107 protein-coding genes, 1 tRNA gene and 2 pseudogenes (2 of these 110 cut by a window edge) are annotated in these 113,532 nt (G+C 68.4%); 54 read left to right on the forward strand and 56 right to left on the reverse strand.

Going from position 1 to position 113,532, the window contains the following annotated elements; translation table 11 throughout:
- The 4 genes from BCM27_RS03465 to moeA form a co-directional block, all read right to left on the reverse strand.
- Positions 1-1,128: the 5' end (the start) of an AAA family ATPase gene (locus BCM27_RS03465; protein ID WP_004022828.1), read on the reverse strand. 1,167 nt of this gene lie to the left of the window's left edge; the window shows 1,128 of its 2,295 coding nt (coding positions 1-1,128); it begins with the start codon at positions 1,126-1,128; its stop codon lies off the left edge, out of view.
- A complete protein-coding gene (locus tag BCM27_RS03470; RefSeq protein ID WP_231896008.1) occupies positions 1,125-2,174 on the reverse strand; it encodes a CDP-alcohol phosphatidyltransferase family protein in 1,050 nt (349 codons plus the stop codon). Before BCM27_RS03470 ends, BCM27_RS03465 begins: the two co-directional genes overlap by 4 nt.
- Positions 2,175-2,200: 26 nt before the next feature.
- Complete coding sequence (locus tag BCM27_RS03475; protein ID WP_004022830.1) at positions 2,201-2,932, reverse strand: phosphatidylserine decarboxylase; 732 nt, start codon at positions 2,930-2,932, stop codon at positions 2,201-2,203.
- A gap of 104 nt (positions 2,933-3,036) precedes the next feature.
- Positions 3,037-4,278, reverse strand: coding sequence for a molybdopterin molybdotransferase MoeA (gene moeA, locus BCM27_RS03480; protein ID WP_004022831.1), 1,242 nt, complete (start codon positions 4,276-4,278; stop codon positions 3,037-3,039).
- A 101-nt stretch (positions 4,279-4,379) separates the two neighbouring features.
- Here moeA and BCM27_RS03485 point away from each other — a divergent pair, with 101 nt between their 5' ends.
- The gene (locus BCM27_RS03485) at positions 4,380-5,180 is read left to right on the forward strand and encodes an HAD-IIA family hydrolase (RefSeq protein WP_033206163.1); all 801 of its coding nucleotides are present in this window, start codon (positions 4,380-4,382) and stop codon (positions 5,178-5,180) included.
- 75 nt (positions 5,181-5,255) lie between these two features.
- Here the strand turns inward: BCM27_RS03485 and BCM27_RS03490 are convergent, their stop codons facing one another.
- From BCM27_RS03490 to BCM27_RS03505, 4 genes are all read right to left on the reverse strand, one after another.
- Positions 5,256-5,714, reverse strand: coding sequence for an SRPBCC family protein (locus BCM27_RS03490; protein WP_004022833.1), 459 nt, complete (start codon positions 5,712-5,714; stop codon positions 5,256-5,258).
- A 101-nt stretch (positions 5,715-5,815) separates the two neighbouring features.
- On the reverse strand, positions 5,816-6,298 hold the full coding sequence (locus BCM27_RS03495) for a DUF350 domain-containing protein (protein ID WP_004022834.1): 483 nt from the start codon (positions 6,296-6,298) through the stop codon (positions 5,816-5,818).
- Positions 6,299-6,463: 165 nt separating this feature from the next.
- Positions 6,464-7,576, reverse strand: a complete 1,113-nt coding sequence (locus tag BCM27_RS03500) for an acyl-CoA dehydrogenase family protein (RefSeq protein ID WP_004022835.1) — start codon at positions 7,574-7,576, stop codon at positions 6,464-6,466.
- A gap of 42 nt (positions 7,577-7,618) precedes the next feature.
- Complete coding sequence (locus tag BCM27_RS03505; RefSeq protein WP_004022836.1) at positions 7,619-8,812, reverse strand: acyl-CoA dehydrogenase family protein; 1,194 nt, start codon at positions 8,810-8,812, stop codon at positions 7,619-7,621.
- A 215-nt stretch (positions 8,813-9,027) separates the two neighbouring features.
- Between BCM27_RS03505 and BCM27_RS03510 the strand changes: the two genes are divergently transcribed.
- Entirely contained in the window at positions 9,028-9,648 is a 621-nt protein-coding gene (locus BCM27_RS03510) for a TetR/AcrR family transcriptional regulator (RefSeq protein ID WP_004022837.1), read from the forward strand.
- A gap of 1 nt (position 9,649) precedes the next feature.
- On the opposite strand, the gene BCM27_RS03515 is transcribed toward BCM27_RS03510, so the two are convergent.
- Positions 9,650-10,903 (reverse strand): MFS transporter, encoded by a 1,254-nt coding sequence (locus tag BCM27_RS03515; protein WP_004022838.1) that lies wholly within the window; start codon positions 10,901-10,903, stop codon positions 9,650-9,652.
- Between the two features lie 87 nt (positions 10,904-10,990).
- Here BCM27_RS03515 and BCM27_RS03520 point away from each other — a divergent pair, with 87 nt between their 5' ends.
- Together BCM27_RS03520 and BCM27_RS03525 are read left to right on the forward strand one after the other, a co-directional pair.
- A complete protein-coding gene (locus BCM27_RS03520) occupies positions 10,991-11,605 on the forward strand; it encodes a TetR/AcrR family transcriptional regulator (protein ID WP_004022839.1) in 615 nt (204 codons plus the stop codon).
- A gap of 9 nt (positions 11,606-11,614) precedes the next feature.
- The gene (locus BCM27_RS03525; RefSeq protein ID WP_004022840.1) at positions 11,615-13,027 is read left to right on the forward strand and encodes an amidase; all 1,413 of its coding nucleotides are present in this window, start codon (positions 11,615-11,617) and stop codon (positions 13,025-13,027) included.
- 160 nt (positions 13,028-13,187) lie between these two features.
- Here the strand turns inward: BCM27_RS03525 and BCM27_RS03530 are convergent, their stop codons facing one another.
- The 13 genes from BCM27_RS03530 to BCM27_RS03590 form a co-directional block, all read right to left on the reverse strand.
- Positions 13,188-14,840, reverse strand: coding sequence for a solute symporter family protein (locus tag BCM27_RS03530; RefSeq protein WP_004022841.1), 1,653 nt, complete (start codon positions 14,838-14,840; stop codon positions 13,188-13,190).
- Positions 14,837-15,193, reverse strand: a complete 357-nt coding sequence (locus tag BCM27_RS03535; RefSeq protein ID WP_033206154.1) for a DUF485 domain-containing protein — start codon at positions 15,191-15,193, stop codon at positions 14,837-14,839. Before BCM27_RS03535 ends, BCM27_RS03530 begins: the two co-directional genes overlap by 4 nt.
- A 157-nt stretch (positions 15,194-15,350) precedes the next feature.
- Positions 15,351-17,117 (reverse strand): sodium/solute symporter, encoded by a 1,767-nt coding sequence (locus tag BCM27_RS03540; RefSeq protein WP_004022843.1) that lies wholly within the window; start codon positions 17,115-17,117, stop codon positions 15,351-15,353.
- Positions 17,114-17,503 carry a hypothetical protein gene (locus BCM27_RS03545; RefSeq protein WP_004022844.1) on the reverse strand — a complete coding sequence of 130 codons (390 nt, stop codon included), beginning with the start codon at positions 17,501-17,503 and terminating at the stop codon, positions 17,114-17,116. The genes BCM27_RS03540 and BCM27_RS03545 overlap by 4 nt, the downstream gene beginning before the upstream one ends.
- Positions 17,496-18,311 carry a LytR/AlgR family response regulator transcription factor gene (locus tag BCM27_RS03550; protein ID WP_004022845.1) on the reverse strand — a complete coding sequence of 272 codons (816 nt, stop codon included), beginning with the start codon at positions 18,309-18,311 and terminating at the stop codon, positions 17,496-17,498. Before BCM27_RS03550 ends, BCM27_RS03545 begins: the two co-directional genes overlap by 8 nt.
- Before the next feature lie 80 nt (positions 18,312-18,391).
- Positions 18,392-19,582, reverse strand: coding sequence for a sensor histidine kinase (locus tag BCM27_RS03555; RefSeq protein ID WP_004022846.1), 1,191 nt, complete (start codon positions 19,580-19,582; stop codon positions 18,392-18,394).
- Positions 19,575-20,186, reverse strand: coding sequence for a TetR/AcrR family transcriptional regulator (locus BCM27_RS03560; RefSeq protein ID WP_004022847.1), 612 nt, complete (start codon positions 20,184-20,186; stop codon positions 19,575-19,577). Before BCM27_RS03560 ends, BCM27_RS03555 begins: the two co-directional genes overlap by 8 nt.
- Positions 20,187-20,275: 89 nt before the next feature.
- Positions 20,276-21,838: a polyamine aminopropyltransferase gene (locus BCM27_RS03565; protein ID WP_033206200.1), complete on the reverse strand. Its 1,563-nt coding sequence runs from the start codon at positions 21,836-21,838 to the stop codon at positions 20,276-20,278.
- A 67-nt stretch (positions 21,839-21,905) separates the two neighbouring features.
- Positions 21,906-22,331 (reverse strand): DUF350 domain-containing protein, encoded by a 426-nt coding sequence (locus BCM27_RS03570; protein WP_004022849.1) that lies wholly within the window; start codon positions 22,329-22,331, stop codon positions 21,906-21,908.
- A gap of 57 nt (positions 22,332-22,388) precedes the next feature.
- The gene (locus tag BCM27_RS03575; protein WP_004022850.1) at positions 22,389-22,922 is read right to left on the reverse strand and encodes a DUF4247 domain-containing protein; all 534 of its coding nucleotides are present in this window, start codon (positions 22,920-22,922) and stop codon (positions 22,389-22,391) included.
- Positions 22,919-23,467 (reverse strand): DUF2617 family protein, encoded by a 549-nt coding sequence (locus tag BCM27_RS03580; protein WP_004022851.1) that lies wholly within the window; start codon positions 23,465-23,467, stop codon positions 22,919-22,921. Before BCM27_RS03580 ends, BCM27_RS03575 begins: the two co-directional genes overlap by 4 nt.
- Positions 23,468-23,525: 58 nt before the next feature.
- Complete coding sequence (locus tag BCM27_RS03585; protein WP_004022852.1) at positions 23,526-24,161, reverse strand: DUF4178 domain-containing protein; 636 nt, start codon at positions 24,159-24,161, stop codon at positions 23,526-23,528.
- Between the two features lie 83 nt (positions 24,162-24,244).
- Positions 24,245-25,141, reverse strand: coding sequence for a TIGR03621 family F420-dependent LLM class oxidoreductase (locus BCM27_RS03590; protein WP_033206149.1), 897 nt, complete (start codon positions 25,139-25,141; stop codon positions 24,245-24,247).
- A 231-nt stretch (positions 25,142-25,372) separates the two neighbouring features.
- Between BCM27_RS03590 and groL the strand changes: the two genes are divergently transcribed.
- Positions 25,373-26,998, forward strand: a complete 1,626-nt coding sequence (groL, locus tag BCM27_RS03595) for a chaperonin GroEL (RefSeq protein ID WP_004022854.1) — start codon at positions 25,373-25,375, stop codon at positions 26,996-26,998.
- Positions 26,999-27,077: 79 nt separating this feature from the next.
- Here groL and BCM27_RS03600 read toward each other — a convergent pair whose 3' ends face one another.
- Positions 27,078-27,470: a hypothetical protein gene (locus tag BCM27_RS03600; protein ID WP_004022855.1), complete on the reverse strand. Its 393-nt coding sequence runs from the start codon at positions 27,468-27,470 to the stop codon at positions 27,078-27,080.
- A 26-nt stretch (positions 27,471-27,496) separates the two neighbouring features.
- Between BCM27_RS03600 and BCM27_RS03605 the strand changes: the two genes are divergently transcribed.
- Positions 27,497-27,889, forward strand: coding sequence for a winged helix-turn-helix transcriptional regulator (locus BCM27_RS03605; protein ID WP_004022856.1), 393 nt, complete (start codon positions 27,497-27,499; stop codon positions 27,887-27,889).
- A 44-nt stretch (positions 27,890-27,933) separates the two neighbouring features.
- Complete coding sequence (locus tag BCM27_RS03610; protein ID WP_004022857.1) at positions 27,934-28,593, forward strand: DsbA family oxidoreductase; 660 nt, start codon at positions 27,934-27,936, stop codon at positions 28,591-28,593.
- Positions 28,594-28,950: 357 nt separating this feature from the next.
- On the opposite strand, the gene BCM27_RS03615 is transcribed toward BCM27_RS03610, so the two are convergent.
- On the reverse strand, positions 28,951-30,336 hold the full coding sequence (locus BCM27_RS03615; protein WP_004022858.1) for an IS256-like element ISGte1 family transposase: 1,386 nt from the start codon (positions 30,334-30,336) through the stop codon (positions 28,951-28,953).
- Between the two features lie 115 nt (positions 30,337-30,451).
- On the opposite strand from BCM27_RS03615, the gene BCM27_RS03620 reads away from it, so the two are divergent.
- On the forward strand, positions 30,452-31,927 hold the full coding sequence (locus BCM27_RS03620) for an HNH endonuclease signature motif containing protein (protein WP_239450651.1): 1,476 nt from the start codon (positions 30,452-30,454) through the stop codon (positions 31,925-31,927).
- 23 nt (positions 31,928-31,950) lie between these two features.
- On the opposite strand, the gene BCM27_RS03625 is transcribed toward BCM27_RS03620, so the two are convergent.
- Positions 31,951-32,928 carry a CPBP family intramembrane glutamic endopeptidase gene (locus BCM27_RS03625; RefSeq protein WP_081486961.1) on the reverse strand — a complete coding sequence of 326 codons (978 nt, stop codon included), beginning with the start codon at positions 32,926-32,928 and terminating at the stop codon, positions 31,951-31,953.
- A 48-nt stretch (positions 32,929-32,976) separates the two neighbouring features.
- Here BCM27_RS03625 and BCM27_RS03630 point away from each other — a divergent pair, with 48 nt between their 5' ends.
- The 5 genes from BCM27_RS03630 to BCM27_RS03650 all read left to right on the forward strand — a co-directional run bounded on the left by BCM27_RS03630 (position 32,977) and on the right by BCM27_RS03650 (position 39,025).
- A complete protein-coding gene (locus BCM27_RS03630) occupies positions 32,977-33,882 on the forward strand; it encodes an MSMEG_6728 family protein (RefSeq protein WP_033206607.1) in 906 nt (301 codons plus the stop codon).
- Between the two features lie 372 nt (positions 33,883-34,254).
- Entirely contained in the window at positions 34,255-35,280 is a 1,026-nt protein-coding gene (locus BCM27_RS03635) for an alpha/beta hydrolase (RefSeq protein ID WP_004018997.1), read from the forward strand.
- A gap of 28 nt (positions 35,281-35,308) precedes the next feature.
- Entirely contained in the window at positions 35,309-36,118 is an 810-nt protein-coding gene (locus BCM27_RS03640) for a tyrosine-protein phosphatase (protein WP_033206603.1), read from the forward strand.
- A 126-nt stretch (positions 36,119-36,244) separates the two neighbouring features.
- Entirely contained in the window at positions 36,245-36,793 is a 549-nt protein-coding gene (locus BCM27_RS03645; RefSeq protein WP_239450652.1) for a hypothetical protein, read from the forward strand.
- Between the two features lie 30 nt (positions 36,794-36,823).
- Positions 36,824-39,025 (forward strand): glycoside hydrolase family 3 C-terminal domain-containing protein, encoded by a 2,202-nt coding sequence (locus BCM27_RS03650; protein ID WP_033206596.1) that lies wholly within the window; start codon positions 36,824-36,826, stop codon positions 39,023-39,025.
- Between the two features lie 12 nt (positions 39,026-39,037).
- On the opposite strand, the gene BCM27_RS03655 is transcribed toward BCM27_RS03650, so the two are convergent.
- The gene (locus BCM27_RS03655) at positions 39,038-39,517 is read right to left on the reverse strand and encodes a PaaI family thioesterase (protein WP_172622042.1); all 480 of its coding nucleotides are present in this window, start codon (positions 39,515-39,517) and stop codon (positions 39,038-39,040) included.
- A 129-nt stretch (positions 39,518-39,646) separates the two neighbouring features.
- Between BCM27_RS03655 and BCM27_RS03660 the strand changes: the two genes are divergently transcribed.
- The 8 genes and pseudogenes from BCM27_RS03660 (at position 39,647) to BCM27_RS25710 (ending at position 47,040) form a co-directional block, all read left to right on the forward strand.
- Entirely contained in the window at positions 39,647-40,258 is a 612-nt protein-coding gene (locus tag BCM27_RS03660; protein WP_004018992.1) for a TetR/AcrR family transcriptional regulator, read from the forward strand.
- A 134-nt stretch (positions 40,259-40,392) separates the two neighbouring features.
- Complete coding sequence (locus BCM27_RS03665) at positions 40,393-41,070, forward strand: DUF4166 domain-containing protein (protein ID WP_004018991.1); 678 nt, start codon at positions 40,393-40,395, stop codon at positions 41,068-41,070.
- A gap of 90 nt (positions 41,071-41,160) precedes the next feature.
- Positions 41,161-41,601, forward strand: coding sequence for an SRPBCC family protein (locus BCM27_RS03670; RefSeq protein WP_004018990.1), 441 nt, complete (start codon positions 41,161-41,163; stop codon positions 41,599-41,601).
- A gap of 109 nt (positions 41,602-41,710) precedes the next feature.
- Complete coding sequence (locus BCM27_RS03675) at positions 41,711-42,232, forward strand: DUF6764 family protein (RefSeq protein WP_033206592.1); 522 nt, start codon at positions 41,711-41,713, stop codon at positions 42,230-42,232.
- Between the two features lie 277 nt (positions 42,233-42,509).
- On the forward strand, positions 42,510-43,574 hold the full coding sequence (locus BCM27_RS03680) for an IS110 family RNA-guided transposase (protein ID WP_068884367.1): 1,065 nt from the start codon (positions 42,510-42,512) through the stop codon (positions 43,572-43,574).
- Positions 43,575-43,746: 172 nt separating this feature from the next.
- Positions 43,747-44,697, forward strand: coding sequence for a polyphosphate kinase 2 (gene ppk2 / locus BCM27_RS03685; RefSeq protein ID WP_004022719.1), 951 nt, complete (start codon positions 43,747-43,749; stop codon positions 44,695-44,697).
- Positions 44,698-44,723: 26 nt separating this feature from the next.
- Positions 44,724-45,533 (forward strand): hypothetical protein, encoded by an 810-nt coding sequence (locus BCM27_RS03690; RefSeq protein WP_004022720.1) that lies wholly within the window; start codon positions 44,724-44,726, stop codon positions 45,531-45,533.
- Between the two features lie 263 nt (positions 45,534-45,796).
- A pseudogene (locus BCM27_RS25710) lies at positions 45,797-47,040 on the forward strand (HNH endonuclease).
- Between the two features lie 89 nt (positions 47,041-47,129).
- On the opposite strand, the gene BCM27_RS03700 reads toward BCM27_RS25710, so the two are convergent.
- From BCM27_RS03700 to BCM27_RS03720, 5 genes are all read right to left on the reverse strand, one after another.
- Entirely contained in the window at positions 47,130-48,800 is a 1,671-nt protein-coding gene (locus BCM27_RS03700; RefSeq protein WP_004022723.1) for a thiamine pyrophosphate-binding protein, read from the reverse strand.
- Positions 48,800-49,579: a cyclase family protein gene (locus BCM27_RS03705; RefSeq protein WP_004022724.1), complete on the reverse strand. Its 780-nt coding sequence runs from the start codon at positions 49,577-49,579 to the stop codon at positions 48,800-48,802. The genes BCM27_RS03700 and BCM27_RS03705 overlap by 1 nt, the downstream gene beginning before the upstream one ends.
- Before the next feature lie 14 nt (positions 49,580-49,593).
- On the reverse strand, positions 49,594-50,328 hold the full coding sequence (locus BCM27_RS03710) for a TerD family protein (RefSeq protein ID WP_081908916.1): 735 nt from the start codon (positions 50,326-50,328) through the stop codon (positions 49,594-49,596).
- Between the two features lie 101 nt (positions 50,329-50,429).
- Positions 50,430-52,607: a fibronectin type III domain-containing protein gene (locus BCM27_RS03715; RefSeq protein ID WP_004022726.1), complete on the reverse strand. Its 2,178-nt coding sequence runs from the start codon at positions 52,605-52,607 to the stop codon at positions 50,430-50,432.
- Positions 52,608-52,635: 28 nt separating this feature from the next.
- Positions 52,636-54,312, reverse strand: coding sequence for an Hsp70 family protein (locus BCM27_RS03720; protein ID WP_004022727.1), 1,677 nt, complete (start codon positions 54,310-54,312; stop codon positions 52,636-52,638).
- A gap of 8 nt (positions 54,313-54,320) precedes the next feature.
- Between BCM27_RS03720 and grpE the strand changes: the two genes are divergently transcribed.
- A complete protein-coding gene (gene grpE / locus BCM27_RS03725; protein ID WP_004022728.1) occupies positions 54,321-54,899 on the forward strand; it encodes a nucleotide exchange factor GrpE in 579 nt (192 codons plus the stop codon).
- Here grpE and BCM27_RS03730 read toward each other — a convergent pair.
- A complete protein-coding gene (locus BCM27_RS03730; protein ID WP_004022729.1) occupies positions 54,860-56,929 on the reverse strand; it encodes a prolyl oligopeptidase family serine peptidase in 2,070 nt (689 codons plus the stop codon). The two genes, grpE and BCM27_RS03730, sit on opposite strands and share 40 nt — an antisense overlap.
- Positions 56,930-57,130: 201 nt before the next feature.
- Between BCM27_RS03730 and BCM27_RS03735 the strand changes: the two genes are divergently transcribed.
- Entirely contained in the window at positions 57,131-58,705 is a 1,575-nt protein-coding gene (locus BCM27_RS03735) for a serine hydrolase (RefSeq protein WP_033205791.1), read from the forward strand.
- Positions 58,706-58,708: 3 nt separating this feature from the next.
- Here the strand turns inward: BCM27_RS03735 and BCM27_RS03740 are convergent.
- The 3 genes and pseudogenes from BCM27_RS03740 to BCM27_RS03750 form a co-directional block, all read right to left on the reverse strand.
- Positions 58,709-59,196 (reverse strand): annotated as a pseudogene (locus BCM27_RS03740) (DinB family protein).
- A gap of 10 nt (positions 59,197-59,206) precedes the next feature.
- The gene (locus tag BCM27_RS03745; protein WP_004022732.1) at positions 59,207-60,466 is read right to left on the reverse strand and encodes an oxidoreductase; all 1,260 of its coding nucleotides are present in this window, start codon (positions 60,464-60,466) and stop codon (positions 59,207-59,209) included.
- A gap of 11 nt (positions 60,467-60,477) precedes the next feature.
- Positions 60,478-61,092 carry a TetR/AcrR family transcriptional regulator gene (locus BCM27_RS03750; RefSeq protein ID WP_033205794.1) on the reverse strand — a complete coding sequence of 205 codons (615 nt, stop codon included), beginning with the start codon at positions 61,090-61,092 and terminating at the stop codon, positions 60,478-60,480.
- Positions 61,093-61,211: 119 nt separating this feature from the next.
- Between BCM27_RS03750 and lpdA the strand changes: the two genes are divergently transcribed.
- Together lpdA and BCM27_RS03760 are read left to right on the forward strand one after the other, a co-directional pair.
- A complete protein-coding gene (gene lpdA / locus BCM27_RS03755) occupies positions 61,212-62,597 on the forward strand; it encodes a dihydrolipoyl dehydrogenase (RefSeq protein WP_033205797.1) in 1,386 nt (461 codons plus the stop codon).
- A gap of 4 nt (positions 62,598-62,601) precedes the next feature.
- Positions 62,602-63,486, forward strand: coding sequence for a DNA-3-methyladenine glycosylase family protein (locus tag BCM27_RS03760; RefSeq protein WP_004022735.1), 885 nt, complete (start codon positions 62,602-62,604; stop codon positions 63,484-63,486).
- Between the two features lie 13 nt (positions 63,487-63,499).
- Here the strand turns inward: BCM27_RS03760 and BCM27_RS03765 are convergent, their stop codons facing one another.
- Both BCM27_RS03765 and BCM27_RS03770 read right to left on the reverse strand, forming a co-directional pair.
- On the reverse strand, positions 63,500-64,144 hold the full coding sequence (locus BCM27_RS03765) for a class I SAM-dependent methyltransferase (protein WP_004022736.1): 645 nt from the start codon (positions 64,142-64,144) through the stop codon (positions 63,500-63,502).
- Between the two features lies 1 nt (position 64,145).
- On the reverse strand, positions 64,146-64,682 hold the full coding sequence (locus BCM27_RS03770) for a carboxymuconolactone decarboxylase family protein (protein ID WP_033205801.1): 537 nt from the start codon (positions 64,680-64,682) through the stop codon (positions 64,146-64,148).
- Positions 64,683-64,707: 25 nt separating this feature from the next.
- On the opposite strand from BCM27_RS03770, the gene BCM27_RS03775 reads away from it, so the two are divergent.
- Positions 64,708-65,172 carry a MaoC family dehydratase gene (locus BCM27_RS03775; RefSeq protein ID WP_004022738.1) on the forward strand — a complete coding sequence of 155 codons (465 nt, stop codon included), beginning with the start codon at positions 64,708-64,710 and terminating at the stop codon, positions 65,170-65,172.
- Between the two features lie 23 nt (positions 65,173-65,195).
- On the opposite strand, the gene BCM27_RS03780 is transcribed toward BCM27_RS03775, so the two are convergent.
- Positions 65,196-66,599 (reverse strand): lipase family protein, encoded by a 1,404-nt coding sequence (locus BCM27_RS03780; protein ID WP_033205805.1) that lies wholly within the window; start codon positions 66,597-66,599, stop codon positions 65,196-65,198.
- A 311-nt stretch (positions 66,600-66,910) separates the two neighbouring features.
- On the opposite strand from BCM27_RS03780, the gene BCM27_RS03785 reads away from it, so the two are divergent.
- Positions 66,911-68,323: a lipase family protein gene (locus BCM27_RS03785; protein WP_033205809.1), complete on the forward strand. Its 1,413-nt coding sequence runs from the start codon at positions 66,911-66,913 to the stop codon at positions 68,321-68,323.
- Positions 68,324-68,432: 109 nt separating this feature from the next.
- Here BCM27_RS03785 and ramB read toward each other — a convergent pair whose 3' ends face one another.
- On the reverse strand, positions 68,433-69,872 hold the full coding sequence (gene ramB / locus BCM27_RS03790; protein ID WP_004022741.1) for an acetate metabolism transcriptional regulator RamB: 1,440 nt from the start codon (positions 69,870-69,872) through the stop codon (positions 68,433-68,435).
- 60 nt (positions 69,873-69,932) lie between these two features.
- Here ramB and BCM27_RS03795 point away from each other — a divergent pair, with 60 nt between their 5' ends.
- The 4 genes from BCM27_RS03795 (at position 69,933) to BCM27_RS03810 (ending at position 74,558) form a co-directional block, all read left to right on the forward strand.
- The gene (locus tag BCM27_RS03795; protein ID WP_004022742.1) at positions 69,933-70,703 is read left to right on the forward strand and encodes a hypothetical protein; all 771 of its coding nucleotides are present in this window, start codon (positions 69,933-69,935) and stop codon (positions 70,701-70,703) included.
- Between the two features lie 467 nt (positions 70,704-71,170).
- Positions 71,171-72,466, forward strand: coding sequence for an isocitrate lyase (gene aceA / locus BCM27_RS03800; protein WP_004022743.1), 1,296 nt, complete (start codon positions 71,171-71,173; stop codon positions 72,464-72,466).
- A gap of 163 nt (positions 72,467-72,629) precedes the next feature.
- Positions 72,630-73,496 (forward strand): 3-hydroxybutyryl-CoA dehydrogenase, encoded by an 867-nt coding sequence (locus BCM27_RS03805; protein WP_004022744.1) that lies wholly within the window; start codon positions 72,630-72,632, stop codon positions 73,494-73,496.
- A 288-nt stretch (positions 73,497-73,784) separates the two neighbouring features.
- The gene (locus BCM27_RS03810; protein ID WP_004022745.1) at positions 73,785-74,558 is read left to right on the forward strand and encodes a hypothetical protein; all 774 of its coding nucleotides are present in this window, start codon (positions 73,785-73,787) and stop codon (positions 74,556-74,558) included.
- A gap of 156 nt (positions 74,559-74,714) precedes the next feature.
- Here BCM27_RS03810 and BCM27_RS03815 read toward each other — a convergent pair whose 3' ends face one another.
- Positions 74,715-75,653 (reverse strand): hypothetical protein, encoded by a 939-nt coding sequence (locus tag BCM27_RS03815; RefSeq protein ID WP_033205814.1) that lies wholly within the window; start codon positions 75,651-75,653, stop codon positions 74,715-74,717.
- A gap of 135 nt (positions 75,654-75,788) precedes the next feature.
- Positions 75,789-76,313, reverse strand: a complete 525-nt coding sequence (locus BCM27_RS03820; protein WP_004022747.1) for a helix-turn-helix domain-containing protein — start codon at positions 76,311-76,313, stop codon at positions 75,789-75,791.
- Between the two features lie 85 nt (positions 76,314-76,398).
- Between BCM27_RS03820 and BCM27_RS03825 the strand changes: the two genes are divergently transcribed.
- A complete protein-coding gene (locus BCM27_RS03825) occupies positions 76,399-77,589 on the forward strand; it encodes a benzoate/H(+) symporter BenE family transporter (protein ID WP_004022748.1) in 1,191 nt (396 codons plus the stop codon).
- Between the two features lie 7 nt (positions 77,590-77,596).
- Here BCM27_RS03825 and BCM27_RS03830 read toward each other — a convergent pair whose 3' ends face one another.
- From BCM27_RS03830 to BCM27_RS03840, 3 genes are read right to left on the reverse strand one after another with little or no spacing between them, the layout of a single operon-like run.
- Positions 77,597-78,448, reverse strand: a complete 852-nt coding sequence (locus BCM27_RS03830; RefSeq protein WP_004022749.1) for a PPK2 family polyphosphate kinase — start codon at positions 78,446-78,448, stop codon at positions 77,597-77,599.
- A complete protein-coding gene (locus BCM27_RS03835; protein WP_004022750.1) occupies positions 78,445-79,299 on the reverse strand; it encodes an SDR family NAD(P)-dependent oxidoreductase in 855 nt (284 codons plus the stop codon). Before BCM27_RS03835 ends, BCM27_RS03830 begins: the two co-directional genes overlap by 4 nt.
- On the reverse strand, positions 79,296-80,123 hold the full coding sequence (locus BCM27_RS03840) for a TetR/AcrR family transcriptional regulator (protein WP_004022751.1): 828 nt from the start codon (positions 80,121-80,123) through the stop codon (positions 79,296-79,298). Before BCM27_RS03840 ends, BCM27_RS03835 begins: the two co-directional genes overlap by 4 nt.
- Before the next feature lie 41 nt (positions 80,124-80,164).
- Between BCM27_RS03840 and BCM27_RS03845 the strand changes: the two genes are divergently transcribed.
- The 6 genes from BCM27_RS03845 to BCM27_RS03870 all read left to right on the forward strand — a co-directional run bounded on the left by BCM27_RS03845 (position 80,165) and on the right by BCM27_RS03870 (position 85,839).
- Positions 80,165-81,505, forward strand: a complete 1,341-nt coding sequence (locus BCM27_RS03845; protein ID WP_004022752.1) for a DUF445 domain-containing protein — start codon at positions 80,165-80,167, stop codon at positions 81,503-81,505.
- Between the two features lie 164 nt (positions 81,506-81,669).
- Complete coding sequence (locus tag BCM27_RS03850) at positions 81,670-82,185, forward strand: helix-turn-helix domain-containing protein (protein WP_004022753.1); 516 nt, start codon at positions 81,670-81,672, stop codon at positions 82,183-82,185.
- Between the two features lie 3 nt (positions 82,186-82,188).
- Positions 82,189-83,448 (forward strand): hypothetical protein, encoded by a 1,260-nt coding sequence (locus tag BCM27_RS03855; protein ID WP_004022754.1) that lies wholly within the window; start codon positions 82,189-82,191, stop codon positions 83,446-83,448.
- 68 nt (positions 83,449-83,516) lie between these two features.
- On the forward strand, positions 83,517-83,840 hold the full coding sequence (locus tag BCM27_RS03860) for a DUF2516 family protein (protein WP_004022755.1): 324 nt from the start codon (positions 83,517-83,519) through the stop codon (positions 83,838-83,840).
- 6 nt (positions 83,841-83,846) lie between these two features.
- Positions 83,847-84,665, forward strand: coding sequence for a MerR family transcriptional regulator (locus BCM27_RS03865; protein WP_004022756.1), 819 nt, complete (start codon positions 83,847-83,849; stop codon positions 84,663-84,665).
- A gap of 58 nt (positions 84,666-84,723) precedes the next feature.
- On the forward strand, positions 84,724-85,839 hold the full coding sequence (locus tag BCM27_RS03870) for an alpha/beta fold hydrolase (RefSeq protein WP_033205821.1): 1,116 nt from the start codon (positions 84,724-84,726) through the stop codon (positions 85,837-85,839).
- 9 nt (positions 85,840-85,848) lie between these two features.
- Here BCM27_RS03870 and BCM27_RS03875 read toward each other — a convergent pair whose 3' ends face one another.
- A complete protein-coding gene (locus tag BCM27_RS03875; RefSeq protein ID WP_004022758.1) occupies positions 85,849-86,943 on the reverse strand; it encodes a UDP-N-acetylmuramate dehydrogenase in 1,095 nt (364 codons plus the stop codon).
- 38 nt (positions 86,944-86,981) lie between these two features.
- On the opposite strand from BCM27_RS03875, the gene BCM27_RS03880 reads away from it, so the two are divergent.
- The 5 genes from BCM27_RS03880 (at position 86,982) to BCM27_RS03900 (ending at position 90,870) form a co-directional block, all read left to right on the forward strand.
- Positions 86,982-87,488: a DUF2505 domain-containing protein gene (locus BCM27_RS03880; protein ID WP_004022759.1), complete on the forward strand. Its 507-nt coding sequence runs from the start codon at positions 86,982-86,984 to the stop codon at positions 87,486-87,488.
- 10 nt (positions 87,489-87,498) lie between these two features.
- Entirely contained in the window at positions 87,499-88,011 is a 513-nt protein-coding gene (locus BCM27_RS03885) for a DUF2505 domain-containing protein (protein WP_004022760.1), read from the forward strand.
- A 95-nt stretch (positions 88,012-88,106) separates the two neighbouring features.
- Positions 88,107-88,802, forward strand: coding sequence for a hypothetical protein (locus BCM27_RS03890; RefSeq protein WP_004022761.1), 696 nt, complete (start codon positions 88,107-88,109; stop codon positions 88,800-88,802).
- A gap of 14 nt (positions 88,803-88,816) precedes the next feature.
- Positions 88,817-89,692 (forward strand): carbon-nitrogen hydrolase family protein, encoded by an 876-nt coding sequence (locus tag BCM27_RS03895; RefSeq protein ID WP_033205824.1) that lies wholly within the window; start codon positions 88,817-88,819, stop codon positions 89,690-89,692.
- Complete coding sequence (locus BCM27_RS03900; RefSeq protein WP_004022763.1) at positions 89,689-90,870, forward strand: hypothetical protein; 1,182 nt, start codon at positions 89,689-89,691, stop codon at positions 90,868-90,870. Before BCM27_RS03895 ends, BCM27_RS03900 begins: the two co-directional genes overlap by 4 nt.
- Before the next feature lie 22 nt (positions 90,871-90,892).
- Here the strand turns inward: BCM27_RS03900 and BCM27_RS03905 are convergent, their stop codons facing one another.
- The gene (locus BCM27_RS03905) at positions 90,893-91,519 is read right to left on the reverse strand and encodes a hypothetical protein (protein ID WP_004022764.1); all 627 of its coding nucleotides are present in this window, start codon (positions 91,517-91,519) and stop codon (positions 90,893-90,895) included.
- Between the two features lie 220 nt (positions 91,520-91,739).
- Between BCM27_RS03905 and BCM27_RS26185 the strand changes: the two genes are divergently transcribed.
- On the forward strand, positions 91,740-91,868 hold the full coding sequence (locus BCM27_RS26185) for a hypothetical protein (protein ID WP_255220192.1): 129 nt from the start codon (positions 91,740-91,742) through the stop codon (positions 91,866-91,868).
- Between the two features lie 516 nt (positions 91,869-92,384).
- Here BCM27_RS26185 and purU read toward each other — a convergent pair.
- Positions 92,385-93,296 (reverse strand): formyltetrahydrofolate deformylase, encoded by a 912-nt coding sequence (gene purU / locus BCM27_RS03910; RefSeq protein WP_004022765.1) that lies wholly within the window; start codon positions 93,294-93,296, stop codon positions 92,385-92,387.
- 27 nt (positions 93,297-93,323) lie between these two features.
- On the opposite strand from purU, the gene deoC reads away from it, so the two are divergent.
- Positions 93,324-94,001: a deoxyribose-phosphate aldolase gene (gene deoC / locus BCM27_RS03915; protein ID WP_033205849.1), complete on the forward strand. Its 678-nt coding sequence runs from the start codon at positions 93,324-93,326 to the stop codon at positions 93,999-94,001.
- A gap of 30 nt (positions 94,002-94,031) precedes the next feature.
- Here deoC and BCM27_RS03920 read toward each other — a convergent pair whose 3' ends face one another.
- Together BCM27_RS03920 and BCM27_RS03925 are read right to left on the reverse strand one after the other, a co-directional pair.
- The gene (locus tag BCM27_RS03920) at positions 94,032-95,015 is read right to left on the reverse strand and encodes an NAD(P)/FAD-dependent oxidoreductase (protein WP_004022767.1); all 984 of its coding nucleotides are present in this window, start codon (positions 95,013-95,015) and stop codon (positions 94,032-94,034) included.
- A complete protein-coding gene (locus BCM27_RS03925) occupies positions 95,012-95,911 on the reverse strand; it encodes a class I SAM-dependent methyltransferase (protein ID WP_004022768.1) in 900 nt (299 codons plus the stop codon). Before BCM27_RS03925 ends, BCM27_RS03920 begins: the two co-directional genes overlap by 4 nt.
- A 47-nt stretch (positions 95,912-95,958) precedes the next feature.
- Between BCM27_RS03925 and BCM27_RS03930 the strand changes: the two genes are divergently transcribed.
- Positions 95,959-96,570, forward strand: a complete 612-nt coding sequence (locus BCM27_RS03930; protein ID WP_004022769.1) for a helix-turn-helix domain-containing protein — start codon at positions 95,959-95,961, stop codon at positions 96,568-96,570.
- Positions 96,571-96,635: 65 nt separating this feature from the next.
- Entirely contained in the window at positions 96,636-97,892 is a 1,257-nt protein-coding gene (locus tag BCM27_RS03935) for a L,D-transpeptidase (protein ID WP_033205827.1), read from the forward strand.
- A 12-nt stretch (positions 97,893-97,904) separates the two neighbouring features.
- Here BCM27_RS03935 and BCM27_RS03940 read toward each other — a convergent pair whose 3' ends face one another.
- Positions 97,905-98,669 (reverse strand): SDR family NAD(P)-dependent oxidoreductase, encoded by a 765-nt coding sequence (locus tag BCM27_RS03940; RefSeq protein ID WP_004022771.1) that lies wholly within the window; start codon positions 98,667-98,669, stop codon positions 97,905-97,907.
- Positions 98,670-98,755: 86 nt separating this feature from the next.
- Here BCM27_RS03940 and BCM27_RS03945 point away from each other — a divergent pair, with 86 nt between their 5' ends.
- Genes BCM27_RS03945 through BCM27_RS03955 form a run of 3 tightly spaced genes read left to right on the forward strand, consistent with a single transcriptional unit; the run spans position 98,756 to position 101,880 of the window.
- Positions 98,756-99,883 (forward strand): ROK family transcriptional regulator, encoded by a 1,128-nt coding sequence (locus tag BCM27_RS03945; RefSeq protein WP_004022772.1) that lies wholly within the window; start codon positions 98,756-98,758, stop codon positions 99,881-99,883.
- A gap of 57 nt (positions 99,884-99,940) precedes the next feature.
- Positions 99,941-100,750, forward strand: a complete 810-nt coding sequence (locus BCM27_RS03950) for a transglutaminase-like domain-containing protein (RefSeq protein WP_033205830.1) — start codon at positions 99,941-99,943, stop codon at positions 100,748-100,750.
- A 5-nt stretch (positions 100,751-100,755) separates the two neighbouring features.
- The gene (locus tag BCM27_RS03955; RefSeq protein ID WP_004022774.1) at positions 100,756-101,880 is read left to right on the forward strand and encodes a zinc-binding metallopeptidase family protein; all 1,125 of its coding nucleotides are present in this window, start codon (positions 100,756-100,758) and stop codon (positions 101,878-101,880) included.
- On the opposite strand, the gene otsB is transcribed toward BCM27_RS03955, so the two are convergent.
- The 4 genes from otsB to BCM27_RS03975 form a co-directional block, all read right to left on the reverse strand.
- Positions 101,877-102,665, reverse strand: a complete 789-nt coding sequence (otsB, locus tag BCM27_RS03960; RefSeq protein WP_004022775.1) for a trehalose-phosphatase — start codon at positions 102,663-102,665, stop codon at positions 101,877-101,879. The two genes, BCM27_RS03955 and otsB, sit on opposite strands and share 4 nt — an antisense overlap.
- Positions 102,662-104,149, reverse strand: coding sequence for an alpha,alpha-trehalose-phosphate synthase (UDP-forming) (locus BCM27_RS03965; protein WP_081487036.1), 1,488 nt, complete (start codon positions 104,147-104,149; stop codon positions 102,662-102,664). Before BCM27_RS03965 ends, otsB begins: the two co-directional genes overlap by 4 nt.
- A 40-nt stretch (positions 104,150-104,189) precedes the next feature.
- On the reverse strand, positions 104,190-104,351 hold the full coding sequence (locus BCM27_RS25850; protein WP_010842782.1) for a hypothetical protein: 162 nt from the start codon (positions 104,349-104,351) through the stop codon (positions 104,190-104,192).
- 168 nt (positions 104,352-104,519) lie between these two features.
- Positions 104,520-106,016, reverse strand: coding sequence for a threonine/serine exporter family protein (locus tag BCM27_RS03975; protein ID WP_004022778.1), 1,497 nt, complete (start codon positions 106,014-106,016; stop codon positions 104,520-104,522).
- 168 nt (positions 106,017-106,184) lie between these two features.
- Between BCM27_RS03975 and BCM27_RS03980 the strand changes: the two genes are divergently transcribed.
- Complete coding sequence (locus tag BCM27_RS03980) at positions 106,185-106,571, forward strand: RidA family protein (protein WP_004022779.1); 387 nt, start codon at positions 106,185-106,187, stop codon at positions 106,569-106,571.
- 68 nt (positions 106,572-106,639) lie between these two features.
- Positions 106,640-106,711 (forward strand) — tRNA-Thr (locus BCM27_RS03985).
- Between the two features lie 73 nt (positions 106,712-106,784).
- Here BCM27_RS03985 and BCM27_RS03990 read toward each other — a convergent pair.
- Positions 106,785-107,138, reverse strand: a complete 354-nt coding sequence (locus BCM27_RS03990) for a hypothetical protein (RefSeq protein ID WP_004022780.1) — start codon at positions 107,136-107,138, stop codon at positions 106,785-106,787.
- Positions 107,139-107,210: 72 nt separating this feature from the next.
- On the opposite strand from BCM27_RS03990, the gene BCM27_RS03995 reads away from it, so the two are divergent.
- Positions 107,211-108,845 carry a carboxylesterase/lipase family protein gene (locus BCM27_RS03995; protein WP_239450653.1) on the forward strand — a complete coding sequence of 545 codons (1,635 nt, stop codon included), beginning with the start codon at positions 107,211-107,213 and terminating at the stop codon, positions 108,843-108,845.
- 267 nt (positions 108,846-109,112) lie between these two features.
- Here the strand turns inward: BCM27_RS03995 and BCM27_RS04000 are convergent, their stop codons facing one another.
- Positions 109,113-112,919, reverse strand: a complete 3,807-nt coding sequence (locus BCM27_RS04000) for a WD40 repeat domain-containing protein (protein WP_004022782.1) — start codon at positions 112,917-112,919, stop codon at positions 109,113-109,115.
- Between the two features lie 479 nt (positions 112,920-113,398).
- Here BCM27_RS04000 and BCM27_RS04005 point away from each other — a divergent pair, with 479 nt between their 5' ends.
- Positions 113,399-113,532, forward strand: the start of a protein-coding gene (locus BCM27_RS04005; RefSeq protein WP_033205853.1) for a winged helix DNA-binding domain-containing protein. It continues 1,051 nt past the right edge of the window; 134 of the gene's 1,185 nt are visible here — the first part of the coding sequence; the start codon lies at positions 113,399-113,401; its stop codon lies beyond the right edge, outside the window.

Raw genomic sequence — 113,532 nt, forward strand, 5'->3', positions numbered from 1 at the left:
GCCGTCGGCGATTCCGGAACGCAGTTCGTCGAGGATCAGTGCGGCGACGGGCTCGGGTTCGGCGGGTAACAGCGCATCGACGTCGGTGATCAGCAGGACCCCGGCGGCCGCCCGGGTGCGGGCCACCGCGTCGGCGACCGTCCGCAGGCGGGTGTTGGCCTCCGTCGCACCGACCGTCGGGCCGTCGATGGTCACCAGCGTGCGCGACGCGCACACCGAACGGACGAAGGTCGCCTTGCCGCCGCCGGCCGGGCCGGTGACCAGGACGCCGAGACGCGGTGTCGCACCGAGGGTGCGCAGCACCTCCGGCTCGTCGAGGGTGATGGTGAGCCATTCGGTGAGCTTGGTGACCTGGGAGTCGACGCCGACCAGCTCCGACACCGGCCGGACCGGGATCTCGGGCTCCCGGGCGGGCTCGCGGACCGGGCTGGGCGCGGCGACCGTCCGCGGGCGGGAGTCGGACTCCGACACCATGCCGAGGGCGCCGGGGATCCGGGGTGACCCCGGGCCGGTTCGGTCGACGAGGGGCGGCACCTCGCCCGCGGTCGTCGACCACAGCACAGCGGTGTTGGTCTGCACGCTGACCGGTGCCGACACCTGGTCGCCCGTGGGCGGGCCCGGCTCGGTCGCGGTGACGGTCAGCAACTCGGTGGTCCAGGTGATCCCGACCGAGCGGGCCAGCGCGCGCGTGGCCTCGGTGGCGGCGAGTTCGGGACCGAGGTCGCGGGGGAGCAGCGAGACGGCGTCGCCGACGGACAGGACCTTGCCCAGCAGCGCGCGGCGCAGCGTCGACTCGGTGATCGACTGGGTGGCCAGCACCGAACCGCTCACCACCACGCGGCTTGCGCCCTGCACCTCGACAGGTGCGAGAACGACCGGCGAGTTCTCCCGGACACCGGCATTGGAGAAGGCGATCTCGTCGAGGAGGGCCACCCCGGTCGGCGCGGTGGGCTCGGTCGCGGCCACCACGGCAGCCGTGACGCGTGCGCCGGTGATCGACACCGCGTCCCATTCACGCAGCGACAACGCGGTCAGCACCTCGGGGTGCACCCGGATGATGCCGCGCCGGGCCTCGGCCGCCGAGGGATTGTGGCGCGCCGTCAGGGTGAGGGAGGCGGGCGTGCTCATTCGGGCTCGCTTTCGGTCGTCCCGCCGGTCGTGCTGGGCGCGGTGACGCCGGGGCCGGTGGGGCGGTTCAGGCCCAGGCGGCCGAGTGAGTTGATGACCGGCCGCCGGCGCCGTCCACCGGGAGACGCGGTGCGCAGGGCCCGACGCTGGGCACGACGTTCGGCCGGTTTGTCATCCCAGTGCTCGGGACGGGAGGCGACCCAGCGACGTGCGCGCCACGCGAACGGGATGTGCACTGCGTACCCGGCGATCGCGATCATCATCAGCACGTAGGGGAAGGTCACCAGCAGTGCCGCGGCCGCGGCGACGAGCACCAGCAGGCCGGCCACCGCGCCGGGCGGGATCGAGGCGGTCTTGAGCGAGGAGGTCGGGATTCGGCTCACGGCCATGAACGCGACGAGAATCAACCACCCGCCCACGGCCGGCAGCGAGGTCCACCACCCGTCACCGAACTGTTGTTCCAGCCCGATCGGCAGGAGTGCGCAGATCGCCGCGGCGGGCGCGGGGACACCGGCGAAGAAATCCTTTGTGTACGCCGGTGCCTCGTCGTCGTCGAGCAGGGTGTTGAATCTCGCGAGCCGCAGCACGATGGCGCAGCAGTAGATCAGGGCGAGCACCCAGCCGAGGTCGTGCCCGTCGATGAAGTGGAAGTAGATGATCATCGCCGGGACCACACCGAAGTTGATCGCGTCGGCCAGTGAGTCGATCTCGGCGCCGATGCGGCTCGTCGCTCCCATCAGGCGTGCGACCCGGCCGTCGATACCGTCGAGGAACGCCGCCGCGACCAGGAGCGCCATCGCGGTGTCGACGTCGCCGTTGATGGCCGACCGCATGGCGGTGAGGCCCGCGCAGATCGCGAGGATCGTCAGCGAGGACGGGATGACGATGCGGCTGGCCTGTGCCTGGCGGCGCAGACGACGGCGCTCCGGCTCCTTTCGCGGAACCGGGTGCGCCTGTGCGTGTCGGCTGGCCGAGCGTGCTGTCGGGGTCCGGGCGGTGCGCGAGCCGGGTCGTCGACGCCCGGGGGTCGTGCCGGATGAGGTCATGTCGGTCGCGTTCACCTGGCCGGAGTTCACTGATCCAGGTACGCGAACGGGGTCTCGCCGCCCACCGCGCGCTGGCCGACCGAGACGCGGGGCCGGGTGCCGGCCGGGAAATAGACGTCGACCCGCGAGCCGAATCGGATCAGCCCGTAGGTCTCACCGAGCGCCAGCGAGTCCCCGATCGTCGGCTCGCACACGATCCGCCGCGCGATGAGACCGGCGATCTGCACGACCGCCAGCTCGGGGCCGGGCGCGCCGCCCGCGGCGGTGGTGCGGATGGTCATCGTGGTGCGCTCGTTGTCGCGACTGGCCTCGGGGAGGTCGGCGGAGACGAACGCGCCCGGCGTGTGGGTCACGGCGGTCACCGTGCCCGCGATCGGCACGCGCTGCACGTGGACGTCGAAGATCGACAGGAACGTCGAGACCCGGGGCAGCGGCTGCGTGCCCAGGCCGGACTCGGCGGGCGGGACGGCCTCGTCGACCAGAGCGATGGTGCCGTCCGCGGGCGCGACCACCACCCCGGGCTCGGTGGGCGGAACCCGCTTCGGATGCCGGAAGAAGGCCGCGCACGCCCCGGCGGTCAGAGCGGCCGGCCGGGCGATCCAGCGGTGCCTGCGACCCAGCAGGGCAACGGCGGCCGGAGCGGCGACGAACGGCACACCGGCTGGATGGATCGGGGGGATGGTCTCTCGGGCCAGATCGAGAAAATGGGCGACACGGCCGGTGTCACCGGAGCCGTCCGGACGCGGACGTCGGGCCACGATCAACCTCCTCTGGCCTGTGTCCAGGCCGGGTACTCGGTGCGCACCGCATCGCCGGGTGCCTCGGCGTCCACTCTAGAGCGCTGCCCCCGCGGGCCTCGTCGTCAGCGCAGGACCAGCACTTCCACCAGCGTTCCGGCCTCGACTGCCTCGACGTCGGCGGGGATGTCGATCAATGCGTCGGCCTCGGCCAGGTAGCGCAGGTGATGGGAGGCGGGTGGGCCGATCGGATCGACCCCGACGGCTCCGTCGAGGTGCCCCGCGTCGAGTACGCCGCGCAGGAACTGTCGTTTGCCGCGGGGTGAGCGGATGTCGGCGCCGAGGCGGGCCTCGACCCGCTCCCGGTCGGCCGGCAGGGCCATCGCGGCGCGCAGGGCCGGCCGGATGAAGACCTCGAACGACACGAGCGCACTGACGGGGTTGCCCGGCAGGGTGATGATCGGTACCCGCGTCCCACGCGTCGAGGGGAAGTGGCCGCAGCCCTGGGGCATTCCCGGCTGCATCGCCACCTTCACGAACTCGACGGTCCCCGTCGCCGACAGTGCGTCTTTGACCACCTCGAAGGCGCCGGCGCTGACGCCGCCGGAGGTGATGATCAGATCGGCGTCGTCGGCGACCTCGTCGAGCCGCGCGGCGAAGTCCGCGGTGTTGTCGGGAACGAAGTGCAGGTGACGACCGATCGCGCCGGCCTCGGTGACCGCGGCGGTCAACATGGCGCCGTTGGACTCGTAGATCTGACCGTGGCGCAACGGTTTTCCGGGCTCCACGAGTTCGGAACCGGTGGACAGCACGACGACGCGCAATCGTCGGGTGACGGTGACCTCGGCGATACCCAGTGCCGCCAGCAAGCCGATCTGCGGCGCGCCGATCACCGTGCCGGCCGGCAGTGCGCGGGTGCCGAACTCGATGTCGGAGCCCCCGCGCCGGATGTGCTTGCCCCGCTCGGGCGCCGCGGTGAAGGTGACCGTCGGCGCGGCGGCCACCGGCCCGACCACGGCGTCGGTCAGTTCGACCGGGACGACCGCATCGGCGCCCGCGGGCATCGGGGCGCCGGTCATGATGCGGTGTGCGGTCCCCGGTTCGAGCGTCAGGTCGTCGGTGCGGCCGGCGGGGATGTCCGCGGCGACCGGCAAGGTGACCGGTGAATCGGTGCTCGCGTCCGCGAGATCGGCGGCGCGCACGGCGAATCCGTCCATCGCGGAGTTGTCGAAGCCGGGCAGGGGCAGCGGAGCGTCGACATCGGTGAATGTGGCGAGACCCAGCGATTGCGGCACTGCGACCCTCGACGGTTCGGGCGCGCCGAACAAGGCCGCGACGACGCGCTGATGCTCTACGACGGTACGCATGGGCTCAGCATGCCAGGTGCCGCCGTGGGCGCCGCCGCGGTCCCGGCCAGGTGGCCGGGCCTGCCCTGCGACGCAGCTGCCCGAGGACTACATTCGTGCGCATGGCGCTGGGTCTGCTGCTCGACATCGACGGGGTGATGGTCACCTCGTGGCGGGCGCTGCCGGGCGCGGTGGAGGCGATCGCCGAACTCGCCGATCAGGGCATCCCACGGATGTTCCTGACCAACACGACGTCCCGGTCGCGCGGGGAGATCGCCGAGGCGCTGAACGAATGCGGTTTCGAGGTGGAGTCGGACGAGATCCTGTCGGCGGCCAAGCTGACCGCCGAACACGTCGCCGCCACGTATCCGGGCAAGCGCGTATGGGTGCTCAACGAGGGGCCGATCGCCGAGGACATGACCGGCGTGGAGCTGACCGACGATCCGGCGTCGGCCGAGGTGGTGGTACTCGGCGGCGCCGGTTCGGTGTTCACCCACGCGGCATTGTCGAAGGTCCTGGAGATGCTGCTCGACGGCATCCCGGTGATCGCGATGCACCGGTCGATGACCTGGTCGACGTCGGCCGGTCTGAGCATTGACACCGGGGTGTACCTCGAGGGCCTCGAAAAGGCCTCGGGCGCAAAGATCAAGGCGATCGGCAAGCCCTCGCCGGTCGGTTTCCGGGCGGCCACCGAGATCCTGGGTCTCGAGCCGACGCAGGTGGTCATGGTCGGCGACGACATGCACAACGACGTCCTGGGAGCCCAGGCCGCGGCGCTGATCGGGGTGCTGGTGCGCACCGGCAAGTTCCGCGAGGAGGCGCTGCATGCGTTGCAGCGTGACGAGTTCGGGCCCTACCCCGACCACATCATCGACTCGGTGGCCGACCTCCCCGAGCTCATCAACAAGCTCAGCGGAACCTGATCCCCGCGCCCTGAGGAGCGAGCTTGCGAGCGTCCCCCGCCCCCTGAGGAGCGAGCTTGCGAGCGTCTCGAAGGGTCAGTTGGACTCGGCGGCGCGCTTGATCTTGCCGAGCGTCTCGGCCATCCCGAGCTTGAGTTCCTCTTCGAACGAGTCGGCCCCACCGAAGAGCTTGTCCACGAGCACCGACGAGACCTTGGTGGTCGATCCGTTGACCTCGCGGCGCTCGGTGACCGTGACGCCGGCGTCCTTCGGGGTGATGGTGTAGCTCCAGATGGTGTGGTTCTCGGCGACCCGGAAACCGAGTTCCTGGTTGGGGGTGAAGCGCACGACCTTGGAGGTGGTCGGCCACACCAGCGGGCCCCGGCGGTTGATGTTGATGGTCTTGGTCCCCAACCCGACGGTGCCGCCGCGGATGATCATCTTCTTGCACTGGGGGCTCCACTCGCCCATGCGCTTGAGATCGGAGATCACCGACCACACCTGCTCGGGGGTGGCGTCGATGTCGATGGATTCCTCGATGAGTGCTGCGGTCATGGTGGCTCACCCTATGGGCTTGTTGGCCGAGGGTCAATAAGCATGTTCGGGTGCCTGAGTCAACCCCGGAAAACGCGTGGACCAGCGGTGTCGCCCCGAACTCAGACCAGCAGGGTCATCCCGATGACGGCGCCCACGGCGACGAACACCGCGGCCGTGATCCACCCCGCGGGATGCTCGTCGGCGGTCCTCCGGCCGGTGTCGAGGGAGTCGGGAGCGTCGTCGGCGCCCGGCGCCCCGTCGAACAGCAGCGTTCCCAGCTTCCCGGGCGTGAGCCAGTCGATCAGCACGAACGACCACATCATCACCGCGATCGTGAGCACCGAGTACGCCGCGGTGTAGAGCAGCGCGCGCCACAGCTCCAGGAGTTCGGTGTCGATCACCGAACAGACCAGCACGATCGCGAGACCGATGACCATCGACGTGGTCAGCAGCACCGCGTTGCGATTGTGTTCGATCCACACCAGCTGCCGCAGCCGGCCGGGCGTCACCAGGTCGAGTGCCGCGAATCCCAGGATGAGCAAGGCGATGCCGACCAGGCTGAACGACGCGCCCGCGGCCAGATTGTCCCGCAGCAGTTCCATCCGGATCCCTCTCGCCTCACGACACCGTCAGCGGGCGGCCGCCCGACAACGACTTCAGCGAAGGTCCGCGCGCGAGAAGCGCACAAGGACCTTCGCTGAAGGACAGTAGCCGGGGCACAGCCCCCGCAGCACCCCTCCGGAGCGTGTCCGGGGGAGATCGGCGTGTCAGCCGACGCTGAGCATGTCGTAGGAGTCGACGTTCTCCGCCAGGCGGGTCACATGGTCCGACGCGTCGCCGAGGGTGTGGCTGATCGCGGTCAGTCGGCTCACGTAGTGGGCGATGGGGTACTCGGCGGTCATGCCGATACCGCCGTGCATCTGGATCGCTTCCTGGCCGACCAGACGCGCGGACCGGCAGATCTGCAGCTTCGCCCGCGACGCGATGATCGGGTCGGCGATGCCGTCGGCCAGCGCCGAGGTCGCATACAGGCTCAGGCTGCGCGCCAGTTCGAGCTGGACGTACATGTCGGCGGCCCGGTGGGTGAGCGCCTGAAACGACGACAGTGTGACGCCGAACTGCTTGCGCGACTTGAGGTATTCGACGGTGAGATCGAGGCTGCGCTCCATCGCGCCGACGGCCTCGGCGCACAGCGCCGTCTGGATGCCGACCTCCGCATCGGCGATCGTCTGCGAGGCGTCGCCGTCGCCGAGGCGCGTGGCCTTGGCATCGGTGAACTCGATCTGCGCACCGCGCCGACGATCGTGGGTCCGGTAGGGGGTGCGGGTGACGCCCTCGGCGTCGGCGTCGATGAGGTAGAGGCCGACGCCCTTGTCGTCGCGGGCCGACACGATCAGCTTGGCTGCGCAATCGCCGTGTCCGACAAGGCTCTTGGTTCCGTTCAGGACGCCGTCGGCCGACGCGGTGGTCTCGACCCGGGCCTCCGGCCACCGGTCACCCGGCTCGGTGTGGGCGAAAGCCATCAGGAGTTCGCCGGATGCCAGTGCGGTCCGCAGCTCGGCGCGGGTCGCGTCGTCGGCGAGGCCGAGGAGCGAGCCGGGGACGAGGACCGAGTCGAGGTAGGGCTCCGGAGCCAGTGCGCGGCCGAGTTCGGTCATCACACTGGTGAATTCGACGGGCCCGGCATCCATGCCGCCCTCGTTCTCCGGGAAGGTGAGGCCGAGGATGCCGATCTCGGCCAGCGACTTCCACACCTTCTCGCTCCAGCCGAGGTCGGTGTCGGTGACCTTGCGCAGCGTCTCGACGTCGTAGGTCTTGGTGAGGACTTCGCGAACGGTGTCGCGCAGCATCCCCTGCTCTTCGGAAAGCTCGAAATCCATGGTGTTCCTTAGGTGAAGGTCGGTAAGAGTCGTGGCCGGGGCTCAGAGGCCCAGGACGGCCTTGTCGATGATCTGGCGCTGCACTTCCGACGAGCCGCCGTAGATCGTGACCTTGCGGTAGTTGAGGTAGGTCGGTGCGGCGAGCTGGGCCCACTCGGGGGCGCTCACCTCCGCACTGCCGTTGGGTGCCGACGCGTCGAGCTGGGCGACCGGGAGCGAATCCGGGCCGGCGATGTCGGCGAGCAGCTCCATCGCGGCCTGCTGCAGCTGGCTGCCGGTGAGCTTCAGCAGCGACGACGCCGGGTTCGGCTTGCCGTCGGCCGACGACGCGGCGACACGCAGCTGGGTCAGCTCGAGCGCGAGCAGTTCGTTCTCGACCTCGGCCAGGCGGGCGGCGAACAGCGGGTCGTCGAGCAGGGTGCCCTTCGCTGTCCGGGTCTGCTTGGCGAGTTCCTTGGCGCGGGCCAGCTTCGCCTTGGTGTAGCCGACGCGGGCGATGCCGTTGCGCTCGTTGCCGAGCAGGAACTTGGCCTGCGTCCAGCCGCTGTTCTCCTCGCCGACCATGTTCTCGGCGGGTACGCGGACGTCGTTGAAGAAGACTTCGTTGACCTCGTAGCTGCCGTCGATGAGCTGGATCGGCCGGATCTCGACGCCCGGGGTGTCCATCGGGAACAGGAACATGCTGATGCCGGCCTGCTTCTTGACATCGGGGTTCGTGCGCGCGAGGCAGAAGATCCAGTCCGCGAACTGGCCGAGCGTGGTCCACGTCTTCTGTCCGTTGATGACGTACTCGTCGCCATCGCGAACCGCGCGGGTCTTGAGCGAGGCCAGGTCCGAACCGGCCTCGGGCTCGGAGAAGCCCTGGCACCACCAGATGTCGAGGTTCGCGGTCTTGGCGAGGAAGCGTTCCTTCATCTCGTCGGACCCGAACTGGGCGATGACCGGACCGATCATGCCGACGTTGAAGGGGAGCATGTCGGGGACGAACGCGAGGCTCATCTCCTCGCGGTAGATGTGGTGCTGGATCGGGGTCCAGTCCTTGCCGCCGTACTCCGCGGGCCAGCTCGGGGTGGCCACACCGTGCTCGTTGAGGATGCGCGTCGTGGTGACGAGGTCCTCCGGGTAGTTGAGTTTGCCCTCTTCGCACCGCTTGCGAACGTCTTCGGGGACCTTGGCGAAGATTCCGCGCAACTCCTCGCGGAAGGCCTCTTCTTCAGGACTGAATGTCAGCTGCATGGGTTCTTCTCTACTCCTGTCGAGGGTGTCCGTACTCCGGGCGGTGTGGCCGAACTGGGGACCTCTGCCGTGTGCCTCCCGGCTGGGGAGACCCAGCCGGTTCACGAATGACTAAGCGCTTGCTTAGTGATAGGTTGCACTATGCCGCGCGGGCCGGAGGCTGTCAATCACGGGTCCGTTGCGATGACCAGTCCGACCGTTTCGAGAGGGTGACGATGGGCCCGTCCGCCGATCCGGCGTCGCAAACGCGGCCGATGGCCGCTCGGGCCCGGCTCCTGCGTGCCGCCGTCGAGGCGTTCGCCGCGAAGGGGTTCAACGGCACCACCACGAGGGACATCGCCAACGGTGCGCAGATGAGCTCAGCAGCGGTCTACGTGCACTTCCGCTCCAAGGAGGAGCTGCTGTTCGAGATCTCCGACGCGGGGCACCGTGCCATTCTCGCGGCGATCGACGACGCCGACGATCCGTCGGCGTCACCCGGTGACCGGTTGCGGGCGATCGTCCACGCGTTCACCGAGCACCACGCGCGCGAACACGTGGGCGGTCGGGTGGTGAACTACGAGCTGAACGCGCTCGCGCCCGACCATCTCGGCACCGTGATGGCCATGCGCCGCGAGATCACCCGGCGGGTGCGCGCGATCGTCGACGCCGGCATCGGCAACGGGGACTTCGCCGTTGCCGATTCGCTCGCCACCACCAACGCGATGCTGTCCATGGGTATCGACGTCGCGCGGTGGTATCGCGACGGGGGTTCGCTCTCGCCCGAGGAGATGGGGGACTTCTACGCGGAGCTGGCCACTCGGATGGTCGGGTGGCGACCGACCGTCGCGGAGTGACTCAGCCCTTGCGCGCTGGTTCCGGGTGCGCCGCAGCGTCTTCGACGGAATCGCGGACTGCTGTCGTCGCCCGGCGGTGCATCGTCACCGCGAATGTCGCCGCGATCATCACCATCGCGAGGACATAGCCGACGTAACCGATGATGGTGTCGCGCAAGCCGATGTGCGACACGACGATTCCGGCGATCACGGCCGGGACGCTGAAGGCGAGGTAGCTCGCCACGAACACCGACGAGAAGACCTGACCGCGCTGGGCGGGCGGGGTCGCGGCGGTGATGTTGTCCATCGCGGAGAGGAAGGTGGCGGCCCAGCCCGAGCCGGCCACGATCGAGCCGACGATGTAGAGCGGCAGGGATTCCGCCAGGACCCCGGCCAGTGAGATCACCACACCGGCGGCGAGTGCGGGGAGACCGTACGCCGCCTTGATCGTCGACGGGCGATCGGTGATGAACAGGGACGTGAGGGCCGCGCAGGCGAAGAAGACGAACAGGATTGCGCCCGCCGCGCCGTGGTTGTCCACGCCGAAGACGCGGGAGACGACCGACGAGCCGAGGGAGAGATACAGGCCGCCGAGGGACCAGGTGGCGACGAGCGCGGGGACGGATGCCAGGAACACCGTGCGGACCTCGCGGGGCACGCGCACCTGCGGCGCGAGCGTGCCCGCCAGGTGCCGTCGGGAGTCGAAGCCGATCCGCTCGCGTGTCTCCGGGACGATGAGCAGGGCGATCAACAGCGCGGCGAACAGGCCGAGGATGATCTCGTAGATCAGGACGCGGGGCGCGGGTGCGTATTCGACGAGCACACCGGCCACGGCGACGCCGCTCGCCAGGCCGATCGCCGGTGCCGCGCCGACGATCGTCGATCCGATCCGAGCCGAGGGCTGCAGATCGACCGTTGTCGCGGTCAACGTGCCCATCGCCGCCCCGGTGGCCAGGCCTTGGAGGGCGCGGGCGGCAAGCAGCGTGCCGACGTCCTGGGCGACGACGAACAGCACCATGCTCGCGATGAGCAGGACGAGCGCGACGGCGAGAACGGGCCGCCGGCCGACATGATCGGAAAGAGACCCGACCGTGAGGAGGCTCAACAGCATGGTGAGCACGTACACCGCGAACACCAGCGTCAGCGTGAGCGCGGAGAACCCCCAGAGTTCCTGGTAGACGGGATACAGCGGTGACGGTGCCGCGGACGCGAACAGGACCATCATGTAGGTGGCCGCGATCAGCCAGAACGCGCGATGGGGATGAAGTGGCGCCACGAGGTCTCCTTAAAGCAAACAGAGTTGCATTCAGAAACTAGCCCGGACTGTGTTCCAAAAGCAATCAGCTTTGCAATAATGGCGTCCATGACGACCGCCCGCACTTCCGACAAGCCGACTCCTGGCGGCCCCGCCGCGCCGACCCGGCGTCCCGGTGGTCGCAGCGCGCGCGTGCAATCGGCGGTCTACACGGCCGTCGGTCAGCTCGTCGGCGCCGGACGCCGCGAGACGATGACGATCCCGGAGGTCGCCGAACTCGCCGGGGTCAACCCGACCAGCATCTATCGACGGTGGCGGTCGATCGACGCACTGCTCGGCGAGGTGGCGGTCGCGGCGCTGACGCAGGGCGAACCGTTGCCCGACACCGGCACCCTCGCCGGGGATCTCGCGGAGTGGGCGCAGATCATCGCCGCCGACATCGCGCGTCCCAAGCGCCGGGCCTACCTGCGCGCCATGGTCGCGGCCCGCGAGGACATCGTCGAGGTCTGCCCCTGCTGGGAGATCAGGCGAGAGCACGCCGAGCAGATGATCGCGCGGGCGCAGGAGCGCGGTGAACCCACGCCGTCCGTGCGCCAGGTGCTCGATCACGTGATCGCCCCGCTGTACCACCACGCGGTGTTCGGGCTCGCCTTCGACGCCGATCACGCCTCGGACCTCGTGGGTGACGTCTTGTCGATGATCGGGGTTGCGCCGAGACGGTAGGGTCCGGGCATGAAACACGTCCACGCGTTCACCGACGACGCACTCGGCGAGCACGACGCGGTCGGCATCGCCGACGCGATCTCCTCCGGCCAGATATCCGCAGCGGAAGCGGTCGAGGCCGCCATCGCCCGCATCGACGCCGTCAACCCGCACCTCAACGCGATCGCCTTCGACGATCGCGAGCGCGCTCGGAAGCGTGCCGTCGACGACGACTTCCCGCTGGGATCGTTCATCGGGGTGCCGTCGATCATCAAGAACAACACCGACTTCGCGGGACTGCCGACCCGCCATGGTTCGGCGGCGGTGCCGCCGCGGCCGGCCGAGGCCAACGAGGCCTTCACCAATCAGTTCCTGTCCAGCGGGGTGAACGTCGTCGGGGCGTCGACGATGCCCGCCTTCGGGCTGACCTCGACGACGGAATTCGTCGACCGCGAGCCGACGCGCAATCCGTGGGACACCGACTATTCCTCGGGTGGTTCCTCGGGTGGTTCGGCGGCGCTCGTCGCCGCCGGTGCGCTACCGATCGCGCACGCGAACGACGGTGGCGGGTCGATCCGGATCCCTGCCGCCATCTGTGGTCTGGTGGGGCTCAAGCCGAGTCGCGGGCGGGTCGAGTCGTCGAAGGAGACGCGGGACGCTCCGATCGACCTGGTGTCCAACGGCATCGTCAGTCGCTCGGTGCGGGACACGGCGCGCTTCCTCGCCGACACACAGGGTTTCCGGCCCGCACCCGGGATGCCGCCGATCGGTGTGGTCGACGGTCCGGGCACGAAGCGGTTGAAGATCGCGCTGATCACCGAGCCGCTGACCGGTGCGCTGCTCGACCGCGAGACCCAACGGTGCGTTGCCGAGGCCGCCGAACTCGTCGAGTCGCTGGGCCACCGCACCGAGATGGTGCCGTTGCCGGTCGATCGCGACTACGTCCGGGACTTCATCGACTACTGGTCATTGCTGGCCCTGGCGCTGGACCGGTTCGGAAAGCGGGTCGTCGACAAGGGCTTCGACCGCTCGCAGGTCGACTCCTTCACCCGCGGGTTGTCGCGGAGCGCCCTCCGGCACTTCTACCGGCTCCCCGGCGCGGTTCGCGGGTTGAAGAAGTCGACCGCCACGATTCGGGGTCTGCACGACACCTTCGACGTGATCCTCACCCCGACCGTCGTCCATACAACTCCCGAGATCGGATACCTCGATCCGGCAATCGAATTCGACGAGGCGATGGACCGGCTGACGAAGTTCATCGCGTTCACCCCGGCCAACAACACCGCGGGCACCCCGGCGATCAGTTTGCCACTCGGACAGACGGAGTCGGGTATGCCGGTGGGCATCCACTTCGCCGCCGACCTCGGCCAGGAGCGCACCCTCCTCGAATTGGCCTTCGAACTCGAAGCCGCCAAGCCGTTCGCGCGGATCCAGGACGCCTGAGTCCCGGGGTTGATTGTGTTCCCGCGGTTCCGTTTCCGTTCCGCTTATTGGATCCGATAAGCGCGACGGAAACCGCGCCGCGAGAAGGACCCACACCAACGACGGACGCACCACCGAAGATCGGTGGTGCGTCTGTCGTTGCGGATCGAGCGCGAGTGGCCTAGTGCTGCACGGCCTTCTCGGCACCGATGCCGGTGAGGGACCGAACTTCCATCTCCGCGTTGCGTTCCGGGGTGCCGTTGTCCGACGGGGTCGTCAGCGTGCCGACGATGCCGAGGACGAAGGCCAGCGGGATCGAGATGATGCCGGGGTTGGCCAACGGGAACCAGGCGAAGTCGGCGCCGGAGATCATGGCGGTCGACGACCCGGAGACGGCGGGGGAGAAGATGATCAGCACGATCGTGGAGATCAGGCCGCCGTACATGCTCCACAGGGCGCCGCGGGTGTTGAAGCGCTTCCAGTAGAGCGAGTAGACGATCGTCGGCAGGTTCGCGGCCGCGGCGATCGCGAAGGCCAGCGCCACCAGGAAGGCGATGTTCTGACCGTTGGCGAGGATGCCGAGGACGATGCTGACGATGCCGAGGACGACGACCGTGTACCGCGAGACGCGGACCTGGTCGGCCTCACTTGCCTTGTTGCGCTTGATCACCGAGGCGTAGATGTCGTGGGCGAAGGAGGCGGACGCCGTGATGGCGAGGCCGGCGACCACGGCGAGGATCGTCGCGAAGGCGACCGCCGAGATGATGCCCAGGAGGACGACACCGCCGAGCTCGAACGCCAACAGAGGTGCCGCGGAGTTCTGTCCGCCCGCGGCGTCGAGGATCTTGTCCGGGCCGACCAGGGCGGCCGCTCCGTAACCGAGGACCAGGGTGAACAGGTAGAAGGCACCGATCAGGGCGATGGCCCAGACCACCGACTTGCGAGCCTCCTTGGCGGTCGGCACGGTGTAGAAGCGCATCAGCACGTGGGGCAGGCCCGCGGTGCCGAGGACGAGTGCGATGGCGAGCGAGATGAAGTTGATCTGGCTCGTCAGCGATCCGCCGTACTGGGCACCGGGTGCGAGAACGTCACGCGCGGCGACCTTTTCGCTGGTCGAGTCGGTGACCGCGTCCTGCGCCGCACCGAGGATCGACGACAGGTTCATGCCGAACTTGGCCAGGACGATGAACGTCATGATGCCGGCGCCCGCGATGAGCAGGACGGCCTTGATGATCTGCACCCAGGTGGTGCCCTTCATGCCGCCGATGAGCACGTAGACGATCATCAGCGCACCGACGACGGCGATGACGATGGACTGGCCGAGGCGTCCTTCGATGTCGAGGAGCAGCGCGACCAGGCCGCCGGCGCCGGCCATCTGGGCGAGCAGGTAGAACAGCGACACCGCGAGGGTCGAGATCGCCGCGGCCAGACGGACCGGGCGTTGCTTGAGCCGGAAGCTCAGGACGTCGGCCATCGTGAACTTGCCGGTGTTGCGCAACAATTCGGCCACCAGCAACAGGGCGACCAGCCACGCGACGAGGAATCCGATGGAGTAGAGGAAGCCGTCGTAGCCGTAGACCGCGATGGCGCCCGCGATGCCGAGGAAGCTGGCCGCCGACAGGTAGTCGCCGGCGATCGCGATGCCGTTCTGGGGTCCGGAGAAGCCGCGGCCGCCGGTGAAGAAGTCGGCGGCGGTGTTGTTGTTCTTGCTGGCCTTGATGACCACGAACATCGTGACCGCGACGAAGGCGGCGAAGATGGCGATGTTGGCGACGGGGCTGCCGACGGTCGCCGCGAGGACGGTCACATCGGAGGAGGGCACGGTGGTGTTCACAGCGAGGGTCCGCCTTCCATCTCGTTGCGGATCGCCTCGGCCTTCGGATCGAGGTTGCGATTGGCGAAGCGTACGTACATGCCGGTGATGACGAAGGTGCTGACGAACTGCAACAGACCGAGGATCAGACCGAGGTTGATGTTGCCCCAGACCTGGGTCGCCATGAAGTCATGCGCGAAGGCGCCGAGCAGCACGTAGAGGGCGTACCAGATCAGGAAGAACGCGGTCAGCGGGAAGACGAACTTCCGCAGCGTGCGCCGCAGCTCCTGGAACTCCGGACTGGCCTGCATCTCGATGAACTCTTCGCCGGTCGGCGCGTGTGGCGCCGGTGGTGGTTGGTCGACGGTCGACACGGTTCCTCCCAGGGTGACGTGGCCACATGTGTGATGGCTCTGCGAGAGTCAGCCTGAATGAGGTGCAGGTCACAGGCAATCACGTGGCGTGGGTCACACGCCGAAGCCCGCGGTCTGTGCGACGGACGGTCGGTGAGATCCGACGAACGGTGAGCGGTCACCTGTCCGATCGGTCATCGGCCACCCGTCCGGGTGTGCGGTCCAGCCCCATCCCGACGCGCTCCGGCACGTGCATCCGTGCGAATGTCCGGGCCAGATCGGCCGGTATCCGACGGCGGGTCATCCGGCTGACCAGCACCATCGTGCCGAACGCGAGCGGCACGGTGATCGCGGCCGGATAGCCGATCACCACCGCGAGCCACCCGCCCAGCACGTCGTCGTCGACGACCCCGGCGATCGCCAGCATCGTCGCCGACCCCGACGCCGCGCCGCCGACGAGGAGTCCGGCGATGGCGCCGACGGCCGTCAGACCGCGCCACCAGATCCCCAGGACCAGCAAGGGGCACAGTGTCGATGCGGCGACCGCGAACACCAATCCGACGGTCCGGGACAGTTCCAGGGAGGCAGCCGCCAGGGACAGGCCGATGGGGATGAGTCCCCCGATGACCGCAGCCACCCGAAAATCGCGGACGCGGCCGCGCAACAGATCGGTGGCGAGCGCACCGGCGACCGACACGAGAAGTCCCGACGACGTGGCGAGGAACGCCGCGATCGCCCCCGCCGCGACGAGCGCGGCCAGGACCTGGCCGGCGATCCCGCCGACCGCCGCACTCGGCAACAGCAGGACCGCGGCGTCGGCGGTGCCGGTGATGAGCAACTCGGGAACGTAGAGTCGCGCGAACACCCCCAACAGGATCGGGAACAGGTAGAACAGCGACAGCAACGCGATGACGGCCAGTGCCGTCCGCCGGGCCGACCGCCCGTCGGGATTGGTGTAGAAGCGCACCAGCACATGCGGTAGACCCATCACGCCGAGGAACGTCGCGATGATCAGCGACAGCACCTGGTAGAGGGGATGACTGCCGCCGAAACCGCCGCCCGGTGCGATCCAGTCCGCGTTCTGCGTCGGTGCGCCCGCCACGACGGGGGTGGCCGCGCCGGCGTCGAGGAAGATCGTGGAACCCGCGGAGATCACGTGCGGTCCGGTGGTGGCCACCGGCGCGTCGTCGACGACGACTCCGTCCAGCGTCCCGGTGACCCGGACTCCGGTGGTCTCGGCGACGCTGACCGACACGTCGGTGGTCACGTCGACGGCGGTCGCGGTGGTGATGCGGGGCGGCGCGGGTTCCCCGACGGGGGTGGGATCCTGGGCGAAGACGCCGATCAGGACGAGCGCGGGGACCGCGATCGCGGTCAGTTTGAGCCAATACTGAAACGCCTGCACGAAGGTGATCGACCGCATGCCGCCGCCGACGACGTTCACGATCACGATGAGGCCGACGCCCACCACCCCGGCCCACACGGGAGCGCCGAGCAGGATGTTGAGGGTGAGTCCCGCGCCCTGGAACTGGGGGATGAGGTAAAGGACGCAGACGACGACCACGACCAGCATCGCGGTCTTCCGGACGGCGGTGGAGGCGAGGCGGAACTCGGCGAAGTCGGGCACGGTGTAGGCCCCGGAACGACGCAGCGGCGCAGCGACGAACAGCAACAGCCCGAGGTACCCGGCGGTGAACCCGACCGGATACCAGAGGGCGTCGGCGCCGTACTTCGCGATGAGCCCGGCCACGCCGAGAAACGATGCCGCTGACAGGTATTCGCCGGAGACCGCGGCGGCGTTCCAGCGCGAGCCGACGCTCCGCGAGGCGACCAGGAAGTCGGAGGTGGTGCGCGAGAACCGGCCGCCCCAGGCGCCGACCACGATCGTGGCGATGGCGGCGGCGAACAGCCCGACCGCGGTGAGGACGTGGACCTCGGTGGTCACGGCGCGCCTTCGTCGGACACATCGTCATCGACGAGGCCCATGAAGTCGCGTTCGGCCTGTTCGGCGAGATGGACGTAGAGCCGACCGGCGAGGTAGAGGACCGGGAAGGCGACGAGCCCCAGCACCAGCCAGATCAGACGGATACCGAAGATCTCGGCGTCGGCGATGCCCGGAAACAGCCAGGCGGCAACGGGTATGGCCATGGCGACGGCGAGCAGGGCGCCGCCGAGCCGGAGGCCGAGACCGAGCTGGGCGCGCATGAGGCCCCGGACGAGGGCGTCGCCGACCTCGGTCTGTTCCTGGACCTCGACGCGGGTGCGCACCATCCGTGCCCCGCGGCGTGAGGCGAGCACGACCCGTTCCCGCTGGGGTGGGTGTTCAGCCATCGTCGCGGCCGGCGGGGGAACGATACTGGCGCAGTGGGTCCCGGATGAGACGGTCCTTCAGTTCGCGGACCTGACGCCGGCTCACGGGTAGTTCGACGGCGTCGGAGGCGCCGTTGGCCCGCACGCACACCACGGTGCCGCCGCCGACGCTGCGCAGGCCGGTCACCATCGGCAGCGCGACGAGGTAGGACCGATGTACGCGCGCGAAACCGGTTTCTTGCCAGCGTGATTCGAGGGTCGACAACGGGATGCGCACGAGGTGGGCGCCCGAGTCGGCGTGCAGGCGGGCGTAGTCGCCGACGGCCTCGACCCAGGAGATCGAGTCGCGCCGGACGAGCGAGGTCACGCCGCTCATCTCCACCGGGATGACCTCGTCCGTACCGGTGCGACGCTCGGGACGAGCCGCCGGCTGGGCGGGTTCGGGCGCGCGTTCCCGACTGTCGAGGCTGGCGCGGACCCGCTCGACCGCCTGGGTGAGACGTTGTTCGCGAAGGGGTTTGAGCAGGTAGTCGACGGCACCGACCTCGAACGCGTCGACCGCCCGGTCGTCGTGGGCGGTGACGAACACGATCGCCGGGGGCGAGGCGTATTTCGCGAGCACGCCGGCGAGTTCGAGTCCCGAGAGGCCGGGCATGTTGATGTCGAGGAAGATCGCGTCGATACGGTGCTCGTTGAGCTCGCGGAGGGCGCCGGTGGCGTCGGAGGCCGAGTGGACCTCGGCGACGTCGTCCTGCCGGTTCAACAGGTAACCGAGCTCGTCGAGAGCTGGTGGTTCGTCGTCGACCGTGAGCACCACCAGTGCGGTCATGGAACACCTCCCGCCTCGACGACAGACCGCAGTTTACCGCCCCGGTCCTCCGGCGCCCGCCGGAACCGTGCCTTGCGTTGTCACGCCCGGATGCCGGCGCGGAACTTCGGGACACGCATCCCGACCTTGGTGCCGGCGCCGACCGCCGTCTCGACGACGAGCCCGTAGTCGTTGCCGAACGCGGCGCGGAGCCGATGGTCGACGTTGGTCAGGCCCACGTGGGCACCCTCGCTGTGATCGAGGGCGTCCAGCGCGCCGCTGCGCAGGAGTTCGGGTTCCATTCCCACGCCGTCGTCCTCGACGGTGATGACGCAGTCGGTGCCCTCGTCGGCCGCGACGATCGTGATGGTGCCCCCGCCCTTCGACGCCAAGCCGTGTCGCACGGCGTTCTCGACGAGCGGTTGCAGGGCGAGGAACGGCACGACGACGTTCAGGACCTCGGGCGCGACATGCAGTCTGACGTCGAGTGCGTTGCCGAAGCGCGCGCGCTCGAGCGTCAGGTAGCGGTCGATGTTGCGCAACTCGTCGGCGAGAACCGTGTATTCACCGGCCGCGCGGAAGGAGTACCGGGTGAAGTCGGCGAAGTCGAGGACGAGTTCGCGCGCCCGGTCGGGGTCGGTCCGCACGAACGAGGCGATGGTGTTGAGCGCGTTGTAGATGAAATGCGGACTGATCTGCGCGCGGAGCGCGAGGACCTCGGCGCGGTTGAGTCGTGCGCGTGAGGCGTCGAGGTCGGCGAGTTCGATCTGGCTCGACGCGTACCGCGCGACTTCGGCGATGGCGCCGAGCATTCCGGGGCCGGGCCGTCGCGTGGTGGCGACCACCAGGACCCCGACCCCGACGTCGTCGGCGACGAGGGGCTGGGCCACCAGCGCGCGTACCGGCGACTCGGCTCCACTGGGGTCGGTGAGCAGTACGCGCCGGAGGTCGCCGAGCGCCGAGGCTGCCGCGCGGTCGGCATGCGCGAGCATCTCGCGGTCCCAGATGTCGTCGCCCTCGGGCAGATGGGCGAGGCGGCTCGGCTCTCCGTCGTAGAGGGCGACCGCCTCGGCGGCGGTGAGTGTGTGCAGGTGGGGCAATGCCTCACGTGCGGATTCCGCCGACAGTCCGGTCCGCAGGGAGCGCGCGGCGAGGGACGCGGTGTGCAGTGCCAGGTGGACCGCCCGCTCGGCGGGGGTCCGCACGACGCGCCGGGTGCGGATCAGCACCACCGCGCCGACGCAGGCGAGCACGCCGAGCAGGACGAGCGCGATCGTCACCCCGCTAGACATCGGCGTTCCCGGTAGAGCCGGCGGCGCCGTTGCCGTTGTCCCCGTGGGGCAGCGAGGAGACGGCGAGATCGATGAGGGTGTGCCGGTCGGCGTGCCACTTGTCGGGTGGCAGGTGGCCGTGGGTGTCCAGGTCGGTGAGGCCGTGGGCCGCCGCGAAGAGCAGCGCCGCATGGTGTCGTGCCGCGTCGGCGCCGACGATGCGGCCCACGAGGGACACGAGACCGTCCTGTGCACGTGCGGCCGCGGGGATCGTCGGCGCGCCCGCCGGGGTCGCAAACATGAGCCGGTAGAGATGTGGCCGGCCCAGTCCGAGGTCGGACAGTGCGTGTAGCGCCGACCGCACGGCGTCCCCGGGGGACCGTTCGGCGTCGGACGAGATGGCGTCGAGTCCATCGGCGACGACCGCCCACGCGTCGGCGGCGACCGCCGCCAGCAGTTCGTCCTTCCCCACGAAGTGCCGGTACGCGGCGGACCGGGAAACCCCGGCGCCACTGCCGACTTCGCGCAGGGTCACCGCTTCCGGTCCGCCGTGATCGAGGAGCGCCGACGCCGCCACCAGCAGCGCCTGCCTGGTGTGCGCCGCGCTCTCGGCCCTGGTGGTCATCGCCTCACCCTACAGTTGACATCGTCAACCGAATGCGATTCGTCGGGAGCCGCTCATGTGGAGCATGTGCATTCGCGGACGCCTCGGCGTCAGTAGGTCGCCCACTCGCCTTGCGCGTACCGCAGGATCCGGGGGTCCATAAGCGTGGACGGAGGCAGGTCCAGTTGCTGCCGATCGAGTGGGAAAACCGTTGCGGCAGCCAACTGCTCAGGGCTGAGGAACCGGAGCGGTCCCGGCGCCCGCACCGACGGGGTGACCCGGCCCTCGACACCCGCGAGGTGGAAACCCCAGTCCCCGAAGGCGGGGACGTCGACGTGGTACGGGGTCGGGTCCAGTCCGGCCGCACGCATGGTCGACGCCACGCACCAGAACGATTTCGGTGCGAAGTAGGGGGAGCCGGCCTGGACGACGGTGCGGCCCGTCTCGGCGAGATGAGCGCGGACCATCGCGTAGAACTCGGTGGAATACAGCTTCGCGGTGGCCGAGTCGTCGGGGTCGGGCATGTCGACGATGATCACGTCGAACCGGCGGTCGGTGCCACGTAGCCAGGAGAAGGCGTCGGCGGCGATCACCTGGGGTCGTGGGTCGGTCATCGATCCCCGGTTCAGCCTCGTCAGACGCTCGTCGGTCCGGGCCAGTCGGATCATCTCCGGATCGAGTTCGACGAGCGTGACGTCGCGCGCGTCGGGATAGGTGAGCACCTCGCGCAGCGCGAGTCCGTCACCGCCACCGAGGACCAGAACGGAATCGTGCTTGCCGGACATCGCCGGATGGACCAGGGTCTCGTGGTAGCGATGCTCGTCGACCGAGGAGAACTGCAGGTCGCCGTTCAGGTACAACCGGGTGTCGGCCGCTGCCCCGAAGCGGTTCTCGGTGATGACGATGTCCTGGTACGCGCTGCGCTCGGCGGCCACGATCGGGTCTCGGTACAGCGCCTGGCGAGCGGTGACCTCGAAGCGACCGGACAGCATCAGCCCCGCGACCAGGACGGCGACGACCCCGATCGCCGACGCGGACAGGACGAGCATCTGGGCGCGCGACATCGACTTCCGGAAGACCACGAAGACGAGGAAGCAGCCGGCCGCGGCGTTGACGAGTCCGACCACCAGTGCCCCACGCAACTGGCCGAAGAACGGCAGCAACAGGAACGGGAAACACAGTCCGCCGACGAGTGCGCCGATGTAGTCGACGGCGAACATGTCGGCCACCGCCGAGCCGGCCTCCTGGCGTCGTATCCGTTGCAGGAGGACCATCAGCAGCGGGATCTCGGCGCCGATCAGAAGGCCGAGGACGAAGGCCACGAGAACGAGCGCGGGCGTGTACAACTCGAGGTACGCGAATGCGGCGTAGAGCGCCATCACCGACAATCCGCCGATGAGTGCGAGCAGCAGTTCGATGACCGCGAAGGCCGTGACGGATTGCGGCTGGAGCGGTTTGGCGGCGAGCGACCCGATCCCCATCGCGAAGACCATCACCGCGAGGACGATCGACGCCTGTGTCGCGGTGTTGCCGATCAGGAACGAGCCGAGCGAGACCAGGGCCAGCTCGTACACCAGGCCGCAGGCGGCGCAGACGAAGACGACGGCGAGCAGCCCGGCGCGGGCGAACCTCGGTCGCAGCGCCAATGCGTCCGGTGCGGCGTCGGTCGCCACCGGACCGCGGCCGTCCGGAGTCGGGTCGTGGTCGATCACGGACGAGCGGGGGACTGTGGTGACACGGTCACAGGATGGAGGCGGCGACGATGATCGACACCCCGATGTGCGCGATGCCCTGCACCCAGACCGCCGGGTGGCTCTCCGGATGGACCAGCAACTCGCCGAGATTCCCGGGGGTCAGCAGGTCGATGACGAGGAAGGTCACCGCCATCACGATGAGGCCGATGGCCGAGTACACCGCGGTGTAGGCGAGTCCCTCGAGGAGCCGACCCTCGCTCGCGACGATGGCCGCGGTGACGATGACGGCGACGGCGAGCATGTTGGAGCCCACCAGGATTCCCGCGTTGCGGTTGCGGTCGGTCCACAGCTGCGAACGGAGCTTTCCCGGCGTGAGGAGGTCGAGGATGCCGAACGAGATGATCATCAGGATCACGCCGACACCGGCGTAAGCGCCTGCAGCGTAGGCGTTCTCAGCGATATCAGCGAGCATGGTCTTCTCCGTTGGTTGATCGGACGAGTTCGATGGGGAGTTCCGGACGGACAACGATCATTTGCCGCCACCGCCGCTGCCGCCGCCGCGGTTCCCGCTGCCGCTACCCGCGTAGCGCGGGGTCGGTACCCAGAAGGCGCCGACGTAGGGGTGGTAGTGGTGGTAACCCGACCGGTAGTCGCGGCTGAGCATCACCCGGGTGGTCCCGGCGGCCAGCGGGAACAGACCGACGAGATAGTCGGGATACTGCAGGAATTGGGTGCCGGCGATGTTGCCCGCGCCCGAGGCGCCGCTCCGCTGGTCGCTGGGACGTTCGGCGTCGCGGATCTCGTTCGCGACCTCGGCGGGGCTTCCGTCGGCCACGTAGGCGTCGACATCGCCCTCGTCGAGGGAGGTGTCGCGCTCGTAGTTCTGCGTGATGTAGTCGCGCGCCGACCCGCCGATGCCGCCGCCGCGCGCGACTCGCGCGGTGCACGCCCCGATGAGCGCGAACACGGTGAGCACGACGATCACGCCGATGATGATGTTGCGGGTCTTGTTGAGCCGTCGGCGCGGGTCGGGCGGCCCGCCGGGCGGGGGCGCTCCGGTCATGGGCGGGCCACCGGGCCGCGGTCGATCCTGCTGGAGGTGACGACGACCTCGGCGGCCTTCGGGTAGGTGTGCCAGGTGTGCCAGCTGATGGCGTCGTCGGTGGACTCCGAGACGATGGCGGTGACGGCATACGGCTCGCCCGGGAAGTGACCCATCACGCACGGGTGGCCGGTCGCCGACTGCTCGGTGACGCGAGCAGCCAGTTGCTCGACGAGGGCGGCGAGCTGGTCGGGGTTCACGGACTCCACACGGGAACTGAAGTAATAGCCGCTCTCCTGGAAACTCTCCGGGAGCGCCGAGGTCACTTCCGGCAGGCAGGCGACGGTCTCACAGATTCGTTGCACGCCGTCTTCGACGAGCACCTGATGGCTCGCGCCGAGCAGACGCACCGACACGGTGATGCCGTCGATGTCGCGGTCCTCCTGGGCCAGGGGTTCCTGCAGCGGGGCGCTCAGCGAGAATCCGAGCTGGGCCGCGCTGGTGTCGGCGTAGGCGACCGCCAGCTGGGCTGAGGGGTCGCCGGGGTGTCCGAGGTTCTCTGTCATGCGTGCTTCGATCTCCGTGCTCAGGACGTCTGGGTCGGGTGGACGGCGGTGAGGGCCGTCAGGGCGTCTCCGGAGCCGGGTTGCTGGGATAGATGCGGTAGTCCGCGCGTGCCAGCAGTTCGCCGCGAGCGCACTCCCAGCCGCTGCCGTAGTCCTCGAACGACAGGCGGTCGGGGCCGGCCTGGTAATCGTGGTAGGCCATCCGGCCCGACGCCGCGACCCCGGTGGTGCCCGCGGAGGTGAAGCGCGCGGAACCCGCTTCCTCGGACCGGTATCGACGACCCTCGAGTTCGACGGTGTCGGCGCCCGGCGTGACGGTCGCCCCGGGCACCTCGTGCCACAGCACCACCTCGAGGTCGGGATCGTCCTCGACCGAGATCCAGGCCTTCGACCCGACCCCGGTGTCCAGGAAGTTCTCCGTCCAGGTGTACCCGTCCTGCGTCAGGCGCAGCGTGCCGCGGACCGCGTAGGTCTGACCGCGCAGCTCGACGAGGTCGCCGGGTTTCAGATCGCGGGGATCGCCGAAGACGGAATCGTCGTCGGCCGACGAGAACGGGTCGCCGGGCCGGTAGGTCCGCTCACGCAGGGCGTCCTGCTCGGCCTCGCGGGCCTTGCGATTGCCCAGGAAGTTGAAGATGACGACCACCGCGATGATCGCCAGCAGCGCCACGATGACGATCAGCAGGAATTCCACCCGACGACCCTATCCGGATCGGTCACTCGTCGTCAGGTGGGTTCGACGATGATCGGCGGGCTGAATGATGCCGGGGCCGGCGCTCACGCGTCGACGGCACGCAGTTCCGAGATCACCGGGGCGAACGTCTCGAGTGCCGGTTCGAGCACGGTGAGATAGCTGATGCCGGTTCGGGCGCGGAGTTCGACGAGGCGTGCGGCGATGTCGGAGACGGATCCGATGAGCACCGACGGCAGGTCGATGAACTCCTGGGCACTCATCGACAGTTCGTGTCGTGCGATCAGCTCCTCGGCCACCGTCGTCGCGTCGTCGGTCACCTCGACGATCTGCATCAGCAGATTCCATTCGACGTCCGGGGCGCGTTCGCCTGCGGCGGCGCGGGCGAACGCCACCCGTTCGTCGAAGCCGGCTGCCGACAGCGGTTCCAGATCGCCGTCGGGACCCGTCCGGGCCGCCGTGAATCCGACGACGTCCGCGTGCTCGGCGGCCATCCGCAGCACCCGGTCGCCGTTGCCGCCGAGCAGGAGCGGTACCCGCGGCTGCACGGGACGCGGCCGGTGATCGCGGTCGGCGAGGAGTTCGGTCACCTGCGAGACGGTCACCGCCAGATGGTCGACGCGTCGTCCCGCGGACCGGAATTCGATCCCGGCTGCGTCGAACTCCGCCCGGACGTACCCGGTACCGAGGCCGACCTCCACCCGGCCGTCGGACAGTTGGTCGACGGTGGCCACGTCGCGGGCGAGCAGCGCCGGATTGGTGAACGCGGCGTTGAGGACGAACGGGCCCACGCGCAGCCGTTGGGTCGCGGTGGCCGCGACCGCCAGCGCGGGCCACGGGCTCGGGATGCCCAGATGGTCGGGGACGAGGAGGACGTCGTATCCGAGCTCTTCGACGGAACGTGCACGAGACCGCCATGAGGCAGTGGTGTCGACGGCGAGCATGTTGACGCCGAATCGGAACGCCCTGGACGCGAGTGCCATGCCACCAACGTAGCCAGGGGTACCGCGCTCGACCATGCCGGCGAACGGACGCCGGCGGCAGCCTTGCACTCGCAGTGGTCGAGTGCTAAAAACGAGGTTGGCACTCACGGACTGTGAGTGCCAGGTCGGGACGGTGAGGCCGGTACCGAATGACACACCGGTCGTCCGTCGCGGGCACCGAGTTCCGGCCATACGAACCTAGTGTCACCCCCTTCGGAGGATCACTTACCCATGGCCAAGCAAATTGCGTTCGACGAAGAGGCCCGTCGCGGCCTCGAGCGGGGCCTCAACAGCCTTGCCGACGCCGTCAAGGTGACGTTGGGACCCAAGGGTCGCAACGTCGTCCTGGAAAAGAAGTGGGGCGCCCCCACGATCACCAACGATGGTGTGTCCATCGCCAAGGAGATCGAGCTGGAGGACCCGTACGAGAAGATCGGCGCCGAGCTGGTCAAGGAAGTCGCCAAGAAGACCGACGACGTCGCGGGCGACGGCACCACCACCGCCACCGTTCTGGCCCAGGCTCTCGTCCGTGAGGGTCTGCGCAACGTCGCTGCCGGCGCCAACCCGCTGGGTCTGAAGCGCGGCATCGAGAAGGCCGTCGAGGCCGTCACCGAGTCGCTGCTGAAGAGCGCCAAGGAGGTCGAGACCAAGGAGCAGATCGCTGCCACCGCCGGTATCTCGGCAGGCGACCCCTCGATCGGCGAGCTCATCGCCGAGGCGATGGACAAGGTCGGCAAGGAAGGCGTCATCACGGTCGAGGAGTCCAACACCTTCGGCCTGCAGCTCGAGCTCACCGAGGGCATGCGCTTCGACAAGGGCTACATCTCGGGTTACTTCGTCACCGACGCCGACCGCCAGGAAGCCGTCCTCGACGACCCGTACATCCTGCTGGTCTCGGGCAAGGTCTCGACCATCAAGGACCTGCTGCCGCTGCTGGAGAAGGTCATCCAGGCCGGCAAGCCGCTGCTGATCATCGCCGAGGACGTCGAGGGCGAAGCTCTGTCGACCCTCGTCGTCAACAAGCTCAAGGGCACCTTCAAGTCCGTCGCCGTCAAGGCCCCGGGCTTCGGTGACCGCCGCAAGGCCATGCTGGCCGACATCGCCATCCTCACCGGTGGCGAGGTCATCAGCGAAGAGGTCGGCCTCTCGCTCGAGGGTGCGGGCGTCGAGCTGCTCGGTACCGCACGCAAGGTCGTCGTGACCAAGGACGAGACCACCATCGTCGAGGGCTCGGGCGATCCCGACGCCATCGCCGGTCGCGTGGCGCAGATCCGCGGCGAGATCGAGAACAGCGACTCCGACTACGACCGTGAGAAGCTGCAGGAGCGTCTGGCCAAGCTGGCCGGCGGTGTTGCGGTCATCAAGGCGGGCGCGGCCACCGAGGTCGAGCTCAAGGAGCGCAAGCACCGCATCGAGGACGCCGTCCGCAACGCGAAGGCTGCTGTCGAAGAGGGCATCGTCGCCGGCGGTGGCGTGGCCCTGCTGCAGTCGGAGCCGGCCATCGACGCACTCTCGCTCGAGGGTGACGAGGCCACCGGCGCCAACATCGTCAAGGTCGCGCTGTCGGCTCCGGCCAAGCAGATCGCGATCAACGCCGGGCTCGAGCCGGGCGTCGTCGCCGACAAGGTCCTGAACTCGCCCACCGGCACCGGCCTCAACGCCGCCACCGGTGTGTACGAGGACCTCCTCAAGGCCGGCATCAACGACCCGGTGAAGGTCACCCGCTCGGCGCTGCAGAACGCAGCCTCGATCGCGGCTCTGTTCCTCACCACCGAGGCCGTCGTCGCCGACAAGCCCGAGAAGAACGCTGCCCCGGCCATGCCGGGCGGCGACGAGATGGGCGGAATGGGATTCTGACCTGACTCCGTCAGGGATAGGCTTCTGATCTCCTGATCAGATCCCTGCGTCTACTCACACAGCAACAACCGAAGGCCGGTCACCCGCAAGGGTGGCCGGCCTTCGGCGTTGTGAACACCGACTCGACGACCTCCGGCGACCACTGAACATATTCGACGACGGCGCCGTCGGGGTGGCGTAGATAGGCGAACCGTCCTGTCGCACTGCGGGAATCGCCGAGGACCTGGGCCTCATCTAGCAGCGAGATGAGTGCATCGAGTCCGTCGACGACGACCGGGCCGACGGTGTTCCGATAGGGCTCGACGTCGTCGTCGGCGCCCGCGATGAGGAGGAAGTCGCCGACCGCGGCGAGCTCGGCCTTCTCGAAGGCGAACCGTAGGTCGGCCGATGCGCCGACGAGGCGCTCGTACAGCGGCAGCGACTCGTCGAGGTCGGCGACGAATACTCTGGCGTAGGTCTTCAGCACTCGCATCGATCCCACGCTAGGAGCCCAGGCGAATGAGCGGCAGTACGCACTTCGAGGTGAGCGGGGGCGCGGTGTCGTCTGTCGGCGTCGAGGAGCAGGCACGCCAGGTTGCGCGATCGGTGTTCGCCGTCGTGTCGACGAAGTGGGGTCTGACGGTCCTGGAGGAGGTACGGCAGGGCCCTCGCCGGTTCCGCGAGCTGAAACGGTCGATCGGGACGATCAGCGACAAGGTGCTCACCCAGACCCTGCGCGACCTCGAGGCGCACGGACTGATTCACCGCCACGACCATCGCAGCGCGAACCCGCGGGTGGACTACACCCTGACGGACGCCGGGCGGGACCTCGTCGCGACTGTCCACGGTCTGTGCGACTGGTCGCGGGCGCATCTCGACGACCTGCTGGAGGCGCCGCGGTCGGCCGGCTGAGCCAACCCGGGAACGTTCTCGATCCGTGCGGTGTTGAGACGGCCATGAGTGCTCCCATCACCGTCGACATCTGGTCCGACATCGCCTGCCCGTGGTGCTACATCGGCAAGCGCAAGTTCGAGGCGGGTCTCGCCGAGTTCGCCGGGCGTGACGACGTCGAGGTGACGTATCACAGCTTCGAGCTCGCGCCCGACACGCCGGTCGACTTCGACGGGTCCGAGGTCGACTTCCTGGTCCGGCACAAGGGCATGCCTGCCCAGCAGGTCGAGGGCATGCTCGAACAGGTGACCGGGATCGCCGCCGAGGTGGGTCTCGACTACGACTTCGACAGCCTCCAGCACACCAAGACCCTGAAGGCGCATGAGGCGCTGCACTTCGCGAAAGAGCGTGGCCGACAACTCGATCTGGTGGAGCGGTTGTTCAAGGCCTACTTCGAGGAGGGTCGTCACGTCGGCCGTCCCGACGAACTCGCTGATCTGGCCGCGGACATCGGCCTCGATCGCGACGAGGTCATCGCAGCGCTGGACTCGGGCGCTTACGCGCCGGCCGTCGCGGCCGACATCGACCAGGCGCGCGCGTACGGAATCAGCGGAGTGCCCTTCTTCGTGATCAGCGGCAAGTACGGAGTCTCCGGCGCGCAGGCGCCGGAGATCTTCACGCAAGCTCTCGACAAGGTTCACGCCGAGGCGGGCGATCGTGTCTGAACCGCTCGTGCCTTTCGAGATGGTCGGGGACGCTGACGCGGCAGTCTGCGTCGATGGTGTGTGCGCGCTGCCGGAGGCCGAAACCGACACCTCGGAGCCAGTGCCTGAATGAGTTTCGGAACCGTCTGACGCGGTCGGGGATTCTTGTCGGTGGGTGGTCGTATCTTGGTGTCATGCAGTTCGGGGGTGAGGGCGCAGGTGCCTCGGGCGAAAGGCCCGAGGCCGAGTTCTCCTTTTCTGCAGCGCTTTCCGATACCGATTTGTCCGCCGGTGAACTCGTGGACGTCATCACCCGAGCTTGTCAAGATGTCTGTGTAAGACCGTGACTCCTGGGTTTCCTGTAGTTGCTGGTTGGGTCTAGTTGAGGTGGGGTTCGATGCGGTCGGGGTAGGCCAGGGCGAGTTGCCCGAGGGCCTGTTTCCAGTTCGTCACGACCTGGCCCTCGACGAGTCGTCCGGGGGCTTTGCGGGTGGCGGCGGGCTTGCCGCGTTCCTTCTCGCGTTGCCGGGCCCGTTTGTCCTCGATGTCGCAGATCGCCAGCCACAGCAGTTTGCGCGCCGCGATGTCGTTGGGGAAGTGTCCCCGGTTCTTGATGACCTTGCGGAGCTGATAGTTCAGCGACTCGATCGAGTTGGTGGTGTAGATGACCTTGCGGAGCTCGGGCGGGAACGCCAAGAACGGAATGAACCGGTCCCACGCTCGATCGAAAGCTGCTGCCGCACTCGGGTATTTGAGTCCTAACTCGGAGTCTCGGAAGGCCTCCCATTCGCGGCGGGCGGTCTCGGCGTCGGGGGCGGTGTATATCGGTTTGATCGCCCGCGCCACGTCTTTGCGGTCCTTGTAGTTCACGAACCGCATCGAGTTGCGGATCAGATGCACCACGCAGGTCTGCACCGTGGCCAGTGGCCAGGTCGTCTCGATCGCCTCGGGGAATCCGGTCAGCCCGTCGCAGCACACGATGAGCACGTCACGTACGCCGCGGTTGGCCAGATTTGCACACACCCCGGCCCAGAACTTCGCGCCTTCCTCGGCTTGTATCCAAATACCCAGGACGTGCTTGACGCCGGTCATGTCGACGCCAATAGCGATGTGGGCGTGCTTGTTTCGGACGTGAGCGCCGTCTTTGACTTTTACCACCAGGGCGTCGAGGTAGATGACGGGATACAAGGCTTCCAGCGGCCGGTTCTGCCATTCATCGACCGCGTCGAGGACCTCGTCGCAGATCTTGGAGATCGTCTCGTGGGATAGATCTGTGCCGATCGTCGAGGCTAAGTGATGCTGGATGTCGCGTAACGTCATGCCTCCGGCATAGAGCGAGATGATCATGTCATCGAGGCCGCCGAGCCGGCGCGAGCCTTTCGGGACCAGGCGTGGGGTGAAGGTGCCGGCACGGTCTCGAGGGACGTTCAGCTCGACCGGCCCGGCCTCGGACTGCACCGTTTTCGGGCTCGACCCGTTGCGGGCGTTGGGCAGTTCCCGACCGGCCGGATCGCCCTTCTCATAACCGAGGTGATCAGTCAGCTCGGCCTTCAGACCGCGTTCGAGGGCGAGTTTGATCAAACCCGGAATCAGGCCGCCGTCGCCGGTGATCTGGACCTGGCCGGTATCAATCTGGGCCAGCAACTCATCGACCATGCCCGAGGCCTGCAGCGCCTCGGCTACCTCCGCGGTCGAACGCGGCTCGGCCAGCTCAGACAGCTGCTGGTCGTCGCTCTGCTGTTTGTCGTCTAACGCCATGCTCATAGATTGTCCTCTCACTGATGAGCACTGGACTTACACAGACCATCTGACACCCCCCATCACCCACTGCGCGTCGATCACCTCCGCCGCCTCCTATCGTCTCCTGACCGCGGCAAGCTTGCTGCACGAGGAACGCGAACTCGACTACCAGCTGCGCCGCACCGAACTCCGGGACGGGCAAGCCTCGTCGGCAGACGAACTGCATCGACGCGCCGCCGACGCCGCGGCCGGGATCGACCCCTACGTCGAGTACGGGCCCGATGGTTTCGACCAAGCCACCGCCGAACTCGGTGCGGCACTGATGATCCCCGCCGCGCAAGCCCGTGACCTCATCCGCACCGGAGACGTCCTGCGCTACCGCCTCATGCTCACCGGCAACACGCTGGCCTGCGGACGGATAGACCAACGCCGCTTCACCATCGCCATGAAACGCACCGACTACGTCTCCGACAGCGACATGCAAACCGTCGATGCCCATCTGGCCGAGGCGATCCTGGCCCGCCCCCCGATGTCGACGACCCAGTTCACCACCCTGGTCGACGCGATCGTCGCCAGACACGCCCCTGACGCGGTCCGCCGCCGCCGCGAGCGCGCCACCCGCGATCGCCACATCACCATCGCACCCGACCGATTCCAGCCCGGCCAAGCCCGCATCACCGGCAGCCTCCCGGTCACCGACGCCGCCGCGTTCAACGCCCAACTCGACGCGATGGCCGCCTCCGTGCACCCCGACGACCCCCGCAACAAAAGGCAGCGACGCGTCGACGCGATGATCGCCCTCGCCGCCCACCTCGACACCCTGCCGTGCCGCTGCCGACACTGCGCTCCGGTGCCCAAACCGGTCGACCTCGACGACACCGTCAACGAGCCGGAGATGGAAAGGCCTTCGGCAGCAATCAAATCCGACGACACCATTACGGAAGCGCTTGAACCGACACCCACGCCTGAACCGGCCCCGGTGACGGTCGATCCGCACGCCCCGGTGCCGACGTTCCACGTCGTGGTGAACCTGTCGACTCTGCTCGGCGTCGACGACGACCCCGGTTTCCTCGACGGCCACGGCCTCATCGACGCCGACACCATGCGCTCACTGCTCGCCGATGCCCGTCGTTCCTTCGTCACCACCGGCATTCACGCCGATGCGGAAGCCGAATCCCGCTACACCCCGAGCCGCACACTCCAGAACCTGGTGCGCTGCGGCGAGTTGTGCTGCACCTTCCCCGGCTGTAATCAGCCGGTGTGGACCACCGATCTCGACCACACCACCCCGTTCGACCACCACTCGCCCCAGGCCGGTGGCGCGACCACCCAGCGCAACCTCAAACCGCTGTGCCGGTTCCACCACCGCATCAAGACCTTCGGCATGTGGCGGGACTACCAGGACGAGTACCTGACCGCCTGGTTCCAGTCCCCGACCGGACACACCTTCGTCGGCAACGCCTTCAACGGCCGCGACCTGTTCGGCTACCTCGTCCCCGGCCGACCCCCCGACCATCCGGCCCGCAGCAAGCTCGCCGGCCAGCGCGAAACCCGCACCACCACCCACCGCCGAGAAATCGACGCGTGGAACGCCGCCAACCCACCACCCTTCTGAGGGCGCAAACCAGGTCGGGGAAGTCAGCGCGCGTCGGTGGACCCACTGACGGTGTCGTTCTCGGCTGCCGACACGCCGATGCGTGTCGCCTCCATCCGGCGGTAGTAGCGATATGACGCGACGACAGCGAATGTGAGCACGATCGTCGTCAGTGCGCTGCCCTCGGGACCGTAGTCTCCTCCGGTCAGCACTGACGATGCCGAGGTGTCCGAGGCGAAGGTGAAGACCGTGACATCTCGGGCGCTCGAGTCGCCGAGGATGCCGAAGATGTTGCCCTGCGCCATGTTCCATGCCGCGTGGAGCTCGGCCGTCAACCAGATCGACCCCGAGCCGAGCGACAGGAACGAGAACAAGACGCCGAACAAGAAGATGTTGACCAGCACCAGCGGATGGAAATCGAGGTGGACGACCGCGAAGAGGATCGACGGCAGGATCACCGCGGCCCATCCGTTGGTCAATCTGAGGCCGTGCCACTGCAGCAGGTAACCGCGGACGGCGATCTCCTCGGTCGAGGCCTGCACGATCCAGACCGGGATCAAGGAGAGGACGATCCCTACCGCTGCGGTGCCGGTCGTGGTGTGGCCGGCCGCCGAGTCGGCGTCGTACCCGGCAAACACCACGAGCAGCAGCAACACGATCCCGAACAGCGCGAATCCGGATGCGGCTCCGACGAGAAATCGGATCGGACCGCGACGGTCCCGCAGTCCGACCGACAGGATCGAACGTCGTTCGTAGGCCACCACCCACGCGAAGAGGACCACCAGCGTCATGCCGTTGGTGATCACCTCGTTCCACTGGGCGGCCACACTGCCGTCCATTCCCGAGCCGGTGATCGCATTCGCGATCGCGGCTCCGACGACCTGGCCACCGACGATGGCGACCAGCGCCACCACCCACACCAGAATCAGGTGGGGACGGCGTCGGCCCGTCGTCGCGTCGTGGACGAGTGGCGAGGACGTCAGATTCAATCCGGGATGTCGCTGATCGACCGCTTCAACCATGAGCAGAGTTTCGGTGCGAAATCGGTAGCGGGTGGGTATGCAGCCGCCATGCAGACGTTCTTGCCCTACCCGGATTTCCGGCGCTCCGCGGAGGTCCTCGACCCCGCGCGGCTCGGCAAGCAGCGGGTGGAGACGTTGCAGATCCTGCGAGCGCTCGAATTGTTCGACTACGGCTGGTCCAGCCATCCCGCGGTCACGATGTGGCGCGGGCACACCCCGGCGCTGGTCGCGTACGGGCTCGCGTTCGTCGATGTGTGGACCGGCGAAGGGCGTGCGGACAGCACCGCGCCGATGATCGCCGAGTTCGCGCCCGACGTGGTGGGCCGGGCCCAGTCCGAGCTGGCCGCGCAGGGCCTGATGCCCGCGTGGCTGGGCGACGACCGGCTCCATCGCAGCCATCGTTCCGCGCTGCTCCGCAAGGCGCCGGACTTCTACGGCTCCGTGTTCGACGACGTCGACGACGAACTGCCGTACTTCTGGCCCGATCCGCCGGTCGCCGATACCCACGACCTGGACGAGCCGACCCGCACGGTGTGGATCGTCCGCGCCACGTCCGACGACCAGTACACCGAGTTCCGGCGGCGACGCATCGTCGGGTTCGGCACCGAGTCCGGCATCGATGCCGACGCGTCGTCGGGCGCCGAGGCGAGCCTGCGGACGCTGCTGAAAGAGTGCAGCCCGGGGCGTCGGCGGGGGAAGGACCTGCGCGTGCTCGCGTCCTTCGTCGCCGACCTGAAGGTGGGGTACCAGGTCGCCGTGGTCGACCCGGCCGACCCGGACGTGCTGGCGCGGGGCCAGGTGGTCAGCGACTACGAGTTCTCGACGCGCGCCGCGACGCTCACCCCGCACCGCCGTCGCGTCCGATGGACCGGCACGCTCGAGCGGACGTCGGTCACCCCGCCGGCACTGCTACAGAACCCGCGCACACTGTTTCCCGTAGCAGTGATGCAGTGAGTGATCCCGGGCTGAGCGCTGTCGTCCGATCGACCGAATCTCGGGCGGATGATCGTGACGCCCGGCAGTGCACGAGCCGGCCGAAATGCGCGGAGTCGACATCGCGGACATCCGAAATGGGCGTCGCGGGAGCGAGAATGGCTGCTCAGACGGGATATGTTCCCGTCACGCGAGATTTGGCATCGTGAAAATGACTCCAACCGTGGCTATACCGCGCTCGTGCTGAAGGTGAACGGCAAGTGTGCCCGACCGTGTATTCGCGGACGCATTTCCGCCCGATGCGTATGGTGAAACGTATTCGGATCGATATCTGCACGTGTGAATTCCGTTGTCGAGACGACGGCGCGGTCGTAGTGATGTGAAGGGACTGTGATGTCCGCAGCGGATGGTGCTCTCCGCCGACGCCTGGTCGCCACGACGGTCTCGATCGTTGCTCTCGTTGTCGCTCTGACCATTCCGTCACTGGCGTCTGCGGAACCGGGAAGCGGGTCGACGCGGGCGCAGGCGTTGGCCCGGGCAGTGGCCGACGGCCGGGTGCTCGACCTGTCGGTGCATTCGCCCTCGATGAAACGAGATGTCCCGGTGCGCGTGCTCGTGCCCGCTGATCGATCGAAGCCCCGTCCGACGCTGTATCTGCTGAACGGTGCGGGTGGCGGGGAGGGTACCGGCCACTGGTTCGAGCAAACCGACATCGTCGATTTCGTCGCCGACAAGAATGTGAATGTGGTCGTGCCGATGCGCGGTGCCTACAGCTATTACACCGACTGGGTGAAAGTCGATCCGGTGCTCGGGCGAAACAAGTGGACAACCTTTCTGACCAGCGAATTACCACCGCTCATCGACGAAAAGCTGAAGACCACCGGGGTGAATGCGATCGCGGGGATCTCGATGGCGGGAACATCGTCGTTGAGTCTGGCCGAGTCCGCACCTCGGCTCTACCGGGCCGTCGCGTCCTACAGCGGATGCGCGGAGACGAGCACGAACCTGGGTCGGCTGGCCATCCGAGCGGTCGTCGAGGGCCGCGGCGGTGGCGACATCGCCAACATCTGGGGGCCGGTCGGCTCTCCGGGATGGCGTGCCCACGACCCGGTCGTCAATGCCTACAAGCTGCGCGGCAAGGCGATCTACATCAGCACCGGCACGGGTGTCCCCGGACCGCACGACCAGTTGCAGAGCCAGGGAATCGACGGCAAGACCACGATCTACATCGATCAGATCGCGGTCGGCGGCGCGATCGAGGCCGCCACCCATCAGTGCACGCTCAATCTCGACCGCCGGCTCACCCAGCTCGGCATCCCCGCGACCGTCGACTACACGCCCGGTACGCACGCCTGGCCGTACTGGCAGGATCAGCTCGTGAAGTCGTGGCCGATGCTCGAACGCGCGCTCACCGACTGAGCGGCCCGAGATCTGTCACGATGTGACCGTGACTGCGACCCCCGGTGCGCCGAGCCCCATCCCGAGCCTGCCCAACCTGCGCGATCTCGGCGGCTGGCGCACCGCCGACGGCCGGACGGTCCGATCCGGCGTCCTGTTCCGTTCGACGGACTTCTCCGCCCTCGACACCGCCGACGTGCCCGCGCTGGAGGCTCTGGGTCTCTCGACCGTCTACGATCTCCGGTCGGCGCACGAGAGCGCAGCCATCCCGGACCCGGTTCTGCCCGGCGCGTCGAACATCGCTCTCGACGTGCTCGCCGACGCACAGATGTCGATTCCGGCGAACATCGGCGCGGTGCTCGCCGACCCCGTCGTCGTCGCGGAGGCCGGCGAGATGCTGTCCGGCGGCAAGTCGCGCGAAATGATCTCCGGGACCTACCGCGAGATGATCACCCTTCCCAGCGCGACGGCCGCCTACACCGAGTTCTTCCGCGGACTGCTCGACGCGGGGTCGACGCCCGCTCTGGTGCACTGCACCACCGGCAAGGATCGAACCGGTTGGGCGGCAGCATCTCTGCTGACCCTGCTCGGGGTTCCGAGGGACGATGTCTACCGCGACTACCTCCTCACCAACGAGCGGCTGATCCCGTCGCTCGAGCACATCTTCGACGGGTTCGCCGCGGCGGGGGGCGATCCTGAACTGCTCGTCGGCGTGCTGGGCGTCGACGCCGGTTACCTCGACGCAGCGTTCGACGAGGTGGACAAGCGGTACGGCGGGATCGAGGGCTACTTCGGCGAGGCGCTCGGCCTGGATGTCCGGGACCAGCAGGCCCTCCGCGACCGCTACCTCGACGGGTGAGGCAGGCGGGTTCGATGGGCTCGGCTGTGTCCGAGTACCGGTGGCGATTCCTCCGGTGAGGGGATACCGCCGACTCGTGCGGATCGATAGCGTCGGGCGAACCCCTCTACCGAACTACGGAGATCCATGCGCGCAGGAGTTATGGCACGGTCGTTGTTGATCCCCGTTCTGATCGTGGGAGGCGCGATCGGCGTGACGACAGGCTCCCCGGACGCACGGGCGGAGCCGGCCGGGTCGGTCGACTCCGGAAGTCTCGAGGGTGCGGATCCCCGCGACCTCGACTACGGCAGCCTCGACGGTGTGGATCTCCGGGATCTCGACTTCGTCGGGAGCATCGGTGGAGGCGTGCAGCCGCCGCGAGTTCAGCAGTGTGACGAGGAGACGCGATCCGGAGGCCAGGGCGTCACGGAGACGCGGTACGTGTTGGGCCGGCCGGGGCCCACCCGCTTCACGCTGCGGTACGAAACGCTCGATCAGCCCGATGAGATCCGCGTGTTCTACCAGGGCAAATTGATTCACAACACCGGGTACGTCGGTGACAATCGCAACCAGGGCACGGGTAGCGCCCGGGTCGTCGTGCCGCGGGGCACCGAATCCTCCGTCGTCGTGCGGGTGACCGGTCCGGAAGAGGGCACCCAGTGGGAGTACACGGTGTACTGTCCCGGGTCGAGCTGAGCGCCTGACGATCGTCGGTAGTGTCTTGGGATGAGCGAACTGAGCTTGTCCCAGAAGGCCGCGCTCGGCAGCGGCGCCGATTTCTGGACCACGAAAGCGGTGGGTTCGATTCCCGCGCTCACTCTCACCGACGGCCCGCACGGGGTCCGTAAACAGACCGGCGCGACCGATCACCTCGGCCTCGCCGGCAGCGAACCCGCCACCTGCTTTCCGCCCGCAGTCGGCCTCGGCCAGAGTTGGGATGTCGGGCTGATCCGTCGTGTCGGCGAAGCGCTCGGACTGGAGGCCCGCGGTCTCGGCGTCGACGTTCTGCTCGGTCCGGGAGTGAACATCAAACGAGATCCGCGGTGCGGCAGGAACTTCGAGTACTTTTCTGAGGACCCGTTCGTCACCGGCCGGCTCGGCGCGGCGTGGATCGAGGGTGTCCAGAGCATCGGGGTCGGGACATCGCCCAAACACTTCGCGCTGAACAATGCCGAGGACGACCGGATGCGGTCGAGTTCGGACGTCGATCCCCGGCCGATGCGCGAGATCTACCTCCGCGCCTTCGCGCACATCATCCGCTCGGCCGATCCCTGGACCGTGATGTGTTCCTACAACCGCATCAACGGCATCCCGGCATCGGAGAACCACTGGCTCCTCACCGACCTGCTGCGCGGCGAGTGGGGCTTCGACGGTGTGGTGGTCTCCGACTGGGGTGCCGTCGCCGATCGCGTCCGTGCGGTCGCGGCCGGACTCGATCTCGAGATGCCGGGGTCCGGCGGGCGGACCGACGCGCAGATCGTCGACGCCGTCGAGGACGGGCGCCTCGACGCGGCGGCCGTGGACCGATCGGCGCGGGCGGTCCGCAAGCTCGCCGAGCGGGCCGGTGCCGGTCGCGCGGGCCGAATCGTGGTCGATCCCGATCTGCACCACCGCCTCGCCCGGGAAGCGGCGGGGCGGTCCATCGTCCTGCTGAAGAACGAGGGCGGCGTTCTCCCACTGGGTTCCGGGCAATCCGTCGCGGTCATCGGCGAGTTCGCGCGCGAACCCCGGTATCAGGGCGGGGGCAGTTCACACGTCAACCCGACGCGCCTCGATGTGCCGGTGGACGAGATCCGGGCGGCCGGTCACGCGGTGACCTACGCCCCTGGCTTCGCCACCGACGATGCGCCGGTGGATGCGGCCGAGGCGGTCGCCGCCGCAGCCGAGGCCGATGTCGCCGTCCTGTTCCTGGGACTGGCGGCGTCGCAGGAGTCGGAGGGCTTCGACCGCGACGACATCGAACTGCCGTCGGATCAGATCGAACTGCTGACCCGAATCCTCGCGGTGCAACCCCGCACCGTGGTCGTGCTCGCCCACGGTGGAGTCCTCCGCCTCGAAGCGATTGCCGCGGCCCCCGCGGTCCTCGACGGTGCGCTCCTCGGCCAGGCCGGGGGCGGGGCCATCGCCGACGTGCTCGTCGGCGCGGTCAACCCGTCGGGGCGGCTCACCGAGACCGTGCCGGTCAGGTTGCAGGACGCGCCGGCTTACCTCAACTTCCCGAACGAGAACTCCCACATCCGGTACGGCGAGGGGATTCACGTCGGCTACCGCTGGTACGACGCGCGGGACCTCGAGGTGGCGTACCCGTTCGGGCACGGGTTGTCCTACACGACGTTCGAGCACTCGGATCTCTCCGTCGCAACGGAGGATTCGGTCGTCGACGGGGTGGTCGTCGAGGTGACGGTCACGAACACCGGACCCCGCGCCGGTCGCGAGGTGGTCCAGATCTACACGTCGAAGCCGGACTCCCGGGTCGGTCGTCCGCCGCGTGAGCTGGCGGGTTTCGCGGTCACCCGCGACCTCGAACCCGGTGAGTCCGAGACCGTGTCGGTCACGATCGACCGAAACGACCTCGCGTACTGGGACACCCGGGTCGATCGCTGGATCGTCGAGGCGGGTGAGTACGCGATCCAGGTCGGCGCGTCGAGCCGCGACATCCGGCTGATCACGACCGTCGAGATCAGCGGAGACGACGTGGTCCTCCCGATCGACGAGAACTCGACCCTGGGCGAGGTCCTGGCGAATCCGGCTGCGGCGCAGGCGCTCGCGGAGCTGGCCGAGAACAACCCGCTGATGAGTGCCGGGAACGACGCGCTGGGTGTCGACATGGCACGGATGCTCGCGTCGATCCCGCTCGGTCGCCTCGCCGGCTTCGGGATGAGAGAAGAGGACATCACCGGGATCATCGCGGCTGCGCGCACGGACTGACCGGCCTGCGGGCTACCGGAACACGATGCAGGTGGTGGTTCCATGTGCCACGAGCTTGCCGTCGGCGGCGAACACCTTGCCCTCGGCGGTCGCGGTGGTGCGGCCGGCGTGGATGACGGTGCCCACGCCGGTCAGCTCCCCGGCATCGACGGCGACCGAGCGGATGTAGTTCACCTTCAGCTCCAGGGTCGTGTAGCCGACGCCGGCGGGCAGCGTGGTGTGCACGGCACACCCCATCACCGAGTCCAGCAGCGTGGCGCAGATGCCGCCGTGGACGGTGCCGAGGGGGTTGGCGAAGTCGGGCTGCGGGGTCACGGCGAAGGTGACCGCGCCCTCGTCGATCTGCTTGGGGACCATGCCCAGGAGGCGGCCGATGCTCGGACGGTCGGAGCCCGCGCCGTCGGCCTGCCAGGCGCGCAGTAGCTCGAGTCCGGACATCGCGGTGGGGTCGGTGGGTGCGTCGGTGGTCGTCATGACTATGCATGGTTGCATACTCGACAGTGATTATGAAGGTGTGCATATCCGGGTGGCTCCATTGCAGGCGCGATGACCTCGGCGGATGCTCTGTATGCTGGCGCAGGACATCAGATATATGAGGGTCGGCATAGGAGTTGTTGCTGCATGGCGTCACATCCCGCCGAGTCCGTGGTCACCGGCGCGGACGACCGGGGCCCGCGTGAACGCATGGTCGTGCACGCGGCCGACCTGATCGGTCGCGACGGCGTGGCCGCCACGTCGATCGGCGACGTCATCTCCGCGAGTTCCGCACCTCGCGGGTCCATCTACCACCATTTCCCGGGCGGCAAGACCCAGCTGATGACCGAGGCGGTCCGGTACGCCGGCGAGTTCATCGCCGAACGCATCGGGCGCCCGACCACGATGACCCCGGCCGACACGGTGCGCGAGATCGGCGGGGTGTGGCGGCGTCTGCTGGTCAACACCGATTTCCAGTTCGGGTGTCCGGTCCTCGCCGGCGGACTCGCCCGCCGCAGCGAACCCGCGGTGGCGGACGCCTCCGCCGAGATCCTGCAGCGCTGGGCCGACCTGGTCACCGCGCGACTGGTGGTCGACGGCGTCGACAGCGACCGTGCCGACTCACTGGCCAACCTCATCATCGCGGCGGTCGAAGGAGCGGTCGGACTGTGCCAGACACGGCGCAGCGTCGAACCCCTCGATCGCGTCATCGCCGAACTGGCGAGCCTGTGTGACGCCGCGGTCGATCGGCGCCGATAGGACTGAGACGTTGGACACGCGTGTGCTCCGTTAGTAGGTTCACCATGTCGTCACCGTGGGGGTGACGCCTGGCCTGCGCCCGTTCATCGTCGGCGCCGGCCCGGATGGCTGGGTGACCTCGGGAGGATGACGCCATGACGCCGGTCTTCCGGCATGCGCTGGGTTCGGACTTCGACCGTCTGCATCCCAACGTCGCATGGCGCTACGGCATCGACTCGACATCCGGTGTCGCCCAGATCTGTAGCGGGATCTACGAGTCGGTGTACATCTCCTCCGCGTTGCCGCCGCCCGCGCTGTGGCACTACGCCAAACGCAACGCGCTGCCCTCGAAGACGAGCCGGATGGTGCCGTTCACCCAGGGGTACTACTGCTACTCCGACGAGCTCGGGCGCGAGTCGCTCGCGGTGTTGCGGAACTTCCAGTACACGACCGGCCCCCGCAAGCTGAACTCACTGCTCGTCGCCGGGCGAACGGGCCTGGTCGACTACTTCGGCGACGGCCCGGAGTTCCTGTATCCCATCGAGCCGTCGGTGACGCGGTCCGGCGAGTTGCTGCTGGAGAGCGGGCCGATGCGCTGGCTCGGGCGCGGACCCAAGGTCGGGATGAAAGGGCTGTTCACCGCTCAGATGAAGTACATCGAGGGGTGGGACGAGAAACGGGATCGCTTCCGGTGCGACGCGACCGTTCGCAACCCGGTCATCGGCGAGATCATGCACTTTCGTGGCTGGTTCACCGCGGTCGACCAGGCCTGCTCTCTACGCGACATCCCCGACGAGGCGTGGCCGGTCAACCTGGTCGACCGCGAGAGCTGATCGCTGTCATCCCAGGCGACTCCGCCGCGGGTCGACACATCGTCGACGGTTCGTTGCATCGGCGGCACGGGCGCGCGGTAGGTTCTGCGCATGGCTGTCTCAGCGAACATCGAATTCGACGTCGCCGCCCCGGTCTCGGTGGTGATGGAAGTGCTCATGGACATCGAGTCCCTGCCGGAGTGGTCGGGCCCGCACAAGGAAGCCGAGATCCTGACCAGTCACGACGACGGCACGCCCGAGAAGGTGCGAATGGTCGTCACCGCGGCGGGCATCTCCGACGAACAGACGTGCACCTACGAGTGGACTCCCAACTCGTGCGAGTGGCACCTCATCGAATCGAATCAGCTGAGCGAACAGCACGGCAAATACACGGTCACCGAGACCGACAAGGGGGCCCGGGTCCGGTTCGATCTCGCCGTCGAGCTGAAGATCAAGCTGCCCGGACTCATCGTGAAACGCGCCCAGAAGATGGCCGTGGACACCGCCCGTAAGGGGCTCACCGCCGAAGTGGAGAAGCGCGCGGCGGCCTGAGGGCGATCGTGACCCGGACGTGACGGGTCGATCGACTCCTCCCCGGCGCCGGCCCCTGTACGCTGAGGGCGTTCCCTACCGGGCGCCCGATCAATGGAGGCCAAAGCAGTTGAGAATCAAGAAGTTTGCCGTTCGCGGCCTGGTCCTGGCGGCGGGGCTCGCCGGATGTGTCGGTTTCGCCGGGCTGTCGGGCGAAGGGGTCTCCTCGGCGTCGACGCATTGCTCGGTGTCGAACGGTCACCAAGTCGAGCGGGTCGAGGGACGGAGCGGATGCGGCGCGAAGGCCGGCCTCGGCAGTAGCGCGACCGCCGATGAACGCAGCGGCGGCGGCACCGCGATCTCGGTGTCGGACAACGGCGGAAACGCTGCGGCGTACAACCTGCAACCGGGTTCGACGGCCCTCGCCGGTGCCAACAGCCGGGGCAACGCCTACTCGGTCACGACCGGGCCGAGCGCGCTGAGTGTCGCGCAGGCGCGCCGGGGCGGCACTACCGTCGCGGTCGGTGGCTGGGGCGGCGAGGCCTACGCCGGCCCCGAAGGTGCCCGGTGCAGCGGTGGTTTCGCAGCCGCGTTCGACACCAGCACCGGCAAGGCCTGCCTGCACTCCGGTTCGATCGACCTGCGGAACTGACCTCAGACCGGCCGATATCGAGCTGCACCACCGCTGGTTTCAGTGTCACTGTTGTCTAGCCACTTCGGTGGTGGTTGGGTTCTGAGCACCAGGCATCTGGCTCTCCCGCTGGTTACCGCCCTGGCTGTATCGGGCTGGTGTTGGCTCATTGTGCCGATGCCTGGTGTGTCAGGACCGGCCGGCGTGACTTGATAGGAGCGTGGCATCGCCCCCGACTGAGATGTGTCCGCCGACCGGCCCGACTGTCGCCACTCCCTCTGACAGGAAGGCATCTCCCATGATCGTCATCGGTGCTGATGTGCACAAGCGCACGCACACCTTCGTCGCGGTCGACGCCGTCGGCAAACAACTCGGATCCACCGTGGTGCCGGCGATCACGGCCGGGCATCGCACAGCCATGCAGTGGGCGCATACACGCTTCGGTACCGAGGTGTTGTGGGCGATCGAGGACTGTCGCAACATGTCGGCCCGGCTCGAACGCGACCTGCTAGGCGCCGATCAGAAAGTGGTGCGGGTAGCGCCGCGTCTGATGGCCGAACACCGCCGTACCGGACGTGAACGCGGCAAGTCTGATCCGATCGATGCGTTGGCGGTGGCTCGGGCCGCAGCACGTGAACCCGGCCTTCCGGTGGCGTCTCACGACGCTTTGTCCTATGAGATGAAAGCTCTCGTCGATTACCGTGATTGCCTTGTGCGCGAACGAACCTCGAAGATCAACCGGGTGTTGTGGCGGGTGCATCAACTCGACCCCGAGCACCACATCAAAAAGGGCGGGATGAAACTCAAGAAGCATCAGAAAGCGCTGCAAACCTGGTTGACGACCCAAGGCAGCGGTGTCGATGCCCGCCTGGTCGGCAAGGAAGTCGCCGCTATTCACGACCTGACTGTGGAGATCAATGAGGTCGAACGAGAGATCACCAAGAAGGTTTCCGACGCGGTGCCCACCCTGTTGGCGATGCCCGGTTGTGGCGCGCTCAGCGCCGCGAAACTCCTCGGCGAATCCGCCGACATCACCCGATTCCCCGGGGAGGCCCAGTTCGCCCGCCACGCCGGAATCGCCCCCGTGCCGGTGTGGTCGGCCAACCCGGGGCGTCATCGACTCACGCGGTCGGGCAACCGCCAACTCAACGCCGCGATCCACCGCATCGCGCTGACCCAGGCACGCATGCCGGACACCCTCGGCCACGCCTACTACGAGAGAAAGCAGGCAGACGGCAAGACTCCTCGCGAGGCGATGCGCTGCCTCAAACGCCGCCTCGCCCGCGTCGTCTACAACCACCTCACCACCGACCACCAGGCCCGCACCCACAAAGCCGACAACCCGACAGCCGCCGCTGCTTGACATAGGAGCTATGAGCCGACACCGAGCGCAGCGAGGAGTCGAGTCGAAGCCACCGAGCGCAGCGAGTCGAAGCCACCGAGCGTACGACACCTGAGAGACAGAACACGCCCGGCGCGACGGTAGTTCACCGGAGCGTCGGGCGTCGTTCGCCGCTTCGACCTATCGTTGTGGAGTGACCGACCTCCACGATCCCGAGACCCAGATCGGCCCCGACTTCAGCGTGCTCAACGGCCGCGAAGCACTTCAGCAACTCGTCGACCTCCACGACACCACGCACTTCACGGTCAACGACGACGATGACGACGACCCGGTCCTGCTGACCCTGCCCGAACGGAATGTCGTCGACACCTGGCGCGAGGACTACCCGTACGAGGAGCGCATGAGCCGCCGCGAGTACGAGGTCACCAAGCGGCGGTTGCAGATCGAACTGCTGAAGCTGCAGAAGTGGTCCAAGCAGACCGGGCAGCGGCATCTGCTGGTCTTCGAGGGCCGGGACGCGGCGGGCAAGGGCGGCACCATCAAACGATTCAACGAGCACCTCAACCCGCGCGGCGCACGCACGATCGCCCTGGAGAAGCCCAGCGAACGCGAGGCCACCGAGTGGTACTTCCAGCGGTATGTGCAGCACCTGCCCGCCGGCGGGGAGATGGTGTTCTTCGATCGCTCCTGGTACAACCGCGCCGGCGTCGAACGGGTCATGGGGTTCTGCAGTCCGCAGCAGTACACGCAGTTCGTCGCACAGGTCCCGGCGTTCGAGAAGATGCTCGTCGACGACGGGATCAACCTGGTCAAGTTCTGGTTCTCGGTCACCCCGCTCGAGCAGCGGACCCGGTTCGCGATCCGTCAGATCGACCCGGTGCGCCAGTGGAAGCTGTCGCCCATGGACCTGGCGTCGCTGGACAAGTGGAATGCCTACACCGAGGCGAAAGAGGCGATGTTCGCCACCACCGACACCGACCACGCACCGTGGACGGTGGTGAAGTCCAACGACAAGAAGCGGGCGCGGATCAACGCCATGCGTCACGTGCTGAGTCTCTTCGACTACGACGGCAAGAACGAGTCCTTTGTGGGCACACCCGACCCGCTGATCGTCGGCCGTGCCGCGGATGTGATCGGGGAGTAGTTCCCCGGCTCGGTAGCCTCGTGGCTGTGCGTAGCTTCCTGAGTGCCCTGTTGACACTTGTCGCGATCGCGGCGACCGTCCTCGCCGTGCCGTCTTTCTGGCTGGATCAACGCATCGTCGACCAGGCGGGGTTCGTCGCCACGGTAGCGCCGATGGCCGAGAACCAGCAGGTCAAGGACTACCTCGCAGATGAGATCGCAGCGCAGGCGACCGCGCGGACAGACCTGCCGATCGCCGGCGTCCTGGTGCGGCCGCTGGCGGGCCGCTACACCGAGAGCGAACAGTTTCAGCAGGACTTCGCCGATGTCGTCGGCCAGCAGCACGCGTTCCTGTTCGAGGAGCCGGCGCCCGGTTCGGACACCTCGGTGATGCAACTCGACATCACGAACATGATCAACCGCTCCCTGAACCTGACTGGCGGCAACGCGATCCAGGGGCCGGTGGTCGTCGAGTTGACCAACGGCTCCTCGGGCCTCGAGGCGGGCCGGTACGCGGAGGTGGGTGGTCAGATCACGCTGCTCGCTTGGGGTTCGGCGGCGGTGGCCGTGATCGCAGCCGTGCTCGCGCTGCTGATCGCCCGACGACGCGGAACCGTCTTCGCGTGGCTCGGGCTCGGCGTACTGGCCGCCGGCGTGTCGACCTGGGCCATGGGCCTGTTCTTCGCCGACCGCGCCAAACAGGAGGTGGCCGGCGCAGAGCGCTCGGGCCGCCAGGTCGCCGAGCTCATCATCGACGGCGCCTACGACGACGTCACCCGGGTCGCACTGATCGTCGGCGGCGTGGGCGTCGCGATGTTCGCCGTCGGGATCCTGGGACGGCTGATCGGGCGGCGCTGAGGGAGGGCGCGGCCAATCACCGCTCCTGAGGAGCGTCCGGAGCTTGCGGAGGGCGCGGCTCGAAGGGTCCGGCGACCGAGCCAGCGATGCCCCCCGATGCGCCCGCCCGGAATCTGTGACTGGTGGGGTTTCTGTTCACCACAGTCCACCACGGTTCACCATTGGTGCGTGAGCGACATCGACTGCAGCGCAGTAGGAATCGAAGTTAAGCGAGGTTGTGGAGAAATCTCGTCGTCGAACGTGATTGCGAGTAGCTTGGTGTCATGCCCTCGACCACCGAACTCCGCGACACCCTCACCGTGCTGCAACCACCGCCCGACGACGGAAGTGGCCGTGCTCTGCACGAGCGGCTCGACGAGCTGCGGATGTTGCGCAACGTGCTGGATCACCAGATCGCCGTACATACAGCACTTTTCGACGTCACGGGTGCGGCAGCGCGGGCGGGGTCGACCACTCGGAACGCACTGATCGAGATGGGCATGCCGCCCGCTGTCGCGTACCGTTATGTGCGGATCGCCAGCGGGCTGGGGTCGGTGCCGAAGGTTGCCGATTGTGCTGCCGAGGGTTATCTGTCTGCCGAGTGTGTCGACGCGGTGATCCGTGGACTGGCGCTCATCGACAAACGTTCTGCCACAGCGCTGTCCGACGACGAGCGCAGCGGATATGAGAGCGAGTTGCTTGCGCAGGCATTCTCCGGCGCCACCCCGACCGAGATCGACGACCACGCCCGCGGGATCGCCATTCGGGTCGCCGCCACCGACCCCGCCGCCGTGCCGGCGGCCGATGACGCGTCGCTGAACACCGTGCACACCCGCGTCACCGACGACGGCCGTGTCGCGATTACGGGAGATGTGACCGCGGTGATCGGGGAGAAGTTCGTGGCGATGATCGACGAACGGTCCTGTCCACGTCCCGAACCCGACGGCGCGACGGATCGTCGCGGTGCGGCCGAGCGGCGGGCCGATGCGCTGGAGTTGCTGTTGGATCAAGCCGCGATCGGCGCGGCGATGACCACCGCCGGCGCACCCCGCACCCAACTCCTGGTGACCACCCCGCCGACGGCGCTGACCCGGCACGCCTGCCGTGGGTCGGCGCGGTGTCGGCATCGTCGGCGCGCCGGCTGTCGTGTGATGGCGGGGTGGCCGAGATCGTCCTCGACGACGAGGGGGTGCCGTTGCGGATGGGCACCACGAAACGACTGTTCCCCCACCATCTGCGGCAGGCGATCATCGTCCGCGATCGGTGTTGTGTGAAATGCGGTGCGCCAGCACCGCATACGCAAGTTCACCATCTGGTCCACTGGGCTGATGGTGGTCCCACAGATCTGGACAACGGGTGCCTGCTTTGTCAACGCTGTCACACCCAGGTCCATCACCACGGCTGGCAGGTCGTGATGAGACCCGACCGGCACCCATGGCTCATCCCACCCGCCGACATCGACCCGCGGCGCCTGCCCCGACCCGCCTACAACCGGCGCACCATGCGACTCGACGACGCCCTCGTCTAGGCGCCCCGCCCACAGGCCCTCCGGCGTCGACCCGGCGCCGCACGACCTTTGACAACTCCACAGTGTGAAACGGGCCCCGCCCGGTCGGATCAGTGCCCTGCGAACGCCTCCGCGAGCCACCAGGCGCCGCCGTCGTCGGTGATCTTGGCGTCGATGACGAGGGGACCCGACGGTTGGGGTGAAGGGAGCGAGGCGACCCAGTCCCGTATCTCGTGCAGGTCGTCGAGGCCGGTGACCGTCACGCCCGTCGCGCCGTGTCCACGAGCGATCGCGGCGATGTCGACCTCGGGGAACGTCACCGTCGTCATGTCGGCGTCGCCGAAGTGATGCACTTCGGCACCGTATGCGGAGTCGTTGTAGACGATCACGACCAGCGGCAGTGCCAGACGTACGACGGTCTCCAATTCGGCGATGGCCATGAGGAATCCGCCATCGCCGGTTCCGAGGACCGGGACCCGGCCCGGTTGCGCGAACGCCGCGCCGATGGCCGTCCCGAGGCCCAGCCCGATCGACTGGAAGGCCTGCGTGAAACAGAAGCCGAATTCGTCTGGCACCGACAGATGCGTCGACGGATAACCCATGAAGTTGCCGGAGTCTATGGAGACGATGCGGTCAACGGGCAGGATCTCGTCGAGCGCGGTCGTCAGTGCCCGCGGGTCGACCCGACCGGGGGTCACCTCGCCGGTGACGGGGACGTCCTGCCACCTCGATGACGCCGAGATCCGTTCCCTGACTTCGTCGGTGCGATAACCGGTGGTGCGGCCATCGGCCGCCAGGATCGTGTGCACGTCCGTCGCCGTCGCGCCGCAGTCGCCGACCACCCCGAGGTCGATCGGGCGGTGTGCACCGATGGCGTCGATCTCGACGTCGACCTGGACGACGGTCGTGTCCGTGCCGACGAGTCGGCCGTGCCGCATCGTCCACATGTTCAGGCCGCAACCCCATCCGACGATGAGATCGGCACCGGCGATCAGTTCGGCCGAGGTGGGCGAGGAGAAGCCGCCGGAGATGCCTAGAGAGAACGGGTTTCCGGTGAACAGACCGTTCGCCACCGCCGACGTCGCGACCAGCGCACCGGACGCTTCGGCCAGCGCCGCGATTTCCGGTCCGGCGGCGCGCGCACCCCGTCCCGCGACGAAGACCGGACGCCGCGCGGCGCGGATGGCATTGGCGAGGCGGGCCGCCGACCGGGTGTCGGGACGCGGCCGTGGCGGTTCGACGGAGAGCTCGACAGGTCCCTCGAAAACCGCTGCGGTGGCGGCGATGTCGATCGCGACGTGCAGAACGACCGTCCGGCGCTGGGTGACCGCGGTGCGGAAGGCGCGGGTCACGTCCGCCACCACGGTGCCCGGTCCGTAGACGCGGTCGTTCACGGCGCCGACGCTCGCGGCGAGGGCCTCCTGGTCGATACGGAAGTTCGAGCGCAGCGCCGACGCAGGCGAGTCGGCGGTCAGCACGATCATCGGTGTCCGGCTCTTGGCCGCCTCGGCGATGCCGGTCATCGCGTTGGTCAGCCCGCAGCCCTGGTGCACCGACAGCACGCCCACGCGTCCCGACATCCGCGCGTAGGCGTCGGCCATGCTCGCCGCCCCGCCCTCGTGACGGGCGGCGGTGAACGGCACTCCACCCTCGCGCAGGGCGTTGGTGAGGACGAAGTTCCCGCTGCCGACCACACCGAACGCGTGGCCGACACCGAGATCCGCGAGTACCCGGCCCGCCACGTCGGCGACCGTCGGGCCGTAGCGGCCGGGTGCCTCCATCAGCCCTCGACGATCGCCAGCACGCGCGACGGACTGCCGGTGCCCCCGACGATCGGCAGGGGGCTCACCACGATCACCGCACCGGTGGGCGGAAGCGAACCGAGGTTGCGCAGGGAGGTGAGCCCGTACTTGTCGTTGCCCAGGAAGTGGTAGTGCACGGGGAACGCGGGATCGAAGCCACCGGCGAGACCGGCGTCGACGCCGACGGTTTCGACGCCCAGGCCGGTGATCTCGCGTTCGGTGGCCAACCATTGCGCGCACTCCACCGAGACCCCGGGAGTGTGCGACCCGGTCTCGTCGGCGTTGAGGAACTCGGCTTCGGAGCCACCGCGCGATTCCCAGCCGGTCCGGAGCAGCAGCCAGGTACCGGCGGTGAGCCGCCCGTGGTCGCCTTCCCAGGCCTCGACCTCGGCGACGGTCAACAGGTGATCCGAGTCGTCGGCGACCTCCCGGGTCAGGTCGAGGACCGCCGCGGGCCCGATGAGGCGCTGCACCGGGATCTGTGACACGTCGTCGCCGTCGCGTCCGCTGATCCAGTGGATCGGGGCGTCGAGATGGGTGCCGATGTGCTCGCCGGTGTGGATGTTGTTGTGCCGCCAGTACGGTCCCGGCTCGTTGTAGGCGCTGACCTCTTCGAGACTGAAGTCGATCAGGTTCGCGAACGGGGCGGGGAGCCGCAGCGCCGGCGTCGAGGCGCTCAACGGGGTGGTCAGGTCGACGACGCGGAGTGATCCGTCGGCGAGGCCGGCGACGACATCGGCCAGAGTGGTTGCGGTCATGGCGAAGTCCTCGGCTACTTGCGTGCGCCGCGCCAGTTCATGCCCCAGCCGTACGCCTCGTCGACCTTGTCCTGCGCCCCACGGATGTAGCGCACCTCGCGGTTGAGGACCAGTTCGCCGCCGCGGTTCTCGAACAGTGCGATCGCACAGGAGAGTGCCGACTGATCCGCCTCGTCGAGCCGGACCTCGATCTCCGGGCCGTTGGCCGGGAACAGGGTGACGACGCCGTTGGCGCCGGCCCAGTTGGGTGTGCCCTCGTAGATGTAGGCGAAGATCAGGATTCGCCGGATCCGGTTGGTCGCGGCGAGGTCGATGTACATGTTCTCGCCGCCGGAGCCCGATCGATCGTCGCCGTCGAGATAGATGATCGGCTGTCCGTCACGAGGAGCACGGAACGAGTTGCCCAGGGCCTGGACGATGCCCTTGCTGCCGTCGGTGAACTCCCAGAGGCAGGCCAGGTCCAGGTCGATGCCCTGCGCCTTGCGAAAGAGTCCGCCGCCCTTCGAATTCGAGGTCCAGCTCAGGTTGACGCGCACCTGGCCGGTGGTCGCACCCTGCTTGCTCAGCGAGATGCTCGGCGCGGACTTGGTGAGGGTGATCTTCGACAGCGAGACCGGCTGGGCGGGCGGCTGCTGGCCGTAACCCGCCGGGGCGGGGGGCTGCTGGCCGTAACCGGCGGGCGCGGAGGGGGGCTGGGCAGGCGGCTGCGGCGGCTGCGCCTTCGGACGCTTGGTGTAATCGATCCCCATCTCGGTTCCTCATCTCGTCGTCGGTGACATCGTCTGGTCCAGTCATCGCACGGCGAAAGACACTCGCCGCAGGTGTTGGGGCCCAGCGTAGTGGACCACCGTCACCGGGCGGCGCCCGTTGCCGGCGCCTGAGCCCGCGCGGACGGACCGAACACCGACGCGACGTCGAGCTTTCCCTGCGGGTTTCGGCGGCAGCTGGCCACCGCGACATGGCACGGACGTGGGACGTTCGGCGGGATCGGGTAACCGTCGTCGATCTGATAGCGGGTGTTGGTGACCTTCGACGCGACCGCCGCCGGGTCCGCGGGATGATCCGGAGCGGCATCCGGGCGAATGACGACCATCGCCTCGGTGACACCGGCCGGCCAGTCGAAGCGCACGGTGTCGCCCTCGACACGGACCGCGGTGATCGGTGGCGGATCGTCGGGCCGAGGTGTGGCCGGGTGCACCGGCGCCGCGCTCGCCGAATCGGCGGACGGGGCGGACGTGGAGTCGGTGCGGGCCGGCTCGGACCGGTGCCCGGCGTGGAGTGCGGTGACCTCGTAGACCGGTGCGACCGGGTCGGGTGCGCTGCCGTCGGACAGTTCGGTCGCCGTGGTGCGGCCGAGCGTCCGGGTCGACCCGTCGAATCCGATGCGCACCACGCGGTAGGTCACCGACTCCGTCGCGGAGGGATCCCACGAGACGGTGATCGCGCCACCCTCGGCGACGGACCGGACGTTTCGCGGCGGGTCCACGGTGACATCGGCGGCCGACCTGTTGAGCGCTCCGTGATCCACGATCTGACGCCGCATCTCGGCCGCGGCGGACAGGCTCGCCGGGTCTCCCGTCGACGCCGCCCGCACGGTCTCGTCGGCCCGGGCGACGACGTCGCGCGACTGCTCGAGCCGCTCGTCGAGACGACCGCCCGCGTCGGGGAGCAGGTCGATGTCCCGGGCCCGCCGAAGTATGTCCTCCAGCAGTTCGACTGCCGCGACATGCCGCTTCTCCTCGGCCAGGTCTCGCGCCCGGCGCGCATCCGTCACCGCCTGGCCGATGACCCGCTCGACCTCGTCGGCGACCGCGGCGATCTGCCGGAGCGCCTCGCCGTCGTCGCCGGCCGAGGCGCGCGCGTCCGCGACCAACGCACGCGCGCGGACCGGCAGACCGTCCCGCAGGGCGGCGCGGGCGGTGCGGAGATCGTTCTCCCACAGTCTCTTCGGCGGGACCTCGACAGGCTCGGCCGGCAGAGGTGGGCTGGCCGGCAGAGGTGGGCTGGCTGGCAGAGGGGGGCTGGCCGGCAGAGGGGGGTCACCCGGCGAAGTCGCGCCGAATTCGAGGGCGAGTTCGGTGATCACGGTGCGCGCGTCCCGCGAGCCCAGCCCGCGGGCTCGGGCCTCGTCGAGCAGGTACTCGTGGTCCTGCGCGCCGAGTTCGTCCTCGACCAGGACCGCAGCCCGGACCCGCGGCCGTAGGTGGTCGGTCACCGTGTCGATGACCGACTGCCGATACTCCTGCGCCAGTGCGGGATCGGCGAGCAGGACGTCGTGCACGTGGACGAGCAGTTCGTCGAGGACGCCGCGGAATCGGCCGGGGGCGAGCTCGCGGGCGCGTTCGCCCAGCGCGACCGCCCGCGACTCGATGACACCGCGGTCGGCGGCGGCGTCGGTGTCGAGGTGCAACAGGGTCAGCAGGGTCGGGGTGGGGTCGCCGTCGCGGAGTCGGTCGAATTCGGCGAGCAGGTCGCCGATCTGGGCACGTCGCTGCGCGGTCAAGGTCACCCGCGGCGGCGTCGGGGCGGCGGGCGCGGGCGGTGCATCGTCGACGATGCGGTGACGCCGCATCCGGGTGGCGATCTCCGCCGGATCGAGCCCGCCCATCGCGCCGATCTCGTCGAGTCCGGCGCGCTTGGATCTCGGGATCCCGCCGTACCGCTCGTTGAGTCGCGCGATCGCGTTGTCGAGGAGTTCGAACCGCTGCTGATCGCGGAATTCGCGTCGGGTGCTCACCGCCCGTGCCTCGGCGATCCGACCGGTCTTGTGCCGCAACGGCGCCGACCGTTCGTCGTGTTCGGCCACGAGTCGCGCCACCAGGATGCGGTACTTCGGGTGGTCGCGTTGCTTCTGCCAGAACGCCCACACCTCGTCGAGTCGAACGGCGACGGCGTCGTCGTCGAGGCGCTCGGCCTCGCCGATCGGGATGTCGTACAGTTCGAACGAATCGGATTCGCCGGGCCCCCCGCGTTTCTCGACCGCGGCGAGCACGCGCTTGCGATAGTCGTTGCCGACGAACGGCTCCATCAGATCCCCTGCCTCACCCCGAGATCGGTCACTGCTCGCGGCGCCGGGACCGGTGGACCTGTTCGAGTTCGCGCTCGACCTCCGACTTCGAGAGCGAGGCACCGGTCTTGGCCGACAGTGTCAGTGGGATCCGGGCATCGACGTGGAACGCGGTGACATGCAGGACGCCGTCGAAGGCCATCTCGAAGGTCACCGAGACCTCGCTGCCCTCGTCGTAGCCGGGTGGGATGTCGGTGATCGCCCCCTCGATGAGGACCTTGGCGTCTTCGGGACGGGGAGAGGCGGCCTGTCCCTGCTGTTCCAACACGACCAGTTCGATGCGGGACTGGTCGCGTCGCATGGTCCCGAACGACCGGCGCACCTGGACCGGCAGCGTCTGATTGCGGTGCACCAGCCAGCTGGCCTCCAGCTCACCGCTGTGACCGTTGACCGCCAGCACCCCGAACCCGCGGGAGACCACCGTGTCGACGCTGATCTCGAGCATCCGCCGGACGCTGCTGACCGGCAACGCGAACGCGTGCGCGACCCGTGTGCACGATTCGTCGAGATCGGCCGGCGCGACCCCGTCGAGTCCGCGGTCCTCGCGGAGCCGGCCGCGGGCGGCGAGGTCGGCGCGGACGAGCCGCTCGATCTCGAGCTTCTCCCCGTAGATCGCGGCGCCGCGGGCGACGGCGAGATCGGGATCGTCGAGTTCGGGGGTCTTCCCCAGCGTGGCGGCGAGCTCTCGGGCGACCATCGGCATTCGCGACGATCCGCCGACCAGCAGGACCCGGTCGACGGTGGACACCCCTCGGCGTTCGGCGGCGGCCAGGCACGACCTCGTCAGTTCGACGGTGCGGGCCAGCAGGGGGCGGGTCAGTTCCTCGAGTTCGGCACGGGTGAGCGGGATGACCGACCGGGCGCCGTCGTGAGCGACGATCACCGACGTCGAATCGGAGTCGGTCAGTTCGTGTTTCGCGCGCTCGGCAGCGAGGATCAGAGTTTGTGAACCGGCCGAGTCGTCGAGCGGGTCCTCGGCATCGGGATTCTCGGCGCAGAAGGTGCGCGAGAGATGGAGCGCCAGCCGCTCGTCCCAGTCGGCACCGCCGAGTTGATGATCACCGTCGACGGCCAACACGGTGATCCGACGGTCGGCGAGTTCGATGACGGTCGCGTCGAAGGTGCCGCCGCCGAGGTCGTAGACCAGCACCGTCTCGTCGGGTGTACTCGTGGCCACGGGATCGGTGAGCCGGCTGAACCCGTAGGACAGTGCCGCGGCGATCGGTTCGGACAGGACCCCGGCGACGTCCAGGCCCGCGTACGTGCCTGCCTGGATCGTCGCGCGCCGCTCCTCGTCGCCGAAGTACGCGGGCACGGTGATCACGGCTCGGTCGACCTGCTCACCGGCGAAGGCGGCATCGGAGATCAGCGATCGGAGGATGAGCGCCGAGATCGCCGGCGCCGACCAGGTCTGGCCGTGTGCGACGAAACGCCACTGTGCGTCGCCCATCCGTCGTTTCACCAGACTGCAGACGTTCTCGGGGTCGAGCCGGGCCTGCCGGCGCGCCCCTTCGCCGACGACGTGGTCGGTGGGCGAGGTGAGCAGGACCGTCGACGGGGTGGTGGGTGCACCGGTCAGTCCGACGATCACCTCCGGGCGACCGTCGGCATCGATCTTCGCCATCGCCGAGTTGGTGGTTCCCAGGTCGATTCCGATTACGCCCACGATCGGGGATGCTAGCAGCGCAGACGGTCTCGCCGGTGTCGGTCGAGGAGCGGGCGGGTGTTGATTACGCTGGCGGAATGACGTCTCCGGAGGGCGCAGCACCCGACCGAACCGCTGGGCTCGAGCAGTTGCGGGAGCAGGTGTCCGACCTCGCACTTGTGGTGGCACGGCAGACCAGGACGATCGAACGGCTCGTCGACGCGGCCAAGCGGCCGGGTGGGTCCGCGACGGCCGACGTTGCGCTGCTGGTCGACCTGTTCGCGCTCCACACCGATGCGGCGACGTGTGTGGTCTCCGCATCGGAGGCCGACCGGCCCGCATTCGAGTTGTTGCGCGCCGGACTGGAACGGCTCATCGTCGGCCGTGGCGGTGCCGTCGTCGCCCCGCCGCCCGGTGCCGACTTCGATGCCCGCACCATGGAAGCGGTCGATGTCCGAGCGGCGACCGACACCTTGGCGGACCGCACGGTCGCCGAGCTCCTGCGTCCGGGGCTCGTCGTCGGGGAGCGGTCGGTCCGTCCCGCAGCTGTGGTGGTCTTCCGGAGCGGTCAGTCCTCGGGAGACAGTGTCCGCCAGAGGAATTCGTAGGCGAGCGCCGACTTGAACGCGGACTGCTTGTTGTCCGCGGCGCCGCCGTGGCCACCCTCGATGTTCTCGTAGTACTGCACGTCGTGTCCTGTTTCCTCCAGGCGTGCAACGAGTTTGCGTGCATGGCCGGGGTGGACCCGGTCGTCGCGCGTCGAGGTGGTCACCAGGATGGGCGGATAGGTCGCCTCGGCGTCGACGTTCTGGTACGGCGAGAACGGCTTCATGAACTCCCATTGCGCGGGATCGTCGGGGTCGCCGTACTCGGCCATCCACGACGCTCCGGCCAGCAGGAGGTGGTAGCGCTTCATGTCGATGAGCGGCACCTGGCACACCAGGGCGCCGAACAACTCGGGGTACCGGGTCAGCATCACACCCATGAGCAACCCGCCGTTGGAACCGCCCTGCGCGCCCAGCTGCGCGGGTGTCGTCAGACCGGTGTCGACGAGGGCGCGCGCCACCGCGGCGAAATCCTCGTAGACCTTGTGCCGCCCGGCTTTCTGGGCCTGGGTGTGCCACGACGGTCCGTACTCGCCGCCGCCGCGGATGTTGGCGATGACGTAGATCCCGCCGCGTTCGACCCAGCTCTGTCCGGCGATGGCGAGGTAGCTCGGAGTGAGGGCGTTCTCGAACCCGCCGTAGCCGTACAGGAGGGTCGGGCCGTGGGACACGTCGCGGCGCCGCACGACGAAGTACGGGACCTGGGTGCCGTCGTCGGAGGTCGCGAAGTGCTGCTCCGCGGTCACCGAGTCGGCGTCGAAGAATGCGGGACTGCGCTTGATCACCTCGGGTGCGTGGCCGCTGTCGCCGTGCAGAAGGCTCGGCGGATCGGTGAACGACGTCGCCGACCAGAACACCTCGTCGCTCTCGTCGGGGTCGGTGTCGAGCACCGAGACGGTGGCGAGGTCGGGTAGTCCCGGCATGTCGACGACCCGCCACGTCGCGAGCTCGCGGACCTCGACCCCGGTGTGCACGTCGTGAAGCTTCACGATGATGAGATGCGAACGCGTGTAGGCGTAGTCGACGAGACTCGTGTGCGCGTCGGGTGCGAACAGGACGGTCGCGTCCCGGTTGCCCGACCGGTAGGACTCGTAATCGAAGGCCAGCAGCGTGCCCGGGGCGTGGGTCGTGCCGTCCACCTCCCACTCCGATCGCGACAGCACCAGCAGCCAGTTCATCCGCACCCCGGCGTGGGCGTCGGTGGGGACGTCGAGCAACTCGGTGGTTCCGTCGCGTAGTTCGTAGTCGAGCGAGTTGAAGAAGTCCGTGGCGCGTCCGACGAAGTGACGCTCGAATCCCGGTGTGCTGTCGTACGACGCGCGCACCGACACGTCACCGGTCTCGCCGGTGAAGACCGTCACGGCATCCGAGAGCGGGGTGCCGCGCGTCCATCGCTTGACGACGCGGGGATAGCCGGAGTCGGTCAGCGAGCCCTGCCCGTCCGGTTGCTCGCCGAAATCCGTTCCGACGTAGACGGTGTCACGGTCGATCCAATTGACATCGGACTTGTTCTCGGGCAGGACGAATCCATCGGTCACCCAGGTGCGGGACGGGATGTCGAACTCGCGGACGACGGTGGCGTCGGCGCCACCGCGCGAGAGGGAGATCAGCGCGCGCTCGTACTCGGGACGCAGCGCGGTCGCACCGGCCCATACCCAGTTCTCGTCCTCGTCGCGGGCGAGTTGATCGACGTCGATGAGGACATCCCAGTCGGGGGCATCGGTGACATAGGAGTCGTACGTGGTGCGGCGCCAGAGTCCGCGCGGGTTGGTCGCGTCGCGCCAGAAGTTGTAGAGATACTCCCCACGCCGCCGTGCGTAGGGGATGCGGTCGTCGGTGTCGAGGGCCGCCAGCGTCGCGGCCTCCAGCTCGCGGAACCGTTCCGAGGCGGTCAGCGCCGCGACCGTGGGCTCGTTGTGCGCGCGCACCCACGACAGCGCCTCGTCGCCGGTGACCTCCTCCAGCCACAGGTACGGATCGTCGTCGGGTGTGGTGTCGGTGGACGCGGTGCCGTGGTCGCCGTGCTCGGTCATGGCGTCCAAACTACGCGGGCGGGCCGGACCGGTTGATCCCCGCGCGGCGCCGACCCCGGCAAAACGCCTCCTCGGGCCGTTGTCTCCGGGGTATCGTGACGCAGCGACGTCGAGGAGACCCCCATGGCCACTGCCCATTCCGTTCCCGTCCGCTGTCCCGGCCACGAGCCGCCCCGGGTGTCGAGATGGGGTCGTCTCTCGATGGCCACCTGCTCCGCGGTCGCGGTGATCGCCCTCGTCGCCGCCTGCGACAGCGGGTCGTCGGGGACCGGTGCGCCACCGTCGGGCTCGTCGCCGGCCAATCCGAATTCTGTCGCCGCCGAGCCGCTGCCGGCCGATGCCGTCGACAAGGCGGTCGGACAGCTCGACGACCTCGTCAATTCGATGATGGAGTCGACGAAGATCCCCGGGGTGGCCGTGGCCGTGGTGTCGGGTGGGGAGACGAAGTACGCCAAGGGGTTCGGCGTGAAGGACATCACCACCGGTGACGCGGTCGACGCGAACACCGTCTTCCAGCTCGCGTCGGTGTCGAAGTCGGTCGGATCGACGGTGGTCGCAGCAGCCGTCACCGACAAGACGGTCACCTGGGAGATGCCGATCGTGGAATCGCTGCCCTGGTTCGCGCTCGCCGAACCGTATGTCACCCGCACGGTCACGGTCGGCGACATGTACTCCCACCGGTCCGGCCTCCCGGACCATGCGGGCGACAAACTCGAGGACATGGGTTACTCGCGCGACGAGATCCTGCAGCGCATGCGCTTCATGCCACTCGATCCGTTCCGGATCAGTTACGCCTACACCAACTTCGGGGTGACAGCCGGTGGCGAGGCGGTGGCGGTGAAGGCCGGGACGGACTGGGCGACGCTGTCTCAGGACCTCATCTACGGCCCGCTGGGCATGACCAGCACCAGCTCGCGATACGTCGACTTCGAGCGCCGGGCCGACCGCGCGGTCGGGCACATCAAGGAAGACGACAAGTGGGTCAAGACCCCGATCCCGCGTGAACCCGACGCCCAGTCACCCGCGGGCGGCGTCAGTTCGACCGTGAACGACATGGCGATCTGGCTGAAGATGGTGCTGGCCCAGGGCAAGCACAACGGCCAGGAGGTCGTGGCACCCGACGCCCTGCTCCCGGCGGTCTCACCGCAGGTCGTGTCCAATCCGCCCCAGACGCCCGACTCCCGCGCCGGTTCGTACGGCTACGGCTTCAACGTCGGGGTCACCGAGGACGCGCGGACGCAGTTCAACCACGCCGGGGCCTTCGCCTCGGGCGCCGGAACGGTGTTCTCGATCCTGCCGTCCGGTGACACCGCCATCGTGGTCCTCTCCAACGCCGCGCCCGTCGGTGCGGTGGATGCGATCGCCGCCGAGTTCATGGACCTCGTCCAGTTCGGTGAGATCCGCAACGACTGGCGCGACCTGTACGCCAAGGCGTATGCACCGCTGAGCGTCCCGGAGGGTGAACTCGTCGGCAAAGAACAGCCGTCGAATCCCGCACCGTCGCAACCGCTGCCGTCGTACGTGGGCGCCTATGCCAACCCGGTGTACGGACCGGCGGAGGTCGTCGAACGCGACGGGAAGCTCGTCCTGGAGATGGGTCCGGGCGGGGTGCGCAAACACGAGCTCGCCCACTGGGACGGCAACACCTTCACCTTCAGGCTGCTCAACGAGAACGCCGAGCCGGGTTCGATCTCGCAGGTCACCTTCGACGGACCGCGGATGACGATCGAGTACTACGACGACGAGGAGAGCAACGGCGAGTTCATCCGCCGGTGATGTTCAGCGCCCGGTCTTGCCGTCGATGCCTTCGCGGATGATGTCCAGGTGCCCCGCGTGACGAGCGGTCTCCTCGATCAGGTGGGTCAGCGCCCACCTCATCGAGGGTGACGAGCGTCGTCCGCTCGCTCGCGGCGCAGGTGCGGCGAGATCGGTGTAGGACTCGATGACGCGCCGGCCTCGGATACCGCACCTCGGTAGGCATCCTGAACCGATGCCACGGTGTCGGTGTCCGGGCAGGTGAACGTCGCCTGCCAGTCGTCGGCGTCCTCGCCGAGGAAGAAGAACCGTTCCACAAACGTCAGGTGCCGGACCAGGCCGAGGAGGCTGGTGCCCGACGGAACGGCGGGCGCACGGGCGTCGTCTTCGGCGACGCCGTCGAGTTTGGCCACCGCCGACGCCCGCAGATAGTCGAGGAAACCGACGAGCACCTCCTTCTCCGAAGCGCCGGTCGCCGGTGGCGGGGTGTCCTTGCGGCGGCGAGGAGGCATGGGCACCACCCTAACGGCCGGCAGTCACCGGGTCGGGGACTTCGCCGGCCCGGATCGGGCATCGGGTGTGCGAGTAGATCGTCGGCATGCAGAGGTTGCAGTGGATGCACTTCGATGTCGTCGTGGGGTCGGCGGCCAGGCGCAGCGGAAGGTCGGGTTCACGCAACAGAGCGCGGCCCATGGCCACGAAATCGAAACCCTCGGCGAGAGCGAGGTCCATCGAGGCCCGGTCGGTGACGCCGCCCAGGAGGATCAGCGGCAGATCGACGGCCTTGCGGAGCTCACGCGCAAGGGGCAGCAGGTAGGCATCGTGATAGCGGTAGTGCTTCAGGAAGATCGGCGCGAACGCCTTGAGGCCGTACTTCATCGCGCCGGAGAAGGCGTCGGCGAACTCCTTGCGCGGCGCCTCGCCGTGGAACAGATACATCGGGTTGAGAAGTGAACTTCCGGCCGTCGGTTCGATGGCGTCGAGGTGGCCGTCGGACTCCAGCAGCTGCGCGACCCGGCACGCCTCGTCGACATTGAAACCGCTCAACCTGGACCGGCCGCGCGCCCGCGCCGCGGGAGAGCGCTCGAGGTCGACCCGGCCGACGCCGTCGAAGGTGTTCAGTTTGACCCAGATCGCCGCCTCGTCGCCGACCTCGTCGCGCACGGTCTCGACCACCTCGCGTGCGATACGTGCGCGGTTGACGAGGCTCCCGCCGTAGGCGTCGCGACGACGGTTCAGCAGGGGAGACAGGAAGCTGGAGATGAGATAGTTGTGGCCGCAATGGATCTCGAGCCCGTCGAAGCCGGAGTCCACCGCGAGCCGGGCGGCCCGACGGAACGTGGTCCGCAGGTCGGCGATGTCGTCGACGCTGATCGCGCGGGTCACCGACATCCCCATCGGCGCGGGTATCCGTGACGGCCCGAGGGAGGGGGCCCGGTTCGACGCCGAGTTGGCGACCGCGCCCGCGTGTCCCAGTTGGGCGGCGGCGAGCGCACCCTCGGCGTGGATGGCGTCGGTGAGTCGCTGCAGACCGGGAACCGCCTCCGGGCGCATCCAGATCTGGTGGCGGTCGGTGCGGCCCTCGGGTGAGATCGCACAGTAGGCGACGGTGCTCATGGCGACACCACCGGCCGCGACCTCGCGATGGAACTCGATGAGCTCGTCGGTCACCAGTGCGTCGGGCGTCATCCCCTCGAAGGTGGCGCACTTGATCAGCCGGTTCCGCAGCTGCAACGGGCCCAGCCGGGCGGGGCTGAACGGTCCGGTGGTGGCGCTGTCCACGACAGGTCCTCTCACTCGTGTCTCGGTGGCGGGGCGGTCAGTCCGGCGGTGACGAAGCCGGCCAGGGCCGTCACCACGGGGGTGCTCAACGTCTCGGTGCCGCCGAACCGCAGGAGGATGAGCTGGAAGGCGAGGGCCCAGCGCCGGCGCGCCTCGCTCGCGGTCAGGCCGGAGACGGCCTCGGCGAGCATGTCCGCGAAGGGGTCGAGATCGAACCAGTGCGACGTCCAGCTCGCACCGGGATGGGCGAACACGAACCGGGCGAGCAGCCGTAGGTGCAGGTGTCCGGTCGGGTCGGCCTGCAGGTCGACGAAAGGGGCCACCACCACGTCGACGACCTGGGAGATCGGCGTGCCGGCCGGGTCGAGTGAGGCGAGCGGGTCGGCCCACAGCGGACCGAGCCGGGCCTGCAGCAGCGCGATGGTGAGGTCGTCCTTGGTGCCGAAGTGATAGTGCACCGCGGCCGGGTTGGCGTCGGCGGCCGCGCAGATCGCCCGGACGGACACCTTGTCGTATCCGTCGGCGAGGAAGAGACGTTCGGCGACGGCCAGCAGGGCGTCGCGCGTGGGCATCGGCGTCGAACCGCGACGCCCGGCACCACGTTCATCTCGGGTGGTCTGGGTCACACGAGCAGCAAAGCACAGTTCAGTCGGTGTTTCAATCAATGATTGAAATCAGGGGGCTGCTACCGGCGAGTAGTGGGACACTCTGCGGCGACGGTCGGACGCGACGTAGGCTGACTGTCGTGGCTGAACACTTTCAAACAGTTGTATTGGGTGCAGGTCCAGGTGGGTACGTAGCCGCGATCCGGTCGGCTCAGCTGGGCATGAAAACCGCCGTCATCGAGGAGAAGTACTGGGGCGGTGTGTGTCTGAACGTCGGATGTATCCCGTCCAAGGCCCTGCTGCGCAATGCGGAACTCGCACACATCTTCAACCATCAGGCCAAGACCTTCGGCATGAGTGGTGACGTGACCTTCGACTTCGGGGCGGCATTCGACCGCAGCCGCAAGGTCTCGGACGGCATCGTCAAGGGCGTCCACTACCTGATGAAGAAGAACAAGATCACCGAGATCGACGGTTACGGGGTGTTCACCGATGCCAAGACCATCAAGGTGGGCGATCGGGAGATCACGTTCGACAACGTCATCATCGACACCGGGTCGACCGTCAAGCTGCTCCCCGGCGTCGAACTGTCGGAGAACGTGGTCACCTACGAGGAGCAGATCCTCACCCGTGAACTGCCCGACTCCATCGTCATCGTTGGCGCGGGCGCCATCGGCATGGAATTCGGCTACGTCATGGCCAACTACGGCGTGGACGTCACCATCGTCGAGTTCCTCGACCGCGTGCTGCCCAACGAGGACGCCGACTCGTCGAAGGCGCTCGCCAAGGAGTACAAGAAGCTCGGCATCAAGCTTCTCACCGGCACCCGTGTGCAGTCGGTGACCGACAACGGCGACAGCGTGACCGTCAGCTACACCGACGCCAAGGACAAGGACGGCGAGCTCACCGTCGACAAGGTCCTCATGTCGGTCGGTTTCGCCCCGCGCGTCGAGGGCTTCGGCCTCGAGAAGACCGGCGTCGAACTCACCGACCGCGGCGCCATCGCGATCGACGACTACATGCGGACCAACGTCGAGGGCATCTACGCCATCGGTGACGTCACCGCCAAGCTGCAGCTCGCCCACGTCGCCGAGGCGCAGGGTGTGGTGGCCGCGGAGACCATGGCCGGCGTCGAGACCATGACCCTCGGGGACTACCGGTTCATGCCGCGCGCGACGTTCAGCCAGCCCCAGGTCGCGTCCTTCGGACTCACCGAGGCGCAGGCCAAGGACGAGGGCTACAACGTGAAGGCGACGACCTTCCCGTTCTCGGCCAACGGCAAGGCGCAGGGACTCGGCGAGACGGCGGGCTTCGTGAAGCTGCTCACCAACGCCGACACCGACGAACTCCTCGGCGGACACCTCGTGGGCGACAACGTCTCCGAGATGCTCCCGGAGATGACGCTGGCCCACAAGTGGGACCTCACCGCCAAGGAACTCGCCCGCAACGTGCACACGCACCCGACCCTGTCGGAGGCACTCCAGGAGACGTTCCACGGCGCGATCGGGCACATGATCAACCTGTAGGCGAGTGAGTGCCGCCGAACGTGTCCGCGAGTGGACACCCCCGTGGCCGCTGGACATCGGGGCGACGGTCGGCCTGCACCGGCGCGGTGCGGGCGACCCCGCCTTCGTCTACGGACGAGACAGGTCGGTGTGGCGGGCGGCGTACACGCCCGACGGGCCGGGCACGCTGACCGTTCGCTCCGATGGTACGACCGTCACCGGACGCGCCTGGGGGCCGGGGGCGGACTGGCTGCTCGAGCAGATGCCCGATTTCCTCGGGGCGAGCGATGATCCGGACGCGCTGGTCCCACGCCACCCGGTGGTGAGCGAACTCGTCCGCCGCACCGAGGGATTGCGCCTCGGACGCACCGACCGTGTGTGGGAAGCCCTGGTGCCGGCGATCCTCGAACAGAAGGTCGTGGGCGCCGAGGCGTTCCGCGCTTGGCGGTATCTGTTGCGCCGCTACGGGACTCCCGCACCCGGCCCGGTTCCGGAGACGATGAGGGTGCCGCCACCCCAGGCGGAGTGGGCCCGCATCCCGAGCTGGGAGTGGCACCGCAGCGGCATCGAACCGGTCCGGATGCGGACGATCCGCGGGGCGACCGCCCTCGATGTCGAACGCCATGCGGCCAAGCTCACCGTGCTACGCGGCGTCGGGCGATGGACCGAGGCCGAGACGCTCTCGCGGGCGCTCGGCGACCCCGACGTCGTCAACGTCGGCGACTACCACATCCCGAAGCTGGTGGGGCTCACGCTGATCGGCGAGGCCGTCGACGACGCGGGCATGCTCGAGTTGCTCGAACCCTATGCGGGACAGCGACAGCGCATCATCCGGATGGTCACGCGGGGCGGCGTTCGTCCCGAGCGTCGCGGACCGCGGATGACCATCCGTGACTACCGGTCGTTCTGAAGGGGTCGGGCCCCTACGATCCCGTCTTGCGTGCCAGCACGAATTGCCCCTGGCCGGTGATGGTCTGCTCGACGTCGTCCACTCCGGCGCGACGGAGGCGCTCGACGATCTCGTGGTCGTCGAAGATCCGGTATCCGCTCGCTCCGGCGAGTGGCCGGACACCCGGGAGTGAGGTGAGCGGGGTGGCCACCGAGGTGAAGACCACGATCTCGCCACCGGGCGCGGTCACTCGCACCAATTCGTCGACGACCGGTAGGGGATCGGGGATCAGGTAGAGCGCGGCCAGGCAGGTGACCACGTCGAAGGTGTTGTCGGCGAACGGCAGTGCGTGGGCGTCACAGCGCAGGAACGCGGCCCGCCCGACAGCGTTGGTCTGCGCGGCCCGCGCCAGCATGGGTGCGGAGAAGTCCACGCCGATGCACCGACCGTCGCCGGTGAGGCCGTCGGCGATCTCTCGCGTGTAATTGCCGGGCCCACAGGCGACATCGAGCACCAGGCGGTCGCCGGGGCGGGCGAGGTAGGCGCGCAGCGCGCGATCGAAGTCGGCGGTGGACCGGCCGCCCAGACTGAAGAGCCGCGTGAAAGTCGGTCGCCACAGGTGTTCGTAGATCTCGGCGAAGTACTCGTTGCGCATCAGCCGCTGCGCGATCGACTCCATCTCAGGAGCGGGTGTCGCGCTGGATGCGCAGCGTGTGGATGGTGGTTGCGAGACTGTCGTACTGGCCGACGAGCAAGGTCAAGCCGATGAGCTTTCGGTCGTCGAGGTGCCGGGACAACGCCTGCCAGGCGATGTCGGAGACGTCCTTTGTCTCGACGAGTTCGTCGACGGCCCGCAGGATGGCGCGTTCGCGATCGCCCCACCCGGCGTCGGGACCCTCCAGGATGCGGTCGAATTCGTCCGCGGTGATCCCGGCCCGACGGCCGAGGCGTCGGTGATGATCGAGTTCGTAGTCGCATTTCCGAAGGTGCGCCACCCGGATGATCACCATCTCGGAGTCCTTGCGCGGCAACACTCCGAACGGCATGAGTCGGCTGCTGAAGTGGAGCCAGCCGCGGAACAGTCCCTTCGCGCGGCCGAGCGTGGAGAAGATGTGCGCGTCGTCCACACCGATCGTGCGCGCGGCTCCCCGTGCGAAGACGAAATTGACCGGCCCTAGCTCCCGGAAACCACCCGGTGCGACGCGAGGTGTGCCCATGGCCCCACGGTAGACTACGCGGACTATGACGCACAGCACACGGACGTTCACCAGTGTCGACGAACTCAAGGCCGCGATCGGCGAGGATCTGGGGTCGGGCGAGTGGCTCGAGATCACCCAGGAACGGGTCGACGCCTTCGCCGATGCGACCGGCGATCACCAGTGGATTCACGTCGATCCCGAGCGTGCGAAGTCCGGTCCGTTCGGGACGACCATCGCGCACGGGTACCTGACGGTGTCGCTGCTGCCGATGATCGCCGGCAAGATCTTCACCGTCGAGGGTCCCAAGTTGGTCCTCAACTACGGGATGAACAAGTTGCGCTTCCCGAATCCGGTGAAGGTCGGCGCCCGTATCCGGTCCAACGCGGTGATCACCTCGATCGAGGAGACGCCCAAGGGCGTGAACATGGTTGTCACCAACACGGTGGAGATCGAGGGGGAGGCCAAACCCGCCTGCGTCGCCGAGAATCTCCGCGTCCTCGTCTTCTGACCCGGCGCAGAAAGTCCCGGCGCTCAGCGGCGGCACTCGTCGACGGCCGGTTCGCCACGAAGTCGACGATCGAGCCAGTCGAGAGCGGCCGGGAAGCCGAGTAGCGCCGCGGCGACGTGTTCACCGAAGATCTCGCGGTAGGCCGCGGTGGCGCCGTGCGCACACTGCTCGCGATAGAGCGCCCGGGCGCCGGCGGCAGGTATCCACCACTCGTGGGTGCCGTGGTAGATCAGCAGCGGAATCGCGGACACGCGATCGGCCATCCGGGTCAGCCGGTAGATGCGTTCGGCGGTCGGCGACCGGAACGGATCGGGGTCGTCGGACAGCACCTGCATCGGTAGGAAGGTCCCTCCGGCGATCGCCTCGGGGATGACGCACACGTTTTTCAACGGCGACGAGGCCAGCCATCGCGCCGGCCGGTTGGCCAGGGCCAGGATCTCCGGATGTTCGCGCGCGATACCGAAAGTGGCAGCATGGAACAGGCCGGACGCCAGGTTTGCGTTCATGCTCCCGACGAGCATGCGGAAGTCGGCCGGGACACCGCCGAGTGCCGCCCCGACGACCTGCTCGGTGAGTTCGGGGGCATAGTCGCCCAACAGTTTCGACGCTCCGTGTGTGGCGATGGCGCCGCCGGAGTATCCGGTCATCGCTATCCGACTGTCGCGCAGCGTGTCCGGTCGCACCCGAACGGCAGCGCGGATGGCGTCGAGCGTCATGTGGCCGGCGAGTACCGGTTCGGCGTAGGCCATCCGGGGACCCTGGTGGTCGGGCACGAGAACCGCATGGCCCTGGTCCAGAGCGAGCTGGGTGGCCGGCGGGATGAGGTCCGTGATCCCGGTCGCAATGGAGAACCCGTGCGCGAGTGTGTATCCGGGCGTACAGGCGGCGCCGAGGGAATCGATCGGGAGGTTGTTCACCAGCATCGGCATCGATGCGCCGACCGCCCGTCGCGGGACCAGCAGGGTCGCCGTGCCGTAGATCGGTGCCCCGACGGCATCGGTGCTCCGGAACTTGATCAGTGTCGCCGATCGGAGCGGTACCGTCACCACGGGACCGGCGGCCGCGGTGACATCGCGGGTGGCGATCACGTCGCCCGGCTCGCGGGCGAGCAGGTCCGCCGGCCAGCGGTCGAACATCGGGTCCCCGGTGGGCGAGGGCAGGATCGATTCGAGTAATTCGACTGTGCGGTGGTCGAATCCGCCGGCCCGCGCACGCGGTGGGATGACGCCGAGTCGGGGAATCGGCGGCGGGGGCACCGCCTCGTCGATCGCCCCGACGACAGGCGGCGGCAACGGCATCATGTTCGGTGGGTCGGCGGCCGCGCGTCCGACATGCGACGAAGCGAGGACGGCGGCGAGCAGGACGCCGACCGTCCACACCGATCGGTGCCGGAGCGGTGACCCGCGGCGGTGTGAGGTAGTCGTCATGACGGTGCCTCCGCTTCACGGGCGCCCCGATGCGCCCGCCACCTCGTGACGGTAGGACGCGCGACCGGGCCCGGGCGCCCAACGCGTATCGATGGTCGCCACACCGAGACGCAACCGTGATATCAGGTGCCCAAGGAGTATTCGCGTGTCGCCCGACCGGACTACACGTGCGATCGCCTGCGCCATCGGCACGGCGTGTGCGCCCCGCGCCATCTAGCATTGGCCCACAGGTGATCGCTATTCGAGTCGTCAGATGTGCTGCCGGGGGGGCGGGGACTCGACGGTCACCGATGTGAGACGGGAGATCGGCGATGTCGATAAGGGGAGTTCGACGATCGGTTCGACGGGCAGCGATCGCAACCACGGCGGTGGCAGCCGCGGTGGCTCTCGTCGCGGGTCCGACCGGGACGAGCGGGACGGCCGACGCCGAACCGCCCAACCTCACCTCGGTCCCGTCGCAGCTACCAGAGGCAATCGACGCGGTGATCCCGCCGCCGCCGGTCAAGAAGTTGTCAGGCATCCCGGAACGGTCCCGTATCCCGGGCGCCTCGCAGGAACTGCAAGAACTCCGCGAAGCGCTCATGCCGTCGCCGAGCGGAGACCGATTCTTCGATCACTGGCCGGCGGGGCTGGGCGCGCGGACACCCGGGGAGATCCTGTCCACACGGTCGGTGACGCGCGTGGCGCAGCCGCTCGTCTTCGTCCCGCTGCGGTCGGCGCGGCAGGTCAAGTTCCGGACAACCGACGCGAACGACGCACCGATGTTCGGCACCGCGACCCTCCTGGTGCCGGCCAAGGCGTGGACCGGGCGGGGAGCCCGGCCCGTCCTGATCAACAATTCGCCGATCGTCGCGTTGGGTACCAGGTGCACGACAGGGTTCACCTACGCGCACGGTTTCACCAACAACACGAACGAGACCGATCTGATCCCGCCGTTCACCCAGCTCGCACTCGATCGCGGTTATGCGGTGCTCGTGCCCGATCACACGGGGCCCCGGATGGCGTACGCCGAGCCGTATGTCGCGGCACACGTGATCCTCGATTCGGTCCGCGCGGCCGCAGACCTCGACCCGACGAACTTCGCGTACGGACCCATCGCGATGGTCGGCTACTCCGGCGGGGCGATCGCCACCCACGGAGCGGCCAAGCTCGCCGCCGGATATGCACCCGACATCGCCGGTCGATTCGTGGGAGCGGCCATCGGCGGGGTTCCTGCCGACTACCGGTCGCTCGCCGGCGCCATGAATGCGAACCTGGCCTCCGGGGTCTTCCACGCCGCGATGCTCGGTGTCGCACGCGAGCGGCCCGAGGTCTTGCGGATGTCGAACAATCTGGCGAGATGGTTTGCGACGTCGGAGATCCGCAACATCTGCACCGACGACATGGGCAATCTCGGCATCGCCCACCTGCCGACCCAGCTGCTGTCGACCGACCCGGATCCGTTCCACTCCGCACTTGCCGAGAAGCTGTTCGAGGTCACGGCCATGTCTGATCTCGAGGCGTCGATGCCGTTGCTGATCTACCACGGGCGCTACGAGTGGTGGGTCCCGGCGAGTCAGGCACGGGCGCTGTTCGCCCAGCAGTGTGCGCTCGGTGCCACCGCGATCTACCGCGAATACGGGGCCGAGCACGTGTCGGCGGCCGCACTCGGCTTCCCGGACACCGCGAGATGGCTCGACGACCGGTTGCGCGGGCTGCCGGCACCGAACGGGTGCCGACGCTGATCGTGGTACGGCCCTTCGTGGCTCGTCGCTTGCGCTCCTCGCACCTCAGGGACCAGGGGTTATGCGGTTCTTTCGGATCAGGGAGCAGTGGTTGTGTGTTTCGTTCGGATCAGGGAGCGGGACGTGTCTCGGTGAGGCTCATGTACGGCGAGACGCTGCTGGTGTGTTCGTCGATGCGCAGTGAGGCCCCCAGGGCGGGGAATGCACGCTGGGCGCAGTTGGTCCGCTCGCATACCCGGCAACCGGCACCGATCGGCGTGACATGTGCCTGCGGCCCGATCTCCAGGCCGTCGGAGTAGATGACCCGCGCGGCATGGCGCAGTTCGCAACCCATGCCGATCGCGAAGGTCTTGCCGGGTTGGCCGTAGCGAGTCGCGCGGCGTTCGACGGTTCGTGCCACCCAGAAGTAGTTGCGGCCGTCGGGCATCTCGGCGATCTGGGTGATGATCTTGCCGGGGTAGGCGAAGGTCTCGTAGACATTCCAGAGCGGGCACGTCCCGCCGCTCTGCGAGAAGTGGAAACCGGTGGCGGACTGGCGTTTCGACATGTTCCCCGCGCGGTCGACGCGAACGAACGACCAGGGGATGCCGCGTAGGTTGGGTCGCTGCAGTGTCGAGAGCCGGTGGCAGATCGTCTCGTACGAAACTGAGTAGAAGGCGGACAGTCGTTCGATGTCATACCGGAAGTCCTCCGCCGCGCCGTGAAACTGGCTGTAGGGCAGGACGACCGCGGCGGCGAAATAGTTCGCCAGACCGAGGAGTCCGAGCGCCCTGGCGTCCTCGCTGCTGAAATTGGCCTCGTCGACCAGCTTGTCGAGGAGATCCTGGTATTCGAGATAGCAGAGTTCGCTCGCGAGTTTGAACGTCCGCTGCCCCGCCGACAGCGATGCGGAGAACTCCAGGCGCCGGGCCTCGCGGTCGAACCGGTGCAGCGTGTAGTCGCCGAGGTCGACGCGTCGCACGATGCTGATGCCGTGGACGCTCTCGATGCGATTCATGATCTCGCGGCGGATGTCGGCGGAATGCATCCGCATCCGGGTCGTCATCCCCTCGGCAGCGACGTCGAGTTCGTGAATGTAGTTGCGGCGCTGATAAAAATAATCGCGTACTTCCTCGTGCGGCGCGCTGATGGTGCCGCGCATGCTGCGATCCCCGCGTTCGTCGGTGGCCGCCGCCAGCTGATCGGTCGCGATCCGGTAGCGGCGGTGGAGGTTCACCATCGCCTGCGCCATCTCGGGGTGCGACGTGACCATCGCGCTGATCCCCTGTGCGTCGAGCGCGCCGGGGGAGGCCTCGAGATCGTCGTCGAGCAGGGCCTCCCGCAACTCGGCGACCAGACGGACGTCGTCCTGCGAGTCGAAGAACCCGGCATCGACGCCGAAGGCCTCGGTGATCTTGGCGAGCACCGAGGCGGTGAGGGGACGCGCATCGTGCTCGATCTGATTGAGATACGACGCCGAGATCGACAGGGTCTGCGCGAGAGCGACCTGCGACAGGCCGCGCTCGGAACGCAACTGGCGTAGCCGCGACCCCACATAGGTCCTGCTCATCGTCCACCTCCCGGACAGGTGCCGCCGCCCTGAGCGTCGCCCCCAGGGTACGGTGACCGCGTGCTCACCCTCCTCGGCCGACGCCGCTCGCCGGCAGCGCTGGCCGTGTCGGTCGCGGCCGTGGCGCTCGGCGTCGCGGGATGTGCAGCCGGTCCGGAGACCGCGCCGGCTCCGCGGGGACCCGCCGATCTGGTGCTGTCCGCGTCGGAGCTGCCGCCCGGGTATACCGCCGCTCCGCTGTCCGTGTCCGATCTCGTCGGGGGGAACCAGGCCGCCATCGATGCGTCCCGGTCGGCGCGTGTCTCGCCCGAGTACTGTCGGCCCACGTCCGATGAGTCGCTCAACAAGCAGCTGACCGCGGACAACTCCGCTGTCCTGGCCGCTCGTGACGGCGCCACGGGGACCCTCGTCGAACTCGTCACCACCGCATCTCGCGACATCGACGCCGATCGTCTGACAACGACGGGCCGTTGCTCGCGCACCACGACGGAGATCACCACCGGACATCTGTCGGGGAGCCGGGTGCTCACGGTGTACACCGAACTGCCCCAGCCGGATGTCGACGGGGGGTTGCTGCCCGGTGAGCAGTTGCTGGTCACCCGATCCGACGTCACGACGACGCTTCCCGACGGCGGCGTCCGCCGGCAGATTGGCTTCGCGGGGTACGCACTGCTCGACCGCCCGGCGTCGGGCCAGGTGACGGTGCAACTCACGATGTCGGGCGCGCCGACCCGCGCGACCGATCCGCCGACCACGCCGGTCGAGCCGATCGATCCGGCCGCTTTCTCGGCCCTGTTCGACGTCGCTGTCGAACGAGTCACCACACCCTGAGCCCCGCGGACCGCGATCGACGCGGCTCCGGATCGTGTGAAGGGCGTCACTCTCGGCCACCTGACCGTTCCCGGCGTCGTGCGGACTGAGAGCGCTTCGGTACCCAGGTGCATTCCTACCCGCGAGTAGAAAATCCCAGTACGGACGTACTTTTTGGCGGGCGATGCTTCGCGATTCACAGATCAATATTTGCAAACTTTGCACACCGGTGACGAAAAATAACCCAGATTTGCAGTGGTCAAGGGTTGGACCTGCAGGTTTGTCTTGTGGCACCCTTGCTGCAGGCACTACCGACACCGAGTCCGCAGGTTCGCAAGTTCGGCCGAGACTGACGCCGACCGCGAGTCAACACCTTCAGGCGAGGATGTTGGTTGTCTGTCAGCAGAGAGGTTCCGGCGGCGTGCCGGGCCGTCGCCCCGATCCGGCCCCCGGTCGGGACGAGCAGGACAACGAAAGCGAAGTAGCCAATGAGCAACGTCGGAAAGCCCCGTACCGCCGCAGAGATCCAGCAGGATTGGGACACCAACCCGCGCTGGAAGGGCATCAAGCGCGACTACACCGCCGAGCAGGTCGCCGAGCTCCAGGGTTCGGTCGTCGAGGAGCACACCCTCGCCCGTCGTGGCGCGGAGATCCTGTGGGACGGCGTGACCAAGGGTGACGGCAGCTACATCAACGCACTCGGCGCCCTCACCGGCAACCAGGCCGTGCAGCAGGTTCGCGCCGGCCTGAAGGCCGTGTACCTCTCGGGCTGGCAGGTCGCCGGCGACGCCAACCTCTCCGGGCACACCTACCCCGACCAGTCGCTCTACCCGGCCAACTCGGTGCCGAGCGTCGTGCGTCGCATCAACAACGCGCTGCTGCGCGCGGACGAGATCGCCCGTGTCGAGGGTGACGACTCGGTCGACAACTGGGTCGTCCCGATCGTCGCCGACGGTGAGGCCGGCTTCGGTGGCGCCCTCAACGTCTACGAGCTGCAGAAGGCCATGATCGCCGCGGGTGCCGCCGGTACCCACTGGGAGGATCAGCTCGCCTCGGAGAAGAAGTGCGGTCACCTCGGTGGCAAGGTGCTGATCCCGACCCAGCAGCACGTCCGCACCCTGAACTCGGCTCGTCTGGCCGCCGACGTCGCCGGTGTGCCCACCGTCGTCATCGCACGCACCGACGCCGAGGCTGCGACGCTGATCACCTCGGACGTCGACGACCGCGACAAGCAGTTCGTCACCGGTGAGCGCACCGCCGAGGGCTACTACCACGTGAAGAACGGCATCGAGCCGTGCATCGAGCGTGCGAAGTCGTACGCTCCCTACGCCGACATGATCTGGATGGAGACCGGCACCCCCGATCTCGAGCTGGCGCGCAAGTTCGCCGAGGCCGTCAAGAGCGAGTACCCCGACCAGCTGCTGTCCTACAACTGCAGCCCGTCGTTCAACTGGAGCAAGCACCTCGACGACAGCACCATCGCCAAGTTCCAGAACGAGCTCGGCGCCATGGGCTTCACCTTCCAGTTCATCACGCTGGCCGGCTTCCACTCGCTGAACTACGGCATGTTCGACCTGGCCTACGGCTACGCCCGCGAGCAGATGTCGGCGTTCGTCGACCTGCAGAACCGCGAGTTCAAGGCTGCCGAAGAGCGTGGCTTCACCGCCGTCAAGCACCAGCGTGAGGTCGGCGCAGGCTACTTCGACAACATCGCCACCACCGTCGACCCCAACACCTCGACCGCAGCTCTCAAGGGCTCGACCGAGGAGGGTCAGTTCCACTAGGAACCCGACCGCCTCTGGCGTGATTTGGCAAACCAGTCAGGCGGTCCGCGGCTTTCGCTGCGGGCCGCCTGTTGGCGTATCCCGGGCGTGATCAGTACCTGGGAGTCACCCCTGTTCTCGCGAAATCGGTTGTCGCCAGAACGTTTTTCTCGGAGGAGCCGACATGACAAGCCAGACGATCTCCCGCGTCGGGGTGGTGGGGGCAGGGCAGATGGGCGCCGGAATCGCCGAGGTGTGCGCGCGTGCCCACTCGGATGTGCTCGTCTACGAATTCACCCGCGAACTGGCCGCCGCCGGTCGCGATCGGGTCCTCCGATCGCTCGACCGCGGCGTCTCCAGCGGCAAACTGACCGAGCGGGAACGCGAACAGGCGTCGCTGCGACTCCGCTTCACCTCGGACCTGGGCGACTTCGCCGACCGTCAACTCGTGTGCGAGGCCGTCGTCGAGGACGAAACGGTCAAGACCGAGATCTTCACCCAACTGGACAAGGTCGTCGCCGACCCCGAGGCCGTCCTGGCGTCGAACACCTCGTCCATCCCGATCATGAAGCTGGGCATGGCAACTCAGAATGCCGCTCGTGTCATCGGCATGCACTTCTTCAACCCCGTCCCGGTTCTCCCGCTGGTCGAGGTCGTCACCACCCTGGTGACCACGCCGGCGGTCGTCGAGCGCGCCGAGACCTTCGCGCACGACGTGCTGGGCAAGCAGGTGGTCCGATCGGCCGATCGGTCCGGGTTCGTCGTGAACGCCCTGCTCGTCCCGTACCTGCTCTCGTCCATCCGGATGGTGGAGAGCGGCTTCGCGACGGTCGACGACATCGACAAGGCCATGGTCCTGGGCTGCGCCCATCCGATGGGCCCGCTCAAGCTGGCCGACCTCGTCGGACTCGATACGGTCAAGGCGATCGCCGACAAGATGTACGAGGAGTTCAAAGAGCCCCTCTACTCGCCGCCTCCGCTGCTCCTGCGCATGGTCGAGGCCGGCCGTCTGGGCAAGAAGGCCGGCCACGGCTTCCACCGATACGGGTGATCTGACCGGTCTGTCGGGGCGTACGAGTGACCTCCGTCACGAGTGTTAGCAGGATGCTTGCATTTGCTAGCACAGCGTGGATACTGGATATCGGAAACACCAATACCGATGGCGCCGCGGTTCCCCTTTTCTCGCGCGGTGTGAGCCGGATCGAATCGGCTTGCGACACCGAACGTTTCGAGGCGACAGGCGACGGAATGTTCCGACATGCGCCCGGCGAAGATGCCGAGATGAGCGAGACCGCATGTGCTGCAGCGCGATTGGTGACCCAACCCGAAGGAGTCCATTGTGACCACCACCGAACGCAACTATGCCCCCCTCTACGCCGCAGTCGGCGCAGGCGACTACGCCTTCGCGCAGGTCACCGAGAAGCTGACCGAACTGCGTGAGCGCACCGAAGCTGCTGCCGAGACCGCTCAGTCGCGTTTCGACGAGGCCAAGACCCGGATCACGGATCTGCCGGAGACCGCACAGACGCGCTTCGACGAGGCCAAGACCCGCATCGGTTCGCTGTCCGAGGAGGTCCCCGGCGACCTCGAGGAGCTGCGCGGCAAGCTGACCGCCGACGAGCTCAAGCGCATCACCGATCCGTACGTGGAGAAGGCCTACGGCTTCTACACCTCGCTCGCCGAGCGCGGTGAGGCCACGCTCGAACGCCTCCGCACCAAGCCGCTCGTCCAGGAGAACCTCTCGCGTGCCGAGAAGGTCTACAACGACGCGGTCGACCTCACCGAGGATGCTCTCGGGGTCGTGTCCACCCAGACCCGCCTGGTCGGCGACCGCGCGGCGAAGCTCGCCGGCCGCGCGAGTGAGCAGGTCGAGGACGTCGCCGTCGCCATCGAAGAGGCCGGCAGCAACGTCAAGGAGCAGGCCGACGACGCGGCCAAGGAAATCGACGGCGCCGCAGGCACTGTCGAGGCCAAGGGTCGCGCCGCCAAGTCGTCGCCGGCCACCAAGGTGGCCGAGGCCAAGGACACCCCGGTTCCGGCCGTGAAGAAGACCGCCGCCAAGCGGGCGCCGGCCAAGAAGGCTCCCGTCAAGAAGCCGACCACCGCGAAGTAAGCTCTCGCACAGTCGCATCCGCAACGCCCCCGCCCTCGGCGGGGGCGTTGTCGTGTGTCGGGGTGCCTTTGTCCCGGACGAGGGCCCTGTCCCGCGGTGGTGTTTCCGTCCCGCTGATGAGATCTGATCAGCGGGAGGGAAATGGGACCGCGGGACTCAGCTCATCAATTCGAACTTCTCCAGCCATGGCCGGAGCAGGCCGATGAAGGACCCGTCCTCGAGCATCGACCAGGTCCAGCGCACGACGACGGGGCCCAGCGCGCGGATCTCGTCCTCGCGCAACTTCTCCTGCAGCACGACATCGGCCACGGTCTTCCCTGCTGCCCGCAGGCGGCCGTATTTCACCATGCCGTCGAACTCCCCGACTAGCTTCGCCTCCCAGTCGAAATCGACACGGTAGACGCCGCTCCGCCCACAGAACTCGTGTTGCAGCCCCGGAGCAGGCAGGCCGGCCTCGATCATCTGCGCCCGACTCCACGATTCGCCGACGCTTTCGGCCGCTCCATCGGCCAGTGCCAGCGCACGCCGCGCCACTCTGCCCCCTTGGCGACGACGCGAGGTCAGGATCCGTCCCATGAGCTGACGATCGGCGCCTGCACGAAGTGCCTGGTCGAAGGCGGTGAGCGCCTGTGCGAAGTCGCCCCCGGCCGCCACATCGACGGCGGTTCGCTCGATTGTGGTGACAAGTATTCCGTCGACGACGGTGAGCTCGTCCTCCGTCAGGGCGGCTGCGTGAACGTGACGATGCGTCGCGATGAATCCGCCGGCCTTCTTGCCGCTGGTGACGTGGACGCGGTCGGTGTCGGGCTTCAGCAGTGGAAGGCCGAGCACCGCGGCGGCCGACACGTTGCTCAGCGGCAGCTGCGGTGCGTTGGCGGGCTGTGACGTGGCGACCGCTACAGATTTGAGGCGGTGCAACTCCTGATCGCCTTCGTGCCCGGCGAAGTCGTCGGATGCCGGCACGAAGACGCCGGGGATGAGGCGGATCAGGTCGCCGGCGGATACTGCTGCGGCGAGCAGATTGTCGGAGAAGGCCGCATCGAGTGCGGCGCCGCGACGGATCAGACCGTAGCGGTCCACTGGGTAGCTGGTCATCTCTATTCGACGCAGCGGAGGGCGTTTCGGCTCCATCGAGTTTCCCTGGCTTCCCGCGGCCCCGCTTCCGTCCCGCTGATCGGATCCCATCAGCGGGACGGAAACAGCACCGCGGGAGAGGGATCCGGCAGGCCGTCAGGGCGTCCGGATGGTCAGGACCGCGAGGGCGCCGTCGTCGCTGCGATAGGTGTGCGGAACGTCGGAAAGCCACTGCAGGGAGTCGCCCGGCCCGGCCGTGTGCTCCTCGCCGGCGCGCCCGGCGCAGAGGTGGCCGCTGACCACATGTACGTGTTCGACCACGCCGGGCCCGTGCGCGGGCGACTCCCTGGTTCCGCCGGGGCTGACGCGCAACCAGAAGACCTCGGTGACCGACCCGTCGTCGTGATGCTCGACGTGGAGCACCCGGGCGGCGAGGTGGGGGCCGGAGCCTTCGACTCCGGATTCTTCGCCCAGGAGGGCGGACAGCGGCACGCCGAGCGGACCGGCGATGGCGTACAGCGTGTCGAGGGTCGGGTTTCGTTGTCCACCTTCGAGTTCGGACAGCGAACCCTTGCCGATTCGCGCTTCCCGGGCGAGGCCGGACAGACTCTTGCCACGTTGCTTCCGAATGGCGGAGATCCGGGCCCCGACGGCTCGTCGTCGGTCATCGCCGTGTGTCATCGTCCGGGCCCGCGCTCGTTTCTCACCTCGTGGACACCGCGCATGCAGTGTTCTGTTTACGGAACGATACCGTTATGCTCGCGGCATGACCAGTCCCGTCTCGTCGACTCCCAGCGAGCCGATCATCGCCGGGGTGGTGACCTCCCTGGTCGGGTTCACCTCCTCCTTCGTCGTGGTGGTGACCGGACTGCGTTCGGTGGGCGCCGACCCGCCCCAGGCCGCGTCGGGTCTGCTCGTGCTGACTGTTCTGTTCGGACTCGGGTCGATCCTGCTGTCACTCCGCACGCGCCGGCCGGTGACGCTGGCGTGGTCCACGCCGGGCGCCGCACTGCTCGTATCGGCCGGCTCGTCCTACGATGCCGGGTGGCCGGCGGCGATCGGCGCCTTTCTGGTGGTCGGGTTGCTGATCCTCGCAACCGGACTGGTGCCGGCGCTCGGCGGGTTGATCGGCCGCATCCCGACGCCGATCGCCCAGGCAATGCTGGCCGGGGTCCTCCTCTCCCTGTGTCTCGCGCCGATGACCTCACTGGCCGCCCAACCGTGGTCGACCATTCCGATCCTCGTCGTCTGGTTGCTGGCGATGCGATGGCTCCCGCGGTGGGCACTGCCGCTGGCGCTCGTCACGGCCCTGATCGTGATCGGGGTGAACCTGGTCCTCGACGATTACAGTGGCTGGGCGGGTGAGTCGTGGTGGCCGCAACTGACCTGGACCACACCGGCTTTCGATGTGAGCGCGATCGTCGGGCTCGCGGTTCCGCTCTACATCGTCACGATGGCCTCGCAGAATGTTCCGGGGGTGGCCGTGCTCAAGTCCTTCGGCTACGAGACGCCCTGGCGGCCGGCGATGTTCGTGACCGGGGCCGGAACAGTGCTCGGTGCGCCATTCGGCGGCCACGCGATCAACCTCGCCGCGCTGTCCGCGGCACTGGCCGCAGGCCCGGAGGCGGGTGCCGACCGGTCGCGCCGGTGGATCGCCGGTGTGGCGACGGGTTCGATGAGTCTCGTGCTCGCAGCGCTGTCGGGCGCGCTGGTGGTCATCACGGCGATCGCACCGGAGGGATTGCTCGAAGCGGTTGCGGGACTTGCGCTGTTGACCACCTTCGTGGCGTCGATCCTCGGTGCGTTCGAGAAGGCGGAGGTCCGCATGCCCGCGGCACTGACCTTCGTGACCGCGGCCGCGGGTGTCACCTTCGCCGGGATCGGTGGCGCGTTCTGGGCTCTCGTCGTCGGGCTGGTGGCGCACTGGGTGCAAGCACGTCGCCCATCTGCTCCCTGAGCAGATTTCAGTCGGCGGCGGCGAGCCGCTTCTTCTCGGCCTCGACGTCGAAATCGGCCGGTGGCCAATCGAGATCGAGACGGGTGAGCGCGTCGATGAGGAGTTCGCACACCGCGAGACGTGCGTACCACTTGTGGTTCGACGGGATGACCAACCACGGTGCAGAGTCGCGGTCGGTGAGGTCGAAGATCGCCTGGTATGCCTCGAGGTAGGCATCCCAGTGGCCGCGTTCGTCGACGTCGCCCGGGTTGTACTTCCAGTACTTGTCCGGCCGGTCCAGACGCTGCGCCAGGCGGGCCTTCTGTTCGTCCTTCGACACCACGAGACAGCACTTGAGAACGGTCGTCCCGCCGGCGACGAGCTCGGACTCGAACTGGTTGATCAGGTCGTAGCGCTTCTCCCACTCCGACTGCGGAACCAGATTGTGTACCCGGACCGGCAGGACGTCCTCGTAGTGCGATCGGTCGAAGATCCCGATGCGACCGGCGGGCGGCAGGGCCCGATGGATTCGCCAGAGGAAGTCGTGCTGCAGTTCCTCTTTCGTGGGCTTGCCGAACCCTTTCACCGACAGGCCCTGCGGGTCCAACAGGCCGCCGACGTGACGCACGATGCCGCCCTTGCCCGCCGTGTCCATGCCCTGTAGGACGAGCAACACCGACCGATGATCGCCGGCCCGACCATTGGCGAACAACAATTCCTGCAGGTCGGCGAGTACGTCACCGCGCTGCGCGAGGAGGTCGGTGCCGGCGGCCTTGTCGCCGTCGAAGCCGGGAGTCGTCTCCGGATCGAACGACGCCACCGGTCCGATTGCCTTGGCGCGCAGGGCCTCGACGGCGGGGGTGGACCAACCGGTGCTCATGACGGCGTCCTCTCGGATTCGGATTCGGATTCGGATGCGGGTTCGGGGTCGGTTGCCTGCTCGCCCGGCGGCGGGAAGAGCGGTCCGCCGCCGAAGGCGGCGCGGTGTGAATCCGGCGGCGTGCCATCGTTATTGACGATCCCGTACTCCCTGCCCAGCTCGGCGGTGACCAGTGTGTGTCCGCTGAGTCGGGAGAGCCGGGGGTCGGCGGCCAGCCGGGCGATGACGCGGCCGACGAATTCGGGGTCCTCGGCACGCGCGAGTGAGAAACCGGCGAACTCGTCGAGGCCGAGAGACAACAGCAGCTCGGTGCGGATCAGGCCGAGCCACAACGAGATCGAACTGACGCCGGTGCCGCGTAGTTCCTTCGCCATGTCGGCGGCCATCTTGTCCAGGGCGGTCTTGCTCATCCCGTACAGAACCGAATGCAGATGACCGCGCGAGCCGAACGACGAGATGTTCGCGATGAGCCCGCTGCCGGCCTCCGTCATCACTCGGGCCGCATGCACCGAAGCCACGTAGTGGGCTCGCAGTCCGACGCCGATCAAGGTGTCCCAGTCGTCGACGGGGCGTTCCCAGAACGGTTCGGAGAAACCGCCGAAACCCTTCGGAGCTGCCCACGCGTTGTTGACGAGCAGATCGAGTCGGCCTGTGTCCGTGCCGATCCGGTCGAACACCGCGGACACCGCGGCATCGTCGGCGTGATCACAGGCGAGCGCTCGAGCGCCGTCGGGTCCCGATCCCGCCCGTGAGGTGACGTAGGTCGTCCACCCGTCGTCGATGAGCGCGCGAGCGATTCCGTGCCCGACGCCGCGGCTGCCGCCGGTCACGAGCGCAACGCGTCCCGTCATTCGCCTGCGGTTCCGGCGGTGGGATCGGTGGGCAGGGGATCGGTGGGCAGGGAATCGAAGAGCGCAGGCGGCGCCGCGAGAAACTTCTCCCGCGATCCGTTGACCTGCCACACACCCACGACCGCGCTCCAGACCATCATGGTCAGATAATCCACCACCTCGTCCGCGCTGAGGGTGCGTTTGGTCATCCACCAGTCGACGACGTGCTGGATACCGCCGACGAGGGCATGTGACCAGAGTTCGGCTCCCGTGGTGTCCGCGCCGCGCTCGGCCATCCGCATCTGGATGCTGCCCATGACCAGTTGGGTGACCAGTCGCACGGAATCCGCCGGCGCCGGCGACGACGTCGGCGAACTCGCCAGCGCGAATCGGTACAGCTGCGGTTCGTCGTCGACGGCGTGGACGTACACCCCGATGATGGTGTGGGTGAGGGTGTACTCGTCGAGATCGTCGGCGATCGCCTCGGTCAGCCGCGGGTAGATCGTCGTCTCGAAGAATCGCACCGTCGTCGCCACGCCGAGGTCGCTCTTGTCGGCGAAGTAGCGGTACAGCACCGTTTTCGAGACACCGATGTGCGCGGCGATCTCATCCATCCCGACGTCGGCGCCCAGGTCGCGGACCGCGGCGATGACGCCGTCGGTGAGTTCGGTGCGTCGAGCGAGCTTGTGTTTCTCCCAGCGCTGTTTGCGACCGTCGGGTTTGGCGCCGGTCTCGGCGACCGACTCGGTGACGGTCGTCAGGACCTGTTCGAGCCCGCGCGTCACGTTGGCCGCGGCCGCCACTGCTGCGCGCGCCGCGGCGGCGGGATTCGGGCGGTTGGCCATCACGCAGCCAGCGTAGTCGCTCGATGGGTGACACTGGTCCCATGGCATCGACAGTCATCCCGGGAGTCGCCGGTCAGCACGAGGGCCCGCCGGCCAAGTCGTCCTCGCCCGGATTCGGCGGGAACAGCGCCGGAGACGAGGGCAGGCGCAGGGATCTGCGCAAGATGAAAGCCGTGGCCACGGGCTTCCTGGTCTTCGCGGCGATCGTGTATCTGTTCACCCGCTACCTCGAGCATCGCGACGGCGCCGAGGTGGCGGCATGGGTCGGCTATGTCCGCGCGGCCTCGGAAGCCGGGATGGTGGGCGCGCTCGCCGACTGGTTCGCGGTGACCGCGCTCTTCCGCCATCCGCTGGGTATCCCGATCCCGCACACCGCGCTGATCCGCAAGAAGAAGGACGACATCGGCGACCAGCTGGGCGGCTTCATCGAAGAGAACTTCATGACGCCCGACGTCGTGGTCTATCGCGCCGAGCAACTCGATCTGCCGCGGCGCCTGTCGACGTGGGTCGCGGACCCGCGCAACGCACCGCGGGTCAGCGGTGAGGCCGCGCGCGCGATCAAGCTCGCCGCCGAGATGCTGCGCGACGAGGACGTCGAACAGCTCATCCAGGCGGCGCTGAAGTGGGCGGCCGAACCGCAGTGGGCGCCGCCCACCGGCCGCATCCTCGAACAACTCATCGCCGAGGATCGGCTGGAACCGGTGTTCCAGCTGCTGTGTGATCGGGCACACGAGTGGGCGGTCGGCAGTCAGGACCTCGTCGACCGGGTGGTCGACCGGGACGGACCGCAGTGGACGCCGAAGTTCGTGAACAACCTGGTGGGTGACCGGATCTATCGCGAACTCGTCGATTTCACCTACAAGGTGCGGATGGATCCCGACCACGAATTGCGCCGCGCCATGCACCAATTCGTGGAGAAGTTCGCCGACGACCTGCAGAACGACCCCGACATGATCGCGAAGTTCGAGGCTCTCAAGCTCGAACTGGTGGGGCGCGACGAGGTGACCGGCGCGGCGTCGACGGCATGGCAGACCGGCAAGGCCGTGATCGAGGAGATGCTGTCGGACCCGAACAGCACCCTGCGGAACACGCTGTCGGACTCGATCATCCAGCTCGCGCAGCGAATCCGTGACGATCGTCCGCTGCAGGAGAAGATGAACGGCTGGGTGGCGAGGGTCGCACACCACGTCGCCGCGAACTATTCACAGGAGATCATCTCGGTCATCACCGAGACCGTGCGCGGGTGGGATGCCGACGACACCAGTCGCAAGATCGAACTCCAGGTCGGCCGGGACCTGCAGTTCATCCGCATCAACGGCACCGTTGTCGGCGCACTCGCCGGACTCGTCATCTACTCCACGTCGGTGCTGATCTTCTCCTGACGGGTCGTGGGGCGGTCGGCCGCGGCGTCGACACCGGGCAGTTTGCTGTGTGCTTGCACGGGTTAGCAGTCGTGTTGATACTGGGGGAACGGGCCTGAAGTCGGACACCTCGCCGAGCGTCCCGACCGACGACACCGGAACAGGTCCCGGGGAACGGAGCGTTGATGCAACCCGAGAAGGACGACGCGTCTCCCGACGCCGACGACGCCTCGGTCGCAGACGCCGTCCCGGTCACGGGATCGTCCACTGCCGCAGCCGGTTCGGAGGTCGCCGACGAAGGGGACGACGGGTCGACGCCGATCGCCGTGGAGGCGGTGGAGGCCGTGGCCAACGCGGCCCAGGACATCGGCGCCTTCATCCGATCGCAACGCGTGGCGGGCAAGGTCTCGCTGCGTCAGCTCGCGGAGCGGGCCGGCGTGAGCAATCCCTACCTCAGTCAGATCGAGCGTGGACTGCGGAAACCGTCGGCGGAGGTGCTCGCCCAGATCGCCAAGGGGCTCCGCGTGTCGGCCGAGGTCCTGTATGTGCGGGCGGGGATACTCGAAGAACGGCCCGCGAGTCCGGTCCGTGATGCTCTCATCGCAGATGACTCCATCAACGAACGCCAGAAGCAGATGTTGCTGGAGATCTACGAGTCATTCCGAAAAGAGAACACGCTCGAGTCGACCGGCAAGGAGTAGTTGATGAGCGAGAACCCGTTGACCACAGCCGTGGGGCAGGTGGCTGCTCTGCTCGCAGACGTGCGCGAGCGCGGCGAGGCCGCGAGCGAGCAGGCCCAATCCAAGCTCGTCGAGACCGTCGGTTCGACCCAGGCGAGGGTTGCCGACGCGCAGTCCAAGATCGCGGAAACCGTCGAGAACACCCAGTCCAAGCTCGTCGAGACCGTCGGTTCGACACAGTCGAAACTCGAGGCACGGCTGACGGAGTCGCGGGATGACGCGCAGGCGCGGATCGACGAGGCGCTCGCGACAGCTCTGGCGCTGTTCGAGGAGGCCAGGACCAAACTGTCGGCTCTGCCGGTCGAATTGCCCGCGGAGATAGAGGAATTGAAGACCAGGTTCTCGCCGGAGGAGTTGCGGAAGGTCGCCGAGGCGTACCTGGCGGTCGCCGCAGGCCTGCTGACCGCCCTGTCGGAACGACGGGACGAGGCGGTGGAGAAGCTGAAGTCGCAGCCGCTCCTCGGGGAGAATCTGCCGAAGCTCGAGAAGGTGTACAACGACGCGGTCGGCCTCACCGAAGACGCGCTGGGCTCGATCTCCGAGCAGACCCGTGCGGTCGGCGAGCGTGCGCTGAAGCTGGCGAACCGTTCCGATGCCGACACCGAGGCGTCGGCGAACACCCCGCGGTCCGGTCAGGCAACGCCCGAAGCGCAGGCTTCGCTCTCGCCGAAGGCGGCGGCGAGGGTCGCCGAGGCCAAGGCGGCGGTCGACCGGGCCCCGGTGAGCACGCCACCCGAACCGCCGGCCGAGACCCGGAAGGCCGCAGCGAAGAAGTCTCCCACCGCGAAGGCGGCCGCGACGAACGCCCCGGCGAAGAAGACCCCGGCGAAAAAGGCCCCGGCGAAGAAGGCCCCGGCGAAGAAGACCGCCGCAAGCACGGCGGCGCCCGCCAAGGCCGCCACCAAGAAGGCCGCGGCCGTCCGAGGCGCCGCCGAACGGGCCGCCGCCAAGAAGACGGCGGGGGCCAAGAAGACAGCGGGGGCCAAGAAGACGGCGGGGGCCGAGAAGACGGCGGGGGCCAAGAAGGCTGCCGCGACGAAGGCCCCGGCCGAGACGCCCGCGAAGAAGACGCCCGCCAAGAAGACGCCCGCGAAGAAGGCCCCGGCCACGAAGGCCGCGGCGAAGAAGGCTGCAGCCAAGAAGACCCCGGCCACGAAGACCCCGGCCACGAAGACCCCGGCCAAGAAGACGCCCGCGAAGAAGGCGTCTCCCGGCGCGGAATGACGCCGAACGGGGCGGGTGACGGCTCCGCATCGTAGGGTGTCGCAGCAAACCCGACTCGCGCGACTACAGTGTTCGACGTGGACTTCTTCAGCGTATTGGCCTACGGCCAGAGTCTGATCATGTTGACCCTGACGTTGGTCGCGGGCATCGCCTCGACCCTCGCGCTGATCCATGCGGCCATCCAACGGCCCGACGCCTTCCCGGCGGTGGACCGGCAGAGCAAGGTCATCTGGGTCTCGATCCTCGCAGCCGCGACCCTGTTCATCTGGTTCTTCGGGGCGGTGAACTTCCTGGGCATCATCGGGGTGGTCGCCATGCTCGTCTACCTCGTCGACGTGCGCCAACGTGTCGACGACATCCAGGGCAAGTCCTGGTTCAGCAAAAGGGCCTGACCCGTCGTGGCGGAATATCGGATCAACGACCTGGCCGAGGCGTCCGGGGTCAGCGTGCGCAACATCCGGGTCTACCAGGACCGCGGACTGCTGCCGCCACCCACCATCCGTGGTCGCGCCGGCTGGTACTCCGACCAGCACCTCGTCCGGTTGAATCTCATCTCGCGCATGCTCGAGCGCGGGTACACCTTCGCCACCATCAGTGAGCTGTTGCACGCGGCACATCACGGCATGCGGGTCGAGCAGATCCTCCGTGGCACGCCGAAGGGCGGCCGGTTCCGCAACTTCAAGCGTGCCGCGACGATCACCATCACCGAGCTCCGCAAGACGCTGAACGCCAGCGACCGGTCGATCGCACTCAGTCAGAAGCTCGGGTTGCTGGCGAAGGACGGCGCGCACTACGCCATCCGCAACCCGGAGTTGCTCGAGGGTGCCGAGATCCTGGTCAAGAGCGGGGTCGACATCGACGTGCTGCTCGACCGGTGGGTACGCGTCCAGGAAGACCTCGAAGACGTCGCCACCAGCTTCGTCTCGATCATCACCGACAAGTACTTCGACGAGAATCTCCCCGACCTGGGCGAGGCCGGGGTCAGCGAGATGGCCGACCTCATCCAGACCGTGCGGCCGATCGCCCACGAGATCGTCGAGACCACCTTCCGCAAGGCGCTCGACGAGCAGATCTCGAAGGCCATCGGTCAGGCGGCCACCTACTTCGACGCCGAGGTTCCCGCGCCGGTCATACCCGCTGACGACGAGCCAGAGCAGGCACAGCCGAACTATGAGACAACGGACATTGGTACATTGAACCCCGAGACGGGGCGCTGAGCCGGATTCGGTGCCTCGCAGTGGACCGGTGAGGTCCTCCAGAGGTGAGGGGTGCCGAGTGAACACGAAATCATTGGCCAGTGCGGGCGGTGTCGCCACCGCGATCGGTGCCGGCGCGGTTGCGGTGGGGATCGGAACGATCTTCACGCGCCTCGCGCGTGAAGCGCTACACGCCGACGCCGCCGTCGACGACGGACCGGATGATCTGCTCACCCGGCCGGACAACGCCCCACGGCGCCTCGAGGTCCGCACCGCGGACGGGACGCAGCTCAATGTCGAGGTCTACGGGGACGCGCCCGACTCCGACGTCGACGACACGGGCGACGTCATCGTGATGGTCCACGGCTGGACCTGCAACACCGCCTACTGGTACCCCCAGATCAATCACCTCGCCGCCACCGAGGGCGGCTCCCGGCGGGTCGTCGCCTACGACCAGCGAGGTCACGGTCGGAGTGAACGTGGCCGCCGCAGACCGACCGTGGCGATGCTCGGCCAGGATCTCGACGCGGTGCTGGAAGCCGCGGTGCCCGCGGGGCGTCGCGCGATCCTGGTGGGACACAGCATGGGTGGCATGACCATCATGTCCTGGGCGGCCCAGAATCCCGAGAAGGTCGGGTCGCGGGTGTCGTCGGTGGTGCTGGTGTCGACCGCGGCCAAGGCGGTCATGGACAACCACCTGCTGATCCCCGTCGATCTGCCCGTGTACGCCAAGCCGTTCGCCCCGGCGGCAGCGAAGATGATCACCTCGGTCCCCGTGCCCATCCCGAAGACGTCTTACGGTGTGCGCTTCTCGCACTACATCGCGCTGGGGCCGAACGCCCGCCGGGCACACGTCGAGTTCGTGGACGAGATGATCGGGGCGTGCCCACCCCGCGCTCGCGCCGGGTGGGGATCGGCGATGGGGAAGCTCGACGTCACCGCCGGACTCGCGGCACTGTCGGTGCCCACCACGGTGGTCGTCGGCACCGAGGACCGGCTCACTCCGCGACTGCACGCCGAGCAGATGGCGGAGGTGTTGCGGCGCAACGGCTCCCTGCGCGACTTGGTGGTCTACGAGGGTGTCGGACACATGTCGAGCATCGAGGCCGCCGAGCGCTTCAACGCCCTTCTCGACGAGGTCGTCGCAGAGAGCTCGCGGGCGACCGAGGAGCGCAAGGACGTCCAGTCGGTCTGACGGTCCTCGTCAGAGACTGCAGTTGACCAGGACCGGCTCCGGTCGCAGCGTCACACCGAATGCATCGGCGACCCCGTCGCGCACCTCGCGGGCGAGGTCGAGTAGTTGCGTGGTGGTCGCTGAGCCCCGATTGGTCAGTGCCAGAGTGTGTTTGGTCGACAACCTGACCGCCGCGTCCGGGCCCGGGTGGCCGCGGTGGAATCCGGCCCGTTCGATCAGCCACCCGGCCGACAACTTGATCGCCCGGTCGGCGTCGTCGGAACCGGCGGGATAGGTCGGGATCGCGACATCGTCGCCGACGCGCGCCGCGATCCGTTCGAGTACCGCCGGGGCCTCGGCCCCCGGCACGATCGGATTCGTGAAAAACGATCCGGCACTCCAGGTGTCGAAGTCCGCGGCGTCGAGGACCATGCCCTTGCCGGCGCGCAGGCCCAGGACGGCCGCGCGGACCTCTGCCGCGTCGACACGATCATCCGGTTCGACGCCCACACGGGTCGCGAGTTCGCGATAGCGGATGGGCTGGCTCGCGCGATTCTCGTTGAGCCAGAACGACACCGCGACGACCACGAAGTCGTGACGGTGCTTCAGATTGCTGGTCCGATACCCCAGGCCCAGCTCGGCGGGGGAGACCCACCGCAGATTTCCGGAGCGTCGGTCCAGGACCTGGACCGACCGCAGGATGTCGGCCACCTCGACGCCGTAGGCGCCGACGTTCTGAACCGGCGTCGCCCCTGCGGCGCCGGGGATTCCGGACAGGCACTCGAGCCCGCCGTAACCTGCGTCCACCGTCGCGGCGACCAGTTCGTCCCAGCCCACCCCGGCGTCGGCGACGACGTGCGCGCGACCCGACTCGCGCCCGGAGCCGAACTCGACGCCGTCGCTCGCGAGGACGACCGCGGTGCCGTCGAAGCCGGCATCGCCGATGACGAGGTTCGAACCGCCGCCGACCACGAGCACCGGCTCGGATCGTTCATCGAGGTCGAGGATGGTCTCCACGATGGTGCGGGTGTCGGCGCATCGGATGATCTCGCGCGCGGGTCCGCCCAGACGCAGGGTGGTCAGCTCGGCGAGGGGCGCGCTCAGCGGCGCCTGCGTGTCGGTCACGTCCTCAACGTTAACCGGCGAGCGGTAGCGTTCTCTCCATGGCGAGCAAGCTGCAGCACACGGTGTCCTATCCCTTCTCCACCGCGCGACTGTGGGCGATCTACACCACCGAGAAGTACTGGCACGACCTCGTCGAGCGCATGAACTCCGGACACGGTCATGTCGAGAAGGTGACCATCGCCGGTGACACGGTGACGGTGGAGATCCAGCAGGGCATCCCCGCGGACAAGCTGCCCTCGGCGGTCACCAAGGTGATGCCGGGCGACCTCCGCATCCCGCGCAAGAACACATACCGCCTGGTCGGCGACCGGATCGAGGGGGAGACCCATGCGACGGTCGACGGGGCGCCGGTACCGGTCGACGTCACCGGCACGACGCTGACGACCGGCGATCCGGCGACCACCGACAATCGCGCCGAGGTGACGGTGAATCTGCCACTCTTCGGCGGCAAGATCGAGAAGTCGGTGGTCAGCGAGTTGTCGGCGCTGCTCGACGCGGAGCGCGGACACACCGTCGAGTGGGAGAGCGAAAATCCGCTGACGTAGCCTGGGCTGCATGGCACGACGGCTCAGCTACTCCGCTCGGTACACACACCCCGCGGAGAAGCTCTATCAGGCCCAGAGCACCAAGCAGTACTGGGACGACATGATGGCAGGCTTCCAGATGATCTCCCCGCACTGCGAGGTCGACTCCTTCGTCTCCGACGAGACGGGCATCCGGGTGGTCCTCAAGCAGACTATCGGCAGCGATCAACTGCCTCCGCTCGCGAAAACGGTGATGAAGAAGGACATGGTCATCACCCGCGAGGAGACCCTGGGGCCCTTCGATCCGGACAACACCAAGGGCACGTACAACGCGTCGATCCCCGCGGGACCGGGCAGTCTCAACGGCTGGCAGGAGCTCTTCCCCACCGACAACGGCGGCTGCACCATCCGCCGGACCAGCGAGGCCAAGGTCTTCGTCCCCTTCGTCAACGGCAAGCTCGAGCAGATGATCCTGATCAACCTCGTCGACCTCTTCCGCGCCGAGGCCGAGTACGCCAAGGACTGGGTCGCCAAGAACTTGTGAGCCGTCCTGGCCGAATAAGACCCGGTCACAGACCGCAGGGCCGGGTCACCCGGGGTACGACGAACATCAACCGGCTTCGGCGCGTCGACCGATGGATGGTGCACTCGCCGCTGGTTCGATCCGCGCTATACACCCCGCGCCCCCTCGTCGTCGACCTCGGTTACGGTGCGCGCCCGGACACGACCGTCGAGATGGCCGTGCGGCTGCGTTCCGTCGCGGCGGATCTGGAGATGGTCGGCCTCGAGATCGACCCCGAACGCGTCGTCGAGCCGCGCGCGGGTGTCCGGTTCGGATTGGGCGGCTTCGAGCTGGGTGGCCTGCGGCCGCGCCTGGTGCGCGCGTTCAACGTCCTGCGCCAGTACGACGAGGACGAGGTCGATGATGCGTGGGCGCGGATGCGCTCGGCCCTCGCTCCGGGCGGGGTCATCGTGGAGGGCACCTGCGACGAGATAGGCCGGCGGTGCAGTTGGGTACTCCTCGACTCCGATGGTCCGGTCAGCCTGACGCTCAGTTGGGCCCCGGAGCATTCGGACCGTCCGTCGGAACTGGCCGAGCGTCTGCCCAAGGCGTTGATCCATCGCAATGTCCCGGGTGAGCGGATTCATGCGCTGCTGGCCCTGGCCGACCAGTGCTGGGACGTCGCCGCCCCGCTGGCGCCGTACGGCCCGCGGGTCCGGTGGATGCATGCGCTGGGTCTGCTCCGCGAACGCGGGATCGACTGCGAGGTGCCGAGGCGTCGCCTGTCGGACAACGTGCTGACGGTTCCGTGGGAGGCGGTCTCGCCCAAGTAGATACTGTGGCCGCTATGCGTGTGGCGATGGCCCAGATCAGTTCGACCGACGACCCGACCGCCAACCTGGCGACGCTGCGTTCGGCCACCGAGGAGGCGGCATCCCGCGGCGCCGAGCTCGTCGTGTTCCCGGAGGCCACGATGTGCCGGTTCGGCGTGCCGTTGAAACCCGTCGCCGAGGACATCGACGGTCCGTGGGCACGCGGGGTGTCCGAAGTCGCCGCGGCGTCGGGCGTCACGGTGGTGGCCGGTATGTTCACCCCCTCCGGCGACGGCCGCGTCCGCAACACCCTCGTCGTGGCCCATCCGGACGAAACCCGTCTGGAGTATCACAAGATCCACCTCTACGACGCGTTCGGTTTCACGGAGTCGAAGAACGTGGCCCCGGGCTCGGAACCACTGACGTTCGAGGTCGGGGGCGTCACCGTCGGTGTCGCCACCTGCTACGACATCCGTTTCCCGGGGCTGTTCACCCATCTGGCCCGGTTGGGGGCCCAGGTGATCGTGGTCCCCACGTCGTGGGGTGCCGGCCCGGGCAAGCTCCGTCAGTGGGAGGTGCTCGCCGCGGCCCGAGCGCTGGACTCGACGACCTTCGTGGTGGCCGTCGACCAGGCAGTTCCCACCGACGACGAGGCCGCGTCGTCGAGTGCGCCCACCGGAATCGGACACAGCCAAATCACAGACCCGTTCGGTACGTTGGTCGCCGCGTATCCGGATAGCATCCGGGTGGACGTGCACGACCTCGACCTAGCACTGGTCGAGAAGGCCCGTACGCAACTGGCAGTCCTCGCCAACGAGCGGCCCCTGCCGGTCGGCGGTGGAACGGACAACGACGTGACGCCGGCCCACGCGCGGCTCCGCGAGTCAGACGACCCAGGACGGAACCCATGAGCGACAGCAACACGCCCCGCCCCGATTCCTCATCCGGGGAGCCCGCCGACGAGACCGGGAAGCTCGATCCGCACGCGGGTGACCCCACCCACACCGATCCCGCGGCCGGCGAGACGACTCCGGCCGAACGAGGCGGCGAATGGCAGCCGGTCCCCGGCGCAGGTCACGGTGAGCCTCCCGCGACCGAGCAGTTCGCGACCGAGCCGATCGTCCCGGGTGGGCAGGCGTACTCCGCCATCCCGCCGTCGGACGGCGACACCACGGATCTCGGCGGTACCAAGCCGCCGACGTCCCAGTTCGCACCCGGCGAGGATCCCTACGGCCCCGCCGCGGCGTCGGGACCGATCACCCCGGGTCCTGCCGACCCCACCGGCAGCGGGCCGGTCTTCACCTCACCGCGCAAGAAGCGCAGCACGGGCAAGATCGTGGCCTTCAGCCTGGTCGGCGTGCTGCTCCTGGTGGTGATCGGCGCGGTCGGCAGCGAGCTGTACCTGCGCAACAAGGTCACCAACTGTCTCGAGGAGTCCTTCAGCGGACTCACCGGCGTGCCCACCGAGGTGTCGCTGAGCCGCAAGCCGATCATCCTGCAGGGCAGCGGTGACATCCCGTTCGTCCAGGTCGACACCGATGACAGTGCCGGGGGCGTCCGCCTGCACATGCGCGCCGACGGTATCTCCGGCACCGAGAACTCCACCGACATCCGCAGTCTCAACGGCACGGGCTTCATCCCGTACGAGCGGATCGTCGAATTGAGCAAGGAGCAGGCGTCCGGCGCCGGGACCGGCACCGGAACCGGGGCGGGCGGTGTCGGCGCGGTCGAGCAGATCACCGGCAACGCCGCCGACGGCACCTTCGAGGTCCAGGCCGCGTTCCCGGTCATGGTCTTCCAGGTGCCGGTGTCGGCGACGATCAAACCCGTTCTCAAGGACGGCCGGGTCGACTTCGAGGTCGTCAAGGCCAGCGCGCTGGTGTTCGGCATTCCGCCGGACTTCGCGCAGCAGATCGTCGATCAGATCACGACCTCGTCGCTCGGACCCTTCTTCGACGAGGTGCAGGTCGACTCGCTGAAGGTCACCGACACGGGCCTCGAGTTCGGGGTCAGCGGTTCGGACGTGCAGTTGACGAGTGAGATGACCGGCACGTCGTCGCAGGGGCAGTCGGGCGGCTGCTCGGTCTGACCGGTCGCGCACCCGCCGGGGGCTAGACGACGGTTCCGGGTGGGTCGACTCTCAGGAACCAGACCGTCGGCCCATCCGTCAGGGTGAACTCGTCGTAGACCCGGCCGCGCCATTTGCGGGCATACACGTCGATCATCTGCGCATCCGCGGTGCTGGCGGTGACCGGCGATCCCGCGTCGAGAGCTTGTCGCAGAACCGGCTCGAGGAGCGCTGCGAGCGTTCCGTGTCGTCGATGGTCCGGGTGGACCAGTGCGAAGACGATGCTGTGTGCACCGCCGACCGCACGTGCCCGGGACTTCTCCTGCAGTTCGCGGAAGCGAGCGATGAAACCGTCGATGGCGATCACGAAATGGCGCGAGCGCGCCATCAATTCGTCGTCGACGGGTTGGGTGTGGTGGTCGGGGCCGGCGACGGCCATCAGGGCGACCATTTCGCCCTCGGGCGTGAACATTCCCTGCGCCCCCGGCAGGTGGTCGGTGAAGAGAATGTCGCCGTACCAGCGAAACGCCTCGACGGGGGCCGCCTCGCCCAACAGCCAGCGGTACACGGGGACTTCGCGAATCCCGTTTTCGAGGAGATCGAGTGCGCGGTCACGGTCATCGGTGATGAGGGGGCGCACCCGCACGTCGGCCGTCTGCACCTCTGTCATTCCGCCATATCAGCACACGGGTGTGCTTTTCGGGGGTCCATTCGAACTGTCGGACATCGATTGCACGTTTGTTAGATCATCATTTGATAAGGCAAACCATCAATTATTCATATCGGAGGACGTTTCCGTGATCGGTCTGTAACGTCGCCGTCAGGTCGTTCCGCGAGATGAGACGTGCGGCCGAAGACGAGAGATCTCATCACCATCAAGGGAGACGGATATGGCAGGCATTGTCGAGGGCGGTATCGCTGGTGCGATCGGTGGAGCCGTCGAGGCGATTCTCGGCGGTCTCGGAGACGCGGGTTCGATCGGCGGCGGATCGATCGACGGCAGTGATTCCGGGGCCTGATCAGACGGAATACGGTTCAGCGGTTGGTGACGCGCGGCGCCACCAGCCGCTGACCTCTTTCTGGGTCAGATCAAGAACGGCGACAACGCGCAGTACGTTGCATTGTCGATGCATCGAGAAAATGTTCGGATTCTGTTTACGTTGATTTCAATCAATGTGTCTTCGGCAGCTCACCTGCGGCAATGCCGGCCCTTCGCCCCTGTTTTCTCGGAGTTCCGGTAATTGATCTCGACGGTAGGGGAGACATTTCCGAAATCGATATGTAACGTCGGCAACGAGCCGACGCACGGGTGAGAGCGGACGGTGATCTACGAACAATCTCACCGATGACGAAGGAGTAGATATGTCAGACGCAATCGAAGGCGGCATCTCCGGCGCTATCGAGGAGATCCTCGGCAATGTGCTCACCGGTTCGCTCGGCAACGACGACGCCGGCACCGGCGAGTAGCCATTCGGCACAGACTCGGCCACCGCCCCGCGACGAAAGTCGCGGGGCGGTGTGCTGTATCGGGGTCGTCAGTTGAAGACGACGGTCTTGCGGCCGTGGACCAGGACGCGATCCTCGAGGTGCCAGCGCAGACCACGAGAGAGCACCAGGGTCTCGATGTCCCGACCCTGACGGACCATGTCGGCGACCGAGTCGCTGTGGTCGACACGGATCACGTCCTGCTCGATGATCGGTCCGGCGTCGAGATCTGCTGTGACGTAGTGGCAGGTGGCGCCGATGAGTTTCACACCTCGAGCAAAGGCCTGATGGTAGGGCCGGGCGCCGATGAAGCTGGGCAGGAAGCTGTGATGGATGTTGATGGCCCGGCCGGCCCACGCATCACACAACTGCGGCGGCAGGATCTGCATGAACCGCGCCAGCACCACCGCGTCCGGTTGATAACCGTCCACGATCCGTCCCACCTCGGCGAACGCCTCGGCCTTGCGTTCACCCGCGAACGGCACGTGGTGGAACGGGATGCCGAACCTGGTGGACAGGTCCTCCAGTTCGCGATGATTGCCGATGACGGCGCGGATGGCGGCAGGGAGTTCACCCCGATGGGCGCGGCCCAGGAGGTCGACGAGGCAATGGCTCTCCTTGCTCACCAGCAGCACCGCGGACTTGGTCTCCCGCGAATCGGTGAGGCGCCAGTCGGTTTCGGGGCCGAGCTCGGCGGCCACCTCGGCCGCGAAGCGCGCACGTAGTTCCGCCGCGGTCGACGACACCGAATCCACGCGGATGGCCTGGCGGGTGAAGAACCAGCCGGTCTCCTCGTCGGAATGGTAGGCGGCCTCGGTGATCCAGCCGCCGACCTCGGTCAGGAAGGTCGAGATCCGGGCCACGATGCCGGTGCGGTCGGGGCATCCGAGCGTGAGTACATAGCGGTGCTCGGTCTGATCTGTCTGGGTTCGACCTGTCGGGGTCGTCTGTCCGGGGGCCACGACAGTCAGTGTGCCAAGCTCGTCGGTGTGACGAACACGGACCTGCGACGCGGCGACGTCGCCGCCATCATCGACCACACACTGCTGAAGCCGGAGGCGACCCGGGCCGACGCGGAGGCCACGGTGGCCGAAGCGGCGCGGCTCGGGGTGTTCGCCGTCTGCCTGTCACCGTCGATGCTCCCGATCGACACCGGGGAACAGCGGACCTGCGTCGTGGCCGGATTCCCGTCGGGCAAACATCACTCGCTGGTCAAGGCGGCAGAGGCGCGTCTGGCCGTCGACTCCGGCGCCGACGAGGTCGACATGGTGATCGACGTGGGCGCGGCCGTCGACGGCCGGTTCGACGAGGTGTTCGCCGACGTCCTCACGGTCCGTGAGGCGGTCGGGGACGAGACCCTCCTCAAGGTGATCATCGAGTCGGCGGCGCTGCTGCAGCTCGCGGGACCCGACACCGTCACCGAGGTGTGCCGCCGCGCCGAGCGGGCCGGTGCGTCGATGGTGAAGACCTCGACCGGTTTCCATCCGGCGGGCGGCGCGAGCGTCGAGGCGGTGCAACTGATGCGTGCCGCGGTGAGCGACCGGGTCGGAGTGAAGGCGAGTGGTGGAATCCGGACCGCCGACTTCGCGGCCGAACTCGTCGCCGCAGGCGCAACCCGGCTCGGGTTGTCCGCGTCGGCCGCTGTCCTCGAGGGTTTCCCCGAGTAGGCGGCCGACGGCGGTGCGGATGGTCGGCCGTCAGGCCGGCGCGGCGACCGTGGCGTGCAGGTCCGCGATGACCAGGCTCGCGTTGACCGCTGCGCCGGCCGAGAGTCCCTCGCCCATGGCCACGGTCACCATCGCGTTCAGGGTCGTCGTGTTGCCGGCTGCCCACACACCGGGTAGCGCGGTCTCGCCCATCGGGCCGGTTCCGACGACGCCGCCCATGCCCATCGGACCCTCGGCGAGTTCTCCGCCCAGACGCTCGTAGAGCTCACCCCGGACCACGAACCTCGGTGAGACGACCACCGCGTCGGCGTCGACCAGGGTGCCGTCGGACAGGAGGACGCCGTCGAGGCGGGCCGATCCGTCGTCGTCGCGCGTCCGGACGCGCTCGACGCGGGCATCCACGACGTCGATGCCGGTGACCGCGAGATGCCGCCGGTCATCCGCGGACAGGGCGGTCGGATCGTGCGCGATCACCGTGACCTGCTCGGTGAGCTGGCGGAACATGAGCGCCTGATGCGCGGACATCGGGCTCGTCGCGATCTGGACGATCCGGGTGCCGCGGACCTCGTAACCGTGGCAATACGGACAGTGCAGGACATCGTGCCCCCACAGCTCGGCGACTCCGGGGATCTCCGGGAGTCGGTCGACCAGTCCGGTCGCGAGGATGAGGCGCTGGGCCACCACGACCTCGCCCGACGAGAGGTGCAGCGTGAAGTCGTCGATGGAGCCGGTGGCGTCGACGACGGTGCCCGACCGGATCTCCGCCCCGTATCCCGTCGCCTCCGCGCGGCCACGCGCGAGCAGGTCGAGGGGGGAGATCCCGTCTTGTCCGAGCACGTTGTGGGCTGCCGCTGCCGGCGCGTTGCGCGGTTGCCCCGCATCGATCACCACGACCCTGCGCAGCGAACGCGCCAGTGCTGTTGCGGCACTGAGTCCCGCAGCTCCGCCGCCGACGATCGCGACGTCGTATCCGTTTGCGGTTGAATCTGTTTCGGTGGTCACGGAATCGGTCATCGGTCACTCGCTCTCGGGGTGGGGGTTGCGGTCGTGCGCGGTCGGGCGATCCAGAGGAGCCGCCCAGCGGACAGGGTCAGGTCATCCAGACGCTGTGCGTCGGAATCGGATTCGTCGGTCAGGTGATCGAGCACGGCCAGGTCGGCCGAATCGAGGGAGTCGGCCAGCCGGTGCCGGAACTGGGCGAACCAGTGACGCGCGTAGCGCGCGACCGACCGGCTCGGTTCGCTCCGCTCGACGTGGATGGTCTCGAAACGGAGGACGTCGTACCCGGCGTCGTCGAACGTGTCGGTCCAGTCCACGAGCGCCTCCCACCCGGCCCCGGCCGCCGCGGCTCCGCAGCGGTCCTGCAGGCCGCTCAGCTCGGTGTCCTCGTGTGCGGGGACGAAACGCGGGACCCCTGCCATCTCGGTGATCACGACGACCCCGTCCGGTCCGAGCGACGTCGCAGCCTCTCGCAGCAGGCGCTGCGGATCGGCGACGTGGTGCAGCGACATGGCCGCCCACACGACATCGGGCGATCCGAGCGGCGGCAACCCGTCGTCGAGATCGGCGACGACGGCGGTCACCCGATCGTCGAATCCGCCGTCCCGCGCCCGGCGATCGACGAGCGCGACCATGTCGGGCGAGCCGTCGACCGCGACGATCCGCGCATGCGGGAAGTGGCGGGCGAGTGCCTCGGTCCCGGTCCCGGTGCCTGCGCCCAGATCCGCGATGCGCACCGGCGCGTGCCCCAGCGACTCCGCGATCAGGCGTGCGGCGTCGTCGAGGTGGTCGGCCATGAGTTCGGCGTCGAGGTCGAGGACCGCGGCGAGGCGGGCATGGTCGTGGTGGTCGGCGTGGTTCGCGTGAGCGTGGTGTCCGGTGGCCGGTTGGTGGTGGTGAGTGCTGGACATGACTCCACGGTAGCGGCATCATGCCCCGATGGCATACAGTCTTGCCAATGACGCAAGAACTCGATGCAGTCGTCCGTCAGCGCATCCGTGGGCTCCGGATCGCGCGGGGCTGGACGCTCGATGCCCTCGCCGCCCGGTGCTACTTGTCGCCGTCCACCCTCAGCCGGATCGAGACCGGTCACCGCCGGGTCGCTCTCGACCAGCTCGTGCCGATCGCGCGCGCGCTGGGCACCACCCTGGACCAGTTGGTCGAACCCGCCGACGACACCGACGTCGTCATCCGGCCCCAACCGCACACGGTGGAGGGGATGACGATGTGGTTGCTCTCCCGCGAGAACGCGCCGCAGGGCGTGACCGTGGCGAAGATGCGCTTCGACCGCGAGCAGCCCGTCGGTGATCTGCGCGTTCATCCCGGTTACGAGTGGTTCACGGTGCTGTCCGGAACGGTGAAGCTGTGGCTGGGCGACCGAACGATCCTGGTACCCGAGGGCGACGCCGCGGAGTTCTCGACGATGATCCCGCACGCGATCTGCGCGTATCAGGGCCCCGCGGAGGTGCTGTCGATGATGGATCACGCCGGTGAGCGCGCTCATCTGCCGTCCGTGCGGACCGCACCCGCGGCGCACGGTGATGACCCCGCGGGCGCCCCGGACGCCTGACCACCCGACTCCGCGGCCCGCACACCACCGATGCGGGGCGGCGCATCGGTACTGTTGTTGCGGTGATGACTCCTCAGACCTCGGTGAACCGACGCTCCGTGCTCGCCGCGGCCGGGGTCGGCGCGCTCGGGGTCGCGGTGGCGGCCTGCTCGGGCTCCGGCCTCGGTCCCGGCGGGGACACCCCGGCCGACCCCTCGGTCCGTCTGACCTTCACCCCGGCACTCGACGCCGAACCGGCCGGCCCGACCGCCGAGTTCTCGGTGAAGGCCACAGACGGATTTCTCAACCCCGACGTGAAACTGACCAATCCGCGCGGAGTCGTGGTGAAGGGCCAGTTGTCGGAGGACCGGACGACCTACACGATCAGCGAACCGCTGGGCTACGGCACCGAATACACCTGGAGCGGAACGGCGGTGGGAATCGACCGCAAGGTCGTGCCGGTCGCCGGGACGTTCACCACGCTCACCCCGTCGAGTCAGGTGAACGTCGTCGTCAACATCGGCGACGGGCAGGAGGTCGGCATCGCGGCGCCGATCATCCTGAAGTTCAACGGCACGGTCGAGGACAAAGAGGCCGTCGAGCGTGCGCTGACGGTCACCACCACCCCGCCGACCGAGGGGTCGTGGGCGTGGCTGGGGGAAGACAACGGCTCCCGCGTGCACTGGCGGCCGCGCGAGTACTACGCGCCCGGCACCAAGGTCAGCATGGCGGCCAAGCTGTACGGGCTCGACCACGGTGGCGGAGCCTACGGAGCCGCCGATGTCACCAGCGACTTCTCCATCGGGCGCGCGCAGGTGGTGAAGGCCGAGGAGTCCTCGCACCGGATCGTCGTGCTCCGCGACGGCGCCGAGCTCATGAGCCTGCCGTGTAGCTACGGCGGCGGCGACCTGGACCGGAACGTTACTCGCTCGGGAATCCACGTGGTGACCGAGAAGTACGAGGAGTTCTTCATGAGCAACCCCGCCGCGGGCTACTTCAACATCCGCGAGCGCTGGGCCGTGCGGATCTCCAACAACGGCGAGTTCATCCACGCCAACCCCGAGACCGTGAACGTGCAGGGCTCGGCGAATGTCACCAACGGGTGCATCAACCTGTCCGAGTCCGACGCCGAGCGGTACTTCGGGGTCGCCGTCTACGGCGACCCGGTGGAGGTCACCGGCACCCGGATCGCGTTGTCGGAGGCCGACGGCGACATCTACGACTGGATCTACGACTGGGAGACGTGGCAGGGCATGTCGGCCATCAAGGGCGAGGTCCGCGAGACCTCGGTGCCCGCGACCCCCAGCGGGGCGCCCACCTCGAACGCCCCGGCACCGCGTTAGCGAGCCACACCACTAGCCCGTCTTGATGTTCCGTCGGGCGGAGGCCTGGTCGCGTGGCTTGAGGATGATCTGATCCAGGTTCACGTGCGGCGGGCGGGACGCGACGAACCCGATGACCTCGGCCACGTCCTCGGCGACCAGCGGCGTGAGGCCCTCGTAGACCCTGTCCGCGCGTTCCTGGTCGCCCTCGAAACGGACGAGGGAGAAGTCGGTCTCGACCATGCCCGGGGCGATCTCGGTGAGCCGTACCGGCTTCCCGAGCAGTTCGTAGCGCAGTGTCCGGTGGGTGACACCCTGGGCGTGTTTCGCCGACGTGTACCCCGCGCCGTTGTCGTAGGCCTCGAACGCCGCGATCGAGGTGACGGAGACGATCAGACCGTCACCCGAGGCGATGAGCGCCGGCAGCAGCGCCTTGGTGACCCGCAGACTGCCCAGGACGTTCGTCTCCCACATCCAGCGCCAGTCGTCGAGGTCGGCGGTCGACACCGGGTCCAGGCCCTTCGCACCGCCTGCGTTGTTCACGAGCACATTCACCGTGTCGAGTCCGGCGACGAATGCGGCCACCGACTCGTCGTCGGTGACGTCGAGTTGCCTTCCCGTGCCCCCGATCTCGTCGGCGAGCGCCGTCACCCGATCGAGGCGGCGGGCGCCGAGGACCACGTGGTAACCCTGCGTGGCGAGCCGGCGCGCGGTGGCCGCGCCGATACCCGAACTCGCGCCGGTGACCACGGCGATCGGTCGGTTGTCCGTCGACTGAGAGGTGGTGTCGGTGCTCATGGGCTCAACCTTACGGATGCCCGCAAGGCGGCCGTAGGGCCCGTCGGCCGGGCTCGGCGACCTCGCCGCGCTGCTACATTCATCGCATGCGTGGGGGAGTGATCCCGGCGGCGCTGCAACTGACCTCCACTCCGGCGGCGGCGGTTCTGCACGCGATCCGGGTCAATGGGCCGGTGACCCGGGATCAGCTCGCCTCGACGACGGGTCTGTCGCCGGCGACCATCAACCGTCAGGTGCATGCGCTGGCCGCGCACGGCCTCGTCGTCGAACGTCCCGATCTCGCTGGACCGAAATCGATTGGCAGACCCAAGAATCCGCTGACCATCGACCATGACTCGCTGTGCGTGGCAGGTATGCACATCGGCGCGCGCCGGACCGTTCTCGCCATCGCCGATCTCGGCGGGCGGACGCTGCACAGCCACGCCGTGCTGACGCCGACCGGCGATCAGGAAGACGCCCTGCGGCATCTCAGCGGACTGCTCGCCGAACTCGCCGCGCGCTTCAGCGGGCGTCGGGTGCTGTGGGGTGGGGTAGCGGTCGGCGGGGCGGTCGACGCCGAGACCGGAGTGGTGAACCACCGGGTCCTGGGTTGGCATCAACTCACCGTGGGCGCAACACTTGCCGAGTACCTCGACACACCGGTATCGGTGTGCGAGCACGTCGAGGCGATGGCGGCCGCGGAGCTGCTCCTGTCCCACCCGCGGGACGACGGGGGTTCCGGTCTGTTCTTCTATGCTCGCGAAACAGCGGGGATGGCAATGACTCTCGACGGCCGGGTGCACGTACCCGAACGAGGGGCGGGCACCATCGCCCACCTGCCGGTCACCGCGCCCGTGCTTGCTCCCGGGCTCACCCGGGTCCGGCTGCAGAACGTCATCGGCAACGACGCCGCGGAGGTCGCGGCGCGTCGGCTCGGGATCAGTCCCACGTCGGCTCGGATCGTCGACGAACGAGCCCGCGTCCTGGGGGAGTCGGTAGCGCTCATCCGGGACGTGATCAATCCCGACGCCATCGTCGTCGCCGGTGATGCCTTCGCCGCGCACCCGCACGGACTCGCTCCCGTGCAGGCGGCGTTCGACGAAGCGACCACGCTGTCGTGGCCGCTGGAGATCGCCCCCTCGAGATTCGGTGTGCGCGTCCAGGAGAGCGCGGCGGTCGTGGTCGCACTCAGCGTCATCTACGCGGACCCGGTCGCCGCGATGGCGACGCTGTAGCGGCCCCCGGTACTGCCTGCCGCTGCCGTCGTGGCGCGCATCCCCTACGGTGAGCCCATGACGCTGCCCCGCGATGTGTCCGCACGGCTCGAGGTGCGGGTCGACGACCCCACCGAACTGGAGATGCAGATCACCGTCGCCCGATTGCCCGGACTCCAGCTCGAGGAGGAACTCAAGGTCGAGTTCGACGGGCGGCCGGTGACGCCGGAGGAGATGATCGGGTCGCACGGATCCCGGATTCACCGGTTGCAGCTCGAGCGCGGCCTCCTGACGATCGACTACCGGGCATCGGTCCTCACCCCCGCCGATCCGATACCCGTCGACCTCACCGACCGCTCCACGTATCTGCGTCCGAGCCGATATGCCGAGTGCGACAAGTTCTTCGGATTCGCCGCGGGTCAGTTCGACTCGTCTCTGCCTGACGGCGAGATCCTGGATCAGGTCGCCGCCTACGTGTCGGACCGGCTCAGCTACATCCCCGGGACGAGCGACCCCATCGACGGCGCCGCCGACACCCTGCTCGCCGGTGCGGGGGTGTGCCGCGACTACGCGCATCTCGTCGTCGCGCTCCTGCGGGCTCTCAACATCCCCGCCCGCCTCGTCGCGGTCTACGCGCCGGGCTGTTCGCCGATGGATTTCCACGCCGTCGCCGAGGCGATCGTGGACGGCGAGTGGGTGGCGGTCGACGCGACCGGACTGGCCCCGCGGCAGAGCCTCGTGCGGATCTCGACCGGTCGTGACGCCGCCGACACCGCATTCCTCGACAACCACCGCGGCTCGATCAACCTCAACTCCTACGAGGTGACGGCAACGGTGCGCGGGGCGCTTCCGATCGACGACGGGAGCTCGCGCATCCGGATAGGGTGAGCTGCGTGCACGCGCTCACCTGTCCGGTCTGCAATGCGTTGTCCGGCTTCGATCGCCAGACCTGCCCGAACTGCGGGACGACCGTCGGCGTGCACCTCCCGTCGCGGTCGTTGTACGCGGTCGCGGCGGACGGGGTCGAGATCGGCGGTCTCCGGTGGGTCAGATGCTCGTTGTGGGACCGGACGCATTGCAACTGGCTGACCCCGGCCGAGGTTGCCGAGGACAGCATCGGCCTGCGGGGGCGCTGTTTCCCGGAGTCGCTGATCCGTCGTCAGCCCGACGCCGAGGACACCATCGCCCTCGAGAAGCTCGCGTCGGCGTCGTTCGATCTGCGGCTGCTCGTGTATCAACTCGTCGACCTGGGGCTGCCGGTGGAGCCGTTCTGGCGCACCGAGGGTGGCCTGGCGTTCGACCTGTTGTCGAGTCAGACCCTCGGTCGGCCGGTGACGATCGGTCATGCGGGTGGAGTGGTCACCATCGACCTCGCCGAGACCCAGGACGCGTATCGCGAGCGGCTCCGGGTCGACCTCGGTGAGCAGTACCGCACGATGCTCGGTCACTTCCGGCACGAGACGGGTCACTACTACCAACATGTCCTCGTCGAGACCGATCCGGGCGCTGAGCGGTACCTCGATCGGTGCCGGAACCTGTTCGGCGACGAGCGCGTGAGCTACGCCGATGCGATCACGCGGCACTACCGGTTCGGGGCACCCGAGAACTGGCACGAGTCGTTCATCTCCGAGTACGCCACGATGCACCCGTGGGAGGACTTCGCCGAGTGTTTCGCGCATTACCTACACATCACCGGAACCATCGACACCGCACGGGAATCCGGACTCAACCTCGATGCCCAGCAGGTCCGGTTCACGATGGAGCGTGACATCGTGCCGCTCCGGTCGTATGCCGACGAGCCGATCGAACGGTTGCTCTACGACTGGAAGTGGTTGTCGCTCATGTTGAATCGGGTGAACGTCGCGATGGGCCGCCGGCCGCTGTACCCCTTCACCATCCCCGAGCCGGTCGTGCGCAAACTCGGTTTCGTGCACGAGGTCATCCGCGAGAGTGCCCGCCGGGCGGTGACGACGGACCCGCTCGTCGCGGCGCCGGCCCAGGAGGGCGTCGCTCCCTAGCCGACCGACGCCGTGCGCGCCCGCTGTTCGGCCACGAACGCGAGAACTGTTGCCACGTCGCCGGTGTCGGCGATGCGGAACTCCGCGGCGGTGTCGCCCTCGCCGACCTTGATGCCGATGTCGCCGTCCTCCGGTCGGAGGTGGGCGAAGGCCTTCTCGTCGGTGACGTCGTCACCGAGGTAGATGACCGCGTCGGCGCCGATCCGGTCGCGCAGGGTGTCGAGCGCATGCCCCTTGCTGGTCTCGATCACCGCGAGTTCGAGAACGGCCTTTCCCTCGGTGGTGTGCACACCGGGCCAGGAGGCCGGACCGGTCCGGACACGGTCGAGTGCCGCGACGGCGTCGGCCTCCGACGCGTTGCGCACGTGCAACACGGTGCTGGCCGGTTTGACCTCGACCGTGCTGCCCGGGAAATCGGCGGCGATCGAGGACAACTCGTCGATCAACCGGTTCAGCAGGGCACGGGCATCGTCGGTGATCTCGACCGCGAACCCGGACTCGAACTCGCTGCCGTGGCTGCCGACCAGTACCACCGGGGCGTCGAGGCCGGACAGCGCAGCGAGCACGGCGCGCTCGCGACCGGACACGACGGCGACGACGGTGTCGGGCAGTGCGGCCGCAGCGACGAGAGCGTCGATCGACGCGGGGTCGGGGACGGCGTCCTCGGGACGCGCGACGATCGGTGAGACACATCCGTCGTAGTCGCTGGCCAGGAGCAGCACCCCCACGCCGGCGGCCCGCGTCAGCGCCTCGGTGAGCTCTTCGGGAATCCCGTTGTCGCTCATTCCGCTTCGTCCACCAGATGAACACCCCGGTTGGGTGACAGCTCGGTGTCGGAGTCGGCGCCGAGGGTGCCGAGGAAGCTCTCCGCCCACTTCGCGACATCGTGTGCGAGGACCTGTCTCCGCAGTGCGCGCATCCGCCGCCTGCCCTCGTGTTCGCTCTGTTCGACGGCGGCCTCGATCGCGTCTTTCACGCCGTCGAGGTCATACGGGTTGGCCTGGTAGGCCGAGCGCAGTTCGGCTGCGGCACCGGTGAACTCGCTGAGCACGAGCGCGCCGCCCAGATCGCCCCGGCAGGCGACGTACTCCTTGGCGACGAGATTCATGCCGTCGCGCAGGGGAGTGACCAGCATGACGTCGGCCGCCACGAAGAAGGCGAGGAGTTCCTCGCGGGGGACCGGTCGGTGCAGGTACTGCACCACGGGATGTCCCACGGTCGCGTACGTGCCGTTGATGTTCCCGACGAGCTGCTCGATCCCGGCGCGCATCTGCTTGTAGCTGTCGACGCGTTCCCGGCTCGGCGTCGCGAGTTGCAGCATCACCGTGTCGGCGGGGTCGAGGCGCTTCTCGGCCAGCAGCTCCGAGATGGCCTTGAGCCGGACGTCGATGCCCTTGGTGTAGTCGAGCCGGTCGACGCCGAGCATGATCGTCTTCGGATTGCCGAGTTCACGGCGGATCTCGGCGGCGCGCTCCCGGATCTTGCGGGTCTTGGACTGCGCGTCGAGCTCGCCGGACTCGATGGAGATGGGGAAGGCGCCGACGCGCACGGTCCGGAATCCGACCTGGACCACGCCGAAACGTGACCGCACGCCGACGGTGCCCTTGCTCGTCGCCTGACCGGCGAGGCGCCGGGCCAGGAAGAGGAAGTTCTGCGCCCCGCCCGGCAGGTGGAATCCGATGAGGTCGGCGCCCAGGAGGCCCTCGACGATCTCGGTCCGCCACGGCATCTGCATGAACAGTTCGACCGGCGGGAACGGGATGTGCAGGAAGAAGCCGATCTTGACGTCGGGCCGCAGCATCCGCAGCATCTTGGGCACCAGCTGCAGCTGGTAGTCCTGCACCCACACGACGGCGCCCTCGCCCGCGGCCCTCGACGCCGCCTCGGCGAACCGCCGGTTCACCTCGACGTAGGTGTTCCACCACTCGCGGTGGTACTCGGGTTTGACGATGACGTCGTGGTAGAGCGGCCACAGCGTGGCGTTGGAGAAGCCCTCGTAGTACTCGGCGATCTCCTGCGTCGACAGGGGGACCGCGTGGATGTCGATGCCCTCGATGTCGGGGTTGTCGTCGGAGTCGGGAATTCCCGACCATCCGACCCAGGCGCCGGTGTTGGCGCGCAGGATCGGTTCGAGCGCGGTGACGAGCCCACCCGGGCTCCGCTTCCAGTTGACGGTGCCGTCGGGGAGGACTTCTTTGTCGACGGGCAGACGGTTCGCGACGACCACGAACTCCGCCCCGTCGTGGGCGGCCCGGTCGGTGCCGGTCACGCCCTCGGGGTGGGTTTCTCCTGCTCGCGGAGCCACCTGGTCAGGCGTTCTCGCCCGGCGCGATCCCCAGCATGGCGAACAGCATCCGGCACTCGTCGGCGTCGGTCGCGTATGCGGCGACGACGCGGCGCGCCGAGTTGGCGGTCTCGTCGGCCACCGGTTCCAGTTCTTCGTCGGCGATGTCGGTCGTCTTCGCGGGCATGTGAGTCCCCTCGTTGTGCGGCATGTGTGCGTTCGGTGCGCGATGGTCAGGCGGCGCGGTGGTGCGGTGTCTCGGACGATTCGCCCGGTGGCGAAGTGGCCGTCGACGGCACGCCCGACTCCCTATTCTACCCGGGCATCGCCGGTGCTCACGGCCAGCCGCCTCGGGTCAGCGCCGCGGTGGTGGTGGACGCCATCGGTTCGCGCGGGCCCGGCGTCCGGCGGCGTGCGCCTGGCGTGCCTCGCGATCCTCGCGCAGGGCGATCCGGCGGCGGAGTCGCCAGTCCGGACGGGGCGGCAGTTGGGGACGGCGCAGCGACCGGGCGACGAACTCGCCCAGGGTGACACCCGCGGCCAGTGCGCAGCCGATGGCCAGCGCGTTCGCGATCCAGGTGAACCCGTCGAGCGTCTGGTCCCCCAGGATGCCGTAGAGCCCGCGATAGACCGCGAGACCGGGTAGCAGCGGGGTGATTCCGGCCACGGCGACGACGAGCGGAGGCGTCAGCGCACGGCGTGCGAGCAGACCGCCGATCAGCCCGACGAACGCCGCCGCGAGACCGTTCGCGATGACGTCGCCGATGTCGGTGAACGTCGACGCGGCCGCCACGGCGGTGCCGATGAAGCCGCCGAGGAACGCCACGCCCAGCGCCCGCGTCTCGGCGTAACTCGCGAGGGCGTACGCGCACGCGGCCACCGCACCCGCGACCACGCGGATCGGGAGTTCGACGACCTCGAAGCTGGTCGTCGTGGTGATCGTCGGCAGGAAGATGCCACCCGCCTCCAGAATCCGGATCGCGACACCGACGCCGGCGATGATGCCGCCGGTCATCAGCAACAGTTCGAAGAACCGGGCGACCCCGGTGATCGGTGCCCCGGTGATCGCGTCCTGGACCGACCCGACCAGCGACAGCCCGGACAGCAGCACGACGATGCCGGCCGCGATGACCTGCGACGGCGCGATCTGGACACCGAGCCGCTCGGCCGCGGCGAAGACGAGGGCGGCCGGGACGACCGCGATGAAGCCGCCGGTGAGCTGCTGGAAGAAGACGGGGGTCCTGATGCGGTTGAGCCAGCGGTTCACGGTGACCGTCACGACGGTGGTCAGGAAGGCGAGTGCGGCGACGAGGTACTCGCCACCGAGCAGGACCGCGATGCCCGACGCCATGATCCCCCAGGCGGTGGTCGCCAGCCAGTGCGGATAGGGGTGGGGTGCCGTGATGATCTCGTCGACCATCTGGTGCGCCGTGGACGGACTGATGAACGAATCGCGGATCCGACGGACGAGCCGGTCGACCTGCGCGAGTCGCGTGAAGTCCATCGAGCGGTAGTAGACCTGCTCCATGGTCGTGATGGGCGGGAGCGTCGCGCCGCGCCGGGCGCTCACCACGATCGTGTTGTAGGTGACGTCGACGTCCACGTCCTCGAGGCCGTAGACGCCGGCGACGAACTTGATCTGGGTCTGGGTGTCGATGGCCCCGGTGCCCGAGTCGAGCAGCACCGCACCGATCTTCGTGGCGAGGTCGAGGACCTCGGTGATGGCCGCGACGTCGAACGGTTCGATCGGCTTGCGCGGCGACACCATGATGCTGCCGGGTTCGATGGTGTCGATCGTCGCCTGCCGGCTGCCGCTGAGCCGACGCAGTACACGGCCGATCTGTTCGCGCACGCAAGGCCTCCTCGGGTCGATGGTGGAGTGCTCGCGGGGTAACCGACACCCGGCCGGTTCAACCCTGACAGGAGACTGGATACACCTCCACCGTCCGGGCATCACGGGCAGGGTCGGTGCAGGAGTCGGCAGCGGTGGTGGCCGGGGCCGCTCGTCTACGATCGCGGCATGTCCTCCGTGCAGATCAACGGTCCCCGAGACGGTCACACCCGCAGCGCCACGGTGAGTCCCGGAAGTCTCGTCTTCACCGCCGGCGCGGCGCCCATCGACGCCGACGGCGCGACCGTCGCTCCCGGGAACGTTCGCGAACAGGCCGTGCAGTGCATGAAGAATCTCGAGGCCGCACTGGTCGAGTCCGGCGCCACACTGCGCGACGTCGCCAAGATCACCGTCTTCGTCGCCGAGCACCTGCAGGCCGATCTGGAGGTCGCGTGGGACGCGGTGACCGAGGCCTTCGGCGACCACAAGCCGGCAGGCAGCCTGCTGGGCGTCTCGGTCCTCGCCTACGACGAACAGCTGGTGGAGATCGAGGCGGTCGCCGCGATCCGGGGCTGATCCGGCGGCCCGTGCCGGCCGGGTGCCGGTGAACCGGATGGCGGTCCGGCGGATATACTCGCTCGCGCGCCTCCTTAGCTCAGTGGTAGAGCACTCGCCTTGTAAGCGAGCGGTCGTCGGTTCAATCCCGACAGGGGGCTCCGAGGACGAACGCCGCGCACCGATCCGGTGCGCGGCGTCGTCGTTTCACGAGCCCCGCTCGCCGGGGGTCGGCTACCAGATGACCGCGAGGCCCGCGGCGAGGAGGGACAGGGCACCGACGGCCCAGAAGAGGGGACGCGGGACGGGCTCGCCGGTGCGCTTCTGCCGTGCGCTCCCGATACCGAGAATCGCGCCGAGGACCACCAGGATCACCAGTTTGATGCCGATCTTGGGGTAGTTCAGGTCGATTCCGGCCGGCCACGGCGCCGCGAGCGCGAGCCCGGTGAGCAAGGAGAGCAGGATTCCGTAATCCATCACGCGGGTGACGCGGAACTCGCGCGCCACGAGCTGGGTGACCCAGGCGCCGAAGGTGACGGCGAAGCCGATGATGTGCAGGAAGATTACGACGTTGCGTAGTAGCTCCATGGGGTCACCCTACCCAGCAGACGCACCGGAGTTCTGGACAACCGGAACAGGTTCACGGTGCACGATGGACTGATGAAGCACGACGAACCGGGCACGCCCACGACTCCGCCCGTCTTGGCGGGAGACGCAACGACCGGCCCACGCCCGCTGGCCGAGACCCGCGTCGGGACCTACCGTGGCGTCGTCGGCGAACGGGCCGACGTGTGGCGGGGGATCCGGTACGCGCGTCCGCCCGTGGGCGGATTGCGGTGGCGTCGTGCGGTTCCGCTGGAGGAGAGCGACGCGCCCGAGGAGGTCGTGGACGCCGTCACCTTCGGTGCGGTGTGCCCGCAGCAGTTGAACCCCGCGGTCCGCCTCGGCCCGGACGTGGTGATGGACGAGGACTGTCTGTTCCTCAACGTGTGGACCCCGCCGGGCGCCTCCGAGCATGCCGACGAGGCGGTCGGACTCCCGGTGATGGTGTGGCTGCACGGCGGCGCCTACGTGCTGGGGTCCGGGGCCCAGCCGTTCTACGAGGGCTCGAACCTCGCCGCCACCGGCGACGTCGTCGTGGTGACGCTCAACTACCGACTCGGGGTGCTCGGCTTCGCCGACCTGTCGTCGATCGACGAACGGTTCGAGTCGAACGCGGGACTCAGCGATGTGCTGACCGCACTGCGCTGGGTGCGTGACCACATCGCCGCCTTCGGTGGCGATCCCGACAAGGTGACGGTGTTCGGCGAATCGGCCGGGGCGGGTCTGGTCACCGCGCTGCTCACCATGCCGGCCGCGGCGGGGTTCTTCGGCCGCGCGATCGCGCAGAGTTCCCCGGTGACATCGATGTACGGGGCCGACCGGGCGGCGCGGGTCGCGACGCAGTTGCTCGAGGTCGCCGGAATCGACGCCGGTGAACTCGATACCGCCGAGATCGTCGAGCGGCTCGACGAACTCGACGGCATGACGTGTTCGGCGATCACCACCACCCTGTTCGAGAAGATCCCCGGCGAGACCCCGGGGACGATCGCGTTCGCTCCGGTCATCGACGGCGATCTGTTGCCCGAGCACCCCCTCGACGTCTATCGCGCGGGTCGCGCGCATCCGGTGCCGCTGATCATCGGGACAAATCGCGACGAGGCAAACCTGTTCAAGTACATGAAGTCTCCGCTCATGCCGATCACCACCGCCGACATCGAGCGGATGTTCGCGGGGATGGCGAAGGAGTATCCGGACGTCGTCCTGCCGGAGCGTGCGCAAGTGCTCTCGGCCTATTCGGGCCTGCGGCCCAAGGTCACCGGGCTCGGTGTGGCCCGCGATGTGGCGTTCCGGATGCCCACGTTGTGGCTCGCCGAGGCGCACGCACGCTCCGCGCCGGTCTATGTGTACCGGTACGACTGGACGACGCGGATGTTCCGGCTCCTCGGGCTCGGCGCCGCCCACGCGACCGAAGTTCCTTATGTGTGGGGCAATCTGGGCTCCGGGCCCCGCGACGTCACCTTCTTGCTCGGCGGCCGTAAGCAGGGAGAAGCCGTGTCGGAGAGGATGGTTCGACGCTGGACCGCCTTCGCGCACGGGCAGGAGCCGGATGCCGGGACGCTCGGCGATCCCTGGCCCACCTACGACTCCGGTCATCGCCCGGTGCTGCGCATCGATGCCGAGGATCGGGTCGTACAGAATCTCGACGGCGACATCTGGGAGGCGTGGGGCGACGAGGTGCTCGGCTTCCGCTGAGACGCGCGCTCTGCCGCCGCGTCGAGGTCACCAAGTGGCTTCGACTCGGCTCCTCGCTCCGCTCGGTGCCGGCTCAACCAGCGGTTGGGGCGTCCCCCTGCGCCGGCCGAGCCGCGTCCCCCTGCGCCGGCCGAGCCGCGTCCCCCTGCGCCGGCCGAGCAGCGCCGTCTCCCTGCTGGCCGAGCCGCGTCCCCCTGCTGGCCGAGCCGCGTCGACCGAGCGCAGCGAGGACGCCGCGTGTCGAGGTCGCCTGTCGGTGAACGACATTCAGTCCCGGCCACAGTTCGCGCGCACGTCGACGTGTGGGAGATAGGCGTCGCGCTGCGCGTCGGTGAGGGGTGCGGTGCTCGCGCAGATCCAGTCACGGGCCACGTCGAGATCGAGCGTGTGCCGGTAGACGTTCCCGGTCGTGTCGCCGCCGGCGATGATCTCGTCGTCGGACGGGAGCCGGACCGGTAGCTGCCAGGTGGTGGTGGTGTCGGTGGTGGCGAGCAGGGTCCCGACCGGTTGGCGATCGCCGAGCCGCCCGTCGTCGCCGAGCGCGAAGCTGATCAGTTCGTGCGTGGCGGTGCCCACCGCGATCCGGTTCGGCGCCATCGACACCGTGGAGGCGAACATGTCCTCCCGGCGGTCGAGGAGTTCCGGCTCGGCGTCCGTGCCCGTCGGGGGCAGGCGCCAGGTGGAGAGGTCGCGGGAGGCGACCACCAGCACCTCGCCGTCGTCGTCGAACGCGGCCTGGGCGATCGGCGCGTCGTCGGTGATGACGTCGATCGGGTCCGGACTCGGCGACGTGAGGTCGTACAGGTAGACGCGTTTGTCGTCGGAGGTCAGTGCGAGCCGCGTGCCGTCAGGGCTGAAGGCGGCGTTGCGGATGAGGTCGGTGGGCCCGCGGAGCGGGGCACCCACCCGCCGTGGGGCGCCGGGCACCGACGTGTCCCACAGGGCGACGGTCGTATCCGTGTCCCCGGTCGCGAGCAGGTTCCCCGAGGGCGCGAAGACGACCGGGAAGGAATAGCGGGTGGCGACGTCGAGGGCCGCGGCGCGGCGCGGGGCCGCGGTGTCGGTGATGTCCCACAACTCGACGAGCCCACCGTTGTTGTTCGCCGTGGCGGCCAGGGTGCCGGGGCCGTTGAGGCTGACGCGCGGATGGTCGTTGACCCGACGCTGGATCGGGGTTCGTGAACGCAGCGTGAGACCGCCCGACGTCGTCCACAGGTTCAGGGTCGTGTCGGAGCCGACGGTCGCCAGGACCCGTTGTGCGGCATCGGTGCCCAGTCCGGTGATCGTTCCGCCGCGGTCGGGTTCGGTCCGGCCGGGCAGGCTCCAGACATCGATGGTGCCGTCGGACCGACCGGACACGAGCTGTTCGCCGCTCGGGTCGAACCGGGCGGCGAAGGTGCGTACCGAGCCCTGCTCGGAGGTGGTCTGCAGCGCCCACTGCAGGGTCGGCGAGGTCGGATTGGCGGTGTTCCAGACCCGCACGAGACCGTCGGCGCGGGCCGAGGCCAACTGCGCGCCGGAACCGTCGAAGCCGATGGACCACGAGCCCGCGGTGCTGTTGGGCAGGGACGTGCTCAGCGGGCGGGGTGCGAGCGGGTCGGCGACATCCCAGAGTTGGGTGTTGGGGCTGTCGCCGGTGACCGCGAGCGAGCGACTGTCGGGGCTGAAGGCGACGGCATGGGTGATGCTGGGGAAGCCGGTGAGCGGCGGGCCGAGCGGCCGGGGTGCCTCGCCGGTCGTCCACAGTCGCACGGTGCGGTCGTCGCCGCCGCTGGCGAGGACGCGTCCGTCGGGGCTGAAGGACAGGGTCCGCGCCGCGGCGGTGTGCCCGCGCAGAACGGCTGTCTCCCGGATCGATCCGGCCGGGGACACCGCGTAGACGGTGATCGTGCCGTCGTCCGACGACGCGGCCAGCGTGCGGCCGTCGGCGGCGAACCGCACCATGTAGACCGTGCCGTGACCGGGGGACACCGTCGTCGCCAGTCGGGGTCTCGACACGTCGGTCAGATCCCACATGCGGACGGAGCCGTCTCCACTGCTGCTCGCCAGCAGCTGTCGGGTCGGATGGAAGTCGGTGCTGGTGACGTAGTTCCCGAAGCCGCGCAGGACGGCGGTCTCGCGATAGTCCGACGCCTCGGACCTTGTCCAGACCCGTACGGTCCGGTCGCCGCCGGCCGACGCCAACCGGGTGCCCGTCCGGTCGAAGGACAGGTCGTAGACCGGGCCGGTGTGGCCGGTCAGCGACGTCACGAGCGGCGTCGTCGCGGCCCCGCGCAGCCGGCTCGCCACGGTCGGGTCGTCGGGATAGAGGTGGTGCGCGACGAGCAACAACCGCGCCGCCAGCGACGGGTTGGAGTACTGCATGCTGTCGATGTGGGACAGCAGTGCCGACCGTTCGGCGGCGTTGCGCTGTTGCCGGAGGTCGTGCGCCTGCCGGAACCCGATCGCCGCGGTGATGGACGCGGCGATGGCCAGCACCACGATGACCGACACCGCACCGAGTCGGGTCAGGTGCCGCTGCCGCTGCATGGCGACCGCGGCATCGAGGAAGGCGTCGTTCTCTCTGCTCAACAGGTGCAGATAGTCACTGCGAAGGGTCCGTCGGCGGCGCTGTGCGTCGTCGAGGCGCGACCCGGTGTAGAGGAAGGACCTGCCTCGACCGTTGGCCAGCCAGGCGGCGCTGTCGGCGTCGACCTGCTGGCGCCACAGGTGGTTGTCGGTGTCGTCGGCGATCCACTCGGCCAGACGTGGCCACGCGGTCAGCACGACGTCGTGCACGAGCATCACCGAGTCGGTGGACACGGTGAGCAGCCTGGCCTGGGCGAACTCGTCGATGACGGTGGCGACCTCGGGCGGGAAACGGTCGGCGATGGTCGCGGTGGACAGCGGCACGCGCAGCGCGATACCGGCCGGACCGACGTGCACGAGGGCGAGCAGAACCGCCCGTGCGAGGTCCCGATGCCGCGGATCGATCGCCGCCCAGGCGGCCTCGGCGGTGTCGGCGACGGCGCGGGCGATGCCGCCGGTGGCCCGGTAGCCGGACAGGGTCATCCGATTGCCGCTGCGGCGTGCCCAGGTCGCCTGCAGAACGTGTGCGAGCAACGGCAGGCGGCCGGCCCGGTCGCCGCCCGTCGAGGCCTCGTACAGCTCGGCGATCATCACGTCGGCGAGTCCGGTCTCGATCCGGCCGCCGGCGAGCCGCACGGGCGCGGTGATCACCTCGCGCAACTGTGTGCGGGTCATCTCCGAGACGATCACGCAGCGGTGTTGCCACGCGTCGGCGAGAAACGGGTGCTCGACGCACTGACTGAAGAAGTCGGCTCGCACGCCGACCACGACGACGGTGTCGGACGCGAGGTCCTCGACCCGTCGCAGCGTCTCGGCCCGGAGCGAGTCCTCGAGAGAGAAGACGTTCTCGAACTGGTCGATGACGATGACCGCGTCCTCGGTCGTCGTCTCCGTGGCCTCCGCCGTCTCGGGGTCTTCCGTTGCCTCGGTGGTCTCCGGATCCGGCGGGTCCGCGATGACGAGACCTTCCGGGGTGATCTCGCCGAGTCGGGGCGCGGGCAACCGGGCGTCCCGGGCCAGGCCGGCGCGCAGCAGCGACGACTTGCCGGACCCCGACACCCCGGTGACCACGACGAGCCGAGACGCGGGGGCAAGGGGCGGCGGGCCCGTACGCGCCGCCAGGATCGCGTCGACCAGGGTGCCGACGACGTCGTCGCGCCCGAAATACATCTGACTGTCGGCCGCGGTCAGGGTGGCCAGTCCGGGAAACGGGCGCGCGTGCTGCGGCGCGGACGGCTCGGCGCCGGTGGTCTCCTCCGGCGTCCGACGGTCCCACATCTCTCGCCACTGCGGGATGGTCAGCGCGTCGTCGGCACCGGCGGCGACGGCGCGCGCCGTCAGCCAGACGAGCAGCGGTTCGACGGTCGCGAAGTCCCGGGGGAGATGCCGGCCGTTGCGCCAGTCGCTGATCCGCTGCGCGGACACCCGAGCTCGGGACGCCGAGGCACGCAGGGTGGGACGTCCTGCTTGCACGAACAGTCGCGCGAGTGCCTCACCGAAATCCACTCAGCCGTTCCCATGCTCGCCCCGACAGTTCGACCGCACCATCATGCGGTAGCCGAACCCCCTGCGCCACCATCGACGACCCGATGTGGCGACGGCCACATCCGCGCCTCGCGTGCCCGTGCCCGCCGGCGGAACAGCCGCCGGATCCGGAGCCGGTTCTGTCCGGTCCGGATAGTCCGTTAGCGGCGTGAGCTGCGCTTTCGCGCGCTGTTTCGGCTCGGGGGTGGATTGGGCCGCGTTCGTGGGGTCTGCTGGTGGGGCGCAACCCGACGGGGGTCGGGAAGCGCACAGGTTGCGTCGGTCGAAGGACACACGGAAAGTGTCGCGAACACTGCCCGTCGGGGGCTGTGTGTCGTTCGGCCCACACGACCGCGCGGGTGCCGGACACCGGGTCGACGGGGTCGGCGGTCTCCGGCACCCGCGTCCCCTCCTCGCGCCGGGCCACTTCTCTTGTCAGCACGGCTCACTACGATCTCTCCATGCTGATCACCGACGCCCAGCGTCGCGCACGCCTCATGCGCCGGGCCCACCTCGATGCGTGGTCGCGCGCTGCCGACGCGGTCGAGGCGGCCGCCACCATGGTCGGTCTGCACGCCACCACACCGTCGACGGT

It is taken from the genome of Gordonia terrae (genome assembly GCF_001698225.1).
GTDB lineage: Bacteria > Actinomycetota > Actinomycetes > Mycobacteriales > Mycobacteriaceae > Gordonia > Gordonia terrae.

Excerpts from the sequence above, each read along its gene's own strand:
- BCM27_RS03765 (WP_004022736.1), bottom strand. The coding sequence starts at position 64,144 with ATGGAGTCGATCGCGCAGCGGCTGATGCGCAACGAGTACTTCGCCGAG.
- BCM27_RS03665 (WP_004018991.1), top strand. The coding sequence starts at position 40,393 with ATGACGCCGGTCTTCCGGCATGCGCTGGGTTCGGACTTCGACCGTCTG.
- BCM27_RS03610 (WP_004022857.1), top strand. The coding sequence starts at position 27,934 with ATGAGTGCTCCCATCACCGTCGACATCTGGTCCGACATCGCCTGCCCG.
- BCM27_RS03845 (WP_004022752.1), top strand. The coding sequence starts at position 80,165 with ATGGCATCGACAGTCATCCCGGGAGTCGCCGGTCAGCACGAGGGCCCG.
- BCM27_RS03890 (WP_004022761.1), top strand. The coding sequence starts at position 88,107 with ATGGTGCACTCGCCGCTGGTTCGATCCGCGCTATACACCCCGCGCCCC.
- BCM27_RS03780 (WP_033205805.1), bottom strand. The coding sequence starts at position 66,599 with ATGACGACTACCTCACACCGCCGCGGGTCACCGCTCCGGCACCGATCG.
- BCM27_RS03680 (WP_068884367.1), top strand. The coding sequence starts at position 42,510 with ATGATCGTCATCGGTGCTGATGTGCACAAGCGCACGCACACCTTCGTC.
- BCM27_RS03615 (WP_004022858.1), bottom strand. The coding sequence starts at position 30,336 with ATGAGCATGGCGTTAGACGACAAACAGCAGAGCGACGACCAGCAGCTG.
- BCM27_RS03950 (WP_033205830.1), top strand. The coding sequence starts at position 99,941 with ATGACGCTGCCCCGCGATGTGTCCGCACGGCTCGAGGTGCGGGTCGAC.
- BCM27_RS03935 (WP_033205827.1), top strand. The coding sequence starts at position 96,636 with ATGACTCCTCAGACCTCGGTGAACCGACGCTCCGTGCTCGCCGCGGCC.
- BCM27_RS03785 (WP_033205809.1), top strand. The coding sequence starts at position 66,911 with ATGTCGATAAGGGGAGTTCGACGATCGGTTCGACGGGCAGCGATCGCA.
- BCM27_RS03575 (WP_004022850.1), bottom strand. The coding sequence starts at position 22,922 with ATGACCGGAGCGCCCCCGCCCGGCGGGCCGCCCGACCCGCGCCGACGG.
- BCM27_RS03660 (WP_004018992.1), top strand. The coding sequence starts at position 39,647 with ATGGCGTCACATCCCGCCGAGTCCGTGGTCACCGGCGCGGACGACCGG.
- BCM27_RS03560 (WP_004022847.1), bottom strand. The coding sequence starts at position 20,186 with ATGACCACCAGGGCCGAGAGCGCGGCGCACACCAGGCAGGCGCTGCTG.
- BCM27_RS03555 (WP_004022846.1), bottom strand. The coding sequence starts at position 19,582 with ATGTCTAGCGGGGTGACGATCGCGCTCGTCCTGCTCGGCGTGCTCGCC.
- BCM27_RS03510 (WP_004022837.1), top strand. The coding sequence starts at position 9,028 with ATGGGCCCGTCCGCCGATCCGGCGTCGCAAACGCGGCCGATGGCCGCT.
- BCM27_RS03625 (WP_081486961.1), bottom strand. The coding sequence starts at position 32,928 with ATGGTTGAAGCGGTCGATCAGCGACATCCCGGATTGAATCTGACGTCC.
- BCM27_RS03500 (WP_004022835.1), bottom strand. The coding sequence starts at position 7,576 with ATGGATTTCGAGCTTTCCGAAGAGCAGGGGATGCTGCGCGACACCGTT.
- BCM27_RS03655 (WP_172622042.1), bottom strand. The coding sequence starts at position 39,517 with ATGCAACCATGCATAGTCATGACGACCACCGACGCACCCACCGACCCC.
- BCM27_RS03880 (WP_004022759.1), top strand. The coding sequence starts at position 86,982 with ATGGCGAGCAAGCTGCAGCACACGGTGTCCTATCCCTTCTCCACCGCG.
- BCM27_RS03715 (WP_004022726.1), bottom strand. The coding sequence starts at position 52,607 with ATGGAGCCGTTCGTCGGCAACGACTATCGCAAGCGCGTGCTCGCCGCG.
- BCM27_RS03835 (WP_004022750.1), bottom strand. The coding sequence starts at position 79,299 with ATGACGGGACGCGTTGCGCTCGTGACCGGCGGCAGCCGCGGCGTCGGG.
- BCM27_RS03735 (WP_033205791.1), top strand. The coding sequence starts at position 57,131 with ATGGCCACCTGCTCCGCGGTCGCGGTGATCGCCCTCGTCGCCGCCTGC.
- BCM27_RS03520 (WP_004022839.1), top strand. The coding sequence starts at position 10,991 with ATGACGACCGCCCGCACTTCCGACAAGCCGACTCCTGGCGGCCCCGCC.
- BCM27_RS03815 (WP_033205814.1), bottom strand. The coding sequence starts at position 75,653 with ATGACCAGCTACCCAGTGGACCGCTACGGTCTGATCCGTCGCGGCGCC.
- BCM27_RS03980 (WP_004022779.1), top strand. The coding sequence starts at position 106,185 with ATGTCCTCCGTGCAGATCAACGGTCCCCGAGACGGTCACACCCGCAGC.
- BCM27_RS03470 (WP_231896008.1), bottom strand. The coding sequence starts at position 2,174 with ATGACCTCATCCGGCACGACCCCCGGGCGTCGACGACCCGGCTCGCGC.
- BCM27_RS03730 (WP_004022729.1), bottom strand. The coding sequence starts at position 56,929 with ATGACCGAGCACGGCGACCACGGCACCGCGTCCACCGACACCACACCC.
- BCM27_RS03900 (WP_004022763.1), top strand. The coding sequence starts at position 89,689 with ATGAGCGACAGCAACACGCCCCGCCCCGATTCCTCATCCGGGGAGCCC.
- BCM27_RS03670 (WP_004018990.1), top strand. The coding sequence starts at position 41,161 with ATGGCTGTCTCAGCGAACATCGAATTCGACGTCGCCGCCCCGGTCTCG.
- BCM27_RS03945 (WP_004022772.1), top strand. The coding sequence starts at position 98,756 with ATGCGTGGGGGAGTGATCCCGGCGGCGCTGCAACTGACCTCCACTCCG.
- grpE (WP_004022728.1), top strand. The coding sequence starts at position 54,321 with ATGCTAGCAGCGCAGACGGTCTCGCCGGTGTCGGTCGAGGAGCGGGCG.
- aceA (WP_004022743.1), top strand. The coding sequence starts at position 71,171 with ATGAGCAACGTCGGAAAGCCCCGTACCGCCGCAGAGATCCAGCAGGAT.
- BCM27_RS03635 (WP_004018997.1), top strand. The coding sequence starts at position 34,255 with ATGTCCGCAGCGGATGGTGCTCTCCGCCGACGCCTGGTCGCCACGACG.
- BCM27_RS03485 (WP_033206163.1), top strand. The coding sequence starts at position 4,380 with ATGGCGCTGGGTCTGCTGCTCGACATCGACGGGGTGATGGTCACCTCG.
- moeA (WP_004022831.1), bottom strand. The coding sequence starts at position 4,278 with ATGCGTACCGTCGTAGAGCATCAGCGCGTCGTCGCGGCCTTGTTCGGC.
- BCM27_RS03545 (WP_004022844.1), bottom strand. The coding sequence starts at position 17,503 with ATGGCTGAACACCCACCCCAGCGGGAACGGGTCGTGCTCGCCTCACGC.
- BCM27_RS25850 (WP_010842782.1), bottom strand. The coding sequence starts at position 104,351 with ATGCCCGCGAAGACGACCGACATCGCCGACGAAGAACTGGAACCGGTG.
- BCM27_RS03990 (WP_004022780.1), bottom strand. The coding sequence starts at position 107,138 with ATGGAGCTACTACGCAACGTCGTAATCTTCCTGCACATCATCGGCTTC.
- BCM27_RS03840 (WP_004022751.1), bottom strand. The coding sequence starts at position 80,123 with ATGGCCAACCGCCCGAATCCCGCCGCCGCGGCGCGCGCAGCAGTGGCG.
- BCM27_RS03885 (WP_004022760.1), top strand. The coding sequence starts at position 87,499 with ATGGCACGACGGCTCAGCTACTCCGCTCGGTACACACACCCCGCGGAG.
- otsB (WP_004022775.1), bottom strand. The coding sequence starts at position 102,665 with ATGAGCGACAACGGGATTCCCGAAGAGCTCACCGAGGCGCTGACGCGG.
- BCM27_RS03525 (WP_004022840.1), top strand. The coding sequence starts at position 11,615 with ATGAAACACGTCCACGCGTTCACCGACGACGCACTCGGCGAGCACGAC.
- BCM27_RS03805 (WP_004022744.1), top strand. The coding sequence starts at position 72,630 with ATGACAAGCCAGACGATCTCCCGCGTCGGGGTGGTGGGGGCAGGGCAG.
- BCM27_RS03550 (WP_004022845.1), bottom strand. The coding sequence starts at position 18,311 with ATGACCGCACTGGTGGTGCTCACGGTCGACGACGAACCACCAGCTCTC.
- BCM27_RS03905 (WP_004022764.1), bottom strand. The coding sequence starts at position 91,519 with ATGACAGAGGTGCAGACGGCCGACGTGCGGGTGCGCCCCCTCATCACC.
- BCM27_RS03570 (WP_004022849.1), bottom strand. The coding sequence starts at position 22,331 with ATGCTCGCTGATATCGCTGAGAACGCCTACGCTGCAGGCGCTTACGCC.
- BCM27_RS03850 (WP_004022753.1), top strand. The coding sequence starts at position 81,670 with ATGCAACCCGAGAAGGACGACGCGTCTCCCGACGCCGACGACGCCTCG.
- BCM27_RS26185 (WP_255220192.1), top strand. The coding sequence starts at position 91,740 with ATGGCAGGCATTGTCGAGGGCGGTATCGCTGGTGCGATCGGTGGAGCC.
- BCM27_RS03590 (WP_033206149.1), bottom strand. The coding sequence starts at position 25,141 with ATGGCACTCGCGTCCAGGGCGTTCCGATTCGGCGTCAACATGCTCGCC.
- BCM27_RS03940 (WP_004022771.1), bottom strand. The coding sequence starts at position 98,669 with ATGAGCACCGACACCACCTCTCAGTCGACGGACAACCGACCGATCGCC.
- BCM27_RS03650 (WP_033206596.1), top strand. The coding sequence starts at position 36,824 with ATGAGCGAACTGAGCTTGTCCCAGAAGGCCGCGCTCGGCAGCGGCGCC.
- BCM27_RS03700 (WP_004022723.1), bottom strand. The coding sequence starts at position 48,800 with ATGGAGGCACCCGGCCGCTACGGCCCGACGGTCGCCGACGTGGCGGGC.
- BCM27_RS03495 (WP_004022834.1), bottom strand. The coding sequence starts at position 6,298 with ATGGAACTGCTGCGGGACAATCTGGCCGCGGGCGCGTCGTTCAGCCTG.
- BCM27_RS03645 (WP_239450652.1), top strand. The coding sequence starts at position 36,245 with ATGCGCGCAGGAGTTATGGCACGGTCGTTGTTGATCCCCGTTCTGATC.
- BCM27_RS03605 (WP_004022856.1), top strand. The coding sequence starts at position 27,497 with ATGAGCGGCAGTACGCACTTCGAGGTGAGCGGGGGCGCGGTGTCGTCT.
- BCM27_RS03600 (WP_004022855.1), bottom strand. The coding sequence starts at position 27,470 with ATGCGAGTGCTGAAGACCTACGCCAGAGTATTCGTCGCCGACCTCGAC.
- groL (WP_004022854.1), top strand. The coding sequence starts at position 25,373 with ATGGCCAAGCAAATTGCGTTCGACGAAGAGGCCCGTCGCGGCCTCGAG.
- BCM27_RS03630 (WP_033206607.1), top strand. The coding sequence starts at position 32,977 with ATGCAGACGTTCTTGCCCTACCCGGATTTCCGGCGCTCCGCGGAGGTC.
- BCM27_RS03770 (WP_033205801.1), bottom strand. The coding sequence starts at position 64,682 with ATGGGCACACCTCGCGTCGCACCGGGTGGTTTCCGGGAGCTAGGGCCG.
- BCM27_RS03705 (WP_004022724.1), bottom strand. The coding sequence starts at position 49,579 with ATGACCGCAACCACTCTGGCCGATGTCGTCGCCGGCCTCGCCGACGGA.
- BCM27_RS03995 (WP_239450653.1), top strand. The coding sequence starts at position 107,211 with ATGAAGCACGACGAACCGGGCACGCCCACGACTCCGCCCGTCTTGGCG.
- BCM27_RS03820 (WP_004022747.1), bottom strand. The coding sequence starts at position 76,313 with ATGACACACGGCGATGACCGACGACGAGCCGTCGGGGCCCGGATCTCC.
- BCM27_RS03925 (WP_004022768.1), bottom strand. The coding sequence starts at position 95,911 with ATGTCCAGCACTCACCACCACCAACCGGCCACCGGACACCACGCTCAC.
- BCM27_RS03920 (WP_004022767.1), bottom strand. The coding sequence starts at position 95,015 with ATGACCGATTCCGTGACCACCGAAACAGATTCAACCGCAAACGGATAC.
- BCM27_RS03505 (WP_004022836.1), bottom strand. The coding sequence starts at position 8,812 with ATGCAGCTGACATTCAGTCCTGAAGAAGAGGCCTTCCGCGAGGAGTTG.
- BCM27_RS03895 (WP_033205824.1), top strand. The coding sequence starts at position 88,817 with ATGCGTGTGGCGATGGCCCAGATCAGTTCGACCGACGACCCGACCGCC.
- BCM27_RS03490 (WP_004022833.1), bottom strand. The coding sequence starts at position 5,714 with ATGACCGCAGCACTCATCGAGGAATCCATCGACATCGACGCCACCCCC.
- ramB (WP_004022741.1), bottom strand. The coding sequence starts at position 69,872 with ATGAGCAGGACCTATGTGGGGTCGCGGCTACGCCAGTTGCGTTCCGAG.
- BCM27_RS03930 (WP_004022769.1), top strand. The coding sequence starts at position 95,959 with ATGACGCAAGAACTCGATGCAGTCGTCCGTCAGCGCATCCGTGGGCTC.
- BCM27_RS03775 (WP_004022738.1), top strand. The coding sequence starts at position 64,708 with ATGACGCACAGCACACGGACGTTCACCAGTGTCGACGAACTCAAGGCC.
- BCM27_RS03710 (WP_081908916.1), bottom strand. The coding sequence starts at position 50,328 with ATGGGGATCGATTACACCAAGCGTCCGAAGGCGCAGCCGCCGCAGCCG.
- BCM27_RS03830 (WP_004022749.1), bottom strand. The coding sequence starts at position 78,448 with ATGAGCACCGGTTGGTCCACCCCCGCCGTCGAGGCCCTGCGCGCCAAG.
- BCM27_RS03825 (WP_004022748.1), top strand. The coding sequence starts at position 76,399 with ATGACCAGTCCCGTCTCGTCGACTCCCAGCGAGCCGATCATCGCCGGG.
- BCM27_RS03580 (WP_004022851.1), bottom strand. The coding sequence starts at position 23,467 with ATGACAGAGAACCTCGGACACCCCGGCGACCCCTCAGCCCAGCTGGCG.
- BCM27_RS03855 (WP_004022754.1), top strand. The coding sequence starts at position 82,189 with ATGAGCGAGAACCCGTTGACCACAGCCGTGGGGCAGGTGGCTGCTCTG.